Source organism: Bacillus sp. H1a (assembly GCF_000633475.1).
Lineage (GTDB): Bacteria > Bacillota > Bacilli > Bacillales > Bacillaceae_G > Bacillus_A > Bacillus_A paramycoides.
This window is the reverse complement of record NZ_AYMH01000020.1, coordinates 1-115,343: the sequence shown is the minus strand read 5'-3', so window position 1 is coordinate 115,343 and position 115,343 is coordinate 1. Positions and strand designations below refer to the sequence as shown.

Sequence of the window (115,343 nt, the reverse complement as noted above, 5' to 3'; positions counted from 1 at the left end):
TATCGAACATTTAAAAAAACTTAATAAAAAGCATTCGTATTCTAAAGGACACTCTCAAATGTAAGCCCTTTCTTAATTACTGACTATAGTATATAACAGAAACAGCATATAAAAAAAGCCTAATTGTAAAAACAATTAGGCTTTTTTTAAGAACTTTTTTCTTGTACATCTTTAATGAGCACTTCTCTCGGTTTACTACCTTCATAAGGACCTACTACACCATTCATTTCCATGGCATCAATTAAACGAGCCGCTCGCGTATATCCTACTCTAAATCTACGTTGTAACATAGAAACAGATGCTGTTTGCATTTCTACTACAAGCTGAACTGCTTCATCATACAATTCATCTTCTACTTCCTGTCTTGTTTCAGGAACATCTTGTGGAATCATATCCTCTTGATATTGCGCTTTTTGTTGTGCAACAACATATTCTACGACTCTCTCAACTTCATCATCAGATAAAAATGCCCCTTGTACACGAACAGGTTTCGATGCACCAATTGGTATGAACAACATATCTCCACGACCTAGCAATTTCTCAGCACCACCACCATCAAGAATCGTCCGAGAATCTGTTTGGGAAGATACAGCAAATGCAATACGTGATGGAATATTCGCCTTAATAACACCCGTAATAACGTCAACTGACGGACGTTGTGTCGCAATAATTAAATGAATACCAGCAGCACGTGCCATTTGCGCTAAACGCATAATTGCATCTTCTACATCAGAAGAAGCCACCATCATTAAATCAGCTAACTCGTCCACAATTACTACAATATATGGCAATTCAGGTTGTTTCGCTTCTGATTGGCTATTATGTTCTTTAATATAATCGTTATACCCTTCAATATTACGCGTTCCACTATGCGCAAATAACTCATAACGACGTTCCATTTCACTCACAACTTTTTTTAATGCTTGTGACGCTTTTTTCGGATCAGTTACAACTGGTGTTAATAAGTGCGGAACCCCGTTATATACATTTAACTCTACCATTTTCGGGTCAATCATCATTAATTTTACTTCATGCGGTTTCGCACGCATTAAAATACTAACGATAATTCCATTAATACATACACTCTTTCCGCTACCAGTTGCACCAGCCACTAGTAAATGAGGCATTTTATTCAAACGTGCCAACACAGCTTCACCGGTAATATCACGTCCAAGACCGATTAATAACTTCTCTTCTGGATGGTTATTCGCCTTTGAATCTAGAACTTCTCTAAGCGTTACCATAGAAACTTCTGAATTCGGAACCTCAATCCCTACAGCTGATTTCCCGGGAATAGGCGCTTCAATACGAATATCTTTCGCAGCTAAAGCAAGTGCTAAATCATCACTTAAACTAACAATTTTACTTACCTTTACTCCCATATCAGGGTACACTTCATACTTCGTAACTGCAGGACCTCTATGTACTTTTGTTACTTTCGCTTTCACACCAAAACTTTGGAATGTACGTTCCAATTTACGAGCATTCTCATAAATTTCCGCATTTTCATTTGTAAGTTGTTTATTCTTTGGAAATTTTAATATATCAAGAGCAGGAAGCTTATAATCTTTATTTTCCACATTAGAAAATTGCATAGGTGGCGCTTTCGTTTCACTTTCTAGCGATTCAACGATTTTTTCTCCTCGTTTCTTTTGCGGTTGCTCTACTGGCGTAGGCGGAACTGCTTCTTCAATAAACGGAGATGTAATTGAATCATTTTCGTTCTCTTCTTCAATACGCTTTTCCGTCTCTTCACTTATTGGATAATTCTCAGTAAAATTCGAAATAATTGGTGGACCAATTTCTATTTCTTCTACCGGCTCAATATCTTCTTCTTGTTCGGCAACACGTTCACGGCGCGTGCTTCTTGTTGTTTTTTTCTTTTCAGTTTGCTCGGCGACCCTTTTAGATCTCCAATCTTTATAATCCCCTTGCATCACTTGAAATTGACTTCTAAGTATTCTTCCTACTGGAGCAAGCACTTCTCCAATATGCTTATTTGTTATACAAAGTATTCCGAGGATAACTAAAATAATTCCAATGATATATGCTCCTACTTCATCAAATAAGAAGTAGCATGTTGCAAACATAAGCGCACCAAACATACCACCGCCTAAATGAACGCTATCTGGACCCTTTTTCATTTCAAGAAAGAAGTTATCTTTTGTACTAACAATAACAGATGTATTTTGCACTGCTCCATCTTTTGTAAGAAGATTAAATAATGTAATATGACTAAACATTAATATCGATAATACAATTAAATAAACACCAATTAGCCGTTTATTTAAAAGGTTCGGCCACCCACGCTTTATGACGAACGCAACTGATAAAGCTATTACACCTAACACACCAATTATGTACCACTCACCAAAGAAGAAGCGAAAAAACAACACAAACGATTTCCCTACAACACCTAGCTGTAAAATCGTAATAATTGAAAGTGCAAAAAGAGTCAAACCGACGATTTCATAATACAAAGTTGGCTTTATCGTACGTCTTGCCTTTGCCTTCGTCCCTCTTTGCTTTTGTTTTGCCATTTCTTCACCTCATGTTCTAAAATTAAGTACAACTTCCTTATAAAAAAGCTCTACTTATATGTCTTTCTCTCTATTTTTCAGGTCTTTATATCTTCTATTTTTACACTTCTTGTAAAATGTTAAATAAACAGAAGAAAGCAGCCTACTCATGGCTGCTCAACCGTCTTGTTTTTTATATTATACCATAGCTTCTAAACAAAATCCTTCTTTTTACTAAAAGGTTATTTTCTGCCCAGGCTCAAATTCTAAGTAGTGAGATGGATTCGTACTTAACACCCGTACAATAGAATAACATTGATGACCCTCTTCAGAGACCATTAATTCTACACCGTTTATATTTACAACTTTTTGGCTTTCGCACTGTGAATAATCGGCCGGATATACAAGTTGTTCTGGCATAATTGTATATAAGATCATTGTAGCATTGTCCCTTCTGTATGATCGTCCATGCGCGCATCAATTAATTCGTTTAATTTTCGAAGTGCACTCCCAATACCACCGACATCATCTATAAGACCATACTTCACTGCATCTCCACCAATTACATTTGTCCCAATATCTCGTGTCAAATTCCCTTTCGCAAACATAAGTTCTTTAAAGCGATCTTCTGTTACTTTCGAATGCTTTGTCACAAATCGAATGACTCTTTCTTGCATTTTATCCAAATACTCAAATGTTTGCGGCACACCTATAACAAGACCTGTTAAACGAATTGGATGAATTGTCATCGTAGCTGTTTCGGCAATAAATGAATAGTCAGTCGAGACAGCTATCGGTACACCAATTGAATGCCCTCCTCCTAAAACAAGAGATACAGTTGGTTTCGAAAGCGAAGCCACCATTTCAGAAATTGCTAGCCCAGCTTCAACGTCACCTCCAACTGTATTTAATATTAAGAGCAAGCCTTCAATTTTCGGATTTTGTTCAATCGCGACAATTTGCGGAATGATGTGCTCATATTTTGTTGTTTTATTTTGCGGCGGCAACTGAACATGACCTTCCACCTGTCCAACGATTGTTAAACAATGAATACGTGCTTCATTCATTTGTGGTACATTCGTTTGTCCAAGCTGTTGAATTTTCTCCACTATAGAAGCTTCTTTCGGCTCAGCTTCCTTTTCTTCATTTGTATAACGATCACGTTCTGTCATATCGCATCCCCTTTCACTCGTATATAACTATTATTTCTTAAGTTATAAATTTCATTCGATAGGGTTAAAAAAGAAAAAGATCACCTGTAAAGGTGATCTTCTTTATACTTCCATAATAATCGGTAAAATCATTGGCTTTCTCTTCGTTTCTTCGTACAAGAACTGCCCTAATAATTCACGAATATTTTGTTTCAACATAGACCATTCAATTGTATACTCTTTAATTGATTGTTCAACAATCATACGTACAATATCTGTAGATCGTTCGATTAATGCTTCTGATTCACGAACGTATACGAAACCACGTGAAATAATTTCTGGACCAGAGATGATTTTCTTTTCATCTTTACCAAGTGTCACAACGACAACTAAAATTCCATCTTGAGATAACATCTTTCTATCTCGAAGAACAATGTTACCAACGTCGCCCACACCTAATCCATCAATTAAAACATTTCCAGCTTGCACTTTACCGACTAAGTTTGCTTCATCGTCGCCAAAAGCAATTACATCACCTTTTTCTACGATAAAGATATTCTCTCTCGCAATACCTACATCTTCCGCTAAATATGCATGTGCTTTTTGCATACGGAACTCACCATGTACGGGTACAAAATACTTCGGCTTCATTAAGTTTAACATCAGTTTTAATTCTTCTTGGCTACCGTGACCTGAAACGTGAACTTTTCTTTCACCGTAGTAAACAACTTCAGCTCCAGCTCTAAATAACAAATCAATGATTTTCGATACAGATATTTCATTTCCTGGAATTGGAGAAGCTGCAATAATAACCGTATCACCTTTACGAATTGAAATTTGTTTATGAGCTTGCTTCGCCATTCTAGAAAGGGCTGCCATCGGCTCACCTTGACTACCTGTCGTTAAAATTGCTACCTTTTTCTCCGGGAAATTGTCTACTTCTTGTAATGAAATAATCATACCTTCTGGAACATCTAAATAACCAAGACGTCTTGCAATGTCTACCACTTTTACCATGCTACGTCCTACTACCGCTACTTTTCGTCCTGTTTCGGCAGCTGCATCAAATACTTGTTGAATGCGATGTACATTCGATGCAAATGAAGCAACAATAAGGCGACCTTCTGCACTATAGAACACTTTTGAAATCTCTATACCAACTTCTTTTTCCGAACCAGTATAGCCAGGACGTTCAGCATTTGTACTATCAGATAATAAGCACAGTACGCCTTCATTTCCGATTTGAGCCATTTTCCCAAGATCCGCTCCACTATTTCCGATTGGAGTTTGATCAAATTTAAAATCTCCTGTATACACTACAGCACCTTTTGATGTATGGAAACAAACACCAACAGAATCCGGAATACTATGTGTCGTTCCAAAGAATGACACAGTTGTTGAATTAAACTCAACAGTTGAATTCGAGTCAATTGTTTTTAAGTCTACACGGCCTAACATTCCTGCTTCGCCAAGCTTTTCTTGTATAAGTCCTACCGTTAATTTCGTCGCATATACTGGAATAGATAATTTACGAAGTACATAAACAATTCCACCGATATGATCTTCATGACCGTGAGTTATAAATAGTCCTTTTACTCGCTCTTGATTTTCTACTAAATATGTAATGTCAGGAATAACAATATCAATCCCAAACATTTCATCTCCCGGGAACATCAATCCTGCATCTACAATAAAGATTTCAGAATCAATTTCAACACAGTACATGTTTTTTCCGATTTCACCTACTCCGCCAAGAGCAAATACTTTAACAGACTCATTCTCTTTTCTCTTCATGTTGTTGCCTGGTTTAAAAATCTTGCAAACACTGATTTCACTAAAATTGCAGAGACACCAGGGGAAACTCTACAACCACCATATATTCACCGTCCAAGACGAATGTCCTTACCGTTATGCGATATCATGTCCTTGTTTATTTTTTAAACCAGGTTTCACCTCTCTTTCATTATATAAATCAAATATCTTATTCGATATGATATGAAAATTTCATTAAATCATAATTTTTTCCAATTTTGCTAAGCATACCCGTACTAAGCTACTTAGCCATATTATACCTGATACAAGAAATAGAACACAAGTTAAATTATGCGAAAGACTAGAGAAGAAGCTAAAGTGAGGTTGTAATTTACGAGGAAATCTTTCATATCGTACCCACTATTTTTCCTACTTAGATAGGAGTTTAATGGAAAAATATACATGTAAGTTCTTTACATAAACATGAAGCGATATTTACTAAAAACATCTTATCTCTGTAATCAGTTTCTAACCAATATTATGCCATCCCCTGCTGATTTTTACCATTCGCATATATTTAATTAAAATAAAAATGACCTAGTTTTTCACTAGGCCATTTTTATTAACGAGGAATAGATTGCATTACAGATTGTAACGTTGCTCTTTCTTCTTCTGTTAATGGAAGAAGCGGCAAACGTACCGAACCTACATCTAATCCAACCATTTGTAATGCTGTTTTTACTGGTGTTGGGCTTGGCGCCATAAATAGTGCATCCGTTACTTTTACTAGTAATTGATGTAATTTCTGCGCTTTTTTGAACTCTCCAGCTTGGAATGCAGCAATCATTTCTTGCATTTCATTCCCGATAACATGAGATGCTACAGAAACAATACCTTTTGCTCCAATTGCCATAGCTGGTAACGTTAAACCATCATCACCGCTGTATACCGCAAAGTCGTCCGCTGTTTTTTCAATGATTTCTGTCATTGTTAACACATCGCCGCCTGCATCTTTAATCGCAACAATGTTTTCTATTTCTGATAAACGAACAACTGTATCAACGGAGATTTGTACAATAGATCGTCCCGGAACATTATATAGCATAACCGGAATCGGAGTGCTTTCAGCGATTGTTTTAAAATGCTGATACATCCCTTCTTGACTCGGTTTGTTATAATACGGCGCCACTAGCATAACTGCATCAACACCAACTTCAGTTGCCTTTTTTGTTAAATCAACAGAAGCATGCGTATTATTGCTACCTGTTCCAGCGATTACGGGCACCCTTTTATCGACAACAGATACGACATGGCGATATAACGCTACTTTTTCTTCTGATGTTAATGTAGGAGATTCTCCTGTCGTTCCTCCTACCACGATTGCTGTTGTACCGTTATCCATTAAATAATTTACCAATTTCGTTGTCTTTGCAAAATCGATATTACCGTTTTTATCAAACGGTGTTACCATCGCGGTTGCAATTGTCCCAAAATCTATCATGGTCTCACTCCTTATTGTTCCAGTTGCTTTTCTTTTGAAAGCTCAAATGCACTATGTAATGCATTCACAGCCTCCACTAAATCGGCTTCTTTTACAAGAACCCAAATTGTCGTATGACTATCTGCTGATTGCAGAATTTGAATACCTTTTTCCGCTAAAGCTGTGACGATTTTCGCAGTAACCCCTGGAATACCTGCCATTCCAGCTCCAACAATAGATACTTTCGCGCAATGTTCTGTCACAATTGGCTCATATCCAAGTTGTTTTAAGACTTCCTCAGCGCGAGCTGATACACTATCACTTACTGTATAAGCTACGCCAGTAGGAGAAATATTAATTAAGTCAACACTAATGCCTTCGTTTGCCATCTCTTTAAACACATGTTGTTGCAAATCATATGCAGTTTCTTTTGCAAGTACTTTAATTTGCGTTACGCTTGATACGTGAGCAATACCTGTAACAGGACGTTCTTCTACATCCTGCCCTTTTGTAGCACCATCGTATGCCGCAATAAGAGTACCTTCACTATCAGAATACGTAGAGCGTACACGAAGTGGTACTTTTGCATGCATCGCAATTTCAACCGCACGCGGATGAACAACTTTCGCACCTTGGTAAGCCATGTTACAAATCTCGTTATACGTTACCGTTTGAAGATGACGTGCATCTTTAACGATACGAGGATCCGCAGTCATAACACCTTCTACATCTGTGAAGATATCAATATATTCAGCATGAAGCGCAACACCTAATGCTGAAGCTGAAGTATCACTACCTCCGCGTCCAAGTGTTGTCGTATCTCCATTTTTCGTTTGACCTTGGAATCCAGTAACGACAATAACATCTACATTTTGTAACTCTTCATGTATACGATCGCAATTCATTTCAACTATTTTCGCATTAGTAAAATCCGCATTCGTTACAAAACCAGCTTGTGCACCATTTAGCGCTGCTGCTTTTATACCATTCTCATTTAACATATTAGAGAAAACAATTGCTGAGATTAATTCTCCACATGATAATAATAAATCTTGCTCACGTTTAGAAATATTAGATTCCTCTTGATTTACAAGACTTAATAACGTATCAGTTGCATACGGTTCACCTTTACGGCCCATTGCTGATACGACAGTAACTACTTTATAACCAGCAGCTAACGATTTTTTTATATGGTGAAGCGCATGCTTACGCCCATTGTCATCACGTACTGATGTACCACCAAATTTTTGAACAATAATTTTCATATTTTGCACCTTCTCTTAGCCGTTTACACTAATTGTAATTTTACTAAGCGCTCTGCGATTTGAACAGAATTCCATGCAGCGCCTTTTAATAAGTTATCAGATACGACCCAAAGATGGAACCCTTTATCATTATTTAAATCTTTACGGATTCTTCCAACGAATACTTCGTTTTTACCTACTGCAGTAGCAGGCATTGGATATAACTGCTCTGCTGGATTATCTTGCAGTACAATACCTTCTGCATTTGCAAGTAAGTTTTTCATTTCTTCTACTGTTACGCCTTCTTTATCCACTTCAATGTACACAGACTCAGAATGACCTGATACAACTGGTAAACGTACACATGTCGCAGCTACTTCTAATTCAGGCATATGCATAATTTTTTTCGTTTCATTAATCATTTTCATTTCTTCAAATGTAAATCCATTATCTTGGAATTTATCAATCTGTGGAATAGCGTTAAAAGCGATTTGGAAATGCTTTTCATCACCTGATACAGGTAAAACATTCGCCTTTACTTCTTCTCCATTTAAGATTGCTTGTGATTGTTCATGAAGTTCTTCAATAGCTGCCGCACCAGCACCCGATACAGCTTGGTATGTGGAAACGATTACTCGTGTTAAACCATATTGCTGACGAACTGGCTCAAGAGCTACTACCATTTGAATTGTAGAACAGTTTGGATTTGCAATAATACCATTATGTTCTTTTAAATCATTTTCATTTACTTCAGGTACAACAAGTGGCACGTTTTCTGTCATACGGAATGCGCTTGTATTATCAACAACAATTGCACCGCGCTTTGCTGCTTCAGGTGCTAATTGTTTCGATACAGATCCACCAGCACTAAATAGTGCAATATCTACTCCTTCAAAACTTTCAGGAGTTGCCTCTTGAACTGTAAATTCTTCGCCTTTAAATACAAGTTTCTTACCTGCAGATCGTTTAGATGAAAGTAACGTTAACTTCCCAATTGGAAATTCTCGTTTCTCTAAAGTATTTAACATTTGTTCACCAACTGCGCCGGTTGCTCCAACTACAGCGACATGAAAAGTTTTTTGCTTTTCCATCACTATGCCCCTTTCTAGATACCAATCCTTCTATAACTTAGAATTAGAAGGAGCTACGATGCCCCTTCTAATCTTAATAACGTTAATTTTATCATATTCTACAGTAAGAATGATGGTTTCATCAAAAATTGTCCGTTTTTTTTCGTTTTTTAATTCATATATCTGAATTTTTCTACAACAACAGGTTGCAATTGCTTTCCTTGTAACGCCTCTAATACTGTATCTTCAAGTAACTCCATACGAGCTACCATTGAGTTCGGTTTTTTCTCTGGTGCATCTTGGCCGAACGGGACGAAGTATATGTTTTTTGTGGCCATTAAGCGCATAAGATTTACCCCATTAAGACCTAAAGCATCATTCGTCGATACAGCCAACACAACAGGCTTGCCATTTCTAAGCGTCGCCTTCGCCGCCATTAATACTGGAGAATCTGTCATCGCGTTAGCAAATTTACTCATCGAATTTCCAGTTAAAGGAGCTATTACCATACAATCTAGCGGGATTTTCGGTCCTAATGGTTCTGCTCCGACAATTGAATTTATTGCTTTAAATCCCGTTATTTCTTCAATCTTTTTAATCCATTCTGCCCCTTCGCCAAATCTAGTATTTGTTGATTCGACAGTATAAGAGACAACTGGACGCACTTCCGCACCTTCTGCAATTAACTTTTCTAGATGTGGCATAACTTCCTCATACGTACAATGTGAACCTGTAAATCCGAAACCAATTCGTTTCCCCTTTAAATTCATTTCTCATCCTCCTCCTTTGCACCTGCATCTGCTATTAATAATTGAGAAAGAACATTCGCTAAAATTTGCCCTGCTGTTTTCGGTGCAACAATTCCAGGAAGACCAGGTGCTAATAGTGCCTTCACGCCTCGCTTTTCCGCATAACGAAAGTCTGTTCCACCTGGCTTAGAAGCCAAATCTATAACTAACGTGTGAGCAGGCATCCGTGAAATTACACTTGCCGTTACCACGAGATGCGGAATTGTATTAATAACAATATCGATATTGCCTACTTCTTTCTCAATGTCTTGCATATGAAAAGGAGAAAACATCATTTCTGTAATACGAGCAATATGTTCCGAACGTCTCGCTCCAACTTTGACATGTGCTCCTAATGATTGAAAGGCTCTTGCTACACTCATACCAGTTCTACCAAATCCTAAAACCATTACATTCGACCCATGAATTGTGTAATCAGTATGTTGAATAACCATCATTAATGTACCTTCTACAGTCGGAATAGAGTTATAGATTGCAACATCATCACGATCAAATAATTTTACCAGTTTGCGATTTGTAGTAGACACGAGATTTTCCAAGTAAGGTGTACCAATACCTGAATATATAGTAAAGTTTTCTGGCGTCTTTTCAATTTGTTCTTTCGTTATGGAAACTTTTTCATTTGAAAAAATAGTATCTATTTCTCCTTTGGCATTCGTCCCTGCAACCGGCAAAATAATCGCATCTAAAGAAGTGAAATCTAAATCTTGTATACTTTCTTTTGCTGCCCCTGTGAAGCCATGATCTAACTGTTCAAACCCTATTAATGAAAGTTTCGCGTCCAGTTCGACTAGCTTGCGAATTACTTCTAGCTGCCGTGCATCTCCTCCTATGACAGCAATATGCATCTCAGTCAACATTCCCTAATTCACCTTCTTTTTCTTTCATTTATAAGAAAAATGCCTACTTTTTCTTTTTCCTCCACATCATATGTAATGTACGAGTTTGAGGTGATTGAAAAACAAAAAGCACACGTGATTTATCTTCTTTATCCCGATTGGTGTGGGCTAATAATCAGTGGGGGACGGACAAATCCCCCACTGATTAAAGTTTCACTTTATATAAAAATAAAAAAAGACAACCAAAATGGTCATCTTTCACTCCGATTTTGAATGGTTCGTAAGATCATAAAGTATCATATCATGTCCCACCTTCTTTATTTTGCTCCATTCTACTCTCATTTCTTGCTGTTCTCTTTTAAAACCTCCCCATTTCCCAACAGGTATAATAAGCGCTTGTATTTGTCCATCTCTCTCATCAATTTCTAAATCTGTATGACCTAAAACTCCCATTTTTTCCGCTCTTTCTAAATCCACAATCTCTTTGCCACTTAATTCACTTAAACGCATTAAATCTCCCCCTATCCTACTTTTCATGAAGGTTATCCTATAATAAGTACCTATTCTGCACATCTAAAAAAAATAACCGTATCTCATCTAAAAGAGATACGGTTATTTCCAAAAGCGAATGAATTACAAAACCGATTAAAGTTTCATTCCTTTTGGCAGTTTTCCATCTGGACTAATAAGTGCTGCAGAGAATTCATCGGTAAACATGTTGCGAATTAATTCGTCTACATTTTGTTTTGTTACAGTATTTACACTTTCAATAATCTCATCAAGAGAACGATGTTTACGAAGAAGCAGTTCGTTTTTACCGTTACGACTCATACGACTATTGGTACTTTCTAAACTTAACATTAAGTTTCCTTTTAATTGTTCTTTACTATTAACAAGCTCTTTTTCTGTAATACCTGTATTTTTTAACGTATCTAACGTTTCTTGCATTGTTTCATACAGTGTATCTAATTGTTGACTGCCTGTTCCACCGTAAAGCGTTAACATACCTGTATCTTCATAAGAAGAATGGTAAGAAAATACTGAGTATGCCAATCCACGTTGTTCACGTACTTCTTGGAATAAACGGCTACTCATGCTACCACCTAAAATATTATTCAATACAATTAAGTTATAAATATCTTCGTGTCCCATTTGCAAGCCTTTATATCCTAAACATAAATGAGCTTGTTCTGTTTCCTTTTTACGTGATACTTTATTAAAGTGGAAAATTGGGCTATGTACTTGTTCACGATTTGTTGTTCCTTCGTAATTACCGAAATATTGTTCCACAGTTTGAACAAATGCTTCATCAATATTTCCAGCAATTGATACAACTACGTTTTCAGGTGTATAGTGGTCTTTAATATATTGACGTAACGTATCACCTGTAAATGTTTCAAGCGTTTCCTCTGTTCCTAAAATAGGATATCCAAGCGGATGCGTTTCATATGTTGCTTTCGTTAACATATCATGCACAATATCATCTGGAGCATCTTCGTACATTTTAATTTCTTCACATACGACATTCTTCTCCTTTTTCAGTTCTTCCTCATCAAATGTTGAGTTAAAGAACATATCCGCTAATACATCTAAAGCATATTTAGCATGCTCATCTAGCACTTTCGCATAGTAACATGTATATTCTTTTGAAGTAAAAGCGTTTACTTGTCCGCCAATGCTATCAAATGATTCTGCAATCTCTCTTGCACTTCGCGTTTCTGTCCCTTTAAAGAACATATGCTCTAAAAAGTGCGAAACTCCATTATTTTTTTCATTTTCATTTCTTGAACCTGCATGGATCCATATCCCAATCGCAACCGAGCGTACAGTTGGTATATTCTCCATAACAATTCTTACACCATTTTTACAAGTATATTTTTTAATCAAAAACTTTCCTCCTACTGCCAGTTTCTCTAAATAATTGCTATTGTTTAATGATAACAAGTTTACAGATGAATGTCATGCAAATGTATTTAATCCACACGTTTTTCATCTAGTAATTCTGTAATATTCCCCACTTTATATCCTTGTTCCTTCAAATTTTTAATCATAGTATCTAACGCTTCTGTCGTAGATGAAGTAGGGTGCATTAGCACAATAGCACCTGGATGGATTTTTCGCATTACTCTCTGCAATAGTACATCCGGTTCTGGACGCTTCCAATCAATTGTATCTACAGTCCACATAATCGTCCCCATTTGGAAATCATCCGCTATTTTTACTACCTCATCCCGAAAGCTTCCGCTTGGCGGGGCAAACCATCTCACTTTTTGATTCGTAGCTGCTTCTATCATTCGATTCGTTTTTTGTAATTGGTCTCGTATTTCATCCGCAGATAGCGTTTTCATATTAGGGTGTGTGTAAGAATGATTTCCTACTTCTTGATTTGCATCCACAATCATTTTTGCAAACCGTAAATTTTCTTTCACCCAACGCCCTTCTAAAAAGAAAGTCGCCTTCACATCATGTTTTTTCAATATCTCTAATATACGTGGCAAATACTCATTACCCCAGGCCACATTAATTGTTAATCCCACCATTTTTTTATTTGGATGTCCTCGATAAATGGGAGCTGGTGATAAATCTGCTAAGTGGACACTTGGTGATACTTCCTTAAATTCAAGTTGTTTGTGATCAAACTTCTTGAGCTTCTTCATATTATTATAGGACGCTTCTATATCCACTTTTCTTCCATTATACCCAGGCGTCGCTTTCCAAATCTTATCAATCATCGCATTTTGCGGCATGATCTCGTACTGTTTTGCATGCTTTCGAATCTCTTCATACAAGTTATCCTGTGCAAAAACTGAATAAGAGCCAAAACCCACATATAAAGAAAATATAAATATGTATGCCAATATACGAACTTTCATAAAAAACCCTCCCATTAACTATAAAAAAAGAAACCATTTTCTTCTTATCTTTGTTAATTTGAGCGTTATGATGAAAACTATACCTATACTCACATAAAAATCTATATGAATCACATTTTTTACATAACAAAAAAAGCCAGCTAAACTGGCTTTCACTTATTGTTGTTCTTGTGCGTTTTCTTCTTTAGCATTTTCTTCTTTAGCAGCTTCTTTTTCTTGCTCTTCTTTTAGCAATACTTTTCTAGATAAGTTTACACGACCTTGTTTGTCAATCTCGATAACTTTAACTGAAATCTCATCACCGATTTTCACAACATCTTCTACCTTACCTACGCGCTCAAGTGCAAGTTCAGAGATGTGAACAAGTCCATCTTTACCGCTAAATAATTCAACGAAAGCACCGAATTTTTCAACACGTTTAACTTTTCCTAAGTAGATTTCGCCTACTTGTACTTCGCGAACGATATCTTCGATAATTTTCTTCGCTTTTTCATTCATCTCTTGATTAATTGATGAAATGAATACTGTACCATCTTGCTCGATGTCAATTTTAACGCCAGTTTCTTCAATGATTTTATTAATTTGTTTACCACTTGGTCCAATAACATCACGAATTTTATCTGGGTTAATTGTCATTGTAATAATCTTCGGAGCATACGCAGATAACTCTGTACGAGGTTCAGCGATAACAGATAACATGTGATCTAGAATGTGCATACGACCAACTTTCGCTTGTTGTAATGCTTCTTCTAAAATCTCACGAGATAAACCATCGATTTTAATGTCCATTTGTAGTGCAGTTACACCTTTTGCAGTACCTGCTACTTTAAAGTCCATATCACCTAAATGGTCTTCCATTCCTTGAATATCTGTTAAAATTGTGTAATGCTCACCAGATTTCACTAGACCCATTGCAATACCAGCAACTGGCGCTTTAAGTGGTACACCCGCATCCATCATCGCTAATGTACTACCGCAAATACTCGCTTGTGAAGTAGAACCATTTGATTCTAATACTTCAGATACAAGACGAACTGTATATGGGAAATCCTTTTCAGATGGAATTACAGGCTCAAGAGCACGTTCTCCTAGTGCACCGTGACCAATTTCACGACGACCCGGTCCACGCATTGGTCTTGTTTCACCGACACTAAATGAAGGGAAATTATAATGGTGCATAAAGCGTTTTGACTCTTCTACACCTAGACCATCTAAAATTTGCACATCACCTAATGCACCTAATGTACAAATACTTAATGCTTGCGTTTGTCCACGTGTGAATAGACCAGAACCATGTGTACGAGATAAAATGCCAACCTCTGATGCTAAAGGACGAATTTCGTCACCTTTACGACCATCTGGGCGGATTTTTTCAACTGTAATAAGACGACGTACTTCTTCTTTTACAATTTTATATAAAATCTCATTTACTTGTCCTAATGTGTCAGCATCAGCTTCTTCTGCTTCGTAATGCTCAATTACACGCTTTTTCACTTCATTAATTGCATCTTCACGTGCATGTTTTTCGTGCACTTGAATTGCAGAATGCATATCTGTCTCAGCCATTTCACGTACAGCTTGGTTCAAATCAGCATCCACTTCATAAAGCTTCACTTCTGATTTCTCTTTACCAATAGCTTGTACAATTTCTTCTTGGAACGCAATTAGACGTTTAATTTCATCGTGTCCAAACATAATTGCTTCTAACATTGTTTCTTCAGGTACTTGATCAGCTCCTGCTTCAACCATGTTAATTGCATCTTTCGTACCAGCTACAACAAGGTGCATATCACTTTGTTCTTGCTGTTCTACTGTTGGATTAATAACGAACTCGCCATTAATACGACCAACTGTCGCACCTGCGATTGGACCTTCAAATGGAATATCTGAAATCGATAATGCTAATGAAGAACCAAGCATAGCTGCCATCTCAGAAGAACAGTCTTGATCAACACTCATTACGATGCTGACAACTTGTACTTCATTACGGAAACCATCTGCGAAAAGTGGACGGATTGGACGGTCAATTAAACGACTTGCTAAAATTGCTTTTTCACTCGGACGGCCTTCGCGCTTAATAAAACCGCCTGGGATTTTTCCGACTGCATATAAACGTTCTTCATAGTTTACTGTAAGCGGGAAGAAATCCACATTTTTTGGCTCTTTTGATGCAGTTGCTGTAGATAGAACTGCTGTGTCGCCATATCTTACTAATACTGCTCCGTTTGCTTGTTTTGCAAGCTGACTTGTTTCAATTGTTAGCTGACGACCAGCTAAATCTATCGAGAAGACTTGCTTTTCCTGACTCATTTAAGTACCCCTCTCAATTTAAAATATTCAATTCTTCTATGTAAATGGATAGTATATCACAATATTCTTCCTCTAGTATTGCCGAAAATTAAGTAAGCTATAAAGAGTAGAAGATATATTTTTACCTAACAAAAAAGCGGGAATATTCCCGCTTCTTTGACTATCGACGTAAGCCAAGCTTTGTGATTAATTCACGGTAACGTGTGATATCGCTATTACGAAGGTAAGTAAGTAAGTTACGACGTTTACCAACCATCTTTAATAGACCACGACGTGAATGATGATCTTTCTTGTGAGTACGTAAGTGCTCGTTTAGAGTGTTAATTTGCTCCGTTAGGACAGCAATTTGAACCTCTGGAGAACCAGTATCAGTCTCATGAGTTCTAAATTGTGCAATGATTTCATTTTTACGCTCTTGTGTTAAAGCCATCCTATTTCACCTCCTATTAATTAAACCCCCAATTACCTAGCAAGCGTCGGTGAGTCGCAATGCCAAGCAATGGTTGTCATAAAGTACATAACATAGAATACTACTTTTCATTTGAAAAAGCAAGTGTATTCTTTACGCTCGCAAAATATTCTTGGGCAACTTTTTTATCCCGAGCGATTTGTGCAACTAACTCATCAATACCATTGAACCTTTTTTCTTCTCTTATACGCATGTGCCACTCTACTGTAACACTTTGTTCATATATGTCTTTATTAAATTCAAATAGGTGTACTTCAATCGATAATTGACGCTCATTCTCTTTGAAAGTTGGTTTATATCCGATATTACATACGCCATCATGCCATTCATCATGGACTTTCAGCCTTACTGCGTATACACCTACAGGTGGCAACAAATATTCATCACTTAAACCTACATTTGCAGTCGGAAAACCAATTTGGCGTCCACGCTTATCACCGTGCACAACTGTTCCTTTTACCGTGTATGCTCTTCCTAAAATAGATGGAATTTGTTCCATTTCACCATTTCGAATTAACTTTCGTAATGAAGTAGAACTTACTTTTTCTTCTTGATATTCAACTTTTTCGATCACGGTCTGTGTAAACTCCCCTCTTGCATGAAATGGTAAAGTCTCCATCTTCCCTTTTCCTAAACGTCCATATGAATAATCAAAGCCTGCTACTACATGCTTTACATTTAAACCAATAATATAATCATCGACAAACTGTTGTGGCAATAAGCCAGCAAATGGTTCATCGAATTTCACTACATATAATATATCAATTCCTAAACTTGCGATGATTTCTTCTTTAAGGCGCATCGGTGTAATGTACTCCACATGCGCTTCTTTTTTTCCTAATACAACAGATGGGTGTGGATGAAACGTCATGACAGCACTTTTACATCCTCTTTCATCCGCTATTTTTTTCGCTGTTCGAATTACACGTTGATGTCCTAAATGAATGCCATCAAAATATCCTAATGCCATTACAGTAGGTGGTAATTCTATTTTATTTTGTTCATGTGGATGAGTTAAATGAATAAGTTTCACGCTTGAATTCACCTTTTTCTGTAATAATCCTTCCAATAATTCATTATAGCTTTAGTTCTTGATTATTCACAAGTACTTTCATTGGCTTTAGCATACCAAGGTGTTTTGGATGATGCTCATAAATTGCTAAGCAACGATCATTTTTATCAAATACTGTAATAAATGGTGCTGTTATTTCTAATTCATTCTTTAAGAACATACCATTTTTTATTTTCTCTGCTTGCTTTTCATCTACAACCATTTTCGGAAACTTGCTTAACGCTTCATCAATTGAAATGAAAATAGACTCTACTGTTCCATTTTGCACGTTTTCTTCAATTTCTTCAAATGATATGCAATCTTCTAGTAAAAATTCACCAGATGCTGTTCTTACAAGGTGAGACATATGCGATGGAAAACCAAGTTTTTCACCAATCATTACTGCTAGCGTTCTTACATAGGTTCCTTTACTACACGTTACACGGAAGCGGAATGAAATGTTTTCCCCTTCAAAAACGTCACGCTCATCAAGTAATACAAATTCATGAATTGTAATTGTACGAACTGGACGTTCAACTTCTTGTCCTGCTCTTGCATATTCATATAGCTTTTTCCCGTTCACTTTTACAGCTGAGAACATCGGTGGCATTTGTTCAATAGTCCCTGTTAGTTCTGCTAGTACCTCTTCTACTTCTTTGCGTGTAATGACACGATTTACATCGTGTTGTTCCACAACTTCACCTGAAGCATCTTCAGTTGTCGTAGAAAACCCTAATGTTACTTCACCTTCATATGTTTTCGTTTCACTTGTTAAAAATTGTGCAATCTTCGTCGCTCGTCCAACACAAATAGGTAATACTCCTGTTACATCTGGATCTAATGTTCCTGTATGACCAATTCGTTTCTCACGCAAAATCTTTCTTAATTTAAATACACAATCATGTGATGTCATGCCCTTTGGCTTATGTAATAATACTACACCTTCCATATATTCACCTCATCGTTATTCTGTTAATTATGCAAAACTTATTTTACATTGAAAAAATGGATAGACAAATGTCTATCCATTATTCTTCACGTTTACCGTCTTTATTAATTTCATGTAAAAGTGTATCAATTCGATGACCATATCCGATAGACTCATCAAACTCAAAGGAAATTTCCGGTGTTTTACGAAGACGAATACGTTGGCCAATTTCTGAACGAATAAAGCCTTTTGCCTTCGCTAAACCTTTTAATGTATTTTCTTTCTGTTCTTCGTCACCTAAAACAGAAATATATACTTTAGCAATTTGCAAATCTCCACTCACTTGTACATCTGTTACTGTAACAAATCCAACACGTGGGTCTTTAATTTTACGACTGATAATGTCGCCTAATTCTTTTTTCATTTGCTCGCCCACACGGTTCGCACGTAATTTCATAATTCTTCACCTCATTCAATACCATTCCAATTGTGTTATCGTACGTTCAATTTCAGGAAATGAATCGATATACTCAAGTACACGATTCATTTCTTTTTCACAGATAACACGATTTGAGGATACGGAAACAATTGCAATTTCTGTACGTTGCCATACATCTTGATGCCCAACTTCAGAAACAGCTACATTATAGCGCTGTTTCACACGAGTTAACACACGTTGCAAAATTGCTCGTTTCTCTTTTAAAGAATGCACATCGTAAATCATACACTCGAATGAGAGTGAAGCGATAATCATCGCTTCACTTCTTCCATAATGTACGCTTCAATGATGTCCCCTTCTTTAAGATCATTATATCTCTCAATTGTAATACCACACTCATAGTTTTGTGCAACTTCTTTTACGTCGTCTTTGAAACGTTTTAACGTATCCAGTTGTCCTTCGAAAATTACTACGCCATCACGGATAATACGAACGCCACTATCACGTGTAATTTTACCGTCTATTACGTAACAACCTGCGATTGTTCCAACTTTTGTTACTTTGAACGTTTGACGAACTTCCGCTTGACCGATTACTTTTTCTTCGAATTCTGGATCCAGCATACCTTGCATTGCTGATTCGATTTCTTCGATTACTTTATAGATAATACGGTGTAAACGAACATCAACGTTCTCTAATTCAGCTGTACGCTTCGCATTTACATCAGGGCGTACGTTGAATCCAATTATAATTGCATTAGATGCAGAAGCTAAAATAACATCTGATTCTGTAATCGCACCTACGCCTGTATGGATAATTTTCACTTTTACGCCTTCAACATCAATTTTACGAAGTGATGCTGCCATTGCTTCTACAGAACCTTGTACGTCTGCTTTCACAATTAAGTTAATTTCTTTTACATCGCCCTCTTGGATTTGTTGGAATAAATCTTCAAGGCTTAATTTAGATTTCTCACCACGTTGTGCAACTAATGCTTCTTGTGCACGTGATTCACCGATTTGACGAGCTTTCTTCTCATCAGCGAATGCCATGAAACGATCGCCCGCTTGTGGTACTTCATTTAAACCTGTAATTTCAACAGGAGTTGATGGACCGGCAACTTTTACACGACGACCAATATCACTTACCATTGCACGAACACGACCGAATGATGTCCCAACAACGATTGGATCTCCAACTCGAAGTGTACCGTTTTGAACAAGTAATGTCGCGATAGTTCCTTTACCTTTATCAAGCTGCGCTTCAATTACAGTACCAGTTGCATAGCGATTTGGATTTGCTTTATATTCTTCTACTTCACTTACAAGAAGAATCATTTCTAGCAAGTTGTCAATTCCCTCGCCTTGAATTGCAGAAATTGGTACGAAAATCGTGTCTCCGCCCCAAGCTTCTGGAACTAATTCATATTCTGTTAATTCTTGCATTACACGATCAGGATTTGCCGCTGGTTTATCCATTTTATTCACAGCCACAATAATTGGTACTCCAGCCGCTTTCGCATGGCTAATCGCTTCTACTGTTTGTGGCATAACACCGTCATCAGCTGCAACAACCAGAATTGTAATATCCGTTACTTGCGCACCACGAGCACGCATCGTTGTAAATGCCGCGTGACCAGGCGTATCTAAGAATGTAATTTTCTTATCGTTTACTTCAACTTGGTATGCACCAATATGCTGCGTAATTCCGCCAGCTTCGCCAGCAGTTACTTTTGAATTACGGATAGAGTCAAGTAAAGTTGTTTTACCATGGTCAACGTGTCCCATAATTGTAACAACAGCTGGACGTTCTTTTAAGTTTTCTTCATCATCTTGCTCATCGATGAATGTTTCAAATTCAGTTTCACTTACAACTACTTCTTCTTCTACTTCAATACCGTAATCAGTAGCAATTAACTCAATTGTATCTTTATCTAGATCTTGGTTAATTGTTGCCATAATTCCTAGCATGAAGAGCTTTTTAATAATTTCAGATGGCTCTTTGCTTAACTTTTTAGCAAGGTCACCTACTGTAAGGCTTCCAGAGAAAGTAATTTTATCTGGTGTTTCTACAACTTGTGTTTGTTGTCTTCCAGCAAAGTTATCTTGACGTTTGTCTTCATTTCCTTTGCCTTTTTTCTTCTTCTTATTGCTGTTCTTTTTACTGCGAACAACTTTCTCTTCTACTTCAAACTCATCTGCAACAGAAGGTTTTTCCGCTCCAGTGTTATATTGATTATCTAATTTGTTTACTACTTCATCTTCTAACATTGTCATATGATTCGAAACCTCGATATTCATCTCTTTTAGTTTTGTCATAAGATCTTTACTTGAGATATTATTTTTTTTTGCATATTCATGTACTCGAATTTTACTCATACCTTCACCCCCGGTAATTTGTATCGAGCATGCTACGTAGCTTTTTCGCAAAGCCTTCATCTAACACAGCTACAACGACTCGCTCGTCTCTCCCAATCGCATGCCCTAATTGTTGTCGATTTTCGACTTTTCTCATTGGTATGTTGTAGTACGTGGTTTTATCAATGATACGTTTTGTAGTGTTCGCTGACGCATCTTCAGAAAGCAATACGAGCTTTGCTTTGCCACTTCGTACTTCTTTTAAAACGAGTTCTTCACCCGAAATAATTTTTCGAGCGCGGTTTGCTAGTCCTAAAAACGATTTCCAATCGGACACTTATTTCGACTCCTTCTCAACAAGCTCAAGAAGCTCTTCGTACAGAGAACTGTCGATTTTCGCTTTTAGATGATATTCCAAAATATTTTTCTTTTGGGCTTGAATAATGCATTCTTTATCTTTTGACAAATATGCACCTCGTCCTGATTTTTTTCCTGATAAATCAATAGACACTTCGCCCTCTTTGGAACGAACAATGCGAACGAGCTCTCGTTTTGATTTCATCTCTTGCGTCGCAATACATTTTCGTAACGGAACTTTTCGATTGCTCATACTCATCACCTCTACTCGATTTCGTCTTCAACTGAATCGAATCCGAATGCGATTACGCTATCTTCTTCTGTCACAATACCAAGTTGTTTCGCATCAGACTCACTTTTAATATCAATTTTCCAGCCTGTTAATTTAGCTGCAAGGCGCGCATTTTGTCCACGCTTACCAATTGCTAATGAAAGCTGGTGGTCTGGAACAACAACAGTTGTTGCTTTTTCTTCTTCATCTACAAGTACTTTAACGACTTGTGATGGACTTAAAGCATTCGCAACATATTCAACTGGGTCATTTGACCAGCGAACGATGTCAATCTTTTCACCTTTTAGTTCATCTACAACGCGTTGTACACGTTGTCCTTTTGGTCCTACACAAGAACCTACTGGATCAACATCGATATTCTCTGCATATACAGAAATTTTAGAACGGTCGCCTGCTTCACGCGCTACAGAGCGAATTTCTACAGTTCCATCATAAATTTCTGGAACTTCCATTTCGAATAAACGTTTTAAAAGACCAGGATGTGTACGTGATACGTAAATTTGTGGTCCTTTCGTTGTCTTTTCTACTTTTGTAATGAATACGCGAATACGATCATGTGGTTTATATTGCTCATTTGGCATTTGCTCACTTACAGGTAATAAAGCTTCCACTTTTCCTAAGCTTACATAGATGAAACGAGCATCTTGACGCTGTACAATACCAACCATAATGTCTTCTTCACGATCACTAAATTCTGAATAAATAACACCACGTTCCGCCTCACGAACTCGTTGTGTTACAACTTGTTTTGCAGTTTGCGCTGCAATACGACCAAAATCTTTTGGCGTTACTTCAATTTCTAGTACGTCGCCATCTTGGTAGTTTGGATTAATTTGTCTTGCCTCTTCTACAGAGATTTCAAGACGTGGATCAAACACATTATCAACAACGTCCTTACGTGCTAAAACTTGAATTGTTCCCACTTCTGGGTTAAAGCTCACACGAACGTTTTGTGCTTGGTTAAAATTGCGTTTATAAGCAGATATTAATGCTGCTTCAATTGCATCAATAATAATATCTTTACTAATACCTTTTTCTGACTCTAATACGAGCAAAGCATCTAACAACTCAGTGCTCATGAAGATCCCCCTTCTTACTAAAACGTAACAGCAAGTCGCGCATTTGCAACTTTATCCATTGGAATTTGGATTTCTTTTTTACGTGTTTTAATTGTTAATAGTAGTGTAATTGTAGTACCGTCGTAGGAAAGTAGCTTTCCTTCAAACATCTTTTCACCATCAATCGGCTCATATGTTTTAATTGCCACTTGTTTTCCTACCGCTTGCTGGAAGTCTTTCTCTTTCTTTAATGGGCGTTCCGCTCCAGGAGATGATACATCCAAAAAGTAAAGATGAGGAATTGGATCCTCTTTATCTAAAGCTTCGCTTAAACGTTCACTTACCGCACCGCATTCTTCAATGTCGACTCCCTTTTCAGAATCGATGAATACGCGTAAGAACCAGTCTTGTCCTTCTTTCACATACTCTACATCTACAAGTTCAAGATTTAACTCTTCAACGATTGGCTGTGCAAATGCTTCTACAACTTCTGTGACTTTCTTATCCATAAACAGCCTCCTTCCTGCCGCCATGTACCATTTACAAGAAAAGATTCCGTTCATAAAGACGGTATATCTTATTCTTTCTCGTTAGCTAACAAAAGCCCCTGCCGTTAAGCAGGGAATATCTGTCTTAGTATTACCAAATTTAAGAAGTAAAACTTGTAACAAAATATGTATATACGACAGAAATATCTTTACTATCTACAGAAATAAAATGTAGATAGTAACACGAAAGAGTGGGTTTCCCCACTCTCTTTTTCACAAAATATACATGACATGGTTATCTCGGTTTATAGTATACCATAGCAAATGTTGATTTGCAAAGACTTTTCCTACCTATTAGAACAGTGACAATTGGTTTTGATCCGGTAAATCTCCTAGACAACCTTGACTATCTAAATACTCAATAATCGTTTTAGAAACCTTACTACGTTGCTGTAAGTCTTCTTTTGATAAGAAATCACCATTTTTACGAGCTTCAACGATACTGAAAGCTGCGTTTGTACCAAGACCAGGCACTGCATTAAATGGAGGAATTAAAGTATCCCCATCAATAATAAATTCGGTTGCATGCGAGCGATATAAATCAACCTTTTGGAATGAGTAGCCACGCTCACACATTTCAAGCGTCATTTCTAGTACCGTTAATAAACTTTTCTCTTTCGGTGCTGCATCCAACCCTTTTTGTGCAATTTCATCAATTCTTACACGTATGGATGCTGAACCTTTCGCCATCGCCTCTACATCAAAGTCATCTGCACGAACTGTAAAGTATGCCGCATAGAATAAAAGTGCGAAATGTACTTTAAAGTATGCGATACGTACAGCCATAAGTACGTAGGCAGCGGCATGGGCCTTAGGGAACATATATTTAATCTTCTTACATGAATCAATATACCAACCTGGTACATTGTTATTTCTCATGTCCTCTTCCCACTCTTCTGGTACACCTTTACCTTTACGCACCGACTCCATGATTTTGAAGGCTAATGATGGATCCAAGCCTTGATAAATTAAATATACCATGATGTCATCACGACAACCGATAACTTCACTCAGTGTACACGTGCCGTTATAAATTAATTCGTTCGCATTACCTAGCCATACATCTGTACCATGGGACAGTCCAGAAATTTGGACAAGCTCTGAAAACGTCGTTGGTTTCGTTTCTTCTAACATTTGTCTTACGAATTTCGTACCAAACTCTGGTATACCAAGTGTACCTGTTTTACAGTTAATTTGTTCTTCCGTTACTCCTAAAGATTCTGGACCTGAGAAAATCTTCATTACTTCCGGATCATCCGTTGGAATTGTTTTCGGATCAATACCACTTAAATCTTGAAGCATACGAATAACGGTCGGATCATCGTGTCCTAATATATCAAGCTTCAATAAATTATCATGAATGGAATGGAAGTCAAAGTGCGTTGTTCTCCACTCAGCCCCTATTGAATCAGCAGGAAACTGAATTGGTGAAAAGTCAAAAATATCCATGTAATCTGGCACAACGATAATACCACCTGGATGCTGCCCAGTTGTACGCTTTACTCCTGTACATCCCGCAACTAAGCGATCAATCTCTGCATTTCGAATTGTTAAGTTATGATCATTAGCATAACCTTTTACATACCCATAAGCGGTTTTTTCCGCAACCGTACCAATTGTTCCAGCGCGGTATACATAATCCTCACCGAACAGTACTTTCGTATAGTTATGGGCACGCGGTTGGTATTCTCCGGAGAAGTTCAAATCGATATCGGGCACCTTATCTCCTTTAAATCCAAGGAATGTTTCGAACGGAATATCATGTCCATCTTTCACGTATGAAACATTACATGTTGGACATTCTTTATCTGGCAAGTCAAAACCAGAACCTACAGAACCGTCATTAAAGAACTCTGATTGTTTACACTTTGGACATACATAATGCGGTGGTAATGGGTTTACTTCTGTAATTTCCATCATTGTTGCAACAAATGATGATCCTACTGATCCACGCGAACCTACTAGATAGCCGTCTACTAACGATTTTTTCACAAGCTTATGCGAAATTAAATAAATAACGGCGAATCCATGCCCAATAATACTTTTCAATTCTTTTTCCAGACGGGCCTCTACAATTTCCGGTAATTCTTCACCATAAATACTACGCGCCATTTTATAACTCATATCACGTGTTTCATCATCGGCACCTTCAATTTTCGGTGTGTATAAATCATCTTTTACTGGATGAACATCACCAATTAATGATGCAATCTTTTGTGTATTTGTTACAACAATTTCTTTCGCTGTATCTTCACCTAAGAATGAAAAACAATCTAGCATTTCATCTGTTGTACGGAAATGTACAGGCGGTAATGAATGGCGATTTAACGGATTTGCTCCGCCCTGTGAACTTACTAAAATTTTACGATACATCGCATCTTCTGGATCTAAATAATGCACATTCCCCGTAGCAACAACTGTTTTATCTAACGTCTCACCTAGTTTTACTAGGTTAGAAATAATTGTTTTTAATTGTCCTTCATCTCGAACAAGTTCACGTTCTACTAAATGACGTAACACCTCTGGAGGCATAACCTCAATATAGTCATAGAACTGTGCAATTTCTTCTACCTCTTCAGGTGCTTTTTGCATCATCGCTTCAAACACTTCACCTTTATCACAAGCCGTGCCTACTAATATACCTTCGCGATATTTTTTTAATAATGATCGTGGTACACGTGGTACACGGTAAAAGTAATTCAGATGAGAATAGGAAACAAGTTTATATAAATTTTTCAATCCAACGTCTGATGTGGCAAGTAATGTCATATGACTTGGACGCCCACGTTTATATGCATCCCCTTGCCCCATACTATCGTTTAGTTGATCGTGATATTCAAATCCCTTTTCAATCACATCTTTTAACATTTTCACAAGTAAATATCCCGTTGCTTCTGTATCATAAATCGCACGGTGATGTTGCGTTAATTCGATATCAAGCTTTTTACACATCGTATTTAACCGATGATTTTTCATTTCCGGGAATAAGAACCGTGCAAGTTCTAACGTATCAATAACTGGATTTTTCGTTTTTTCTAGCCCGGCCTTTTTAAAGCCGACATTAATGAATCCCATATCGAAGCTTGCGTTATGAGCAACAAGTGTATGGTCACCCATCCATTCCTCAAACTTCTTAAACACTTCGTCCACTTCTGGTGCATCAGTTAACATATCATCAGTAATACCTGTTAATTCAATAATCGTCGCTGATAATGGTTGATGGGGATTTGCGAAAGATTCAAAGCGATCAATAATTTCGCCACCTTTTACCTTTACAGCAGCTAACTCAATGACTGTGTCATATACAGCAGATAATCCTGTTGTCTCAACGTCAAAGACAACATATGTTTCTTCTGCCAGTAGACGATGTGCTTCGTTATAAGCGATCGGTACACCATCATTAACTAAATTTGCTTCTACACCGTATATAACTTTAACTCCAGCCTTTTTACCAGCAGAATATGCTTCTGGGAATGACTGCGCAACAGCATGGTCTGTAACTGCAATAGCCTCATGCCCCCATTTACCTGCTTGAGCAACAAGCCTAGAAACAGGAGTAACAGCATCCATTTGGCTCATTGGAGTATGAAGGTGAAGCTCTACACGTTTTTCGCCTTCTGGCGCTTTATCTTTACGAGACGGCCCTGTTATTTCATTAATATCATTTGCAATCATTACTAAATCTCGAACGAATGTATCATTTTGAACAGAACCACGTGCTTTCACCCACATTCCTTTTTTCAAGGATTGTAGCATTGGAATATCTTCTTTATCACGAGAGAACATTTTGATCATAATAGAATCCGTATAATCTGTTATTTTTAAGGTTAATAACGTACGGCCACTACGAAGCTCTTTTGTTTCTACATGGAAGACATACCCTTGAACCGTTTTTCTTCTTTCTTCATCTTGAATTTCTCGCATCGGTGTAATCTCTTCATCTGGCTTAATAAGATACCCGAGTACAATCGGTCCTTCATGCACAACACTGCTTTCTTCAGCCTGCTTCTTCGCCATTTCTTCCATAGCTTGTATAACACGCTGACGGTCTTCTTGCTGAGTTTGCTCACGAAACTTTTGCATCTCTTCTGCATTTTGCTTTATATGTGTGTCTAACTGAAAACGTGGGAATCCAAAAGCTTCGTATTGATCACCTACTGGTTTCGCAACGTTTTTCTTTAAGGCTGTAGATTCCAGTTCATTATTCACATTTAATAGTAACTTCACGCCATTGACCTGCGGAAGTTGCTTCTTTAAGTATGCGAACATAGGTGAAAATGTAATTCGTTCCGTACAAAGCGGCCAATACGCTTTAACTTCTTCTTCTGTAAATTGTTTATTCTCTGTTTCTAATGCAAATGTTGTTCTTGCAATATGAGAAAATGATTGCTTAAGCTTTGTTTCTAGCAATTCATATAATTCTGTCGGCAAAATACGTGGCACTTGTAAGTCAAAATGCCAACTTTTATTCGCTTTATCAATAACTAGCTTTTCAATACCGCCGCCATGTAAATATTGATTTATAAGGTCTTCTGGTATTTGCAACTGCTGGAGCAAAATTTGAAATCGCTCTTGTTGTTCATTTGTTAATGACATAAGCACTCTCCTTCCATTTGCTATTATAAATTGAAACGTACTACAAAGAAAGATTTCTACCTTCTTCTTTTACAAAATACGTTTACAAAGAAAGAGAAGGTACCTCATTACGAGGTACCTCTTCTTATTTTAAAATATTTGCAATATATGTTTGAAGTTCTTCTACTTTCACTTCTTCAGACTCGCCTGTAGCACGTACTTTCACTTCTACAATACCTTCATCTGCTTTTTTACCAACTGTAACGCGAACTGGAAGGCCGAATAAATCTGCATCTGCAAATTTAACACCTGCACGTTCTGCACGATCATCTAGTAATACTTCGTATCCTTGCTCTTGTAATGAGTTGTAGATGTTTTCACCCATTTCACGTTGTGCATCAGATTTCATATTTACTGGAATTACATGCACATGGAACGGTGCAACAGCTTTTGGCCAAACTAGACCGTTCTCATCATTAAACTGCTCTGCAATTGCTGCCACTGTACGAGATACGCCAATACCGTAACAACCCATAATAAGTGGTTTTGTTTTTCCGTTTTCATCTAGGAATGTTGCGTTCATCGCTTCACTATAACGAGTTCCTAATTTGAATACATGACCAACTTCAATGCCACGCGCGAAAAGAATTGTTCCGTTTCCATCTGGAGATTGATCTCCTTCTTGGATGAAACGTAAATCTGTATATTGACTTACTTTAAAGTCACGTTCTGGATTTACATTTACATAATGGAACCCTTCTTCGTTCGCTCCTGAACATCCGTTTACAATTGATGCTACAGCATGGTCAGCAATAATTTCTACATCGCCTGTCACACCAATCGGTCCTAATGAACCAACTTCACAATTTAATAATTCTTTTACTTCTTCATGAGAAGCAAGTTCAACAACTGAAGCGCCGTATACATTTTTCACTTTTACATCGTTTACTTCATGATCACCACGAACAAGTACAACTACTAATTTCTCGTCTATTTTAAATACCATAGACTTAATGCACTTTTCCGCTTCAATGTTTAAGAATACAGATACTTCTTCAATTGCTTTTTGATCTGGTGTTGCTACTTTTTCAAGTGCCTTTTCTGCTTCGTCACTCTTCGTATACGTAGCTACAACAGGAGCCATTTCAATGTTCGCTGCATAATTAGATGTATCAGAGTATGCAATTGTATCTTCACCAACATCTGATAATACCATAAATTCATGTGTATCTTTTCCGCCCATTGCTCCAGAATCAGCAATAACCGCACGGAAATTCAAACCACAACGAGCAAAGATATTAGAATACGCTTCGTATAAACGGCTATATACTTCATCTAAACTTTCTTGTGTTGCATGGAAAGAATATGCATCTTTCATTAAAAATTCTCTTCCACGTAATAAACCGAAACGAGGTCTTTGTTCGTCACGGAACTTTGTTTGAATTTGATATAGTGTTAACGGTAATTTTTTATATGATTTTACTTCATCACGTACAAGATCAGTAATTACTTCTTCATGTGTCGCCCCTAATGCAAATTCACGAGCGTTACGATCTTTCATACGCATTAATTCAGATCCGTAAGAATACCAACGGCCTGATTCTTGCCATAATTCTGCAGCTTGCATAGCTGGCATTAATAATTCTACAGCTCCTGCGCGCTCCATTTCTTCACGAACAATACGTTCTACTTTGTGTAATACTTTTAGACCAAATGGTAGAAAACTATAAATACCTGAAGCATTTTGACGCATAAACCCTGCGCGAAGTAATAATTGATGACTCTTAATTTCAGCATCAGCTGGAACTTCACGTAATGTAGGACTGAATACCATACTTTGTTTCATTGATTCGCACCTCTTCATTTTACTCTTACACGCAGTAAAACCCCTCACCTCGAGTTAGGTGAGGGATTTTATTCTACGAGCTCAATTTCATTATAAACTTCATCTTATTTTACAAGAAAAACTTACGGATGTCATTCCATGTTACAACTAACATAAGCAACATTAATAATGCAAAACCAATAAAGTGAACCATTCCTTCTTTTTGACGATCAATCGGTTTGCCTCGTAACGCTTCAATTAAGAAGAAGAACAAACGTCCACCGTCTAAAGCTGGGACTGGTAATAAATTAAATAAACCAAGGTTAATACTTAACACTGCCGCTAAACTTAGTACACGCGTAAATCCATACTCTACAACTTGATCTGTTAGATTATAAATTCCTACTGGACCAGACAACTCATTAATAGAAAATTGACCCGTTACTAATTTCACAAGAGAATCAAAAATTAGTTTCGTCCATTGGTACGTTTGTTCAAATCCTGATTTAATAGAACCCATCACTGTTTTCTCTACAGGAGAGTAAACACCAATTCTACCAACTTCTTCTTTTCCTTCTTTATCAACCGTTGGTGTTACTTTTACATTAAATTGCTCACTATCACGCTTTACTTGTAACGTAATTTCTTTATTTGGGTTTTCACGAACAATTGATACAACATCTTTCCATGTACTAGTGTTCTTCCCATTAATCGCTTGAATTGTATCATTTTCTTTTAATCCAGCTTGTTCTGCAGCACTATTCTCCATTACTTTTCCGACCATCGGTTTGTCAACAGGAACTCCTTGTACAAATCCAAGAATCACAAAAATAACAAATGCTAGAATAAAGTTCATTGCAGGACCTGCAAAAATTGTTAGAGCACGTTGGCCCAACTTTTTAGAGCCAAATTGTCTATTATACGGAGCGATTTGGATTTCTTCTCCCGCAGAAATGATACGAGCTTTTTCATTCACTCGGAATGTTTGCTGCTCTTCCTCGTACTCTTCATATCCCGAAATTGTAAGATTGTGTTCTAAATCAGCTTGTTCGACTTCAATGACACGAACATTTGGATATTTTTCATGTCCGTCAAAAACTAATTTCACAACTTCGTCTTTTTCATTTAATACAAGGCCAACCTTTTTCCCGGGCTTTAACTCAACTGTATCCGCATCCTCGCCAGCCATTCTTACATAGCCACCAAGGGGCAGTAATCGAATCGTATACACCGTTTCATTCTTCTCAAATGAGAATATTTTCGGACCAAAACCAATCGCAAACTCGCGGCACAAAATACCTGCTCTTTTTGCGAAATATAGATGCCCTAGCTCATGGAAAAATACGAGTGCACCGAAAATTAATATAAAGGCAATCGCTGTATTCAATTCCATAACCACCTTTGCTAAATTTGTTCCATCACAAACCGTCTTGTGGCTGCATCAATTTCCTGAATTTCCTCTAAGCTCGGACGCGCAATGACATTGTGATGGTGCATTGCTTTTTCAATGAGGTCTTCAACCGTTAAGAAACCAATTCTCTTTTGTAAAAAAGCTTCAACAGCTACTTCATTTGCCGCATTCATTACAGCTGGCATACTTCCACCTGTTTTTCCAGCTACATACGCGAAACGTAGACAACGGAAACGTTCTTGATTCATTTTCTCAAAATGCAATGTTCCCATTTCCCATAAATTTAACTGTTTCGTGTCTGAAAGAGGTAATCTATCAGGATATGTAAGCGCGTATTGAATTGGTACTCGCATATCAGGTGAGCCAAGCTGCGCCATTACACTACGATCTTCAAATTCAACCATAGAATGAATAATACTTTCTTTATGTAGAACAACATCGATTTGCTCATAAGGGATACCAAAAAGCCAGTGTGCTTCAATTACTTCTAGCCCCTTATTCATCATTGTAGCAGAATCAATTGTAATTTTCGAACCCATTGACCAGTTTGGATGACGAAGCGCATCTTCTACGGTCACATGATGCAATTCATCTCTCGTTTTATCACGAAAACTTCCGCCTGAAGCAGTGATAATTAGTCGAGAGATCCTTTTTTCATTTTCACCATTCAAGCATTGAAAAATAGCTGAATGTTCACTATCTACTGGAAGTAACGACACGTTATGTTTTCGTGCTGCTTCCATTACAAGATGCCCTGCAGTTACTAAAGTTTCTTTGTTTGCAATTCCAATTGTTTTTTTTGCCTCAATTGCGCGAAGTGTCGGTAACAACCCTACGCTACCTACAACAGCATTCACTACAATTTCTGTATCTGGGTGTAACGCTACTTCTAATAAGCCTTCGCTACCATATACGACTTTTGTATTACCAGAAACAGCTTGTAATTTTAAAACATCTTCCTCTCTTTGCACAGAAACAATTTGCGGAGAAAATTCTTGAATTACCTTTACTGCGTAGTCAACATTTTTCCCTACAGAAAAAGCAACGAGACGGAATTGGTCTGGGTGCGAGCGTAACACATCTAATGTTTGTGTACCGATTGATCCGCTTGCACCTAATAAACTAATGTTTTTCATGACTCCAACTCCTCGTTCATTTATTAATTATATTGTAATAAGAAGTATAGAATTGGTAACACAAATAACCAACTATCTGTTCGATCTAATATACCACCATGCCCAGGTAAAATTGTACCTGAATCCTTTACACCATAATGGCGTTTAAATGCAGATTGCACTAAATCACCAATTTGTCCAAAAATAGAAATGATAATCGTCAGAACGATTAAAACTCCTACATTCGCTTCAACTGGGAAGAACATGTTGTAAACAAGTGCAACAACAATTCCACAAACAATACCGCCTAATGAACCTTCAATCGTTTTATTCGGACTAATTTCTGGCCACAATTTTCTTTTTCCAAATGCTTTTCCTATGAAATATGCACCTGAATCAGTTGCCCAAATGACAAATAGTGCACAGAACACATATTTGATTCCCAATATTCTCGTTTCATTTAAATATAAGAATCCCATTCCAACATATGTCGTTGCCATAAGTAAAAATGAAGCATTGTCAAAAGTAAATGTATTCTTAGAAAGGACTGTATATGATAAAAGTAATAAAACAATCACAAATGTGATTTCTAATTTACCTAATCCAATCCGTGTAAACAGCTCTGATGCACTACTTGGAATTAAAATAACCCACAATAATACTGCAGCTAAAACTGTCGGTACCGAAATAAGCGTAAGCTTGTTCATACGAATTAATTCATATAAACCTATAGAAGCAAGTGCATACACTAAAACTGTAAAAGGCACACCACCGTAAATTACGATGGGAATGAATAGCGCGGCAGCAATCACTCCAGTAATAATTCTCTGTTTCACTACCAAACCCTCTCTTTCTACACGCCTCCGAATCTGCGCCCTCTATGCTGAAAGTCTGTAATCGCATTTAGCAAATGTTCCTCGGTAAAATCTGGCCAATACACATCAGTAAACCAAAATTCTGAATAAGCAATTTGCCATAACATGAAATTACTAATACGTAGTTCTCCGCTTGTACGGATTAACAACTCTGGATCAGGTAAAGAACTCGTCATTAAGTAAGAAGAAATTATTTCTTCATTTATTTCTTCAGTACGAATTTTTCCTTCCTCACTATCTTTCATCATATGTTGCACAGCAGAAACGATTTCATCTCGACTTCCATAGTTTAACGCGAAATTAAGAATTAATCCCGTATTCTCTTTCGTATCTTCCATGGCTTTTTCCATCGCTCTGCGCGTATGCGTAGGGAGACGATCTTTTTGCCCTATTACTCGGACTTGTACGTTTTCTTCAATCAATTCTGGTAAAAATGTACCTAGAAATTCTTCTGGAAGTTTCATCAAATAATCAACTTCCTTTTTCGGTCTTTTCCAGTTCTCAGTCGAAAAAGCATAAAGAGTTAATACTTTCACACCAAGTTTACTTGCAAATTTTGTAATTTTCTTCACAACTTGCATGCCTTCATGATGTCCAGCAATGCGAGGCATCGCTCTTCTCTTCGCCCATCTTCCATTACCATCCATAATAATAGCAATATGTTCTGGGATATATCCTTTTTTCACTTCTTCAATGAGATGATCAAACGATGTGACCTTTTTAGCTTTAAAAAAAGGAAACTTTTTAAACATCATTCATACCCTCCAACAAGCAGACGTATGCCTAAAAGTGTAAAAAGACCCCCTTAAGAAGAGGGTCATATTTGCGAAGTTATCGCTATTACACTTCCATGATTTCTTTTTCTTTGTTTTTTGCGATTTCGTCAACTTTTGCAATATATTTATCTGTTTCTTTTTGGATATCTTCAGTATATCCTCTTAAATCGTCTTCTGTAATATCGCCAGCTTTTTCAAGCTTCTTAAGATCGTCATTACCATCACGACGTACGTTACGAACAGCAACTTTTGCTTCTTCAGCATATTTTTTCACAACTTTTACAAGATCACGACGACGCTCTTCTGTTAATGCAGGGAATGCAATACGAATTACAGTTCCATCATTAGAAGGGTTTAAGCCTAAATCTGCTTTTAAAATTGCTTTTTCAATATCACCGATAGAAGTTTTATCATAAGGTTGAATTACAAGTAAACGCGCTTCTGGAACTGTAATGTTCGCTAATTGCACAACTGGTGTTGGTGCACCATAGTAATCAACTTGTACCTTATCTAATACAGACGAGCTTGCACGACCAGCGCGAACTGTTGCTAATTCACGAGAATAAGCAGCAACTGCTTTTTCCATTTTTTCATTTGAAGACTTCAATACTTGTTGTCCCATATTTATTTCCCCCTTACAACTGTTCCAATATTTTCGCCTAAAACGGCACGTTTAATATTACCTTTTTCCATAACCGAGAATACAATTAATGGAATATCATTATCCATACATAAAGAAGAAGCTGTAGAATCCATTACACCTAAACCTTCTTTTAATACATCTAAGTAAGTAAGTGTTTCGTATTTCGTAGCTGTTGGGTCAATAGATGGATCTGCACTATATACGCCATCTACATTGTTTTTCGCCATTAAAATAACGTCCGCTTCGATTTCCGCTGCACGTAATGCTGCTGTTGTATCTGTAGAGAAGTATGGGTTACCAGTACCTGCTGCAAAGATCACAACACGTTTTTTCTCTAAGTGACGGATTGCTTTACGACGAATGTAAGGCTCTGCCACTTGACGCATCTCAATTGAAGTTTGTACGCGAGTTTGAATTCCAATGTTCTCCAAGCTATCTTGAAGAGCTAATGAATTCATAACTGTTGCTAACATGCCCATGTAATCTGCTCCTGCACGATCCATGCCCATTTCACTTCCAATTTTCCCACGCCAAATGTTACCGCCACCAACAACAACAGCAACCTCTACATCAAGTTCTGCAATTTCTTTCACTTGTTCCGCAACTGACTTAATAACAGCCGGGTTAATTCCAAATCCTTGCTCGCCAGCTAAAGCTTCTCCGCTCAGCTTTAAAACGACACGATTATATTTCGGTGTACTCATAATGAACCTCCAATTGCTTACATCTTTATTTTAAAAAAGGGAACACAATGTGTTCCCTAATCTGTATTAGTTGTTACCTTTTACTTGGTTCATTACTTCTTCAGCAAAGTTGTCTTCGCGTTTTTCGATACCTTCACCAACAGCGTAGCGAACGAATCCTTTTAATGTTCCGCCTTTAGACTCAACGAATTGACGAACTTTCATATCAGGGTTTTTAACGAATGCTTGGTCAAGTAAGCAAATCTCTTCAAAGAATTTGCCAAGACGGCCTTCTACCATTTTTGCAACGATTTTTTCAGGCTTGCCTTCGTTTAAAGCTTGTTGTGTTAATACTTGACGCTCATGCTCAACTTCTTCAGCTGTTACAGCATCGCGGTCGATGTATTTAGGGTTAACTGCTGCAATGTGCATTGCTACATCTTTAGCAGCTGCTTCGTCAGTAGAACCTTCAAGAACTGTTAATACACCAATGCGTCCACCCATGTGTAGGTAAGCACCGAATGCATCTGCATCAGTTTTTGATACGATTTCGAAACGACGAAGTGTAAGTTTTTCACCAATTTTAGCGATTGCTTCATTGATGTGCTCTTCTACTGTTTTGCCACCTTCAATTGTTTGAGCCATAGCTTCTTCAACGTTAGCTGGTTTGTTAGCTAATAAGTGAGCAGCTAATTCTTTAATTAAAGCTTGGAAACCTTCGTTTTTCGCAACGAAATCAGTTTCAGAGTTTAATTCTAAGATTAAACCGTCGTTACCGTTTGTTTCGATGAAAGTTAAACCTTCAGCAGCGATGCGGTCTGCTTTTTTAGCAGCTTTCGCAATACCTTTTTCACGTAAGAAGTCAATTGCTTTCTCCATGTCGCCGTTAGTTTCTGTTAAAGCTTTTTTGCAGTCCATCATACCTGCGCCAGTTTTTTCACGAAGTTCTTTTACCATTTGTGCAGTGATTGCCATATTTTTCATCCTCCTAAAATATGTATTTATACCTTTTATAAAGGTGTTTATACCTTAAAAAAGGTGATAAAAGGCCGAACCCCTTATCACCTTTCCAAATTTGTTACGCAGTAACAGTTTCTTCACCTTGTTTTGCTTCAAGGATCGCGTCTGCCATTTTAGATGTAAGAAGTTTTACAGCACGAATTGCATCATCGTTTGCTGGGATAACGTGATCGATTTCGTCTGGATCACAGTTTGTATCAACGATACCGATGATTGGAATGTGTAATTTGCGTGCTTCAGCAACTGCAATACGCTCTTTACGAGGGTCTACTACGAATAATGCACTTGGAAGACCTTTCATATCTTTAATACCGCCTAAGAATTTCTCAAGACGCTCTAACTCTTTTTTAAGTTGAACAACTTCTTTCTTAGGAAGTACTTCGAAAGTACCATCTTCTTGCATTCTTTCGATGTCTTTAAGACGCTTGATACGCTTTTGGATTGTTTGGAAGTTTGTTAAAGTTCCACCTAACCAACGTTGGTTAACGAAGTACATACCAGCACGAGTTGCTTCTTCTTTAATAGCTTCTTGTGCTTGTTTTTTAGTACCTACGAATAAAATGTCTCCACCTTCAGCAGCGATGTCACGCATCGTTCTGTAAGCTTCCTCAACTTTTTTCACAGTTTTTTGTAAGTCGATGATGTAGATACCGTTACGCTCTGTGAAAATGTAACGCTTCATTTTTGGGTTCCAACGACGAGTTTGATGTCCGAAATGAACACCAGCTTCAAGCAATTGCTTCATAGAAATTACTGACATAATTTAGTTCCTCCTAAATGGTTTTTGATATCCTCCGTTTACTTCATCTCTAAGCGAAACTACGAACGTAGCACCAACACTTAAATCAGTAAACGTGTGTACTTTGTACTGACACCACTGCTTACTATATCATACTGAAATATTACAATCAAGTCGAAAATGCGAACAATGTAAAACTTTCTTTTTTTTACGCTCAAATTCTAGTATTACCAACCTTCAATTCCTTTAAGCAAGGAATTGAAGGTTAATTAATAGTTTTCTAATGAACGTTGTCATGACGCCTTACGTAAGCAAAATCATTCTCTTAAAAAACAAAAAACTCTCCTCAACCGAGGAGAGTTTTTTTATAAATTAGTTTGTTTTTAATTTAGCAAGTTCCTGTAGAAACTTGTCGTTTAGCACTTTAATGTATGTTCCTTTCATACCTAAAGAGCGAGACTCAATAACACCAGCACTTTCTAATTTACGTAGTGCATTTACGATTACAGAACGAGTAATTCCTACGCGATCAGCAATTTTACTTGCAACAAGTAAACCTTCTGTTCCATTTAATTCTTCGAAGATATGCTCGATTGCTTCTAACTCACTGTAAGATAATGAGCTAATCGCCATTTGAACAACAGCTTTACTACGTGCTTCCTCTTCGATTTCTTCTGCTTTTTCACGTAAGATTTCCATACCTACAACAGTTGAGCTGTATTCAGCAAGAATCAAATCATCGTCTAAGAACTCTTGACCCAGACGAGCTAAGACTAGTGTACCTAGGCGCTCACCGCCACCAACGATTGGTACGATTGTAGTTAAACCTTGACCGAATAATTCTCTATTTTCTACTGGGAATGCTGTGTAAGCACTGTTCACATCTAAGTTAGAAGATGTTTCTGTAATGTTGAATAAGCTTTGTGTGTACTCTTCTGGGAATTGACGCTCTGCAAGCATTTGCTTCATGCGTTCGTTCTCGATTTGTTGGTGAATCGCATATCCTAATAATTTACCGCGACGACTTACAACGAACACGTTCGCTTCAATTACTTCACACATTGTGTCAGACATCTCTCTAAAGTTTACAGGCTTTCCTGCTGCGCTTTGTAATAACGCATTTAATTTTCTCGTTTTTGCTAATAATTCCATTTCAAAAGTTCCTCCTACATGTTACTTACATATTTTTTCATCACTTGGAAACTAGGGCGAGTCACCTGATGACACTATTACAAAATAAACTGGCTCACATCTTTATTTTTAGCAATTGTCGCTAATTTTTCCTCAACATATTGAGGTGTTATCGTTATTTTCTCTAACGTAATTTCAGATGCTTCAAACGATAAATCTTCAAGGAGCTTCTCCATAATAGTATGAAGTCTTCTCGCTCCAATATTATCTGTATCCTGATTAACTTGATAAGCAATCTCAGCAATCTTACGAATAGCTTCGTCTGAAAATTCAATTTCTATACCTTCAGTCGCTAATAATGCCATATATTGTTTAATTAACGCATTGTCAGGTTCGATTAATATTTTAACAAAATCATCTACTGATAATTTTGTTAACTCTACTCGAATCGGAAATCTCCCTTGCAATTCCGGAATTAAATCCGACGGTTTAGACATATGGAACGCTCCAGCTGCAACAAATAAAATATAATCCGTTTTTACTGATCCGTATTTTGTTGCAACATTCGATCCTTCTACAATCGGTAAAATGTCACGTTGCACACCTTCACGCGATACATCTACGCTATTCGACTGCTTACCAGCAATTTTGTCAATTTCATCGATAAAAATAATCCCGAGCTGTTCAGCACGATAAACAGCCTCTTGTGTAACTTCATCCATATCAATTAAGCGCTGTGCCTCTTCATTTGTCAAGAGTTTTCTTGCTTCTTTTACAGAAAGTTTACGTTTTTTCGTTTTTTTCGGCATGATACTTCCTAGTGCATCTTGGAAATTCATTCCCATTTGCTCCATGCCAGTTCCTTGCAACATATCAAACATAGAAGACTGTTGTTCCGTCACTTCGATCGATACCACTTCATCTTCAAGAAGGCCTGCCGCAAGCTTTCTTTCCACATCTTGACGTTTCTTTTCGATTTCAACATCTTCCTGTGCATCAGATGTTTGGTTTGAATTTTGAGTACCACCAAAAAGCATTTCTAATGGATTTTTAAATCCAGATTGTTTCTCCGGACTCGGCACTAAAATTTCAACAAGACGTTGATTCGCTTGCTCTTCCGCTTTATCTTGAACTTTAACTACCATTTCCTCTTTCACGATACGAACGGATGTTTCAACAAGGTCGCGGACCATCGATTCTACATCTCGACCCACATATCCAACTTCTGTAAATTTAGTCGCTTCAACCTTAATAAAAGGTGCTCCAACGAGTTTTGCCATTCGTCGTGCTACCTCTGTCTTACCAACACCTGTCGGTCCAATCATTAAAATGTTTTTAGGTGCAATTTCATCACGTAAATTTTCAGCTAGTTTACTGCGACGGTATCGATTCCGTAGAGCTACAGCAACCGCTTTCTTTGCATCTTTTTGACCGATGATGTATTGATCTAATTTTTCCACAATTTGACGCGGAGTAAAATGTAAATGCATATAAAATGCCTCCCTTACGATTCTACAATTCTTCAACAACTATGTTGTGGTTCGTATAAACACAAATATCGCCTGCAATTTCTAAACTAGCTTTCGCAATTTGCTTCGCTGTTAAATGTTCACTTGCATGTTGCTTTAAAGCACGACCAGCAGCAAGTGCATAATGTCCACCTGAACCAATCGCTAAAATGCCATCATCCGGTTCAATTACTTCTCCTGTACCTGAAACAAGGAGCATCGTTGTTTTATCCATGACAATGAGCATCGCTTCTAGCTGACGTAACATTTTATCACCACGCCATTGTTTCGCCATCTCAACTGCAGCGCGCTGCAAGTTGCCATTATACTCTTCTAATTTTCCTTCAAACATTTCAAAAAGAGTAAATGCATCAGCAACTGAGCCTGCAAAACCAGCTAAAACTTTCCCTTGGAAAAGTTTGCGAACTTTGCGAGCTGTATGTTTCATTACAACAGCATTCCCCATCGTTACCTGACCATCTCCAGCCATTGCACATTCTCCATTATGATGAACTGCAAATATCGTTGTAGCGTGGAAATTTCCCATAGAAAAAACTCCTTTATATGTTTTTATAGCTTTAAAAGCAATTTATGCCCGCGGGTGATGCTTCATGTACACAGAACGCAATCTTTCTTTAGAGACATGCGTATAAATTTGTGTCGTCGACAAATTCTCATGACCTAATAGCTCCTGTACAGTACGTAAATCCGCTCCTTCATCCAACATATGTGTAGCAAATGTATGCCTTAACATATGGGGATTTATCCGCATTGTAAGTGAAGCCTTCTTAATGAGTTCGTTCAAAACATAACGTACACCCTGATCTGTTAACGGCTTACCTTTCGCATTTAAAAATACCCTATGAGATTGTTCTTCAGTCTTTTGAGCTAACTGTTTTCTCCCGTTCTCTATATAAGTAATTAAAGCATCTTGTGCATAGCTTCCGAACGGAATATATCTTTGTTTTTTCCCTTTTCCCATCACTAAAATTGTTCCCACTGCAAAGTCAATGTCGGTAAGTTGCAAATTAACGCATTCGCTTACACGAATCCCAGTTGCATACATCAACTCTAATAAAGCTTGATTTCTTTGACCTAATGGCGTCTCTGTATCAGAAACTTCAAACAATTCCTCTAACTCTTCAGCATATAAAAACTTTGGGATTGACAATTCTTTCTTGGGGAGTGACGCAAGTGCAAACGGATTATCTTTTTGATAACCTTCACGCATCAAAAAACGATATAAACTTCGTAAGCTCGATACTTTTCTTGCGACAGATTTACGGGCTAACTTTTCATCGTGCAACGTCGTCAAGTATAAACGAACATCCGCGTATGTAACATCTAAAAAAGAGGATATGCCTTCTCGCTCCATAAATTGCACAAAATGTTCTAAATCATTTTGATAACTTGCAATTGTATATTTTGAATAATTTCTTTCAATTTGTAAATATCCAACGAATAATTGTAACAATTTCTTCACATTCATATAACTCACCTCAATAAAGGCTACTAAATCGTATCACAACTCAGTAGCCTTTGCAAGAAATTTAATTAAATATTTACAAAATTTTGAATTGTTTCTAAAGCGCGTGTAGCATACGCTTCATTTCGCTCTTGTTTCTTTTTAATTTTCTTCTCTAATGGTGCAAATAAACCGAAGTTTGCATTCATTGGCTGGAAGTTTTTTGCATTTGTCGCAGTAATATAATTTGCCATACTTCCCATTGCAGTTACAGGTGGTAATACAACCGGCTCTTCACCTTGTACAAGTCGAGCAACGTTAATACCAGCTAATAATCCTGATGCTGCTGATTCAACATAACCCTCTACTCCAGTCATTTGACCAGCGAAGAATAAATCATCACGTTGTTTATATTGATATGTTGGACGAAGCAAATTAGGCGAATTAATAAACGTATTACGATGCATTACACCATAACGTACAATCTCTGCGTTTTCTAGTCCTGGAATTAGCTGTAACACTTCTTTTTGTGGCCCCCACTTTAAATGTGTTTGGAAACCTACAATATTGTATAACGTTCCTGCTGCATCATCTTGACGCAACTGAACAACTGCATATGGTGTTTTCCCTGTTTTCGGATCTTCTAATCCAACAGGCTTCATCGGTCCAAATACTAACGTCTGTCTCCCTCTACTTGCCATAACTTCTACTGGCATACAACCTTCAAAGAAAATTTCTTTTTCGAATTCTTTTAAAGGCACTGTCTCAGCGGCAATTAAAGCCTCATAAAAGCGATCAAACTCTTCTTCTGTCATTGGACAGTTTAAATATGCCGCTTCACCTTTATCATAACGGGATTTTAAATATACTTTATTCATATCAATGCTGTCTTTCTCAACAATTGGTGCTGCAGCATCATAGAAATAAAAATAATCTTCACCTGTCAGTTCTTTTAATTGTGCAGAAAGGTCAGGAGACGTAAGTGGACCTGTTGCAATAACAGTAGGCCCTTCTGGAATTTCAGTAATTTCTTCATTCATCACAGTTACGTTCGGATGATTCTTCACATATTCAGTTACTTTCGCTGCAAATTCATGACGATCTACAGCTAAAGCACCTCCTGCTGGTACAGAGCACTCATCAGCCGCACGAATAATAACAGAATCCATTAAACGCATTTCTTCTTTAATAACACCAACAGCATTTGTTAATGTGTTTGCGCGAAGTGAATTACTACATACTAATTCAGCAAATTTATCTGTGTGATGAGCTGGTGTTTGTCGTACCGGCCTCATTTCATATAATCTTACTTGGACACCACGTTTTGCAATTTGGTAAGCTGCTTCACTTCCTGCAAGACCTGCGCCAATGACGTTTACTACTTGTGTTGTCATATATATCACCTTTCCTTTTCTTCCCGAAAAAAATGTGAGCAGTTACGCTCACATTTGTTGTTCTTCTTCATAATCACACGAAATACATTGTACTTGCACGCCTTTTTTCAACTTCTTCTCTACAAGCATACCTTCACACTTCGGACATTTACGACCAATTGGCTTATCCCAAGATACAAAGTCACATTCTGGATACGTACCGCATCCGTAGAAAAGACGTTTCTTTTTATTACTACGACGTTCAATAATTTGTCCTTCTTCACACTTCGGACAAGTAACACCGATTTCTTTCACAATCGGTTTTGTATTACGACAATCAGGGAAATTCGAACAAGCCATAAACTTCCCGTATTTACCCATTTTAAAGACCATTGGATGACCACATAATTCACAGTCTTCCCCAGCTGGTTCATCTTTAATTTCCACTTCACGCATTTCTTTTTCCGCTTTTTCTAAGCGCGGTTCAAATCCTACGTAAAAATCATCAACAATTTTCACCCAATTCGCATTTCCTTCTTCTACTTCATCAAGGCTCTGCTCCATATTGGCAGTAAATTCAATGTTAATAATTTCCGGGAAAAACTCTAAAATAAGTTCGATTACTATTCCACCAAGTTCAGTCGGTACGAAGCGTTTATTATCTAAAGCAACGTATCCACGTTTTTGGATTGTTTCAAGTGTCGGTACATAAGTAGATGGTCTTCCAATTCCAAGCTCTTCAAGCGTTCTTACTAGACGAGCCTCTGTATAACGCGGCGGAGGCTGTGTGAAATGTTGCTTCGGTTCTATATCTTTTGAAAATACAGTTTCACCTACTTCTAACGGCGGCAACATCTTATCCTTTTCTTCCGCACCATCATCTTTCGATTCTACGTACACTTTCATAAATCCTGGGAACTTTACAACTGATCCACTTGCACGGAACTGAACATTGTTATTAATGAGTCTCGCTGTAACAGTATCCATTATAGCAGATGCCATTTGACTTGCAACAAATCGCTCCCAAATCAGTTTATACAAACGAAGTTGATCACGACTTAAGAAACTTTTTAGTTCCTCTGGCTTTCTCATTACCGAAGTAGGACGAATCGCCTCATGCGCATCTTGCGCTTTCGACTTTTTCGTTTCTTTCTTCTTCTCTGTTCCTATGTATTCCGCACCAAACGCCTCAGTAATGTAATTACGAGCCTCTGTTTGAGCTGTTTCTGAGATACGTGTTGAATCGGTTCTCATATACGTAATAAGACCTACAGTCCCTTGTTTTCCAAGATCTATCCCTTCATACAGTTGCTGTGCAAGCATCATTGTTTTCTTTGCTCGCATATTTAATTTACGCGCTGCTTCCTGTTGTAGAGAAGATGTTGTAAACGGTAATGCAGGATTACGCTTTCGCTCTTTTCGAGTTACATTTTCAACCGAAAACGCATTGTCTTTCATCTTTTCGATTATTTCGTTCACTTGTTCTTCGTTCGTTAATTGAACTTTTTCACCATCTACACCGTAAAAGCTTGCTTCAAATGTGTCTTTCCCTTTCACAAATTCTGTTTTAATTGTCCAGAATTCTTCAGGTTCAAAGTTTTGAATTTCTTTTTCACGTTCGATAATTAAACGAACTGCTACAGATTGTACGCGTCCTGCACTTAATCCTTTTTTTACTTTCTTCCATAATAAAGGACTAATATTGTAGCCAACAAGACGATCAAGTATACGTCTTGCCTGTTGTGCATCTACTAAATCCATATTAATTGCACGAGGATATTTAAATGATTCTTTTATTGCATCTTTTGTAATCTCATTAAATACAACTCGGCAATCTGATTCAACGTCCACATTTAACGTATTCGCTAAATGCCAAGCAATTGCTTCTCCTTCACGATCCGGATCGGCCGCGAGATAGACTTTCTTTGCTTTTTTTGCCGCTGATTTTAAATCTTTTAAAACGGGACCCTTACCACGAATGGTAATATACTTCGGGGTGAAGTTATTCTTTACTTCTATCCCCATTTGGCTTTTAGGTAAATCGCGGACATGTCCCATAGACGCGACGACTTTGTATTTTTTCCCTAAATATTTCTCAATGGTCTTCGCCTTAGAAGGCGACTCCACGATTACGAGGTAATCTGACATGCTAGTGCCTCCTTAAGAGGTGGATTCAAGTCTTCATTAATCTTATTGATTTCTCTTGTTTTTGTCAATCAAGAATGAATATACCATACAGTGCCAATCTACCATTTGTCAATAATTGTTTAATAAAAACATAAAAATATAAAGTTAATTTATAAATTCTTCAAGGATATCCTCTGCATTTCGCACTAGTTTTGCACCTTGTTGAATAAGATGATTTGTTCCCGACGCACTATCTATAAATATAGGTCCAGGAAGCGCAAATACCTCTCTATTTTGCTCTAACGCTAGGCCTGCAGTAATAAGTGATCCACTTCTTGATTTTGCTTCTACAACTAAAACACCTTTACTTATACCACTAATAATTCGATTTCTTTTTGGAAAATACCATTTTTTCGGTGCATAATGTGGGGGATACTCTGTCAATAACAATATATAGTCTTTCCACGTGTCATATAAACTTCTATTCTCTTTCGGATACATATAAGATAATCCATGTCCTAATATGGCGATTGTCGGGCAATGCTGCCTTACTGTAACTTCGTGAGCAATTATATCTATCCCTCTTGCAAACCCACTAACAATAAGCCATTCCTTTTCAAGTAAAGGGTGTAAAATAAACCTCATACTCTCCTTTCCATATAAAGACGGCTCTCTCGTCCCAACAATCGCTAATTTATTTACTTTACTAAGAAAATCCCTCTCCCCTCTTCCATATAAAACAAAAGGGGGATCTTGTATTTCTCGCAATAATTGTGGATAATCCTTATCCCAAATAGTCGTATAAAATATTCGATTTTCTTCCAAATAGGAGATATATTGCAGGGGATTTGAAGTCTGAAGAAAATTTACTAGTTCTGAAGATTTTTCCGAGGATATTCCAGCGTAATATTCAAATTGCTTCGTACTAAAAGTGTATATTCCATTCAATTCCGGATCAATATATAGTAGCCTCTCCATCGCCTTCCAATGATCCGCCAACATGTAATGAAGGTGCAATAATCGTTCTCTTTTCATCTCAATTCTACTTACCCATAATTTTTATTATGTAAACAGGAAAAGTGCAAAAAGACACCTTCAAACAAGAAGGTGCCTTTCAAAAAGATTAGTAGTTTTTACAAGTTTCAAATAATCCCTTTTCTTTTAAAACAGAGATTAATGTTTCACCCATAACAGCTGGTGTTTCAGCTACTTTAATACCACAAGCTTCCATTGTTTTAATCTTTTCAGCAGCAGTTCCTTTACCGCCAGAAATGATTGCCCCAGCATGACCCATACGTTTGCCAGCAGGCGCTGTTTGACCACCAATGAAGCCTACAACTGGTTTTGTCATATTAGCTTTTACCCATTCAGCTGCCTCTTCTTCTGCCGTACCTCCGATTTCACCAATCATAATTACAGCATGTGTTTCTTCATCATCATTAAATGCTTTTAACGCATCAATAAAGTCTGTACCGTTAACAGGGTCCCCACCGATACCTACAGCAGTAGATTGGCCAATACCTTCTTGTGTTAACTGATGTACAGCTTCATACGTTAATGTACCCGAGCGAGATACGATACCAACATGACCTTTTTTATGAATGTATCCTGGCATAATACCAATTTTACATTCATCAGGTGTAATGACACCAGGACAGTTTGGTCCAAGTAAACGTGTATGTTTACCCGCCATATATCTCTTTACGTTTACCATATCTAATACAGGGATCCCTTCAGTAATACATACTACTAAATCGATCTTTGCATCAACTGCTTCCATAATTGCATCAGCCGCAAAAGCGGGTGGAACGTATACAACTGAAGCGTTTGCGCCTGTTGCTTTCACAGCATCTTCTACTGTATCAAATACTGGTACACCTTCAATATCAGTGCCACCTTTACCTGGTGTTACACCACCGACAATTTTCGTACCGTATTCAATCATTTGTTTTGTATGGAATAATCCTTGAGAACCTGTAATACCTTGAACAATAACTTTTGTATCTTTATTAACTAATACGCTCATTTTTCTCCCCCGCTTTCTATTAGCCCACTAGTGAAACAATTTTTTGTGCACCGTCTGCCATAGATTCTGCTGCAACAATATTTAAACCAGACTCATTTAAAATTCTCTTACCTAACTCTACGTTTGTACCTTCAAGACGTACAACTAAAGGCAACTCAAGACCTACTTGCTTCGTTGCTTCAATAACACCTTCTGCGATAACATCACACTTCATAATGCCACCAAAAATGTTAACGAAGATACCTTTTACATTTTTATCAGAAAGGATAATTTTGAATGCTTCTGTAACTTTTTCAGCTGTCGCGCCGCCACCAACATCTAAGAAGTTAGCTGGGTCACCATGGTAATGTTTAATGATATCCATTGTAGCCATTGCTAAACCTGCACCATTAACCATACAACCGATATTCCCATCTAAAGGAATGTAGTTTAAGTCATATTTAGAAGCTTCAATTTCTTTTGAATCTTCTTCATCAAGATCACGAAGTTCTAAAATGTCTTTATGGCGATATAACGCATTAGAATCAAAGTTTAATTTTGCATCTAATGCCATTACTTTACCGTCACCTGTTGTAACAAGTGGATTAATCTCAGCGATAGAGCAATCTTTTTCGATAAACGCACTATATAAGCCCATCATAAACTTCACAGCTTGTCCTACAAGCTCTTTTGGAATATTGATGTTAAACGCGATTCGACGCGCTTGGAAACCTTGTAAACCTACTGCTGGATCAATATATTCTTTAAAGATTTTTTCAGGTGTTTTTTCTGCTACTTCTTCAATTTCTGTTCCACCTTCTTCAGATGCCATTAAAACAACTTGAGAAGTTGCACGATCTAATACAAGACCTACATAATATTCTTTTTTAATATCGCAACCTTCTTCGATAAGTAAGCGTTTTACTTCCTTACCTTCAGGACCTGTTTGATGTGTCACAAGTGTAGTTCCTAAAATGCCTTCCGCATATGTACGAACTTCTTCTAAATTTTTCGCAACTTTTACTCCGCCAGCTTTGCCGCGTCCACCAGCGTGAATTTGTGCTTTAACTACACATACATCCGTTCCTAATTCTTTCGCTGCTTCTACAGCTTCTTCTACTGTAAATGCAACCTTCCCGTTCGGAACGCTAACCCCATAGCTTCTAAGGACTGCCTTACCTTGGTACTCATGGATATTCATGGTCCCATCCTCCCCTGTTTTCCTGTTTTACTCGAAAAGTTTTTTAATGTTTAAAAAACATTACATTGCCATTGTATAAGATGATTGGCACGCTGTCTACAATAAAGTGTCAGAAAACTGAAATCGCTTTATTCTTTTTTGAAAATAATAATGTTCATATACCAAAATAAAAAAATAAGCTGTATATTCACAGCTTATTTTTGAATCATATCTTTAATTGGTGCGAATGATTTCCGATGTTCCTCTAGTACCCCATGCACTTCAATCGCTTCTAAATGCTGTTTCGTCCCATATCCCATATGTTGTTCAAATCCATATGCAGGATACTTTCCACCTAATTCTTTCATCATACGATCTCTCGTCACTTTCGCAATAATAGATGCAGCTGAAATAGAGACACTTTTCGCATCACCTTTAATAATTGATGTTTGCGGAATTGATGTAGGAAGCTTCATCGCATCGATTAATAAATATTCTGGTGTACATGATAAATTAGCAACAGCATCTAACATCGCTTGCTTCGTTGCTTGATAAATATTTATTTCATCAATAATTTGTGGTGATACAATGCCAACTCCAATCGCAATCGCATGGTCTTTAATTTCATCATAAAAACGCTCACGCTTCGCTTCACTTAATTTTTTCGAGTCATTTAATCCTGGAATATAAAAATCTTCTGGGAGGATGACAGCCGCCGTCACAACCGGTCCAGCTAACGGTCCTCGGCCCACTTCATCAATGCCAGCAATGTATGTGAGACCTTTTTCACGTAACGCATTTTCATACTTTGACATTTCTAAAAATTTTTCTCTTTCTTTTTGTGCTAATTCTTTTTGTTTATACCACTTCAAAATTAGTTTTTGAACACCTTTTCGCTCATCTTTCAATAACAGTTGAAAATGTCCATCCTCTTCACTCATAATTTCTTGCAATAAACATTCAGCTTCTTGAATAGTCATTTTTTGCATATATGTACACTCCCTTTTAAACGTAACCAAAAAGAAAAGACGCACAAACGCACGTCTTATACTTCTTCTACTTTTTCCACTTCTTCTACCTGCTCTGCAAATTCTTCTGGTGTCTCAAACGTCATTCTTCCAAGTTTACCACCACGAAGTTCACGAAGTATAAGCTCAGATGTTTTATCATAATCAATCATTCCGCCGCCCATTAAGCAACCTCTGTTTTTTCCGATTGCATCAAATAACTCCACGATATCTTCTGGAATCTCATTTAAATTATATCGCTCTTTCAAACGTTCTGGATAATGTTTCTCCATAAAACGTAATGCGTAAACAGCTACATCTTGTAAATTTAAAATTGAATCTTTAATTGCACCCGTTGTCGCTAAACGAAGACCCACTAATTGATCTTCAAATTTAGGCCATAAAATACCCGGTGTATCTAACAGTTCCATTTCTTTCCCAACTTTAATCCATTGTTGGGCTGTTGTCACACCTGGGCGATCTCCTGTTTTAGCAATATTTTTCTTCGCCAACTTATTAATTAACGTAGATTTACCAACATTCGGTATACCTACAATTAATGCACGAATTGCTCTCGGTCTAATACCTTTAGCAACCATTTTGTCAAATTTTTCTTTAACCAACACTTTACAAGCCGCTGTAATTTCCTTCATACCTTGTCCAGCTTGTGCGTTAATTGAAATTGCCATATGACCTTTTTCTTTAAAGTATGCAATCCACTGCTTCGTTAGACGGTCATCTGCCATATCCGCTTTATTTAAAACAACAAGTCTTGGTTTATGTGTAATAATTTCATCAATCATTGGGTTTCGAGATGATAAAGGTAATCGAGCATCTACAAGCTCAATTACAACATCAATTAACTTTAATTTTTCGGTTACTTGGCGTCTAGCCTTTGCCATATGTCCCGGGAACCATTGAATTACCATGTTGCCACCTTCTTTTTCTTTTATTTCACAATACGTGCATCTTTTAACGGCCAATATAACATATTTGCTTTACCAATCACTTGGTCCATTGAAATTGTACCAATTGAGCGGCTATCTTTACTAAAACGACGATTATCGCCTAAAACAAATAATTGACCCTCTGGAACAGTTTTCTTTCCTGTCATTTCTTCAAGAGTAAAATCATATGTAAGCGGTCCGTCAGCAAGTTGTTTTTTCTGCTTATCTAAATACGGCTCCTCATAAGGTTTCCCGTTAACATATAGTTTATCATTACGGTATTCGATTTCATCGCCTGGTAGGCCAATAATACGCTTAATATAATCTTTTTCTTCCGTCGCTCGGAATACAATAATATCAAAGCGCTTCGGATCACCTATGTGATAGCCAATTTTATTAACAATCATTCGATCACGGTCATGTAAAGTCGGCGACATCGATACACCATCTACGAGAATTGGGGCAAAGAAAAACTGTCTAATTACGCCCGCTAATACAATGGCAATCAAAATTGCTTTAATCCATTCCCAAAGTGAACTCTTCTCTTTCTTCATGCTTTTCCCCTCCACAGTTATGTAAGCTGTTCGTATTATATCAAAATTTCATATAGATTGGAAAAAGGGAGCTTGCGTATTTACAAGCTCCCATACATGTCTTATCGAATTTCTTTAATACGTGCTTTTTTACCGCGAAGGTTACGTAAGTAGTATAACTTAGCACGACGTACTTTACCACGGCGAAGTACTTCGATTTTCGCGATTCTTGGCGTGTGAACTGGGAATGTACGCTCAACACCTACGCCGTAAGAAATCTTACGAACTGTGAATGTTTCACTGATTCCGCCACCACGACGTTTGATTACAACACCTTCGAAAAGCTGAATTCTTTCACGAGTTCCCTCAACTACTTTTACGTGTACACGTAAAGTGTCTCCAGGACGGAATGAAGGAAGGTCAGTTTTTAATTGGCCTTTTGTAATTTCTGCGATTAATTGTTGCATATTAAATTCTCTCCTTTAAACAGATGCTCTTATAAAGTCTTATTAAATTACAGCGGAACATCGTTAATACGGCTACTGATTTCAGTAGCACAAATGTTATAATAGCATATTGTTAGGACTGTTGCAACAGAAAATATATTAAGCCCTTATTGGTCTTCTTTAATCTGTTCCAGCCATTTCTCTTCTTGCTTAGATAATTCTCGTTCTTCCAATAAATCCGGTCTACGTGTATACGTACGACGTAGCGATTCTTTCTGGCGCCATTCATCAATGTTTTTATGATTTCCTGACATTAGTACATCCGGTACCTTCATACCACGAAAATCAGCAGGACGTGTATAATGTGGGTGTTCTAACAAACCTGTGCTAAAAGAGTCTTCCACTTGTGACGTTTGATTCCCAAGTACTCCTGGTAAAAGACGTACAACACTATCAGTAACTACCATAGAGGCTAATTCTCCACCCGTTAATACATAATCACCAATAGAAATCTCATCTGTTACAAGATGTTCACGAATTCTTTCATCGTATCCTTCATAATGGCCACATACAAAAATAACATGCTCTTCTTCAGCAAGCTCTTCTGCCTTCTTCTGCGTGAAACGCTCTCCTTGTGGACACATTAAGACGATTCTCGGTTTACGGTCTGTTTCCTTCGTTAGCTCTTCCACCGCATCAAAGATAGGTTGTGGGGTTAATACCATTCCAGCGCCCCCACCATACGGATAATCATCTACACTATTATGCTTACTAGTTGTATAATCACGGAAATTGACAACACGAAGCTCTACCGCTTCTTTTTCTTGAGCCTTCTTTAAAATTGAAGATCCAAACACACCTGTAAACATATCTGGAAACAATGTTAAAATGTCAATTTTCATTATAGCAATCCTTCCATTACATGAATGGTTACTAGTTTATTTTCAATATTAACTTGAAGCACAACGTCATCAATGTAAGGAATTAAAAGATCTTGGCCCTTTGGACGTTTAATCACCCAAACATCATTTGCACCAGGGGATAGAATCTCTTTGATTGTCCCTAACGCTTCTCCTTCTTCCGTTACAACGTTGCAACCAATAATTTCATGATAGTAGTATTCACCTTCAGCTAGTTCGCCTAACTGCTCTTCTGGTACTTTTATTAAAGAACCTTTAAACTTCTCTACTTCATCTACATTGTTGTATCCTTCAAATGTTAATAAATCAAATGTCTTATGTTGACGATGAGAAGTTACCTTCACTGGAAGGTAGTCTGCACCTTTCTCATTCGATATGTATAACGTGTTTCCTACCTTATATCGCTCTTCCGGAAAATCAGTACGAGAAATAACACGAATTTCTCCTCTTACGCCATGAGTATTTACAATTTTCCCTACGTTAAACCATTTTGTCATAAATAGTATGTCACCCCTGGTTTCTATATAAATTAAGCATCTCCATTTCATATACGGAACATGCAGTTTCTCTTTAAATGTTAAAAAAGGGAGAGGAAATAACTCCTCGCCCTTTTTACGTTTATTGAATTTCCAGTGTTACTTTTTCATCATTATGATGTCCCACTGAATACAAGAGCATTCGAATTGCTTTCGCAACTTTCCCTTGCTTTCCAATGACTTTTCCAACATCCTCAGGATGTACAGTTAATCGATACTTTATCTCTCCGTTGTAAAGTTCCTGTGTAACTTTTACATCTTCAGGATGATCGACAAGAGGCTTGACAATCGTCTCGACTAACTTCTTCATAGTCATTGCCTCAATTACTTACCTTGTTTAGATAAGTGGAATTTCTCCATGATACCTTGGTTAGAGAATAGGTTACGAACTGTATCAGATGGTTTAGCACCGTTTCCTAACCATTTTAATGCTGCTTCTTCGTTGATCTTAACTTCAGCTGGTTGAGCAACCGGATTGTAAGTACCGATTTCCTCAATGAAACGTCCGTCACGAGGAGAACGAGAATCTGCAACAACTACACGATAGAAAGGAGTTTTTTTAGCTCCCATACGTTTTAAACGAATTTTAACTGCCATTTATAAAGCACCTCCGAATTTATTTCACACAGATAATTATATTAGCAAAAAGACTATTGCTTTGTAAAGTATTTTTTCTTAACAGAGCCATCTTTTTTTCCTTACATGAATGGAAACTTCAATCCACCTAGTCCTTTTTTCTTACCTTTTTGCATTCCAGTCATCGTCTTCATCATTTTTTTCATATCATCAAACTGCTTGATTAGACGATTGATTTCTTGTACTGTTGTACCGCTACCTTTGGCAATGCGCTTTTTACGACTAGCATTGATTATTTCCGGCTGTTCTCGTTCTAATTTAGTCATAGAACGAATAATTGCCTCAATATGCCCAATTTGTTTTTCATCAACTTGCGCATTTTTCAGCCCTTTAATTTTATTTGCACCAGGAAGCATTCCTAACAATTCATCAAGTGGTCCAAGTTGACGCACTTGTCCAAGCTGTTCTAGGAAATCGTCAAGCGTAAACGAAAGCGTACGCATTTTTTGCTCAAGTTCTTTTGCTTTCTCTTCATCAACTGTAGCTTGCGCTTTTTCAATTAATGTTAAGACGTCGCCCATCCCTAAAATACGGGATGCCATACGTTCTGGATGGAACGCTTCAAGTGCATCTAGTTTTTCACCCATACCAGCAAATTTAATTGGTGTGTTTGTTACAGCCTTAATAGATAATGCCGCACCACCGCGCGTATCACCATCTAATTTCGTTAATACAACACCTGTTAAACCTAACTGGTCATGGAAACTTTGCGCAACATTTACAGCGTCTTGTCCTGTCATCGCATCGACAACAAGGAAAATTTCATCCGGTTTCGCAACTTCTTTAACTTTCGCTAATTCATCCATTAGTTCTTCATCTATATGCAGGCGACCCGCTGTATCGATTAAAACATAATCGTGATGATCTTCTTTTGCTTTTGCAATCGCTTGTTTCGCAATTTCAACAGGACTTACTTGATCTCCTAAAGAGAAAACAGGCATGTCCAATTGCTTCCCTAATGTTTCAAGCTGTTTAATAGCTGCTGGACGATAAATATCCGCTGCAACAAGCATCGGTTTACGATTATGCTTTTTACGAAGCAAATTCGCAAGCTTACCTGTTGTCGTCGTTTTACCCGCACCTTGCAGACCAACCATCATAATAACAGTCGGTGGCTTATTAGCAACAGCAATTTTGCTTTGCTCTCCACCCATAAGTTCTGTAAGTTCTTCCTGTACGACTTTAATTACTTGTTGTCCAGGTGTCAAACTTTTCATTACATCTTGTCCGACAGCACGCTCAGACACACGCTTTACAAAATCTTTTACTACTTTAAAGTTAACATCTGCTTCTAAAAGAGCTAGACGAACTTCTCTCATCATTTCTTTCACATCGGCTTCAGAAACTTTTCCTTTGCCGCGGATTTTTTGCATTGTCTGTTGAAGTCGGTCGGCTAATCCTTCAAATGCCATATTGCCGCCCTCCTAATCTAATTTTTCGATAGCTTCAACAACTTGTTTCATTTCTTCATTCACATGCTCTTCTTCGCTGATTAGCTGTTTTAGCCTTGCAACAAGTCGCTGTCGCTCTTGAAACTTTTGAAGTAATACTAATTTAACTTCATATTCTTCAAGCATCGCTTCAGTCCGTTTAATGTTATCATACACGGCTTGGCGACTTACATCAAATTCTTCCGCAATTTCACCAAGAGATAAATCATCTAGATAATAAAGCGACATATAACTTCTTTGTTTTTGCGTTAACAACGATTGATAAAAATCAAATAAATAGTTCATTCTCGTTGTTTTTTCGAGCATGTTGGATCATCCTTTGTTAAGTGATTTCCCTTTACATGAATTAGTTTACATGGAGTATAAAAGAGTGTCAAGTTTTTTTCTTAACATCACATATTTTTTATACAAAAAGAAGCGGGAATACCGCTTCTTTCACTTACACTTCTTCTGTTTCTACTAAGTTCGCAAATAAACCATAAACATATTGTTCTGGATAAAACTGCTGCAGATCATCCATTTGCTCTCCTAATCCAACAAATTTCACCGGTACATCCATTTCGTTACGAATTGCTAATACGATACCACCTTTAGCAGTTCCATCTAACTTCGTTAAAACAATACCAGTAACATTCGTTGCTTCACGGAATGTTTTCGCTTGGCTTAAACCATTTTGCCCTGTTGTTGCATCAATAACAAGTAATACTTCATGAGGAGCTCCTGGTACTTCACGCTCAATTACACGCTTCACTTTCTCTAACTCTTTCATTAAGTTTACTTTGTTTTGTAAGCGTCCTGCTGTATCACATAGCAATACATCCACTTTACGAGCCTTTGCCGCTTGTACAGCATCGTACATTACCGCCGCTGGGTCAGATCCTGATCCTTGTTTAATTACTTCTACACCAACGCGATCGCCCCATACTTCTAATTGTTCAATCGCCCCAGCACGGAATGTATCTCCTGCCGCTAATAGGACAGACTTACCTTCCGATTTAAATTTATGTGCAAGCTTACCAATTGTCGTCGTTTTCCCAACACCATTAACACCAACAAATAAAACAACTGTTAATTGATTCTCTTGTATATTAACTTCATTACTAAAATCGCTGTCACCTTTGTAAATTCCCACTAACTTCTCAGAAATAACAGCCTGTACTTCTTTCGGATCTTGAATGTTACGACGTTGCACTTCTTCTTTCAGCTGATCAATTAATTCCATCACCGTCGAAACTCCGACATCTGCACTAATTAAAATTTCTTCTAATTCCTCAAAGAAATCTTCGTCTATTTTACGGTAACGATACACTAAGTCATTTACTTTATCAGCAAATGAATTTCTCGTTTTTTCTAATCCTTGTTTAAACTTCTCTGTTACCGTATCTGTTTGTTTTGAGATTTTTTCTTTTAATTTTTTAAAAAAGCTCATACTTCCCATCCTTCCTATTTACTTGCCACAAGTTCTTCGCCATCGTCTAAACGAACAGAAACAAGCTTAGACACCCCTGATTCTTGCATTGTTACACCGTACAATACATCAGACTCTTCCATTGTACCTTTCCGGTGTGTAATTACAATAAACTGCGTTTCATCACTAAATTTCTTTAAATACTGTGCAAAACGAGAAACGTTTGCCTCATCAAGAGCTGCTTCTACCTCATCTAGCACACAGAATGGAACTGGGCGTACTTTTAAAATACCAAATAAGAGCGCAATTGCCGTTAAAGCACGCTCTCCACCTGAAAGTAAACCTAAGTTTTGTAGTTTCTTCCCTGGCGGTTGCGCTACAATATCAATACCAGTATTTAATAAATCTTCCGGATTTGTCATTACTAAATCCGCTCTTCCGCCTCCGAATAATTCAGAGAATACAGATTGAAACTCCGTTCGAATGCCTTCAAACGTAGTAGAAAATCGTTTTTTCATCTCTTCATCCATTTCCGTAATAAGTTGATGCAATGTCGACTTCGCTTCTTCTAGGTCATCTCTTTGCTCTAGCAAGAATGTGTGACGCTCTGCTACACGCTCATATTCATCAATTGCCCCTAAGTTTACTGTGCCTAACTCTTCAATGGATAGTTTAATTAGTTTCACCTTTTTACGTGCATCTTCTGCAGGCATCGTCATTGTATACTTCAGTTTTGCTGCTTCAAATGAAATAGTATATGTTTCACGCAAATGTTGCAATCTATTTTCCAACTCTACATCAAGTCGGTTAATCTTCACTTCTTGATCTTTCAACATCTCAAGAATATATTTATGTTTACCTATTGTTTCTTTCACATTGCGTTCTAAATGCTCTACTCTCTCTTGTAATGTTACGCGTTGTTCACGGCGAGAACGAATTAACTCCGAAGTTTGATTACGATCATACGCTTTCTTCTCAATCATATTCGTAATTTGTTCTTCACCACTTGAATTAGATGTCATCTCTTGTTTTAAGAATGCTAAATCTTCTTTCGTTTTTACAAGCGTCGCATCTGTCTCTTCTTTTTCCTTCGTCAATCGTTCAACTTTTTCTTTTTGATTAGACAAACGCTGTTGTTGTTCAGCCGCTTGTACTTTTAGCTCAGTCATTTCCTTCTGAACTTTTTCTTTCGAAGAATGTTGCTCACTCTTTTGTTTCGTTAAAGCGACGATTTTGCTATCTAATTCCGTAATCTCTGCTTGAAGAGTCGCTAAAATCTTTTCTAACTCTTCTTTACGCCCTTGCATTTTTACTTGATCTTGTAAAAATCCTTCAATCTCTAAATCGTAAATAGATAAACGATCATTAATACGATGTTCTTCTAATTCTAAACGACTAATTTCTTCTCTTAATTTCTGTTCATCTACACGCTCTGTTTCTACACCTTGTCGTAGTTCGCGTATTTGTACTTCTTTTTCTTGAATCTCTTGCTTTACTGCTTTAACAAAGTTTTCTAGCTTCGTTGTTTTTTCTTCCATATCAGCTAGCTTATTAGTCCACTCTTCCAGTTCACGTTGACGTCCCAATATAGAGGATTTCGCTTGTTTTACAGCTCCACCAGTCATAGAACCGCCTGGATTCACTACGTCACCTTCGAGCGTTACAATACGATAGCGGTATTGCAGTTGTTTCGCTAATTCATTTGCTCCGCGTAAATCTTTCGCAACAACAACAGTACCTAATAAATTTGAAACTACATTCTCATATTTATTATTGTACTGCACAAGTTCTGCCGCCACACCAACAAACGATGGGTGCTGATTCACAATGCGTAATTGATCAAATGATAACGATCTACTTTTAATAACAGCTTGAGGTAAAAACGTTGCACGGCCATGTTTATTTTGCTTTAAAAATGCAATTGCATTACGAGCATGTTCTTCTGTTTGTACTACGATATGTTGCATCGCTGCCCCAAGGGCGATTTCCATTGCGATTTCATATTCTTTCGGCACAGTCAGAAGTTCTGCAACCGCTCCTTCAATGCCTTGTAACCTATTTTCTCTAGCCTTTAATACTTCACGTACTCCTTGATAGAAACCAGAATAGTCCTCTTGCATCTCTTCTAGCATTTCTTTTCGTGAGCGCGCCTGTTGCACAAATTGATACGCTTGATACAGTTTCGTTTCATTTTCACTATACTGCGACTTACATTTCCCAAGCGCAGCTTCTGTCTTCTGTATGCCGGAAATAATGCCAGCTACTTTCTCTTTCACTTGCTCATAACTTTCTACAAGTTTTGCCTTTTTCGCTGTAATTTCCATACGCATCTGTACATATTTTTCATTTTCTTCATCAAGTCGTTCATTTTTAGAGTTTTGCTGTTTAGATTGTTCTTCAATCATAGATAATTCATTCCGATGACTTGCTTGTTGATTTAAAAGTTCAATATAATCACCTTTTAAATTCTCAATCTGTTCCTCTAAATTCTCGGCAAAAGTTGCAAGTAGTTGCTCGTTATCATGCAATTTTGTCTCCAACTCTTTTACTTGATTCACAAATTGCATTAACGCTTCTGTACTTGTTTCAATTTCACCATCATAACTTTTAGCTTTCTCTGCCAACTCAACAATTAGTTGTTCAAGTTGCTCACAATGCGTCGTTGCATTTTGCTTTCTTTCCTTTAACAACTCACGCTGTCCTTCTAACTTTTCTAGCTCTTTACTAGAAAGAAGGAGAACTTCTTGTAAGGAGTCTACAGATTCATCAACCGCTTGTAATTGCCCACGTAATTCCTCAAGTTCTTCTTCACTTTTTTGTAAGTTCGTCGACATTTTGGCTTCTTCATCTTTATTATGCCCAAATTGATTTCGAAGCGCTTCCCACTTCTCATGTAATTCTTCAATTTCATGCACAATAAGCGCAGCTTCTACTTTCTCTAATTCTTCTTTTTTCTCAAGATAATCTTTCGCAATAGAAGCTTGTCTTTCTAACGGTTCTACTTGACTACTTAATTCGTGAATAATATCTTGTACACGATTTAAGTTTTCTTGTGTTTCCGCCAATTTCCCTTCAGCTTTCTTTTTACGAAGTTTGTATTTCAGCACACCCGCAGCTTCTTCAAATACACCACGACGTTCTTCTGATTTACTACTTAAAATCTCTTCGACTTTCCCCTGGCTAATAATTGAAAAAGCTTCCCTTCCCATACCAGAGTCCATAAATAAATCAATAATATCTTTCAATCTACAAGATTGTTTATTAATATAAAAATCACTATCACCTGAACGAGATACACGACGCGTTACACACACCTCGTTATACTCAATCGGTAATCGTTGGTCTTCATTATTTAAAGTTAATGTTACTTCAGCAACATTAACCGCTCTTCTCGTATCACTGCCGGCAAAAATAATATCCTCCATCTTTGCACCACGTAATGACTTTGCAGATTGTTCACCCAGTACCCAGCGAATTGCATCAGTAATATTACTTTTCCCGCTCCCATTAGGTCCTACTACGGACGTTACACCTGGAACAAAATCGACAGATACACGCTCAGCAAAAGATTTAAATCCTGCTATTTCTAATCTTTTTAAAAACACGAAAGGCCTTCCTCCTATTCTCCGTTGTTATAAATGTTGTCTGTACGAATACAAGCTACTATACGGATTTCCCTCTCCTTTTACTTACAAATAAAAGGAAAGTTTCATTCTATGCATAAGGAATCCCCCTCATTCAAAGGGGGATTCCTTATGATTGTTCTTTTAACTTTTTCAATGCTTCTGCAGCAGCTTGTTGCTCTGCTTCTTTTTTTGACTTACCACTACCAAGACCTAACGCCACGTTATTTAACGTAACACGTGACACAAATTCTCGGTTATGGGCCGGTCCTTTTTCTTGCAAAATTTGATACTCAATATTGCCACTGCCATCACGCTGAATCAATTCTTGCAATTGACTCTTATAATCCATCACATGAGAAAAAGCACCTTCATTAATTTTTGGATATACAACTTCTTTTAAGAATCCCCAAACTATTTCTAGCCCCTGATCAAGATAAAGGGCACCAATAAACGCTTCAAAGACATCCGCTAATAAAGCTGGTCGTTCACGTCCACCCGTCATTTCCTCACCTTTTCCTAATAACACCAGGCTACCAAATGACAATTCGTTTGCAAAACGAACAAGAGATGGCTCACATACAATAGCTGCACGTAGTTTTGTTAACTCGCCTTCGCTCATTGTCGGATATTTTTGAAACAGATACTGTGATACAGTGAGTTCCAATACAGCATCTCCAAGAAATTCAAGACGCTCATTGTCCTCATGCGGTTTTTTTCGATGCTCATTCACATAGGATGAATGCGTAAATGCTTGAATCAATAATTTTTCATCTGTAAACGTAATACCTATCTTTTCTTGAAACACTTTAAAAGCTTCGCGATATTTTGTTTCGTATTTTTTTTCTCTATATTTTCGGTACGGCATAGGTCCCTCCAGATATAAGCCGAGAAAGCCCCGCTAAAAAACGGGACTTCACTCAAACATTATAGATGACTCTCTATGTAAGTCACAGCATCGCCAACAGTAGCAATCTTTTCAGCATCTTCATCAGAAATTTCCATTTCGAATTCATCTTCTAATTGCATTACAAGTTCTACTACATCTAGGGAGTCTGCGCCTAAATCTTCTTTGAAGCTTGCAGCTGGTACTACTTCAGTCTCTTCTACACCTAAACGATCAACGATGATTTTTGTTACACGCTCTAATACATCTGCCATTCCATTCACCTCCCCTCAAATATTATATTAAATATTGTCCAAAAAAACTAGGTGAAATCCATTCTTTTATTACATTACCATACCGCCATCAACATTTAACGTTTGGCCTGTAACATATTTGCTTTGATCAGAAGCAAAAAACGTTACAGCATTTGCGATATCTTGCGCTTCACCAAACTGAGCAGCAGGAATTACTTTTAACATTTCTTCTTTTATTTTTTCATCCAAAACATCCGTCATATCAGTCGCAATAAACCCTGGAGCAATTGCATTTACAGTAATACTTCGGCTCGCTAACTCTTTTGCCGATGTTTTTGTTAATCCAATCACACCAGCTTTAGCAGCAACATAGTTTGCTTGCCCTGGGTTTCCGATAACCCCAACAACCGAAGCAATATTTATAATTCGACCGTGACGTTGACGCATCATATAACGAGATACTGCTTTCGTACATAAGAAAACACCTTTTAAGTTTGTATTAATAACTGTATCCCATTCCTCTTCTTTCATACGCATTAATAAATTATCTTTCGTTACACCTGCGTTATTTACAAGAATATCGACTTGGCCAAACGTATCTACAGTTTGTTTTACCATATTTGTAACATCATCAGCAATTGCAACATCTGCTCTTACTGCAATTGCATCCGAACCTAATTTCTTTATTTCATCAACGACTTCATTCGCCTTTTGCTCATTACCAGCATAATTTACTACAACATTTGCCCCTTGTTTCGCCAAATCAATCGCAATTGCACGACCAATTCCACGTGATGCACCAGTTACTAATGCTACTTTCCCTTTTAACATCAGCTTTCTCCTCTCAAATTTGAAATGGTATCTTTTAATGTCTCTTCATCATATATCGCATATGCTTTCACTGAAGAATCAATCGACTTCATAAGACCAGCAAGTACTTTTCCAGGTCCGATTTCAATAAATGTATCTACCCCTTGATTCACCATGTTCTCAATAGATGGGTACCATAATACAGGCGAATAGAGCTGTTCAATTAGCTTTTCTTGAATATCTGTACCACGTGTAATAACGTCTGCCGTAACATTTGCAATAACAGGAATATCCGTGTCTTGAATTGTAATTTCATTTAAAACACTTTGGAACCTATCAGCAGCTGGCTTCATAAGCGAGGAATGAAACGGTCCACTTACTTTTAGCGGAATTGCTCTTTTAGCACCATTTTCTTTCGCTCTCTGAGAAGCAAGTTCTACTCCTTGCTTTGTTCCAGAAATAACAATTTGCTTCGTGCTATTCATATTAGCAATTTGTACTGCATATCCTTCACTTGTTACTTCTTCTGTAACTCGTTTCAGCATATCCGGATCTGCACCTAAAATAGCTGCCATTGCACCTTCCCCACCTGGAACTGCTTCTTCCATATATTCGCCACGTTTCCTTACAGCATATACAGCGTCTTCGAAAGTTAATGCACCCGCCGCTACAAGAGCGCTATATTCACCTAAACTATGTCCTGCGACAAAGTCAGGTATAATATCATACTCCTTCAAAGCTGTTAAAATTGCAAAACTCGTTGTTAATAATGCAGGTTGCGCATTTGTCGTTAATGTTAACTTTTCTTGCGGTCCTTCAAAAATCACTTCTGAAAGAGAATCATGCAAAACTTCATCCGCTTTTGCAAATACTTTTGCAACCTCTTTATTATTCTCCGCTAACTGTCTACCCATTCCAACTGCCTGTGAACCTTGGCCCGGAAAAAGAAATGCTATTTTTCCCATTTCAAATCCTCCTCTTATTGAAGCGGCTCCTTCTCCATTACACTTGAAATTGTAGGAATTACTTCTTTCGCTACCATTTCTCTCGTTTGACGAATCGCACTAAATATCGATTGGTCATTAGAAGAACCGTGAGCCTTAATGACAGGAGCTTTCAATCCAAATAACGCCGCTCCTCCATACTCCGAATAATCCATTTTATCTTTTAATACCATAAGTTTTGGTTTTAATACTGCTGCTGCTAATTTGCTCGTAAATGAACTCATTAGTTGCTCTTTTAACATAGAGAATAACGCAAGTGCTGTTCCTTCTAATGATTTCAACGCTACATTACCCGTAAAACCATCACATACAACAACGTCTGCTACACCTTGCAATAAGTCTCTTGATTCAACGTTTCCAACGAAATTAATTGGCGCATCCTTGAGCATAGCAAATACTTGTTTTGAAAGCTCGTTACCTTTACCATCCTCTGTTCCAACGTTCAAAAGTCCAACGCGAGGGTTTTTAATCCCTCTTACCTTCTCTGCGTAAACAGATCCCATTACTGCATATTGATATAAATGAATTGGTTTTGCATCAACGTTCGCTCCAACATCTAACATAACAAAACCTTCTCCATCAACAGTTGGCATTGTAGGTGATAAAGCTGGCCTTTCAATCCCTTCCATACGACCGATAACAAACAATCCAGCCGCCATTAAAGCTCCTGTACTCCCTGCTGATATACAAGCATCCGCAACACCATCTTTTACTTGCTGCGCTGCAAGTACCATTGAAGCTTGTTTCTTTCGACGAACCGCTCTTACTGGTTCATCTGTCGCTTCGATTTTTTCATCTGTATGAAGTATAGTAATTCGCTCTTCACTCGTTAAGTATTGACGAATTTCCTCTTCTTTCCCTACTAACGTAATATGTATATCTGAATATTCCTTAATAGCTTTCATTGCTCCTAATACTACAGCCTTTGGAGCATGATCGCCTCCCATTGCATCTATTGCGATTTTCATAAGTTGTTACCTTCCTCACTATAATTACTAGATCGATACATTTCAAAAGTGCCTGTAAAAACAAGTTCTTCTCCAACAAAGCTTCGCACTTTGACAACCGTCCGTCCTTTATCATTCTCTACATCCTCAACACGCGCTTTTGCAACAACACGCTCTCCTAATTTTACAGGACGAATGTATCGAATGGTAGACTTTGCAGTTAAAGCTAATTCTTCATCAATAACCGCAACAGCTAGTGAGTTTGCTTGTGCAAACAAATGATGCCCACGAGCAATTTGATTTCTTTTAAATACATGTTCTACCTTTACTTCAAAGATAGAAATAGCATGTCTATCTAATTCTATATCGATAATTTCTCCGACAACCTCTTCTAACGGTAAAGATTTCACATCTTCTTCATGTTGCTTTGTAGCTACATGCTTAATTCGCTCTCTTAATTCAGGAATAGATAATTCCATACGATCAAGACGAACAGTTTGTATGCTCACCTGAAATTTTTCAGCTAAATCTTCATCCGTAATAAAAGGATTCGTTTCTATTGTTTGTTGTAATAATTCTTGTCTTTCTTTTTTACTTCTTCTTTTTTTCATACCGCACCATCCATTTTTATGACTAGGTACTAACAGTAGTATATAATCATTAAAAGTAGAATGCAACAAAAACTTTTGTTGACTCCCTTTAATCGAGCTTCTCCCCTTGGAACACACCTGTTCCATCAAGATAAGTACGCAGCGAAGCATACTGATCATTGTGCCAAAATGCTTCTGATTCTACCAATATTGCCGCATCTTGTCTAGCAGTTTCTAACGCCCGATAATCATGTACCATATCAGCAACCTTAAATTCTGGCAGACCACTTTGCTTACTTCCAAAGAAATCCCCAGGACCTCGTAACTCTAAATCTTTTTCTGACAATACAAATCCATCATTCGTTTCAGTCATAATACGCATTCGCTCTTTTCCCGTTTCCGATTTCGGATCCGCGATTAATAAACAATATGATTGTTCACTACCACGTCCAACACGCCCCCTCAGCTGATGGAGCTGTGATAAACCGAAACGCTCTGCGTCATAAATAACCATAACAGTCGCATTTGGTACGTTCACACCTACTTCAACAACTGTTGTCGATACAAGAATTTGCACTTTATTTTCACTAAACTGCCCCATTATCTCTTCTTTTTCCTGAGATGATAGCCTTCCATGCATTAATCCAACTTGGCATTTCCCTTCGTAATGATGAGTCAGCATACTATGTAAATCGATAGCATTTTGCACATCAAGCTTCTCAGACTCTTCAATAAGAGGACAAATAACATATGCTTGTCTTCCTTTTTTTATCTCTTTCTCCACAAAACCGAGAACACGATCTAACATATCATGTTTTGCCCAATACGTTTCAATTACCTTTCTACCAGCTGGCATTTCGTCGATAATAGAAACGTCCATCTCTCCAAATGCAGTGATTGCTAACGTACGCGGAATTGGGGTCGCCGTCATAAATAACACATCTGGACTTTCACCTTTCTCCCGTAAAACCCGGCGCTGCGCTACACCAAATCGATGTTGTTCATCGGTAATAACGAGACCTAACCTATGAAATATAACTTCATCCTGAATTAAAGCATGCGTCCCAACGAGGATATCTATTTCTCCTTGTTCTAATTTCGCCAAAATTTCTCGACGTCTCGCACCCTTAACAGAACTTGTTAGTAATTCAACCTTCATACCGAAATGCGAAAATGTCTCAGCAAGCGACTGATAATGTTGTTCAGCTAAAATTTCTGTAGGAACCATCAAAGCGCCTTGGTAATGAGCCAATTTCGCCGCATAAAGAGCAATCGCAGCGACAACTGTTTTCCCAGACCCTACATCACCTTGTAATAATCGATTCATTCGATAAGGAGATGTCATATCTTTCATAATTTCATCTACAACTCGGCGTTGTGCGCCAGTTAACGGAAATGGAAGCGCATCGGTAAACTCTTGTAACTCTACTGACAAAATTTCTTTCTTCGTCCCTTTCGAATTTTCCCTTTCCATCTTCCGAAGTGTTTGCATTTTCAACTGAAACAAGAAAAACTCCTCATATACAAAACGGCGACGCGCTTGCTTTAAGTCTTCCTGTCCCACTGGAAAATGTAACGCTCGAAGCGCTTCATAGCGTGGTAATAATTTATACCGACTTAACAAACCGTCTGGTAATACTTCGACTATGGAATCTCCATACTCCTTAAATGCTTGCGCAACAAAACGGCGCATCTGTTTTACTGTCAGTTTTCCTTTCACTGAATATACAGGCTCTACTTCTTGTTGACGTAAAACTGGTCCAAAATGAAGTTCTGATACAGCAATTGTTTGGCGATGCTGATCCCATTTACCAGTAATCGTTACCGTTTCATCTAACTTTAACTTCTGTTTATAGTATGGTCTATTAAAACATACAGCTGTAATTAAATAACGACCGACGAGGACACGAACTGTTAGACGCGACTTCTTCTTCCCATAATACTGCAGTAAAGGGGCACTATGAACTTTCCCCTCAACCGTCACACGCTCATCATGCTTTACTTCAGCAAGATCTTTCATCGCATAATCTTCATAACGGTACGGAAAATGTTCTAATAGATGAGAAACTGTATAAATTCCCATCTCGTGTAATAACTCAGATGTTTCTCCTCCGATTCCCTTTACATCCGTAACAGGAACTTGTACAACTTCATTCAAGATTCTCACGCTCCGTCACATTATTTTCTTTGTTTCACTCTATTGATTATCCATTAATATCATTGACATCTGTAATCGCTCTCTTTCACCCTATATATTCTATCATAGGCATTCTAAGAGAAACTACTCTAATCCCTCTATATAAAACAAAGTTATACAACACGTAAGAAAAGAGCCTCACTTTTAGCAGCAAGGCTCTTTTCTATCATCAATATGCTAGCCTTTTGAATAAAAACTAGTAATAAATTTCATATCACTACTTCTTATCCATTAGCAAGTAAGTAATCCATTTATTTTCAAAACGAATGTTTTCTTATTCTACAGAGAAGATGAAAGAATACACTGGTTGGTTTCCAGCATGAACTTCTACTTCTGCATCTTCAAATTTCTCTTCTACAAATTCAACTAATTCAGCTACTTCTTCGTCAGTTGCATCTTCACCTTGTAGAATCGTTATGATTTCAGAATCCTCATCAATTAGTGCTTCTAGTAATTGCTTCGCAGCTCCTACTTTTTCAGCATTTGTAGATACAATTTTTCCATCTGCAATACACATGAAATCATCTTTTTGAATTGCTACACCGTCAATTTCCGTATCACGAACAGCATACGTAATTTGACCTGTTTTCACATGCGATAAAGCTTCTTTCATGTGTTCTTCATTCTCTTCTAACGTTCCAACTGGATTAAATGCTAACATAGCAGCCATACCTTGAGGAACTGTTTTTGAACGAACAACAATAACTTCTTGATCTACAACTGATGCCGCTTGTTCTGCTGCCATCACGATATTTCCGTTATTTGGTAAAATGATGATTTTTTCAGCATTCGCCTCTTCAATCGCCTTCACGATATCCTCCGTACTTGGATTCATCGTTTGGCCACCTTCGATAACTTTTGTTGCGCCAATGCTCTCAAATAAAGTTTTAATACCAGATCCCATAGCTACAGTTACAATACCATACGGTTGTTTCTTTTTTGGCTGATTCGTTTGTTCAGGCATCATGGTAGGTTCATCTAATAAAGCAGTATGCTGTTCACGCATATTTTCTACTTTAATCTTAATTAAGCTACCGTAACGTTGCCCGTAGTTCATAGGATCTCCAGGATGTTCTGCATGAATATGAACCTTTACAACCTCATCATCCGATACAACAAGTAGTGAATCTCCGTACACACTAATATCTTCACGGAATTTTTGTTCAGAGAAATTATGTTCCTTCATTTTTTCAGGCTCTAATTTCACCATGAATTCCGTACAATATCCATACTTAATATCTTCTGTACTCAATTGGCTTTGTACACTACGGTGATGTTCTGCGCGTACCATTTCATTCATAGATGGTTGCGTCTGCGCATCAGAAGAAATCGTTTCTCCTTTTAAGTCAGCTAAAAATCCTTCGTATACAACAACAAGACCTTTACCACCGCTATCTACAACGCCAACTTGTTTTAATACAGGTAATAAATCTGGCGTACGATTTAACGATGCATTTGCTTCTTTCACAACGTCTTCCATAAACAAAACAAAGTCGCGCTGTTTTTTCGCAACTGTCACTGCATATTTACCCGTTTCTCTTGCAACCGTTAAAATCGTTCCCTCGATCGGTTTCATAACCGCTTTGTAAGCCGCCTCTACTCCAGCTTCTAAAGCTGCAGCAAAATCAACTGTTGTTAATTCTTCTTTTTGTTCAATGGATTTAGAGAAACCACGGAACAATTGAGATAAAATAACACCAGAGTTACCACGTGCTCCCATTAATAATCCTTTGGCTAAACTTACGCCGACTTTACCAGCATGCTGTGAAGGATTTGCTTTCACTTCACGTGCGCCTGAAGTCATTGATAAGTTCATGTTTGTACCGGTATCGCCATCTGGAACTGGAAATACGTTTAATGCATCAACAAGCTGAACATTATTTGTTAAATTATTCGCTCCTTGAATGATCATTTGTGATAAACGTTTCCCATCAATTTTTTGAATTGACACAGATTTTCCTCCTTAATGCACATTACAAGTTTATTACTTTAACTCCTTGTACGTAGATGTTTACAGAATCTACTGCTAGTCCTACAGTTTGATCTAATGTATATTTCACTTTCGTCTGCACGTTATGTGCTACTTCTGAAATTTTCGTACCATAGCTCACAATAATATACATATCAATATGTACTTCATCTTCATTTTTACGAACAATTACGCCTCTAGTGAAGTTTTCTTTTCGTAAAATGTCTGTTAATCCATCTTTTAATTGATTTTTTGATGCCATACCTACGATACCGTAGCAATCTACTGCGGCACCTCCAGCAATTGTTGCAATTACATCTGTACTAATATCAATTTGACCGTACTTCGTTTTAATTTCAATTGACATCTCGTTTCCCCCTTCATAAATGGTGAAAGTGAGCTAGACTACTTTAGTTACTATCATATAATCTTTTTAAAGAAAATTCCATCGTTCTTTCTTTTTCACTCTCATATTTTATGTTTTAAATTACATTTTTTTATGATGAGCAAAATAGTCCATTGTTATTATACAACATGTACCACTATAATATGTCAAGCAATTTTTCTTGATTTCAACTTTTCTTCATTGATATATAGTGTCAAGTAATTTTTCTTGATTTCTTTTTCCTACGGTGTTGCATTCTCTTTTTAGTTGTGTTAAATTATAGTAGTGTTTTTAGCATCGCATAAAAGACTAACATTGAAAAATTACGCATGGTAAGGTATCAAGGGAGGGAAATATAAATGGCTCGTGTTTGTGCTATCACTGGAAGAAAAGCTCGTTCTGGTAACTCTCGTTCTCACGCAATGAACGCTACAAAACGTAAATGGGGCGCTAACCTTCAAAAAGTTCGCGTACGCATCGACGGTAAAGTTCAACGTGTTTACGTTTCTGCTAGAGCATTAAAATCTGGCAAAATCGAACGTGTTTAATAATAAAAAAAAGAGCCGCTAGGCTCTTTTTTTACTATACCAATGGAAAAAGCACCGGTAATAGGTGCTTTTTTTAGTCTTTTTTAAAGGTATTTAACATCGCACGAACAATTCCACCAAGAAATTTAGGTAACTTAATTGTATAAAATCTCATGGTTTCCCTCCTAATCCCCATTACTCCACTTGTTCACTATATGATGCAAGGAGCAAAATTGTTTCTTCAATCAGTGCTTCTTATCATCATTAATATGCCAGAAGTAAATGAAAAAGTACCTTTTTCCTTAATGAGTTCATTACTAATACAAAGTGTCGATCCCCACTCTATTGTTTTATTAGTAAGAGGGTACTTAAAACCGTGAAGTGTAATGCCTTCCACCCTTTCAGTAACTGGTACAAATGATACGTATGGAAAATGTTCATTTCCTTCAATTATATACGTACCAAGCTTTTTCACCATTATTTCATTTTTATTGTCCACAATACACATTTCTATATTTACTTCTAATCCCTTTAAAAGCATCTGAATATTTGCTAAACCGTGATCAAGCCTTCCACCAGTAGCACCAAAAATACGAATTAATTTTGGTTTCTGTTCTAAAGCCCAGCTAATTGCAATTTCTAAATCTGTTTGATCTTTTTCTCGTGGGACAATATGTAATTCATTTGTCTGCTGTCCCATCCATGCTAATTCATCATCAGTAACTGAATCATAATCTCCAAACGCAACAGCCGGAGTGATTCCTCTTTTCAACAAACGGTACACTCCTCTATCAACGGCCGCCCACACTACTTCTTCATTTTCATATCGAGAAAAATCTGCGCAGTATTCTGCAGGTCCTCCCGCTAAAATATGAACAATCATTTTTCCTTCCCCTTCTATTGTAAAAAGGCAATCTGCCATTCGGTAGATTGCCTTTCTTCTTATTTTCTGCTCTAACATGTATAAATAGTGAAGTCTTAATGAACTAGAGGCTTCACTAGGATAAAAGTTCGTTCATTCTTTATCCACGAATTACACGAATTGCTTCACCGCGGTCTTTTTGATTGTATACTGCTGATCCCGCTACAAGAACATTCGCTCCTGCTTCAATACAAAGTCTTGCCGTTTCAGCGTTGACACCACCATCAACTTCGATTTCCACTTGTAGATTTCGCTTTTTAACCATTTCTGCAACTTGTTTAATTTTCGGTAATACAGAATGAATAAACTTCTGTCCGCCAAATCCAGGATTTACTGTCATAAGTAATACCATGTCTATATCTTCTAATACATGCTCAATCGTTGAAACTGGAGTATGTGGATTTAATACAACCCCTGCTTTAATGTCATGAGATTTAATTAACTGAATTGTACGATGTAGATGAGGACAAGCTTCTACATGGACAGTAATAATATCCGCTCCCGCTTTTGCGAAAGTGGGGATATAGTTATCAGGATTTTCAATCATTAAATGTACATCTAACGGTAATGATGTAATCGGACGGATTGCTTCTACAATTAATGGTCCGATCGTAATATTTGGTACGAAATGTCCATCCATTACATCGACGTGAATGTAATCAGCTCCGCCTTTTTCTACATCTTTAATCTCTTCCCCTAATTTTGAAAAATCTGCTGATAAAATCGATGGTGCAATTTTAATCATGACTAATACCTCGGCTTTCTCTCTCTAATTTCTTCTACGAATTGTTTGTAATTCTTATAACGATATTCGGTAATCTTTCCTTCTTCAACCGCAACTTTCACCGCACATTTCGGTTCAGAAAGATGTGTACACCCTCTAAATTTACAGTATTGGCTCGCTTCTTTCAACTCTGGAAAACAATATGTAAGATCTTCTACTTCTATATCTATGAAATCCAGTGAACTAAAACCAGGTGTATCCGCAACTAGTCCGCTTCCAACTGTAATTAATTCCACGTGTCTTGTCGTATGCTTCCCGCGTCCTAAATGTGAAGAAATATCATTTGTTTTCAATTCTAAATCTGGACGTAATACGTTTAGCATTGAAGATTTCCCAACACCAGATTGGCCTGCAACGACAGAAATACAGCCTTCTAAGAATGGTTTCAAAATATCGATACTTTCCGATGTATTTATAGAAGTAAACAAGACATCATAACCCATTTCACGATAATCATTTGCATAAGATTCAACAGTTTCTCTCATTTTTTCATCTACTAAATCCATCTTACTAATACAAATAATCGGCTTAATGTTATGATATTCAATCAATACTAAAAATCGATCTAACAGTCCTGGATTAAAATCTGGTTCTACTGCAGAGAAAACAAGAATTGCTTGATCAACATTAGCAATAGGAGGTCTAACAAGCTCATTTTTTCGATCAAACACTTCTAACACATAACCTTCATTCGGATTATCTGCTTGAAATACAACTTGGTCTCCTACAAGTGGCGTAATTTTATTCTTTCTAAATACACCACGCCCGCGACATTGTGTAATCCCTTCTTCATGCTGCACATAATAAAACCCACTTAAAGCTTTTACAATTTTTCCTTCTGGCATATAATTCTCCTTTATTTTGTATAAAGTGAAACTGTAATTAGAAATGAATGGACTAAAGCTCTTTAAACAATTATTTCAAAACCCACCAAATATATACCCAGGTTAATATATTTAATCTACCATCAAATTCAAAATACTATTTTCAACAATATCACTTTTATAGCTTTTTGAATCATATATTTTTGCCTGTTATACCGTCCACTATGTAGACAGCATAACAGGCAAGAGTAATAAAGTGAAACTGTAATCAGTGAGGGTTTTGGCTATCCCCTATAACAAGACAATGGAATTCACTATTATTGAGCTGGATACGGTACTTCTTTGTCGATAATCGTTACTCCATCCCGAACAATTTTATAGTGTCCCTTTGCACCTGCTTGAATTACAAATTCTAAAGAAATAGTGGCTGACTCAGTAATTGTTCTCGTTTCAACTGGTCTATCCATTTTTTGTTGCATATCTTCTTTATAAATTTCTATTGTTTGTGGCTTTTTCTCACCTGTTGCAGGAGGCTCATATGGGATAGAGATGTTATCCACTTTTACCGTTTTCGTCACTTTAGGCTTCGGACCATCAGAGATAATAACCGTTACTTTATCTCCTTCTTTTAAGGCAGTTCCAGGCTTCGGAAATTGTGAAATAACAAGGCCTTTATCAACCGTATCTGAATACTCCCTTTTTATATCAGAAACAAGTTTTCTTTCATTTAAATAACCTTTCACGCTATTTTCAGTCCAGCTTGAAAAATCCCCTGGTCTAATCTGATAAGGTCCTTTACTTATCCAAATCTTTACTTCTTGTTCTCCTTCTACAACCATTTGATCAGGTGTTGGTATTTGTTCTACAATTTCACCTTTAGGTTTATCATTTTCAATATAATTTGGTGTAACTTGTTTATATTTCTCTTCTAGCTCAGCTCTTATACTCTCAAAATCTTTTCCTGTCAAATCGCGCATCTTACTTTTCTTTTTCCCACCTGATTGATAGATAGTAATTTTAGAGTTTTCTTTCACTACTCTTCCTGCTATAGGATCTGTTTTTATCACTTTTCCTGCTTCAACATCATCTGTATATACAATATTAGGTTCAGTAACTTCAAACCCCTTTTCAACTAATGCATTTACAGCTGTCGTATACTTCATACCAGCCACGTCAGGAACCTTCACATCTTTCGGAATAAAGAAGCCTGGAATAACAGTAAGCGCTAATGTTATCCCTATCGCTAAAAGTAAAAATGTTGTAATTAAAACCTTCAACCATTTGTTACTTCGTTTTTTCTTCTTACCTGATTCGTTCTCTTCTTTTCTTACTTGTTCATCCACTTTACTTCCTTTTAATACAATCGTTTCATCACTAACATTTTGAAATAATTGTTCTTGTTGAATAATTGGAATCGCTTTCGTTGCTTCCATATCTTCTGGTATGTAAAATGGTTGTTCATTTATTCGTTCTGGATATAGCGCTGTCTCAATATCTCGTTTCATCGCGTTAGCAGATTGATATCGATGGAACGGATCTTTCGCAGTTGCCTTTAATATAATATTTTCAACACTTTGTGGAATATTCTCATTCCATCTTTTCGGAGATGGTATTTCATTTTGTAAATGTTTTAAAGCAATTGCAACAGCAGATTCGCCAGAAAATGGTTGTCTTCCTGTTAACAATTCAAACATAACAATCCCAAGTGAATAAATATCTGATTGTTTATTCGCTATACCGCCGCGTGCTTGTTCTGGTGATAAATAATGCACCGAACCGAGCACCGAATTTGTATGTGTAATCGTTGTTGCACTTGTAGCTGTCGCAATTCCAAAGTCTGTGACTTTTATCACTCCATCATCTCGAATCAAAATATTGTGCGGTTTAATATCACGATGTACAATTTCAAAATGATGGGCATGTGCCATGGCGGACGTTAACTGCTCCATAATATCAAGAGCTTCTCCTATCGGTAACATTCCTCGATCAATTATGTATTGCTTCAATGTTCGTCCAGGTACATATTCCATTACAAGATAATATATACCATCCTCTTCCCCAACATCATACATATTCACAATATTTGGATGCGACAACGTTGTAACAGATTGCGCTTCTCGATGGAAACGTTTAATAAACTCTTCGTTATTTGAATAGTCGAGTCTTAATATTTTTACCGCTACATCTCGGCCAAGTATATCATCATGAGCTAAATATACATTGGCCATTCCTCCACCGCCAATCATTTTTAGCAGTTTATAACGGTCATTTAAGCGTTTTCCAATCAGCACGTTGCACTTCACCTACTTTCGTTTGTCGAATCCACATAATCAATAAGAACGAGGGTGATATTATCTTCTCCACCACGATCATTTGCTAATTGAATAAGATGCTCTCCCTTCGCCTCGAGCTCTTCATTTAATTGTAAAATTTGTTGCATATCAGTCATAGGGACTTTGTTAGACAATCCATCAGAGCAAAGAAGTAATTGATCGTCTTCTTCTAGCACCAATGTTTTAACATCTAATTCAACCTTTTCTTCTGTTCCTAAAGCTCTTAACAGAACATTCTTTTTCGGGTGATATTCTGCATCTTCTTTTGAAATTTCACCGTGCCTAACAAGTTCATTTACAAGTGAGTGATCTTCCGTTACAAGCGATATATTTCCCTCTGATACCATATAACAACGACTATCTCCAATATGACCGATTGTTACAAAACTAGGTGTACAAATTGCTACGATAACCGTTGTTCCCATACCATTACATTCTACATGTTGCTTAGAGTACGCATATATGCGCTCATTAATAATTCCAACGTTAGCATGTAACCACTTTTCTATCTTTTTAGGCTCATTCATATTATACGTTTGCTTCCAATAATCATGGAATAATTGAATGGCCATCGAGCTAGCTACATCACCAGCTCGATGACCTCCCATTCCATCTGCTACTACCGCTAAAATATTTCCATCTAAATTGTGAAAAACTCCTGCACTATCTTCATTATGTTGACGAACTTTCCCTTTATCCGATAGAAACACGGCTTTCATCTCGTCACCTCGTCTCTTCTTTGCGCTCCTTCGCACGCAACTGACCGCAGGCTGCATCAATATCATGACCTTGTTCACGGCGAATTGTTACATTCACTCCACGATCTTTTAGCGTCTTTTCAAATAAGAAAATTTGCTCACGTGGCGTACGTACGTAATCACGTTCTGGCACGTAGTTTACCGGAATTAAGTTCACATGACATTTTACACCTTTTAAGAGCGCAGCAAGTTCTTCAGCGTGCTCAACTTGGTCGTTTTCTCCTCCAAATAAGCCATATTCAAATGTAATACGACGCCCTGTTCTATTTACATAGTATTTAATAGCTTCCATTAAATCAGGTAGCTTATAAGCACGGTTAATCGGCATTAATTTTGAACGTAACTCTGTATTTGCAGCATGCAATGAAATCGCAAAATTGATTTGCATATCTTCTTCAGCGAACTTATAAATTTTCGGAACAATTCCACTTGTTGAAACTGTCATATGCCTTGCACCAATATGAATTCCTTTTTCATGATTTACAATGCGTAAGAATGACATTAAGTTATCATAATTATCAAACGGTTCTCCAATTCCCATAACAACAAGAGAACTTACACGTTCTTCTGTTTCATCAAGCGCACGCTGAACTTCTACTACTTGCGCTACAATTTCTCCAGCTTCTAGATTTCGTTTTAACCCACCAAGTGTAGATGCACAGAACGTACATCCAATACGGCAACCAACCTGTGTTGTTACACAAATGGAATTTCCATATTCATGTCGCATTAATACCGTTTCAATAGAGTACCCATCGTATAACTGGAATAAGAATTTAATTGTTCCATCCGAAGACGTTTGTTTTACTAACGTATTTAAAGTAGTAATATCAAAGGAATTCGACAATTTATCGCGCAATCCTTTAGAAAGGTTTGACATATCCTCATAATTTTTTACACGTTTTTTATATAACCAATCAAAAATTTGTCCTGCACGGAATTTAGGTTCCCCTTGTTCCTTTAACCAATCTTGCATTTCATGAAGTTGTAAAGAGTAAATTGATGGTTTCTTTGTTTCTACATTTTTCTTTTGTTTTTTTACAGTCGTTTCCATGATGCTACACCTTCTTTCTTAAACAAGCAATATAAAAGCCATCTGTTGCAAAATAATGCGGTAAAATTTGTATTTGACCTTCATTAATATACGGACTTAATTTTTCTGGCATACGCTCTTTAATCGTAGTATCCCACTCAAATTCAGGATGCTCTTGTAAAAATTGCTCTATTACTTGTTCATTTTCTATTTTTTCAATTGTGCACGTACTATAAACAAGGCGACCACCTTGTTTTAACAATGGTGCTATTTTTTCTAATATCGCAAGTTGAATCGTTGATAATCGTTCACTATCGCCCTTATCTTTGCCTAACTTAATATCAGGTTTACGTCTTATAACACCAAACCCAGAACATGGTGCATCTACTAATATTTTATCAAAAGTTTCATTTTCGAAATGCTCTTGAACTTTTCTAGCATCTAATGCCTTTGTTTCTACATTTTCTAGACCAAGTCGATCTGCTTGTTGTCTAATTAAACGCACTTTATGCGCGTGTAAATCAAGTGACATTACTTTACCTGTTCCCTTTAAACGCTCGGCTATATGCGTTGTTTTACCACCAGGAGCGGCACAGCTATCAAGAACTGTATCTCCTTCATTCGGTTCTAAAGCACGTGCAACAAGCATAGAGCTTTCATCTTGAATAGAGAGAAATCCTTTTTTGAACGCTTCTGTATGCGCTACATTCCCTCTTTCAATTTGAATTGCATCATCTGACAAATCGCCACGTTTCGCTTCTATACCCTCATTTGCTAATAGCTCAATCGCTTCTTCTACCGTAACTTTATCAACATTCACACGTGCTGTCGGTACAGGTGGTATCATATTTACTTCACACATTTTCTCTGCTGTCTCTAAACCATATTCAGATGCCCAGTCTTGTACAAGCCACATTGGATGACTTGTTGCAATCGCAAGACGTTCTACCGGATTATTGATTTCTTCTAAAGAAGGTACACCTTCTCGCTGAATCGAACGCAATACTCCGTTCACCATGCCTGAAATCCCCTTATGCCCACGACGCTTCGCAATCTCAACAGCTTCATGAATAGCAGCTCTTTCCGGAACTCGGTCTAAATATAGCATTTGATATAAAGATAAGCGAAGCAACACTCTTACCCACGCCTCAACCTTTTTTCTTAAAAATGGTTGTAAATAATAATCTAGTGTGTCACGACGTTGAATCGTTCCATATACAATTTCAGTTAATAAACCAATATCTTTTCTGTCAATTGTACTTTTTTCAATCAAATTATTTAAAAGTAAGTTACTATATGCACCACTTTTTTCTACTTGAATTAAACCATCAAGAGCTAACTCACGAACATTTTGTCTCATGCATTTTCTCCTAACTTCGTACCAATTTCAGGTTTTGTTCCACGTAAAAATTGTGAACAACTCATACGTTTTTTACCAGACGGTTGCAATTCAGTAATTTTAACACCGGTCTCATTCCCTGTTGCAACAACAAATCCATCTTCTTCATGAGCTACTACTGTACCTGGTTCAGCTTGCTCTGCCATAGAGACCTTCTCTCCCCACCATACTTTAACAACTTGTCCTGCTAAAGTCGTATAAGCAACTGGCCATGGATTCAATCCGCGAATGTGATTGTATACTTCTTCACCTGTTTTTGTCCAATCAATTTTCTCTTGCTCACGTTTTATATTATATGCGAACGTCACTTCATCTTCATTTTGTTTAATTGGTTCTAGTTTACCCTGAATTAGTAAAGGAACCGTTTTAGATAAAAGGTGCGCTCCCGCTTCGCTTAACTTATCAAATAATGAACCTGTTGTTTCACGCTCTTCAATTTCTACTTCTACTTGCGTTAAAATATCACCAGCATCTAATTTTTCTACCATATACATAATTGTAATACCTGTTTTCTCTTTACCTTCCATGATTGCATAGTGAATCGGTGCACCACCGCGAAGTTCTGGAAGTAATGAAGCATGGACATTAATACATCCGTACTTTGGCGCTTCTAAAATTTCATTCGGTACAATCTGACCGAACGCAGCTGTTACGATTAAATCCGGCTCTAACGCTAATACTTTTTCATATTCGTCTTTTTCACGAATTTTCAGTGGCTGTAACACCGGAATACCATGCTTCTCCGCTTCTACTTTAACAGGCGTAGGTGTTAAAACCTTTTTTCTACCTACTGGACGATCTGGTTGCGTTACAACACCCACTACGTCATATCCATCCTCGATAAGACGACGAAGCACCGGCACAGAAAAGTCCGGTGTTCCCATAAATACTACTTTTATCATTCAAAAACCGCTCCTTTTAACACCTATTCTAATTCGTTTTCTTCATAATATCTCGTCACTTTAGATGTGAATAAAACACCATGTAAATGATCGATTTCATGCTGAATTGCACGCGCCAAGAAGTCTTTCGCTTCTAATAAGAATATTTTCCCGCGGCGATTTTGCGCACGCACTTTAATATAATCTGCACGCTCCACTTCACCATAAAGTCCCGGAAAGCTTAAGCAGCCTTCGGGACCTACTTGTTCACCACGTTTTTCTAAAATAACCGGATTAATTAATTCGATTTTCCCCGTATCATCACCGATATCAACAACAGCTACTTGTAAGCTTACACCTACTTGTGGCGCAGCTAAACCAACGCCGTCTGCAATTAACATTGTTTCATGCATATCTTTTAACAATTTCACTAACTTTTTATCAAAGTTAATTACTCTTTCGCATGGTGTTTCTAACACTTCATTTGGATGCTTTACAATTTCTAAAACTGCCATATTTCCCTCCGCTACATTAACATTGTTGGATTAAAATCAATTGAGATTTGTAGCTCTTTTTGCATTTCTGCTTGATAATGTTCATTTACCATTTTGAGCACGTTCTTTAAGTTTGGTTCCCGTTTGTATTTTATCATGCATTGGTAACGATATCTATCTTTTATCCTTGGAATTGCTGAAGCAACTGGCCCTAATACCATCGTTTGCTGTGAACAATGCATTCGTAAATGACCGACAATTTTTTCCGTCACTTGGACTGCCTTTAATAATTCTGGATGAGATACAGTGACAAGTACAACATAGTAATATGGCGGATATTGCCTCATTCGCCTCATTTGCATTTCTTGTTCAAAAAATACATCATAGTGTTGATTCTTTGCTAATTCTACACTGTAATGTTCCGGCGTATACGTTTGAATTACAACTTCCCCTGGCAATTCATGTCTTCCTGCACGTCCACTCACTTGCGTCAATAGCTGATAGGTCTTTTCACTCGCCCGAAAATCAGGTAGGTGAAGCATCGTATCCGCCGTTAAAACACCAACAAGCGTCACCTTCGGAAAATCAAGTCCTTTTGCAATCATTTGTGTTCCAAGTAATATATCTGCTTTCTCTTCACCAAACGCCTTTAATAATTTTTCATGCATTCCTTTGCGGCTTGTTGTATCCACATCCATTCGAATGACTCGCGCTTCTGGAAATAGTTTTGTGATCTCTTCTTCAACCTTTTGCGTCCCTGTACCAAAGAAACGAATATAAGTACTATTACAAGCAGGACACTCTGTTGGCATTTTTTCCTCATAACTACAATAATGACATTTTAAACGATGGTTCATTTTGTGATATGTCAGTGAAATATCACAATGCGGACATTGTACGACATACCCACAATCACGGCACATCACAAACGTAGAATGACCCCTTCTATTTAAAAAGAGAACCATTTGTTCTTTCTTTTCTAATCGATCTGCTATTTTTTCATGAAGTGCCTTTGAAAACATTGAGCGATTTCCATCACGAAGCTCTTCCCGCATATCAACAATTTCTACCGTCGGCAAAGCTTGTTCATTCATACGTTTTTCCATCGTCAGTAGCTCATAGACACCTTTTTTTGCTCTAGCAAACGATTCAAGTGTCGGCGTTGCACTCCCTAGAACGATTGGACACTTATGAAATTGCCCTCTCCACACTGCTACATCTCTTGCATGATACTTCGGATTATCTTCTTGCTTATAACTCGATTCGTGCTCTTCATCAATAATAATGATTCCTAAATTTTCAAACGGAGCAAAAATAGCTGAGCGTGCACCAACTACAACTTTCACTTCTTTTCTTAAAATCTTGCGCCATTCATCATATTTTTCTCCGACAGAAAGCGCACTATGAAGAACCGCAACTTGCGAACCGAATCTACCTTTGAAGCGATCTACCATCTGAGGCGTTAACGCGATTTCTGGAACAAGCACAATAGCTTCTTTTCCCTTTTTCAACACCGCTGCTATAGATTGTAAATACACTTCTGTCTTACCACTTCCTGTAACACCATATAGTAAAAATGGATTGTAAGTTTCATTTATAATCGATGACAAAATCGGTGTAATTACTTGTTTTTGTTCCTCAGTAAGCGGGAATGGTTTCGTTTGTTCAAAATCATCATCGTCATACGGATTCCGGTATACTTCTACATACTTTTCTGAGATTAGCCCCTTCTTAACAAGTGCTTTTATTGGTGCATCTGTTATTTGTAATTCTTCTGTTAAAATTTTCAACGGTACACTTTTATAATTTTCTACAAAATAATAAAGTACATCTTGTTGTTTTTTACTTTTCAGTTCAAACGCCGCTAATTCTAGTTTATCTTCCGGCAATTCTGGTTGAACTACTCTTTGTTTCTTCTTTTGTACTTTATCCTTCACTTGATAAACTACTTCAATCGCACCATTTTTAATTTCTTGTTGAATAGTGCGATATAGGTGTGGCTGCGCCTCGATAGCTTCCCAATCTATCGTTTCCTTCCCCTGAAATAAACAAAGAATTTCTGGCGTAACTTCTTCTTGTTTACGAAGCTGTAGACGCTTTTTATACGTTGCTTTTATCGCTGTCGGCAGCATCACTTGAAAAGCTGAAATCATATAACATAACGTTTCACTTGTAAGCCAATACCCAAGCTTTAATAACTCCTCATTTAAAACTGGAGTGACATCTAGTATTTCATATAGTACCTTTAATTTTTTACTTTCTACGTCAACCGAATCCTTTATGCCAATAATAAAGCCTTGCAATTTCCTCGGGCCGAATGGGACTACTACACGCATTCCTGTTTGCACAATATCTTCCCATTTTTTAGGGATAATATAATCAAACGGTCGATCTGTTTGACGTGCAGGTACATCAACAATTACACTCGCAAACTTCATAAACGATCATCTTCTAACATCATTTCAATTTGCTTTAATATTTCACGAGCTACTTCTTTCTTCGTTAAAAGTGGCAACTCAATAATCTCTCCATCTTTTCTATACATTGTCACAATATTTGTATCGGTACCAAATCCGGCTCCTTGGGCTTTCACATCATTCGCAACAATCATATTTGCATTTTTCTCACGTAATTTTCTCGTTGCGTACTCCTCTATGTTTGTCGTTTCGGCTGCAAATCCGATAAGTAGCTGTTGGTCCTTCTTCTCACCTAACGTTTTTAAAATATCCACTGTTCTTTCTAATTCAATAACAGCATCGCCATTCTTCTTTTTCATTTTATTATCATGAACATATTTCGGGCGGTAATCTGCAACTGCAGCTGTTTTAATAACAACATCCGTATTGGAATAATACTTAAGTACAGCTTCTAACATATCTTGTGCAGATTCTACTTGTACAGTTGTTACATGTAGTGGTGGAGTTAGCGATGTCGGTCCTGAAATAAGTATAACCTCAGCTCCTAAGTTTGCTGCCACTTCCGCAATTGCATATCCCATCTTTCCAGAAGAAAAATTCGTCATAAAACGAACCGGATCAATCTTTTCACGTGTCGGTCCAGCTGTTATTAATATTCGCTTTCCTTGCAATGGCTTTTTCTCTGAGAAAGATGCCTCTAAACGCGCAATAATCGTTTCAGGCTCTTCTAATCTTCCTTTTGCTATATAACCACATGCTAAAAAACCTTCCCCAGGCTCAATGAATGTATATCCTAAAGTTTTTAACGTCATCATATTTTTTTGAACAATTTTATTTTCATACATATGCACGTTCATAGCAGGTGCAATCCACACTGGCGCTGTAGTAGCTAACAAAGTAGTTGTAATCATATCGTCAGCAATACCACCAGCTAACTTTCCAATACAATTGGCTGTAGCAGGTGCAACAAGTACAACATCCGCCCAATCTGCTAAATCAATATGAGCGATAACCGCCGAGTCTTTCTCATCGAATGTATCTGTAAATACATCATGACGAGAAAGCGCTTGAAATGTAAGAGGAGTAACAAACTTCATTGCTGACTCACTCATCATCACTTTTACAAGTGCCCCCGCTTGTGTCATTTTACTTGTTAACGCAGCTGCTTTAAAAACCGCAATGCCTCCTGTTACACATAGAAGTATCTTTTTCCCTTTTAGCATATGACTCGTCCTCTTTCTTTTTCAAACTTATTCTGCTGAAATGGAATTTTTTCAGCTCGTCAGTGCTAGTATTTCGTTTCTTCTTTATACAAGTTCTTTTCAGCTCTGTCGTAAAAAAATAACAACCTACTTGTAAATAGGTTGCTACCGTTACATAGAAAATTATAATGTCTATGTTTTAATTTGTCGAAAAGATGGTCTTAATCAATTATTTTGTCTTCGCTTGGTACATATTTTAATACTTCTGCATCGATTTCTTCTAATGATTTACCTACACATTTATGAGAAACAGGTTGTTCAATAACACAGTTGCCAGCAAGTTGCATTTCACGAGCACGCTTCGCAGCTACTGTTACAAGTGTATATTTAGAATCGATTTTTGTTAATAATGAATCAATTGATGGATTTAACATAATTATAGACCCTCCGTCATTTCTTTATAATATTTTGCTACTCTTTCGCGGCGGCAATGTTCGCCAACCACAATTGCTTTAATTCTGTCGCAAGCTAATTCAACTTGATCGTTTTCTACTACATAGTCATAAGCGTCCATCATTTCGATTTCTTCTTTCGCTACCGTTAAACGATTTTCAATAACATCTTCAGTTTCTGTACCACGACCGACAATTCGGTTCTTTAGTTCAGATAAACTTGGAGGTGCTAAGAAAATAAATACACCTTCAGGAAAGGCTTTTTTAACTTGAATTGCTCCTTGCACTTCAATTTCTAGGAACACATCTTTTCCTTCTTGTAATGTTTTTTCAACATAATCAATTGGTGTTCCGTAATAATTACCAACGAATTCAGCCCATTCAAGTAACCTCTCATTACGAATCATTTCTTCAAATTCTTCTCTCTCTTTAAAGAAATAATCCACACCATCTACTTCACCTTCACGCGGTTTACGTGTCGTTACTGAAATAGAGTACTGAAAACGCGTATCTTCATGGCTAAACAGCTCTTTTCGAACCGTTCCTTTCCCGACCCCAGAAGGTCCTGAAAGAACGATGAGCAATCCTCTTCTACTTCTCATAAATATGTAAAACCTACCCTTCCTCACTTAAATCTTCTTTATTATTCAAACGATGTGCAATCGTCTCTGGCTGAATTGGACTTAATACAATATGCCCATCATCCATAACAATAACCGCCCTTGTTTTTCTCCCATACGTAGCATCAAGCAAAGCATTATGTTCACGTGCTTCCTGTACTGTTCGTTTAATAGGAGCTGACTCCGGACTTACAATAGCAATAATTCGATGAGCAGATACAATGTTTCCATATCCAATATTTAAAAACCTCATGGCCATAGTTTGCGCCTCCTAGTAAGTCTATCCGATTTCTCCACCACGTATAACTTTATATATTTTTTGAAAGCTACTCAATATTTTGTACTTGTTCACGAATTTTTTCAAGGTTATTTTTCATTTCTACGACATATTTTGAAATTGTTAAGTCATTTGCCTTAGAACCAATCGTATTAACTTCTCTATGCATCTCTTGCACGATGAAGTCCATTTTCCTTCCAACAGGCTCTTCAATTTGCAGTGCTTCACGAAATTGATCTAAATGACTTTGTAAGCGTACTAGTTCTTCGTGAATATCTGAACGCTCTGCAAATATTGCCACCTCTGTTAGCAATCGTTGTTCATCTAAATCTTGATTATGTAATTCTTTTAAGCGATTTTCTAATCGTTCACGATATTTTTGTGTAACAATTGGCGCATGTGGGATAATTGCATTTACACAATTGTGAATCTCTTGCAAACGATACGCTATATCTTTATGTAATCGTTCTCCTTCGCCCTCTCTCATCGTTTTCAACATATGAGCAGCTTGGCGAACAGCCTCATATAAATTGTTTTCAAATTGTACATTTACATTTTCTATTTCTTCAATTGCCGTTACTTCTGGCATTCCCATTAATTGTTGAAGTGTAATAGAATCTTGTAATTGAAATTTTCCTTTTATATCTTCCATAATGGATTGGTACTGTTCAAGAAGCTCCCAATTCACACTTAATTTTCTTTCAACAAGCCCTTCACCTGTTATACTAATAGACACTTCAATACGTCCACGGCGAACTTGTTCTGCAATTATTTTACGAATTTTATCTTCAAACACCATCATTTGCTTCGGAAGTCGAATACTCATTTCTAAAAAGCGATGGTTCACCGACTTCATTTCTACTGTAATTTGAAAAGTATCGTTTTCTACTTTCGACCTTCCAAATCCTGTCATACTACAAATCATCTTTATCACATCCAAGCCATGAAATAACTCAATGAAAAAGGTAATAGAGATGCAACTCTACTACCTTCTGTAAATTATATCACATTTTCATATTATTGACTATTTCAAGTTTAATCCCTTCTTATATAACAGTGGTTTTTTCTTTTCCTCCTTTTTTCTTGTTAATAAGGATCCTACTAATAAGAATGTCGGAATAGATGCTAATCCTCCAATTAACAACCAATCTCGTGCTTGTATCGGCAATGTGCTAAAAATCGGTTGTAATGGCGGATAATAAATAACTACAAGCATTAACAATAAGGAAATAATAACCGCTCCTACTAAATATATATTTCCAAATGGGTTGCGATGAAATATAGAATGTTCACTGCGACAATCAAATACATGAATAAGCTGAGCAAGTACTAATGTTGCGAATGCTACTGTTTGTGCATACTTCAATTCGTTCGGATGCTGGTTAAATGCAATAATAAACGCTACTAATGTCACTGCTCCGATTAGAAAACCACGACTTATAATTTTCCACGCAAGCCCTCTAGCAAATACCCCTTCTTTCGGATGGCGTGGCGTTCGCTTCATCACATCTCCTTCAGCTTTATCCAACCCTAATGCCATCGCTGGTAAACCATCAGTAACTAAGTTCACCCACAAAATTTGAATCGGAACCATCGGCAATGGCAAAGCAAGTAACATCGCAAATAACATAACTAAAATTTCACCAACATTAGATGCTAACAAATACCGAATAAACTTCCGGATATTTTCATATATGTTTCTACCTTCTTTAATCGCCGATTTAATCGTGGCGAAGTTGTCATCTAACAACACAAGTGAAGAAGCTTCTTTTGCAACATCTGTCCCTGTAATCCCCATCGCAATCCCTATATCGGCTGTTTTAATAGCTGGAGCATCGTTCACTCCATCACCTGTCATAGCTACTATATGCTCCCTATTTTGCAATGCCTTAACAATTTTCAATTTATGCTCAGGAGACACACGAGCGAATACATACGTATCTTCCACAATATTTTCTAATGCCTCCACATCCATATTCGCAAGTTCTACTCCTTCTACAACGCGTCCACCCGGTGGTAAAACCCCTAACTGTTCCGCAATTGCCATTGCTGTCACTTTATGATCTCCCGTAATCATTACCGTTCTAATACCAGCTTCCTTACACTCTTTCACCGCTTGTGCAACTTCTGGTCTTGGCGGATCTATCATTCCTTGTATTCCAACAAGCATAAAATCCTGCTCGACTTCTCTTTCATGTTCAATTGAATCTGTAATTTTTAACGGTTTAAATGCCACCGCAATCGTTCGTAAAGCTTGACTTCCCAAACTATGAATCGCTGCCTGCACTTCTTTTCGGTACAGTTCACTTAAAGGCTGCTGTTTATTTCCCCATAAAATTGTTTGGCTCATTTGCAATAGAACATCTGGTGCTCCTTTTGTAATAACAAATTTTTTGCCTTCACGATCACGAACGATAACGCTCATCATTTTTCTAGTTGAATCAAAAGGAAATTCACGAATGACTTCAAACTTTCCTTTAAGAGCTTCACGTGATATCCCCGCCTTCATTGCTGCTGCAACGAGAGCTCCCTCTGTTGGATCTCCATCTAACACATACGTCTTTTTCTTTTGAATAACATTCGCATTATTACATAAACAGCCAAATGTAAGTAGTTGATAAAGTGATTTCGTCTTAGCAGGGTCAATTACTTTTTCACCCTTCATAAACGAACCTGTTGGCTCATAACCTTGACCTGTTACCTTCCACAATTCTCCACCTGACCACATATGCGTTACCATCATTTTATTTTGTGTCATTGTTCCTGTTTTATCTGAGCAAATAACAGAGGCGCAGCCTAATGTTTCTACAGCCGGCAGCTTTCGCACAATCGCCTTCTTTTTAATCATGCGCTGTACGCCAAGTGATAACGCAACCGTAACGATTGCTGGCAATCCTTCCGGAATAGCCGCAACAGCGAGCGAAACCCCAGCCAAAAACATGTGATACACTTCATTCCCTTGATATACACCGGCTAGTACAACAAGAGCTGTCAAAATAAGAGCGACAATAATCAAAATTTTCCCAAGCTGTTCTAATCTTCTTTGTAATGGCGTTTCCATTTGCTCAGCATTTTGCAACATATTTGCAATTTGCCCCATAGCTGTATTCATTCCAGTTGCTACGACTACTCCTGTTCCAGCACCTCTCGTTATCATCGTCCCCATAAATGCCATGTTTTTTTGATCCCCAATTGAAACATCTTGACCTTGTAACGCCTCTACCTTCTTTTGCACAGGCACTGACTCTCCTGTAAGAGCCGACTCTTCAATATATAAACTTGAGGATTCCACAAGTCGAACATCCGCGCCAATACGGTCACCACTTGAAAACTTAATAATATCACCTAGTACAAGCGCTTTAGACGGTGCCTTTATCCACTTTCCATTTCTTAGTACAGTAACTTGAGGAGCGGCCAATTCTTTTAAAGCTTCCAACGATTTTTCAGCTTTCCTCTCTTGAAAGAAACCTAGGATACCATTAATAATAACGATTGCAACAATTGCAATAGAGTCGATATACTCTCCTAAAAAAGCCGAAATAATTGTAGCACCAAATAAAACAAGCACCATAAAATCTTTAAATTGCGCTAAAAACACCATAAGCGCAGAAGGGCGCTTTGCTTCTTCCAATTCATTTGTACCAAATTTCTTTAATCGCCCCTCTGCTTCTTGCTCTGTAAGACCTACCTCCACATTCGTATTCGTTCTTTCCTCCACTTCATGTGCACGCATTTCATACCAGTTCATCCTGCCATCGACCTCCTGATTCCAGACATACTCTAATGAAAGCTTATTCAGCCTCGTCCAAAAAAATGCTATAATTAACTTTTAGTTAGAAAGGAGTGTTCATTCATGGCATTCGATGGATTATTCACAAGAGCGATTACACATGAAATTGCAAATTCTCTTCAAACAGGAAGAATTTCAAAAATATATCAACCCTCAAAATATGAAATTTTATTACATATTCGAGCAAACGGAAAAAACCAAAAGCTGATTCTTTCATCTCATCCTACTTATGCGCGTATGCACTTAACGAATCAAAACTATGATTCACCAGCGATACCGCCGATGTTTTGTATGCTTCTTCGCAAACATTTAGAGGGTGGGTTTATTGAAAAAATTGAACAAATTGACTTGGAACGTATTATTCAAATTACAGTTCGCAGTCGTAATGAAATTGGAGACGAATCATTAAAAACATTAGTAATCGAAATAATGGGACGACACAGTAACATTATCTTAGTAGATACGAAAACAAATGTTATTTTAGATAGCTTAAAACACGTTTCTTTAGCCGTGAACCGTCATCGAACTGTATATGCGGGAGCTGAATATGTTGCACCACCAGCCCAACATAAAATCAACCCACTGCACATTGAAAATGCGGATGATTTTATTAGACCACTAGACTTTTTATCTGGAAATATGGATAAACAGCTTGTCGGAGCTTTTATGGGGATTTCTCCACTCTTTGCAAAAGAAGTTGTGAAAAAAGCAGGTATGGTAAATGAAAAAGCATTATCTGAAGCTTTCTTCATCTTGCAAAAACCACTACTAACGCATCAGTACGTGCCAACAATGATAACTGCAAATGGAAAAGAGTTCTTTTACCTATTCCCTCTTTCTCACTTGCAAGGAAATGAAAAAACATTTTCGTCTGTTAGTGAATTGTTGGATCGTTTCTTCTTTGGTAAAGCAGAGCGCGATCGTGTAAAACAACAAGCTCACGATTTAGAGCGATTTATGCAAAATGAAAAGTCAAAAAATGAAAAGAAGCTAATTAAACTAGAAAAAACATTACAAGACGCTGGAAAAGCAGATAAATATCAATTATTTGGAGAGCTACTTACAGCCAATATGTATGCTTTGAAAAAAGGGGATAAAGATATTGAAGTTGTTAACTATTACGACGAAAATAGTGGAACTGTAAAAATCACATTAGATCCTTTAAAAACACCATCTGAAAATGCACAGCGCTATTTCCAAAAGTACCAAAAAGCGAAAAATTCGGTTGCTATTGTAGAAGAACAAATCGAAAAAACAAATGAAGAAATTCTTTATTTTGATAGCTTACTGCAACAAATGGAAGCTGCTTCTTCAAAAGACATTGAAGAAATTCGTGAGGAACTAGCTGAAGAAGGTTATGTGCGTAGTCGTAAGACGAAGAATGCAAAGAAAAAACCAACTAAACCAATATTGGATAAATATTTGGCTAGTGATGGCACAGAAATTTTCGTCGGTAAAAATAATAAACAAAATGATTATTTAACAACGAAATTCGCTCGTCGTGATGAGATTTGGTTACATACAAAAGACATACCTGGGTCTCACGTTGTCATTCGTTCTTTGGAGCCTGCTGAAGAAACTTTACTAGAAGCTGCTAAAATAGCCGCTTATTACAGTAAAGCAAAAGATTCTAGCTCTGTTCCTGTAGATTTCACAAAAATACGCCATGTCAAAAAACCGAGCGGTGCAAAACTGGGATTTGTTACATATGATAATCAACAAACAATATATGTAACGCCGGATGCCGACACAGTAATGAAATTAAAAGCGTAAATACTTAAAAATGCGTTGCTTGTAAGCAACGCATTTTTTTATGTTTTTAGTTTAGTTCATATATCCATTAACTAATTCGTAACATCTTTCTTTTGTCATCTTATATTTCTCCTCTGAAGCTTCTATACGTCTCATCGTTCCATTGTTTGGATCAGTACCAATTGCTTTAACTTTACTTTCTTTTTCTTTAACCCACACAATTTGTTTCGTTTTTAACGACTGAAATGCATCAGGGGACATAGTATTTTTTAATGTGTTGTAAATTTCATTTAATTTACTATCCCACAATTGATAATTTCCTTCTATTTCATTTACTATATCGTTTGTTGTCATAACGTTCGTATGTTTTTCTTGATTTTCTAGAGCTGCTAACTCATTTAGAACCTTAGTTTTACCTAATGCTGAAGAAGATTCTTTTTTGAGCTGCTTCTCTTCTTTTGAGTTAGTATACGTACTGGAATCATTTCTCTTAGCTGTTTCTTGTTCTTGAATAACATCTTCTTTCGTTATCTTTTCTTGTTTTTTATCCCCTACATTGTATGTAATAACAGATGTTTGGGCGTCCACAGCAACTACCCCGTTACTTTCTTTAAAAATATATTTCTTATCGCCACTATTCTCTTCTCTAACAAAAGAGACATTCTTGAAACCTTGAACTCTAAGAAGTTCGTTAGCTTCTTCTTTAGTTAACTTTAAATCTGCTGGAGTATTTGATGACCATCTATCCATTAACCATTTTCCATCTTTATAAACTAAAATAAATTCCCACGTCTCCGCTTCATTCCCCATATCATTTGCAAGGGTGAGTGTCTCAATCTTTAAAACATCATTTTTCTGCGAATAAGTTAGCCTCACTTCTGGCTCAATATGAATAGGAAATGGCAACATATCCGTTTCTCTTGACCTATTAAATGTATCAATTAATCCAGGAAGCTGATTCTCTACAAACTTATTTGAAACTAATCCCTTAACCCCTTTTTTAGCTGTATCCAAATCTCCAGGATTATTTCGACTCCATCCATTTTCTTTTTCCATTTCACTAAAAGAGTTTGCAATTTCATCTACACTCTTTCTTACGATCTTTTTAGCTTCTTTCTCTGTCACCTCTGGCGCTTCATCCAGCTGATCAACTTTTTCATTGAGTTGAACGTTGTTATTACTTTTTTCACAGCCTGTTACAACAAGCATACTAGTCACCAAACAAAATGACATTAATTTACTTAATTTACTTAATTTCTTCATGTACTCACATTCCTTATTCATTTATATTCGTTACGCATTCCTATCTTCGAGAGAAATCCAAAAATTACCTATTATATCAATAATCATCATTTGTTTATATATTAAATTTTATATTCAAATAAAACAAGAAATATACTACTTTTCCAAATATATAATCTAAAAATCGCTTATACTTTTCTTTCCTAACTTCAATATTGTCAAAAAATTTGACACGCTATTTCGTATTTGTATAATTTTTTTTACAGTGTGTAAAGAAAGTGAATTTTGAATCGATGTATTTTTCATTCCCCCACTGATAATTGAAGCAATCTGTATTTCACGAGTAGCCCACCTTCCACAAATAGTGGGCTAAATTTCTTACCTTCTCTAAAATATATGCAATTCCCACTATCTTTTCTCTAAATATAGATTTTGGCACGCTACTTGCTTTATTCAATACTGTGAAAAGGGGGCATTAACATGACTTTAAGAATTAATAAAATACAAAAACAACTACATAACTACGGAATTGATGGATTACTTATTACAAAAAAAGAAAATCGTCAATATGCAACAGGCTTTACAGGTAGCGCTGGCGTCGTCTTAATCTCTGCGGATAAAGCTATTTTTATAACCGACTTTCGCTATGTAGATCAAGCGAAATCACAAATAAAAGAAGCAGAAATTATTATGCATAAAGGAAATTTAGAAGAAGAAATTGCAAATCAAGTATCGAAATTAAACATTCAAAAACTTGGAATTGAAGAAAATAACATGACTCTACAACAATATAAGAACTTACAAAAATATATACATGCGGAAATAGTTCAGGTGTGTGAAATCATCGAAGATATTCGTATTATTAAAGACACTCCCGAAATAGAAATAATGAAAATTGCAGCTCATATTGCTGACGAAGCTTTCCACCACATTCTCAACTTTCTAAAACCAGGAATAAGTGAGACCGATGTCCGAGATGAATTAGAATTTTTCATGCGAAAAAGAGGAGCTACATCTTCATCATTCCAAATCATTGTAGCTTCGGGTGTTCGTTCTTCTCTTCCTCATGGAGTTGCATCGGATAAAATAATTGAGCGTGACGATATCGTTACATTAGATTTCGGTGCACTTTACAATGGCTATTGTTCCGATATAACACGGACTGTAGCGATTGGCGAGCCATCCGAAGAATTCAAAAAAATATACAATGTTGTACGAGAAGCATTAAAACGTGGAACCGAAGCAATTAAGCCAGGCGAAGCTGCGAAAAGTATCGATGATATAACAAGAGATTACATTACAGAACATGGATACGGTCAATATTTTGGCCACTCTACCGGGCACGGTCTTGGCTTAGAAATACATGAACCTCTTCGTCTATCTCAAGAAAGTAAAGCTACTTTACAAGAAGGCATGGTTGTTACAGTGGAACCGGGAATTTACATACCAAACTGGGGCGGTTGTAGAATTGAAGATGATATCGTCATTACAAAAGACGGATATGAAGTTATTACAAAAGCAAATAGGGAACTAATTGTTATTCCTTGTTAAAGCTTCACGTATTTGAAGATGAAATCAATCACCGTGGACAAATTCGATTAATTAAAAAGATGCAAAAATCTCATTCAGTAAAGTAAAAAAGTGCCACCGAATAAGGTAGCACTTTTTTATTTATTTCTATTCGTTAGCAAATATTTTTTTTTACTCACTATCATTACTTTTTTTATTCTTAGAAAAGATACGACTTTCAAAAGGTGTTTTTTGTCACTTAGCGAAATTATTTTAGGAGAGCAATTATTCAAAACGTTTATGAGAACCAAATAACTTCTACTAAAAAAGGGGACATAACTATGAATGAATTGATTTTCTTCTTATTAATTTGTCCATTACTTATCTTTATTGTTTCAATAATTGGGACACGTAGAACGAGAATGTATTACGTAATGCCAATTGTAACGTTTGCTAGTTTTTTAATAATAGGTGTTATCGCCTTTACTCCAAAATTTTTCTTTTGGGTTGGCATGTACAGCATCTTCTCATTTATCGTTTCTTATATGACTCTATTATTTGTGAGAGGATATGAAGTTGCAGAAAGCAATAAGTAATTATTAGTAAGGAGATTTTAATATGATTTTCTTTGATATCGATGGAACTCTACTTGATTATGACGCCGCTGAGAGAAATGGCATTTCACATTTCTTCCAGAAGTATATTGATATTTTTCTAGGAAACGAATTAGAGGCTACGAAACTGTGGCATGAATTATCCGAACAATATTTCAATAAATTTTCATCCAATTAATTATCCTTCCATGAGCAACAAGCATTGCGAATGTATCATTTATTTAAAGCATATGAAGTACATTTATCACTTAAGGAATCTAAGCAAAGATTCAATCAATATATCGAACTGTATAAAATAAACTGGATTGCATTTGAAGATGTACTATATACATTACAATCCTTAAAGCAAAAAGGATATTCATTAGGCATCATTAGTAACGGCGATTATGAACAACAAATTGAAAAGTTGACCGCTTTAAATATTCTACAATATTTCAGCTATATTTTTACTTCTAGTAAAATCGGGATTTCAAAACCCGATCCAGCAATTTTTCAAATGGCCGGATTACAATCTAATTTTGAACTAAAAGATTGCTATTATATTGGCGATCGATTAGAAACAGATGCAATTAGTAGTACAATAGCTGGAATGCAAGGGATATGGTTAAATCGGGATAACTCGCAGCTCAAGTGCGATGTTCCTACTATATGTTCTTTACATGAAATTTTAACAATGATATAAAAAAAACGACCGCGTTTCCCCCCGCGGTCGTCTTTTTTCGTGTTACGCTGTAACCCAAGCCTCGTCAGCTGGATTTTTACGCCACTCTTGTAATTTTTTCGTTTCAGCTTGTCCGATCATACCTTTTTCTGCTGCAACTTCAGTTAATGCACTGTAATCACTTAAAGAATATGATGCTACCTTTGCTGCTTCTAGTTTCTCTTTTCCTGACTCAAGCTCGTATGTGAAGATTGATACGATTCCTAATACTTCACAACCAGCTTCGCGAAGTGCTTCTACACATGTAATTGCACTACCACCAGTTGAAATTAAATCTTCTACTACAACTACTTTTTGACCTTTTTCAGCTTTTCCTTCGATTTGGTTCCCTTTACCGTGTCCTTTTGCTTTACTACGTACGTAGCACATTGGTAAATCCATACGATCACTTACCCATGCAGCGTGCGCAATACCAGCAGTTGCTGTTCCTGCAATAACTTCTACAGTTGGGAAGTGCTCTTTAATTAACTCTTCTAATCCAGCTGCAATCGCTTGGCGTACTTTTGGATAAGATAAAGTTAAACGATTATCACAATAAATTGGTGATTTCATACCAGAAGACCAAGTGAATGGATCATTCGGTTGTAAAAATACTGCTCCAATTTCTAATAAATGCGATGCGATTTCTTTTTTCATACTGTTACACCTTCCCACTGTTGTTTTACTGTTTTATACGCTTCAAGCGGATTTTCTGCTTTTGTAATACTACGTCCAACTACGATGTAGCTTGAACCAAGTTCCCTCGCACGTTTCGGTGTTGCAACGCGCACTTGGTCATTCACATCATCACTTGCAAGACGAATCCCCGGTGTTACTGTTACAAATGTTTCCCCGCATACTTCACGTAATTTTGGTACTTCAAGTGTTGAACAAACAACTCCATCAAGTCCACTTTCTTTCGTTAATTTGGCATAATGAGCAACCGCTTCTTCTAACGTTTTCTCAATACCAATCTCTTTTTTCATCATAGCTTCCGAAGTGCTTGTTAGTTGTGTAACTGCAATACAAATCGGTCTCTCTTTTCCTTCTTGCTTACCTTCCTCTAATCCCTCGATCGCAGCTTTCATCATACTGCTTCCCCCAGCAGCATGAACATTTACCATATCAACATCTAGACTAGCTAGGCTGCGCATAGCGCTTTTTACTGTATTCGGAATATCATGAAGCTTTAAATCTAGAAAGATTTTATGTCCTTTTTCCTTTAAGTACGTAATAATTGCAGGTCCCTCTTTATAAAACAACTCCATACCAACTTTGACAAATAACTCTTCCCCTTCAAAGTGATGTAAAAATTGTTCTACCTCTTTCTTACCTGGAAAATCCAGTGCAACGATTAACGACTGTGACATGTTTGCTTCCAGCTCCTTCCTTGACATTCCGAAATGTGGTCAAATCCTAACTCATCTAGTAATGCAGGTAACTCTTCAATGATCGTTGGACAAACGAACGGATCAATAAAGTTCGCTGTCCCTACTGCAACTGCGCTTGCGCCAGCGTAGAAGAATTCAATTACATCTTCCGCAGTTTCAATACCACCCATTCCGATAATCGGAATGTTAACAGCTTGACTTACTTCATGTACCATACGAATTGCTACTGGCTTAATCGCAGGCCCTGATAGTCCGCCCGTACGGTTTGCTAAAATTGGTTTTGCAGTTTTTAAATCTAGACGCATACCAAGCAATGTATTAATCATCGTTAAACCGTCCGCACCTGCATTTTCAATTGCTTTTGCAATCTCCACAATGTTTGCCACGTTCGGTGACAATTTCACATATACCGGCACTTCAGAAACCTCTTTTACTCGCTTCGTTAAATCAGCAGCAATTTCAGGATTTGTACCAAAAGCGATACCACCCGTTTTTACGTTTGGACAAGAAATATTTAATTCTAGCGCATGAACATTTGGTGCTTTTGAAATTTCCTTCGCAACCGCTACGTAATCCTCAGCTTGTGAACCAGCAACATTTGCAATAATCGGAAGATCAAATTGCTCTAGAAAAGGTAATTCAGAATTCATTACCTTTTCTAACCCAGGATTTTGAAGCCCAATTGCATTTAGCATTCCACCTGGTGTTTCAGCAACACGAGGCGTTGGATTTCCATAACGAGGTTGTTCTGTCGTCGCTTTAATCATAATTGATCCAAGTACACTTAAATCATAGAATTGTGCATACTCACGACCAAATCCGAAGCAACCAGATGCTGGGATGATTGGATTTTTTAATGATAACCCTGGTAATTCAACTTGCAATCTGTTCATAGTACAACCTCCCCGATTGGAAATACTGGTCCGTCGCTACACACCTTCTTGTAAGAATGTCCACTCGGATCTGCTTGCAAATGACATACACATGCGAAACATGCTCCGATGCCACAGCCCATACGTTCTTCTAATGAAATGTAGGCTTTTCTCTCTTTATAGCGTCCTTCTAATGCACGAAGCATCGCTAAAGGTCCACATGAGTATAGAATGTCAAAGTCAATTCCATAGCTATCAATTACATCTGTTACAAACCCTTTCGTACCGTGCGTACCATCAACTGTTGCAACATACGTATCACCAAGCTCTGCGAATTTCTCTTCATAGAAGACAACATCTTTCGTTTGGAAACCTAAGATATGAATAACGCGTACTCCCTTTGCTACAAGACGCTGCGACAATTCATATAGTGGTGGTACACCAATTCCCCCGCCTACTAATAAAGCCGTTTGTCCAGCTTCCGCTTCTTCTACAGGAAATCCATGACCAAGTGGTCCTAACACATCTACAAGTTCACCTTGTTTTCTTTTTGCTAATGTTTTTGTTCCTTGTCCTTCCGCACGATATAGCATTGTAAATTCGTTCTTGTCTTGATCGACATTACAAATACTAATTGGGCGGCGCAGAAGGGGCGTAATGCCCTCTGCTACCTTTATGTGTACAAACTGCCCTGGATCGTTCATTTGTTGCACCAGATCCCCTTGAAGCACTAATTCGTAAATGTTTTTTGCGATTTCTTTTTGGTTAACGACGATCATATTTTGCTTTTGCATCATGCATGTACCACCTCGTGAAGCTTCGTTTGCGTAATTTCTTTCATTGAATGAGCTGAGAATGTCATAGATTCTAGTACTCTCAAGATTGCTCTCGTTGTATCAAGTGATGTTAAGCAAGCCACACCATTTTCTACTGATTCACGGCGAATGCGGAAACCATCACGCGCTGGTTGTTTTCCTTTTGTTAATGTATTGATTACAAACTGTGCTTTTCCTTGACGGATAATATCAAGTAAGTTGTATTCTTCAGAATCAATTTTGTTTACAACTTGCACTGGAATATTTTGCTCTGCTAACGATTGTGCTGTTCCAGCTGTTGCTAATAAGTTATAGCCGATTTCGTGGAAACGTTTTGCAATTTCCATCGCTTCTTCTTTGTCTTTATCAGCTACAGTAATGATTACTGATCCGTGCGTTGGAATGTTAATTCCAGAAGCAACTAGCCCTTTGTATAATGCTTTTTCAAGCGTTAAGTCTTTACCCATTACTTCACCTGTTGATTTCATTTCAGGCCCTAATGTTGTATCAACTGAGCGTAGTTTCGCAAATGAGAATACTGGAGCTTTTACATACACTTCCTTCTCTTCTGGGTGATAGCCAGTTCCATATCCTTGTTCTACAAGGTTTTGACCTAAAATAACTTTCGTTGCAACATTCGCCATCGGTACGCCTGTAATTTTACTTAAGAATGGTACTGTACGGCTCGCACGTGGATTTACTTCAATTACATACACTTCATCTTTGAATACTACAAACTGGATATTTAGTAATCCAACAATGTTTAAACCTTTTCCAAGTGCAATTGTATGTTCAATAATTTGTTCTTTTAGTTTTTCAGATAAGCTTTGTGGTGGATATACTCCAATTGAATCCCCAGAGTGCACTCCAGCGCGTTCAATATGTTCCATAATACCTGGAATGAATACATTTTCACCGTCTGAAATTGCATCTACTTCAATTTCTTTACCAACCATGTAGCGGTCAATTAATACTGGGTGATCCGCATGAACTTTAACCGCGTTCTTCATATAGTGCAGTAGTTCTTCTTGACGATATACAATTTCCATCGCACGTCCACCTAGTACGTAAGATGGTCTTACTAATACTGGGTAACCAATTTCTTCAGCGATTGCTACCGCTTGTTCTACAGTTGTTGCTGTTTTACCAACTGGTTGTGGGATACCAAGTTTTGTTAAAGCAGCTTCGAATTTATCACGATCTTCTGCGCGGTCTAAGTCTTCAAGTGATGTTCCTAAAATCTTCACACCGTGTTCTTCTAATTTCGCCGCTAAGTTAATTGCCGTTTGTCCACCGAACTGAACGATAACGCCTTCTGGTTTTTCTAAATCGATGATGTGCATTACATCTTCGATTGTTAATGGTTCAAAGTATAATTTGTCAGAGATACTGAAGTCTGTTGAAACAGTTTCTGGGTTATTGTTAATGATAATTGCTTCATATCCAGCTTCTTTAATTGCCCATACTGAGTGAACTGTTGCATAGTCAAACTCAACACCTTGACCGATACGGATTGGACCAGATCCTAGAACTACTACACTCTTACGATCTGTTACAATTGATTCGTTCTCATCAGCGTATGTGCTGTAGTAATACGGTGTTGCAGATTCAAACTCTGCCGCACAAGTATCTACCATTTTGAATACTGGCGTCATATTATTCTCTTTACGCATATCGTAAATTTCGCGCTCCGTTTTGTTCCAAGCAGCTGCAATGTAGTGATCGCTGAATCCCATTTCTTTCGCAGTTTGTAGTACTTCCATATTTCCTACATTCGCTTTTACTTCGCGTTCCATATTTACGATGTTTTCAACTTTTTGTAAGAAGAAGAAGTCCATTTCACACCATTCGTTAATTTCTTCTTTCGTTACACCTTGACGAATCGCTTCTGCTACGATAAACAGTCGCTCATCATCTGCTTTAATAATGCGTTTTTTCATTGTTTCTTTATCAAGTTCTTTTAAGTGGTCTAATTCTAGGTGATAAATGCCAAGCTCTAAAGAACGAACCGCTTTTAATAATGATTCTTCTAAGTTACGTCCGATTGACATAACTTCACCAGTTGCTTTCATTTGCGTTCCAAGTGTTCTGTTCGCTGATTCAAACTTATCAAATGGCCAGCGTGGAATTTTTGAAACAACATAGTCTAATGCTGGCTCGAAGCAAGCGTAAGTTTTTTGTGTTACTGGGTTTACGATTTCATCTAATGTTAAGCCGACTGCAATTTTCGCTGCTAATTTCGCAATTGGATATCCAGTTGCTTTAGATGCTAGTGCAGATGAACGACTTACACGTGGGTTTACTTCGATTACATAGTATTGGAAGCTATATGGATCTAGTGCAAGCTGAACGTTACATCCACCTTCAATTCCTAGTGCACGAATAATTCGTAATGAAGTGTTACGTAACATTTGGTATTCACGGTCGCTTAGCGTTTGGCTCGGTGCTACAACGATAGAATCACCTGTATGAACACCAACTGGATCGATGTTTTCCATGTTACATACTACAATCGCGTTATCATTTGAATCACGCATTACTTCATATTCAATTTCCTTACAGCCAGCAATACTTTTCTCTAATAAACATTGTGTTACTGGACTATGTTTTAAACCACTTGTTACGATTTCAATTAACTCTTCTTCGTTATGGCAAATACCGCCGCCCGTTCCGCCTAATGTGAATGCTGGACGAACGATTACTGGATAACCAATTTCGTTTACAAAGCCATATGCTTCATCAAGGTTATGAATAATTTCGCTTGGTGGTGTTGGTTCATTTAATTCCTGCATTAATGTACGGAATAAATCACGATCCTCCGCTTGCTCGATTGCTGATAATTTTGTTCCTAAAATTTCAACTCCGCACTCTTCAAGTATGCCTGATTTCGCAAGTTCAACAGCCATATTCAACCCTGTTTGACCACCTAATGTTGGTAGGATTGCATCTGGACGTTCTTTACGAATGATTCGGCTTACGAATTCTAATGTTAAAGGCTCAATGTATACTTTATCTGCTGTTGCAGTGTCTGTCATAATTGTCGCTGGGTTAGAGTTAACAAGGATTACTTTGTAACCTTCCTCTTTAAGAGATTGACAAGCTTGTGTACCAGAGTAGTCAAACTCCGCTGCTTGCCCAATTACAATTGGTCCTGATCCGATTACTAAAATTGTGTTAATGTCTAGGCGTTTTGGCATAACTCTTCCCCTTCTTTCTTGAAGTTTTCAATCATTGTTAAGAAATCTTCGAATAAATCATTTGCATCTTCTGGTCCTGCTGAAGCTTCTGGATGGTATTGAACTGTAAATGCTGGGAACTTCTTATGACGAAGACCTTCTACTGTTCCATCATTTAAGGCAACATGTGTAATTTCAAGCTCTGTACTTTCAACTGATTCCTCTTCTACTGCATAACCATGGTTTTGAGATGTAATTGCTACTTTTCCAGTTGCAAGATTTTTTACCGGATGGTTTAAACCACGGTGGCCGAATTTTAACTTACTTGTATTCGCACCAGATGCTAGAGCGAATAGTTGATGTCCTAAGCAAATTCCGAATAAAGGAACTTTACCGATAATGTCTTTTAACATTTCAATTGCTTCTGGTACATCTTTTGGATCCCCAGGTCCGTTACTTAACATAATTCCATCTGGGCTAAGGCGTAAAATCTCTTCTGCTGTTGTATTGTAAGGTACTACAATTACATCACAGTCACGTTTATTTAATTCTCGTAAAATACCATGTTTCATTCCAAAGTCTACTAGTACAACGCGATGTCCGCGGCCTGGGCTTGGGTATGGATCTTTCGTTGATACGCGTTTTACATGATCTGTAAATACTGTCGCTTTTAATTGGCTCACGATGTACTCTACATCTGCATCCATGTTACAAAGGCGTCCGCGTAATGTACCGTATTGACGAATTTTTCTCGTTAATTTTCTCGTATCAATCCCTGCTAATCCTGGGATGTTTCTTTCTTTTAAGTAATCATTTAACGAAATTTCATTACGGAAGTTTGATGGGTGATCACAAATTTCGTTTACGATTAAACCATTTACAGATGGGTGAATCGATTCAAAATCGTCACGGTTGATGCCGTAGTTTCCGATTAATGGGTACGTGAATGTTACAATTTGACCGCAATATGATGGATCAGATAATGTTTCTTGATATCCAGTCATTCCTGTTGTAAATACAACCTCACCTGACTTTTCGATTTCTCCTCCGAAACCTTTTCCAATTAATACTGTTCCATCTTCTAAGATAAGTTGTCTTTTCATACTAATGCACTCTCCTTTTGCCATGCGATCTTACCACCAACGATTGTCATTACCGGCCATCCTTGGCATTTCCAACCTGCGAATGGTGTATTTTTTCCTTTTGATAAGAATGTTGTTGGATCAATCTCTTCTTCTTGTTCTAAATCAATGATTGTAATATCAGCTGTTCTACCTTCTTTCAGGCGACCTGCTTCTAAGCCGAATGTATCAGCTGGCTTTTCTGTTAAGAATTGAATTAATTGCTCTAATGTAATAATTCCTTTTTTCACAAGGTTTGTGTATAGAAGTGGGAATGCTGTTTCAAAACCAGTAATCCCGAATGGTGCTCTTTCAATTCCTTGTGCTTTCTCTTCCGCTGTATGCGGTGCATGATCAGTTGCGATCATATCAATCGTTCCATCTAATAAACCTTCAATTAATGCTGCATGGTCTTCTTTTCCACGAAGCGGTGGGTTCATTTTAAAGTTAGGATCAGCTGATGGGATATCATCTTCACATAACACTAAGTGATGAGGTGTTACCTCTGCTGTTACTTTAATTCCAGCGCGTTTCGCATCACGAATTACGCGTACTGAGCCTTTCGTACTTACGTGACATACGTGATAGTGACAATCTGCTGCTTCAGCAAGCAGTATATCCCTTGCAATATGTACAGATTCACATACTGATGGGATACCGTTTAATCCGTGTTTCTCAGAAAACTTCCCTTCATGTACACAACCTTTATTAATAAGAGTATTCTCTTCACAGTGCGCAACTACTGCCATATTTAATTTCGCTGCACGCTTCATAGCAGCTAACATCATGCTAGCATCTTGTACGCCTACACCGTCATCAGTGAAAGCAAATGCTCCAAGTTCTTTTAATGTTTCGAAATCTGTCATTTCAGAACCCGCTTGGCGTACTGTAATTGCTCCGTATGGCAGTACGTTAACATGTGCTTTTTCTTTAATACGATTTTGCAAGTCTTCCATATGCTCTCTGCAATCTGGTACCGGGCGTGTATTTGGCATTGCACAAATTGTAGTGAATCCACCTTTTGCCGCTGCTAGTGTACCTGTTTCAATTGTTTCTTTATGTTCACCACCTGGTTCGCGAAGATGTACGTGTACATCTACTAATCCAGGTGCGATTAACTTTCCGTTCACATCGATTACTTCAGCATTATCTGCCGTAATATTTTCTGCTACCTTAGCGATTTTACCGTCTTGTACGAGAAGATCTGTTGCTACGATTTTTCCTTCTTCATTCATATAACGACCATTTTTAAACAAGTAATTCATGTTTCATTCCTCCTAATACATTTGGTAAGGCGCGTTTTAGTACAGCCATTCTTACGTAAACTCCATTTTCCATTTGTTTAAATATGCGTGAACGCTCACACTCAACAAGTTCACTTGCAATTTCAACATCACGGTTTACAGGAGCTGGATGCATAATAATGCTTCCTTCTTTCATACGCTTTTCTCTTTCCACTGTTAATCCGTGTTTCTCATGATACTCTTTCATAATGTCTGTTTCATAATGATCATGACGCTCATGTTGTACACGAAGTAACATCATTACATCCACTTCTGGAACTAGTTCATCTAATGGTTTGTATGTTCCAAATGTATTGTCTTCATCTTTCCACTCTTCTGGACTCGCAAAGTAAATTGTTGCACCCAGCTTCGTTAATGCTTCTGCATTAGAACGTGCTACTCGGCTATGACGAACATCTCCTACTATTGCAATCTTCAAACCTTCGAATCTTCCAAACTCTTGTTTAATTGTAAGAAGGTCGAGTAGGCACTGTGTTGGGTGGTTTCCACATCCATCTCCAGCGTTTAAGATCGGGATATTCACCTGATCTTTTAGTTCATCAAAGTAGCGATCTTGCTCGTGGCGGATGACCACCGCTTTTGTTCCGATTGATTCTAGTGTTCTTATCGTATCGTATAAAGTTTCTCCTTTTTGTACGCTAGATGCATCAGCTGAAAAGTTTAAAACATCAAGTCCTAATCTCTTCTCAGCAACTTCAAAGCTAAATCTCGTTCTCGTACTATTCTCAAAGAACAAGTTCGCAACAAAAGTTTGCTCTGTCGTTTTGCTCTCTTTTCCATTCGCAAAATCTTCTGCGTCTTTTAGGATTTCTGAAATTTCTACTTCCGATAATTCACTCATCGTTAACAAATGGCTCATCGTCATCCCTCATCTTTCTGATTTTTATGTTACCACTTTTGTATTTTTATAACAACCCTTGCATAAAAATACCCTAGTCGTGTGAGACTAGGGTGCAAGAAAGAAGCCACCCTTTCCGGTCTCACAGGACTGAATTAAAAGGTTATTATTATGAAGCAATCTGCTTAGATTGTTTTATTTGTTTCGTTTCCGGTAGTAGTAGATTTAACAGTACACCTACAATTGCTGCTAGTGCCATTCCTTCTACTTGGAATGATTCTCCTACGTGAAGTACCGCTCCACCAATACCTATTACTAGTATTACTGATGCAATCATTAAGTTTCGTTTGTCACTTAAATCTGTTTTATCATCTACCATCATGCGTAATCCGCTTGATGCGATTACACCGAATAGTAAGATTGATACACCACCCATAACTGGTGTTGGGATCGAATGAATCAGTGCAGAAATCTTACCGATAAATCCGAACATGATTGCGAACACCGCTGAACCGATGAATAAGTATACACTGTATGCTCTCGTAATTGCTAGCACACCGATGTTTTCACCATACGTTGTATTCGGTGGCCCACCGATTAGTGATGCGATCAATGTTGCTATTCCATCACCGAAGATTGAACGGTGTAAACCTGGTTTTTCAATTAAATCTCTTTTAATAACATTTCCAAGTACAATTTGATGTCCGATATGTTCTGATATTGTTACTAGTGCAACTGGTACCATCAAGAGTACAATCTTCCATGAAAACTCTGGTGTATATGTTACAAATGGCACTGTGAAATCTGGTACAACAAACCATTTTGCCTCAGCTACCGGCTTTAAGTCTACTAACCCTTGGAAGTAAGCGAAGATATATCCGCCGATAATGCCAAGTAACACTGGTATGATACTGAAAAATCCTCTTCCGAATATAGAGCAGATAATTGTAATTGCTAATGTTACTAATGCTACTGAAAAGTGTGTAAAGCTATATTTGCCATCCGCACCGTTCATCGCCATGTTAACTGCTGTATGTGCTAAAGCTAGACCGATTACCATTACTACTGGACCAACTACGATTGGTGGTAGTAATTTCATAATCCACTCTGATCCTGATTTCTTAATTCCGAGTGAGATTAAGATGTACACAAGTCCTGCTAGCAAGCCACCAAGCATTGCCGCTCCGGGTCCACCTGCTGTTTTTGCTGTAATAATTGGTGCAATAAAGGCGAATGATGATCCTAAATATGCTGGTACTTGACCTTTCGTTATAAGAAGAAACGCTAGCGTTCCTAATCCACTTGATATTAACGCTACTGACGGATTCAATCCTGTTAAAAACGGAACAAGCACTGTTGATCCAAACATCGCGAACAAATGTTGTATACTTAAAAATAACCATTTTCCCGGTTTCGGTACTTCATTAACGTCTAACACTGGCTTTTGTTCCATTGTTACATCCTCCTTCAGTTTAATTCTTTGCAATAAAAAAACTCTTTGTGCCTGTGCACAAAGAGTCCTATACTTTCGTATGCCAAATTTGACATATGAAAGCCAAGACCCTTTGGCAGCCTCACAGGACTACATTTAAAAGGGCTTTACTTATCGTATATGCTTACTCGATCTTGTTGATCTGTCTCTTGCAAATCAACTTCGATACGCTCTTCACTTGATGTTGGAATGTTCTTTCCTACATAATCAGCGCGAATTGGTAATTCACGATGTCCTCTATCAACAAGAACAGCCAGTTGGATTTGCGATGGTCTACCTAAATCCATAAGAGCATCCATTGCTGCTCGAACTGTTCTTCCTGTATATAATACATCATCCACAAGGATAACTTTTTTATTCGTAATATCTACAGGGATATCAGAACCTTTTACAAGTGGTTCTTTATTTTTGGATTGTAGTGTTAAATCATCACGATATAACGTAATATCTAACTCTCCTACTTCCATCTCTTTTCCTTCAATTTGACCAATTCGTTCTGCCAAACGTTGTGCAATAAAAATTCCACGTGTTTTAATTCCGACAAGAACACAATTATCGACACCTTTATTTCGTTCCACGATTTCATGACTAATTCGTGTTAAAGCGCGGCGAATCATTTGGTCATCTAAAACGACAGCTTTCTCTTGCATGCTCTACACCTCCAAGCTCTTTTTCTTGCGTGAGAGTAATGGTATAAAAAAAGTCCTCTCAGCGTGTGCGAGAGGACTTTTGAAAAAAGGGTACAGCATACCCTAAGTATTTCAAACCGTTACCTTCTCAACCTCACGGGGCTGTGTTAAAGGATCATTATTTAACTGTTGTCAGTATCTCAGTTTTCTTATGATTTGTCAATACTATTTTCGTAAAATATTTAATGCATCTTCAAACACTTCTGGAATCGGTGCCTCAAACTGAATATATTCACCAGTACGAGGATGGTCAAACCCTAAAATACCTGCGTGAAGTGCTTGCCCATTCATATCTAATGTTTTCTTCGGACCGTACTTTGGATCTCCTGCAAGTGGATAGCCAATATACTTCATATGCACACGAATTTGGTGCGTACGTCCCGTTTCTAAGCGACATTCTACAAGTGTAAAGTCTTTAAAGCGTTCTAACACTTGGAAGTGCGTAACAGCATTCTTACCATTTTCATCAACTGTCATACTTTGGCGCTCTTTCTTATCGCGACCAATTGGAGCATCAATAGTTCCCTTATCATGCGGAATTACACCGTGTACAATCGCTTTATAACGTCTCGTTACCGTTTTTGCTACAAGTTGATTTACAAGTGATTCGTGCGCCATATCATTTTTAGCAACCATTAACAGTCCAGATGTATCTTTATCAATACGATGTACTATGCCTGGACGCATTACACCGTTAATACCTGATAAATCTGTACAATGATGCATAAGTCCGTTTACAAGCGTACCGCTTGTATGCCCTGGTGCTGGATGCACAACCATGCCACGCGGTTTATTTACAACAAGTACATCTGCATCTTCATAATAAATTTCTAAATTCATATCTTCTGGTTGAATATCTAACTCTTCTGGCTCAGGAATCGTCACTATAATTTCATCATTTTCTTTTACTTTATAATTCCCTTTAACCGCTTTCCCATTAACTGTCACAACACCATCTTTAATCCATTGCTGTGCTTGTGTACGTGACCATTCATTGTTTATTCCTGCAACGAATTTATCAATTCGCTCGCTTTTTTGTTCTTCTGCAACTGTTACTTGTACTACTTCACTCATTCAATTACTCCTTCGTTTTCTTTCCTTCTAATACTGTTTGAATAATAATTAATACAACTCCAATACATAGCGCTGAGTCAGCTATATTGAATACTGGATAGTTGTACGAGAAAATATACACGTGAATGAAATCCACTACTTCTTGTCTAAATACACGATCAATAAAATTGCCAATTGCTCCGCCTAAAATTAGACCTAATGAAATACCTAGAAGTTTGTCCGTTTTTGCATATTTTTTCATATAAAATACGATAAATGCTACGAAAACGACTGTAATAATGTAGAAGAACCACATTTTATTTTCTAAAATACCCCAGGCAGCTCCTCTATTTCGATGTGATGTTATGTATAATACATTATCGATAATCGGAATGCTCGTACCCAATTCCATGTTCTTTACAATTAGCCACTTCGATATTTGATCGATGGCAATGACAAATAACGCTATTACATAATATATCATTTTCATTTCCCCCACAAAGACAGTGTACCTCAAAATTTTAGCATAGCTGCAACCTTTTCACAATGAACCTTTATAGAAGAATAAAATAAATTAAAAAAAGGTAATATAATATCGTTGTGCGTATTCATACATTTACCTTTTCATAGAAAAATTCATAAATCGTACGAGCAGTGGGCATTGTTTTCATTTGTTTTGCAGGAATCACTCTCCCAGTTTCTTCACAAATAGCGTACATATCTATTTCCATTTTAAACAATGCACGTTCTACATCTTTTAAATCCTCTTTTATATCATGTAATAGCAATTTTTTCTTTGTCTCTTCCTTTATTTCATATCCAAGCTCTTGCCCAAATTCCATATAATATGTGTGCATTACTTCTTTAGCCAATCTCTCTTGCAACTCTTTTCTCATCAATTGTAATTCTTCTTTTATTTCCATATAAATTTCATTCACGTGTACATTCCTCCCAGCTGCAATGTACAATTAGTGTGTCCGAAATTTCCACGCTTACCTCACACACATTTTTCCTTCGTAGGAAAGAGAGTTAAAATTATTTCAATATATCATCAATAAAAAAACTGACTGCTATTACGAGCAGTCAGTTTTTTATTATTTCACATAGTTCTCTTTAACAACTGTTGCACAACGCTCACATAATGTTTCATGTTCTGCATCTTTACCAATTGTTTCTGAAACAACCCAACAACGTTCACACGTATCACCTGTTGCCTGAGCTACAACAACCGCTGTATGCTCATACTTAGGTGCATCTGCTGGCGCTTCTTCCATCATACCACCAAGTTTATACTCAGAAACGATAAATAGTTGCTTTAAGTCTTCACTAATAGACTCTAACATAGCTTTCATTTCTGCAGTCGGATATAGTGTAATACTTGCATTTAATGACTTACCAATTACTTTTTCATTACGAGCGACTTCTAAAGCTTTTAATACGTCATCACGTAACGTCATAAACGCATCCCATTTTGTTTTTAACGCTTCAGCACCATTTACTTCTACAACTTCTGGCATATTAGTTAACTGTACGCTTTCTTCTTCTGCACCAGGAACATATGGCCATACTTCATCAGCTGTATGAGGTAAGATTGGCGTTACCAGTTTTGTTAATGCAACAAGAACATCATATAGCACTGTTTGAATCGCACGACGATCGTGGTGATTTGCACCTTCAATGTATAAAATGTCTTTCGCAAAATCTAAATAGAATGAGCTTAAATCAATTGTACAGAAGTTATGAATTGCATGATATACTGCCGCAAAGTCATATGTTTCATACGCTTCTTTTACTTTTGTAATTAAGTCATTTAATTTTACTAGCATGTAACGGTCCACTTCACGAAGCTCAGCTGCCGCCACTGTATTTTCACTCGGATTAAAGTCATCTAAGTTACCTAATAAGAAACGGAATGTATTACGGATTTTACGATACACTTCTGCTACTTGTTTTAAAATATCATCTGAAATACGTACATCAGATTGGTAGTCAACAGAAGATACCCATAAGCGTAAAATATCTCCGCCTAATTGATCCATAATTTTCTTCGGTACGACGATGTTTCCAATCGACTTACTCATTTTACGCCCTTCACCATCTAGTACGAAACCGTGGCTTAGAACACCTTTATACGGTGCTTTACCTGTTACAGCAACAGCTGTTGATAATGAAGAGTTAAACCAACCGCGATATTGGTCAGATCCTTCTAAATATAAATCTGCTGGGCGTTGTAGGTCATCACGCTCTTCTAATACCGCTTGGTGAGAAGATCCTGAATCAAACCAAACATCCATAATGTCTGTTTCTTTACGGAATTCACCATTTGGGCTACCTGGATGTGTAAATCCTTCTGGTAATAGATCTTTCGCTTCACGCTCGAACCATACGTTAGAACCGTGTTCACGGAATAAATCTGCTACATAGCTAATTGTTTCATCTGTAATAATCGGGTCTCCATTTTCCGCATAAAATACTGGAATTGGCACACCCCATGCACGTTGACGAGAAATACACCAGTCACCGCGGTCACGAACCATATTATGAAGACGAGTCTCACCCCATGCTGGCACCCATTTCGTTTCTTCAACAGCTTGTAATAATTCTTTACGGAATGCTTCAATAGATGCAAACCACTGTGCTGTTGCACGGAAAATAATTGGTTTTTTCGTTCTCCAATCATGTGGGTATGAATGCGTAATAAATGTTAATTTTAGTAACGCGCCTACTTCTTCTAATTTTTCCGTAATTGGTTTGTTAGCTTTATCATAGAATAAGCCTTCAAATCCAGGTGCTTCACTTGTTAATACACCTTTATCATCAACTGGGCAAAGAACTTCTAATCCATATTTCTTACCAACAAGGAAATCGTCTTCCCCATGTCCAGGTGCTGTATGAACACAACCTGTACCAGCATCTGTTGTAACGTGCTCACCTAGCATAACTAAAGAGTCACGATCATAGAATGGATGCTTCGCAACTGTATACTCAAGCTCGCTACCTTTTACTGTTTTCACAACTTCAGTATTTTCCCACTCTAACGTTTTTGCAACTGTATCAAATAGTTCAGAAGCAATAATATATTTTTCATCATTTACTTTCACAATGCTATATTCAAGTTCTGGATGAACAGAAATACCTAAGTTTGCAGGTAACGTCCAAGGTGTTGTTGTCCAAATAATAAATTTCTCATCACCTTCTAATACGTTCTTTCCGTCTTTTACAGGAAATGCTACGTAAATAGATGCTGATTTTTTATCTTGGTATTCAATTTCAGCTTCTGCTAAAGCAGACTCACTCGTTGGAGACCAATAAACTGGTTTCTGTCCTTTATAGATATAACCTTTTTTCGCCATGTCACCAAACACTTTAATTTGTTGTGCTTCATAAGCTGGCTCTAAAGTAATATATGGATTGTCCCAATCTGCACGTACACCTAGACGCTTAAATTGTTCACGTTGACGTTCTACTTGTTCATATGCATACTCTGCACATAACTTACGGAACTCAGCAACTGTCATTTCTTTACGCTTTACACCTTTATTTGTTAAAGCTTGTTCAATTGGTAAACCGTGTGTATCCCAACCTGGTACATACGGTGCACAGTATCCTGTCATTGATTTAAAGCGAACGATAAAGTCTTTTAACACTTTATTCAACGCGTGTCCCATATGAATGTCACCATTCGCATATGGAGGTCCATCATGCAGTACAAATAAAGGACGACCCTTTGTATGCTCTTGCACTTTTTCATAAATGTTCATTTCAGCCCATTTTTCTTGCATTGCAGGCTCACGTTTTGGTAAATTCCCACGCATAGGGAATTCTGTTTTTGGCATTAGTAATGTATTTTTGTACTCCATGCTCAATTCCTCCTTGAATGTATAAAAGAAAGACCTTAAAAAACGGAATAAAAAAGAGACTTTCTCATCCCAAAAAGGGACGAGAAAGTCTCCCGCGGTACCACCCTAGTAGACCATATACAAATGTATAAGATCCTCTTTATATTCTTAACGCGAATATACGCCTACGCTTACTACAAATGTTCAGCGTGGAACTCCAGGGTGATATTCCCATTATCTCCTTATCCTGAGCTTACACCATCCTCAGTTCGCTATATAAGGTATGAAAAAGGTACTTATCCCTATCTTCGTTTTTCTTAATAAATATGTTGTTTAAAATTATATGTAATAATGAGAAAAACGTCAAGCTTACACTGTTTCTTCTTTTTTCAACAGCTCGTCTACTTCGTCTTCTAACTCAATTAGTTTATCCCAATCGTCGTTGTTTAACATTTCAAGTTGTGTTTCTAATAACATACGGAAACGAGTTCGGAATACTTTCGCTTGTTTCTTCAACTCTTCAATATCAAAAGCAACTTTTCTTGATTTCACTAACGCTTCGTTAATAATACGATCTGCATTTTTTTCTGCTTCACGTACAATTAATTTTGCTTCTTTTTGTGCATTACGCTTCACTTCTTCAGCAGCCTCTTGTGCGACAACGATAGATTTGTTCAGCGTATCTTCAATATTAGAAAAATGATCTAACTTTCCTTCTAATTGTGCAACCTTTTCTTCTAAAGCTTTTTTTTCACGAATGACTAATTCATAATCTTTGATGATTTGATCAAGAAACTCATTTACTTGATCTTCATCATAGCCACGGAATCCGCGACCAAATTCTTTGTTATGAATATCTAATGGTGTTAACGGCACAACGCCACCTCCAAGTAGTTATCTAAATTTCCTCTTTCAATTATATCTTTTCTTCGACAAAATAAGAGAATTTCCTTCTAAAAAACCAATCATTTTAGTATACCATACAAAACTCTCCATTTGTCGCGCTTCGTTCTACCTTCTACAGAAAATAATTTACTTCGTCCATACCCTCTAATCGAGAAAACATCTCCTGGAAAACATTCATACGAAGTTTGCTCTACTGTTTTCCAATTGACTTTTACTAGACCATTTTTTATGAGGGGTTGTGCTTTTTGCCTAGATATATGTAACATTTCAGCTAATAAAACATCTAGACGAAGTGACGAAACAGTACCAGATTTTTCTCCCCATTTTTCACTCACCTGCAAAATTTGCTCTACTTGTATAGGAAAAAGTGTGACTTTCATTTTCCCTATTGATTGTAAGTTCATTTCAATATACGATACAACTTCTTTCGCAACTGCAATTTGGGCACGATCTTCTTGCAGCAAAATATCACCACATTTTTCCCTTGTTAAACCAAGCGACATGAATGCACCTAATATTTGCCTATGTTCTAGCGTATAAAACTTGGAAGGATAGTCAATTTCTAATACTTCTACCTGAAATTCCTCTTCATTTAATTCTAGATAGTCTGGATAAATTAGTGCTCTTTTCCGTTCGGCTTCAGGCATCGCACCATCAAACCGTACAGCTACATCTCCTTGTCCTATTACCATAGAAACAATTTGTTGCTGTCTTGGATCAAGAAAGTCCGTTAACTTGACTTGATGGTACTCAGCTGCCTGTTTCCACTCTAATACTTTATCCACAAAGACCTCTTCATCAGGTCTAAAATGCTCGTAGATGCTCATGCATGTAACCTCTCGCTAAACAAAATAAAGAAATAAACTCGCCAATCCTCTACCAGCAAGATTCAATGTGAAAATCGCGACAATTGGAGAAATATCAATCATACCAAGCGGTGGAATAAATCTCCTAAAAGGCTCTAAATAAGGTTCGCAAATGCGTGCAAGAAAATCACCAAATGCTGATTCTCTTGCACCTGGGAACCAAGACAAAAGAATGTAAATGATAAGCGCATAGGAATAAATTTGAATAGCATAATGCAATACTGTTAGAACTGTTATCATGGCGTATTACCACCTCTTTATATTCGTCTCTTCTTCACCGAACAACTCTGAAATTGCACCAACAATATCTATATTTTCAGGTGTACACATAAATGTTTTCGGGCCTATTTTTTGAATATCCCCGTCTATAGCGTATACAGTACCACTTAAAAAGTCAACGATACGTACAGCTTGATCTGTAGACATTCTCTGCAAATTAATTACAACAGCTCGTCTACCTTTTAAGTGATCCGAAATGCCTTGTGCTTCCGAATATGTGCGTGGTTCTAGTAAAACAACTTTTGAAGATTGCTTTGCTGTTTCAATGCTCACAATATTTTGTTTCGGTTGCCCTTTCGCAAACGGAACATCTTGTTGTTCTGGGGGATCTTGTTGTTTTTTCATGTCTGTTTGCTCCTTTTCATAACCATATTGAGCTGCTTCTTTTTCTTCCGGTGTGTCAAAAAAGAAGTATTTTACTTTTGACCAACTCATAATACCTTTCTCCTTCCTTTTACGCTTTTCCTACTAAAACCGTTCCCAAACGAATATATGTAGCACCTTCCTCAATTGCAATCGTGTAATCATTGGACATTCCCATTGATAATTCTTTACATGGCGCATGTAATAATTCTAGCTCCTGAACTTGCTTTTGTAGCATGCGCAATTCCTTAAAGCAGCGACGAACCTCTTCCTCTTCTTCTGTAAACGGAGCCATTGTCATCAGTCCTACCACTTCAATTTTATCCAATTCTTGCAAACTTTGAATAAAAGAAATTGTTTCTTCTATCGCCAATCCTTGCTTTGATTCTTCAGATGATGTTTTCACTTGAATAAAGCATTGAATTTTCTTTTCAGCACGTTTTTGAATTTCTTTTGCAAGCGAAAAACGATCTAATGAATGTAAATAATCAATCTCATTAATGATTTCTTTTACTTTTCTCGTTTGCAATGAGCCAATAAAATGCCAATTCACTTTTGAGCCGAAATGCTCATATTTTTGTAAAAAGCCTTCATTTCTATTTTCACCTAAATCGATAATTCCAGCTTCAATTACTTCATTTGTTTTTTCAATTCCTACAGTTTTTGTAACTGCAACGAGCTTAATATCTTTCACCGAACGTCCAGCTCGTGCACAAGATTTTGTAATCGCCTCGTTTACAACGGCTAAATTCCCTTGTACTGTCACTTGCTTCACTCCTCCTTAAAACCTATGAAACTCAACATTCTCCCTGTCTTACCTTGATCACGACGATGAGAGAAAAAGAATTGGTCTTCACAGCTTGTACAAAGAGATGACATTACAATATGTTCTTCTTTTATACCTGCTTGTACACATAATATACGATTAACTTCTTTTAAATTAATTGCATACTGTCCATCAGAAATTACTTTATAAGGAACAGGACCGTTTACTACTTGCTGAGCTGCTGTTAATACTCGATCATCAACAACATAACAACATGATCCGATTGCTGGCCCAATTGCAACATGAATTTCATCACTTGAAACACCTTCTGCATTCCACTTTTGAATCATTTCTTTCGCAATCTCTTTTACAGTTCCTTTCCATCCAGCATGTGCAAGTCCTATCATACCATGTGATGGTGCATAAAAATAGAGTGGAACACAATCCGCGTAACAAGATGTTAAGAGTACATCTGTATTAGTTGTATAAATGCCATCCGTTTTTGGAATACCGTCTTCATATGAATAGACGCCTTTTCCTTTTTCTTGTTGCCCTATTTTTTCAACATGATGATCATGAACTTGTTCAGAACAAATCCATTTTTCTAATGGTTTTTGTAACTTATTCGCTAAAATGCGTCTGTTTTCATGAACATTCTCCACGATATCATTCACATGTAATCCTAAATTCATCGCATGAAAGGAGCCTGTACTTACCCCACCATCTTTTGTCGTAAATCCAGCAGTAATGTTTCCAAGTTCTTTCCACGCTTGTAAATACAGTATACCGTCCACATATTTAAATGGTTCTCTCATAAAGCGGCTCCTTTTAATTAAAATAACAGAAAAAAAGCATGGTACTTCCTGTCTATTTTACCATACTTTTATTTTTTCATAATGACAACAGAAAAAAAAGAGGAATTTGTAATATTCTTTAAGAAATTGTCGGTATTTGTATTGATTCTGTTACAGAGTTAACATGATCTACTTTTACAAGTATGACATCTTCCCCAATTTTCATAATTTGTTCCCAAGGAATTACAAATTCTTCTTCCTTCCCAAAAAGTCCAAGTATTCGTGCCTGCTTAGAAATAATAACCGCCCTAATCTTTCCTGTGTCTATATCAATATCAATATCTCCAATATTCCCAAGCCTCTTTCCATCTGAAACATTTACAACATCCTTCATTTGAAACTCCGAAATCCGTATCATATTCATCCTCTCCCTTATATCGCAAATTGTAAGTACGCAGACCATTATTTCTCACATAAAGTGAAACTTTAATCAGTGGGGGTTTTGTTCACCCCCACTGATTATTAATTGAACCAATCGGGCTTTTACAGGCAGCCTGACTCCCACCTAACTCCTTTGCTTTGCAGTCAAATCTTGTGGTGGGAGTCTTACTGCCCGCAAATAGCGGGATTAACAGGAAGTAGCCGCTACTAAGAGAAACTCCATATCGTTTTCATTATATGAATCCGCCCCCCCTACTATGAGCGTAAACTCCATTACATATAAAAAGGCCTCACCATAACTGGTGAGGGCCTTATCCTTGAATCGTCTTATTCATTTGCTTAATAGCAGACTTCTCCAAACGTGATACTTGCGCTTGTGAAATCCCAATTTCTTCAGCAACTTCCATCTGTGTCTTCCCTTGGAAGAAACGTTTTCGAATAATCATTTTCTCACGATCATTCAAACGCTTCATCCCTTCTTTCAACGCTAGTTCTTCAACCCACTGCTCGTCCTTTTGTTTTTCATCACTTAACTGATCCATAACAAAGATAGGATCTCCTCCATCGTTATAAATTGGTTCAAATAATGAAACTGGGTCTTGAATCGCATCTAGCGCAAAAACAATCTCTTCATGTGTCACTTCGAGAACTTTTGCAATATCCATTGCTGTTGGTTCTTTTGAATTTTCAGCAATCAACTTTTCTCTTACTTGCAATGCTTTATACGCAATATCGCGCAATGAGCGAGATACGCGAATTGGATTATTATCACGCAAATATCTGCGTATTTCCCCAATAATCATCGGCACAGCATACGTTGAAAATTTAACATTTTGGCCTAAATCAAAGTTATCAATGGATTTCATAAGTCCAATGCAGCCAACTTGAAATAAATCATCAACATATTCTCCTCTGTTATTAAATCTTTGGATGACGCTCAGTACAAGACGTAAGTTTCCATTCACTAATTTCTCTCTTGCGCTTATCTCTCCACTTTGCATTTCACGAAATAATTTACGCATCTCTTCATTTTTTAGTACTGGAAGTTTAGCTGTATCAACACCGCAAATTTCTACTTTGTTTCTCGTCAAAGTGTTCCCTCCTATCGGGAGTTGCTGTACAGTGTAAAGTATTTCCTTTGAAGGGGATTTTATGCATATGGTTTTCTCATCATTTTTCATAAACGTTTCATTTCCTAATGCAACAAAAAAGAATAAGACCAGCTTGGATCCTAAGTGGTCTTATCCCCTTTAGGTAGACAG

107 protein-coding genes, 2 pseudogenes and 1 other annotated feature are annotated in these 115,343 nt (G+C 37.4%); of the genes and pseudogenes, 6 read left to right on the top strand and 103 right to left on the bottom strand.

The features are described 5' to 3' along the window. Positions 1–146: 146 nt before the first annotated feature. From U860_RS0109745 to U860_RS0109435, 63 genes are all read right to left on the bottom strand, one after another. Positions 147–2,540 carry a DNA translocase FtsK gene (locus tag U860_RS0109745; protein WP_025148360.1) on the bottom strand — a complete coding sequence of 798 codons (2,394 nt, stop codon included), beginning with the start codon at positions 2,538–2,540 and terminating at the stop codon, positions 147–149. Positions 2,541–2,753: 213 nt separating this feature from the next. Next, positions 2,754–2,957 (bottom strand): YlzJ-like family protein, encoded by a 204-nt coding sequence (locus U860_RS0109740; protein WP_025148359.1) that lies wholly within the window; start codon positions 2,955–2,957, stop codon positions 2,754–2,756. Further along, a complete protein-coding gene (tepA, locus tag U860_RS0109735) occupies positions 2,954–3,691 on the bottom strand; it encodes a translocation-enhancing protein TepA (RefSeq protein WP_025148358.1) in 738 nt (245 codons plus the stop codon). The genes U860_RS0109740 and tepA overlap by 4 nt, the downstream gene beginning before the upstream one ends. A 102-nt stretch (positions 3,692–3,793) precedes the next feature. Further along, positions 3,794–5,464, bottom strand: a complete 1,671-nt coding sequence (locus U860_RS0109730) for a ribonuclease J (RefSeq protein ID WP_025148357.1) — start codon at positions 5,462–5,464, stop codon at positions 3,794–3,796. Positions 5,465–6,044: 580 nt separating this feature from the next. Then, positions 6,045–6,923, bottom strand: a complete 879-nt coding sequence (gene dapA, locus U860_RS0109725) for a 4-hydroxy-tetrahydrodipicolinate synthase (protein WP_025148356.1) — start codon at positions 6,921–6,923, stop codon at positions 6,045–6,047. 11 nt (positions 6,924–6,934) lie between these two features. After that, positions 6,935–8,167: an aspartate kinase gene (dapG, locus tag U860_RS0109720; RefSeq protein WP_025148355.1), complete on the bottom strand. Its 1,233-nt coding sequence runs from the start codon at positions 8,165–8,167 to the stop codon at positions 6,935–6,937. Positions 8,168–8,190: 23 nt separating this feature from the next. Continuing rightward, positions 8,191–9,237 carry an aspartate-semialdehyde dehydrogenase gene (gene asd, locus U860_RS0109715; protein ID WP_002173075.1) on the bottom strand — a complete coding sequence of 349 codons (1,047 nt, stop codon included), beginning with the start codon at positions 9,235–9,237 and terminating at the stop codon, positions 8,191–8,193. A 149-nt stretch (positions 9,238–9,386) separates the two neighbouring features. Then, positions 9,387–9,986 carry a dipicolinate synthase subunit B gene (dpaB, locus tag U860_RS0109710; protein WP_025148354.1) on the bottom strand — a complete coding sequence of 200 codons (600 nt, stop codon included), beginning with the start codon at positions 9,984–9,986 and terminating at the stop codon, positions 9,387–9,389. Continuing rightward, on the bottom strand, positions 9,983–10,885 hold the full coding sequence (dpaA, locus tag U860_RS0109705; RefSeq protein WP_025148353.1) for a dipicolinic acid synthetase subunit A: 903 nt from the start codon (positions 10,883–10,885) through the stop codon (positions 9,983–9,985). The genes dpaB and dpaA overlap by 4 nt, the downstream gene beginning before the upstream one ends. 237 nt (positions 10,886–11,122) lie before the next feature. Beyond that, positions 11,123–11,374, bottom strand: coding sequence for a YlmC/YmxH family sporulation protein (locus U860_RS0109700; RefSeq protein WP_025148352.1), 252 nt, complete (start codon positions 11,372–11,374; stop codon positions 11,123–11,125). A 135-nt stretch (positions 11,375–11,509) separates the two neighbouring features. After that, complete coding sequence (locus tag U860_RS0109695; protein ID WP_002173079.1) at positions 11,510–12,751, bottom strand: pitrilysin family protein; 1,242 nt, start codon at positions 12,749–12,751, stop codon at positions 11,510–11,512. A gap of 86 nt (positions 12,752–12,837) precedes the next feature. Continuing rightward, positions 12,838–13,737, bottom strand: a complete 900-nt coding sequence (locus tag U860_RS0109690) for a polysaccharide deacetylase family protein (RefSeq protein WP_025148351.1) — start codon at positions 13,735–13,737, stop codon at positions 12,838–12,840. 156 nt (positions 13,738–13,893) lie between these two features. Then, entirely contained in the window at positions 13,894–16,047 is a 2,154-nt protein-coding gene (gene pnp, locus U860_RS0109685; RefSeq protein WP_025148350.1) for a polyribonucleotide nucleotidyltransferase, read from the bottom strand. A 160-nt stretch (positions 16,048–16,207) separates the two neighbouring features. Beyond that, positions 16,208–16,477: a 30S ribosomal protein S15 gene (gene rpsO, locus U860_RS0109680; protein WP_001229392.1), complete on the bottom strand. Its 270-nt coding sequence runs from the start codon at positions 16,475–16,477 to the stop codon at positions 16,208–16,210. Between the two features lie 100 nt (positions 16,478–16,577). Beyond that, positions 16,578–17,549, bottom strand: a complete 972-nt coding sequence (gene ribF, locus U860_RS0109675) for a bifunctional riboflavin kinase/FAD synthetase (protein ID WP_025148349.1) — start codon at positions 17,547–17,549, stop codon at positions 16,578–16,580. A gap of 43 nt (positions 17,550–17,592) precedes the next feature. Continuing rightward, complete coding sequence (gene truB, locus U860_RS0109670; RefSeq protein WP_025148348.1) at positions 17,593–18,516, bottom strand: tRNA pseudouridine(55) synthase TruB; 924 nt, start codon at positions 18,514–18,516, stop codon at positions 17,593–17,595. A 79-nt stretch (positions 18,517–18,595) separates the two neighbouring features. Further along, positions 18,596–18,952: a 30S ribosome-binding factor RbfA gene (gene rbfA, locus U860_RS0109665; RefSeq protein ID WP_017151269.1), complete on the bottom strand. Its 357-nt coding sequence runs from the start codon at positions 18,950–18,952 to the stop codon at positions 18,596–18,598. 15 nt (positions 18,953–18,967) lie between these two features. Next, a complete protein-coding gene (locus U860_RS0109660) occupies positions 18,968–19,249 on the bottom strand; it encodes a DUF503 family protein (RefSeq protein WP_000582364.1) in 282 nt (93 codons plus the stop codon). Then, positions 19,246–21,312, bottom strand: coding sequence for a translation initiation factor IF-2 (gene infB, locus U860_RS0109655; protein ID WP_025148347.1), 2,067 nt, complete (start codon positions 21,310–21,312; stop codon positions 19,246–19,248). Before infB ends, U860_RS0109660 begins: the two co-directional genes overlap by 4 nt. Before the next feature lie 4 nt (positions 21,313–21,316). Further along, a complete protein-coding gene (locus U860_RS0109650) occupies positions 21,317–21,628 on the bottom strand; it encodes a YlxQ family RNA-binding protein (RefSeq protein ID WP_001286519.1) in 312 nt (103 codons plus the stop codon). Continuing rightward, a complete protein-coding gene (locus U860_RS0109645; protein ID WP_025148346.1) occupies positions 21,629–21,901 on the bottom strand; it encodes a YlxR family protein in 273 nt (90 codons plus the stop codon). 11 nt (positions 21,902–21,912) lie between these two features. Beyond that, complete coding sequence (nusA, locus tag U860_RS0109640) at positions 21,913–23,019, bottom strand: transcription termination factor NusA (RefSeq protein ID WP_002173086.1); 1,107 nt, start codon at positions 23,017–23,019, stop codon at positions 21,913–21,915. A 17-nt stretch (positions 23,020–23,036) separates the two neighbouring features. Then, entirely contained in the window at positions 23,037–23,507 is a 471-nt protein-coding gene (gene rimP, locus U860_RS0109635) for a ribosome maturation factor RimP (RefSeq protein ID WP_000359095.1), read from the bottom strand. A 333-nt stretch (positions 23,508–23,840) separates the two neighbouring features. Continuing rightward, positions 23,841–28,142 carry a PolC-type DNA polymerase III gene (locus U860_RS0109630; protein WP_025148345.1) on the bottom strand — a complete coding sequence of 1,434 codons (4,302 nt, stop codon included), beginning with the start codon at positions 28,140–28,142 and terminating at the stop codon, positions 23,841–23,843. A gap of 124 nt (positions 28,143–28,266) precedes the next feature. Continuing rightward, on the bottom strand, positions 28,267–29,967 hold the full coding sequence (locus tag U860_RS0109625; RefSeq protein ID WP_025148344.1) for a proline--tRNA ligase: 1,701 nt from the start codon (positions 29,965–29,967) through the stop codon (positions 28,267–28,269). 109 nt (positions 29,968–30,076) lie between these two features. Then, positions 30,077–31,333 carry an RIP metalloprotease RseP gene (gene rseP, locus U860_RS0109620; RefSeq protein WP_002173089.1) on the bottom strand — a complete coding sequence of 419 codons (1,257 nt, stop codon included), beginning with the start codon at positions 31,331–31,333 and terminating at the stop codon, positions 30,077–30,079. A 17-nt stretch (positions 31,334–31,350) separates the two neighbouring features. Continuing rightward, positions 31,351–32,493 (bottom strand): 1-deoxy-D-xylulose-5-phosphate reductoisomerase, encoded by a 1,143-nt coding sequence (gene dxr, locus U860_RS0109615; protein WP_025148343.1) that lies wholly within the window; start codon positions 32,491–32,493, stop codon positions 31,351–31,353. Positions 32,494–32,516: 23 nt separating this feature from the next. Continuing rightward, positions 32,517–33,308, bottom strand: a complete 792-nt coding sequence (gene cdsA / locus U860_RS0109610) for a phosphatidate cytidylyltransferase (protein ID WP_025148342.1) — start codon at positions 33,306–33,308, stop codon at positions 32,517–32,519. Positions 33,309–33,325: 17 nt separating this feature from the next. Then, positions 33,326–34,102: an isoprenyl transferase gene (uppS, locus tag U860_RS0109605; RefSeq protein ID WP_002173092.1), complete on the bottom strand. Its 777-nt coding sequence runs from the start codon at positions 34,100–34,102 to the stop codon at positions 33,326–33,328. An 85-nt stretch (positions 34,103–34,187) separates the two neighbouring features. Then, positions 34,188–34,745 carry a ribosome recycling factor gene (gene frr / locus U860_RS0109600; RefSeq protein WP_000531504.1) on the bottom strand — a complete coding sequence of 186 codons (558 nt, stop codon included), beginning with the start codon at positions 34,743–34,745 and terminating at the stop codon, positions 34,188–34,190. A 2-nt stretch (positions 34,746–34,747) separates the two neighbouring features. Continuing rightward, positions 34,748–35,470, bottom strand: coding sequence for a UMP kinase (gene pyrH, locus U860_RS0109595; RefSeq protein ID WP_002173093.1), 723 nt, complete (start codon positions 35,468–35,470; stop codon positions 34,748–34,750). Positions 35,471–35,536: 66 nt separating this feature from the next. Then, entirely contained in the window at positions 35,537–36,424 is an 888-nt protein-coding gene (tsf, locus tag U860_RS0109590; RefSeq protein ID WP_001018579.1) for a translation elongation factor Ts, read from the bottom strand. 103 nt (positions 36,425–36,527) lie between these two features. Then, the gene (gene rpsB / locus U860_RS0109585; protein ID WP_000111485.1) at positions 36,528–37,229 is read right to left on the bottom strand and encodes a 30S ribosomal protein S2; all 702 of its coding nucleotides are present in this window, start codon (positions 37,227–37,229) and stop codon (positions 36,528–36,530) included. A gap of 351 nt (positions 37,230–37,580) precedes the next feature. Next, positions 37,581–38,360 carry a GTP-sensing pleiotropic transcriptional regulator CodY gene (codY, locus tag U860_RS0109580; RefSeq protein WP_000421290.1) on the bottom strand — a complete coding sequence of 260 codons (780 nt, stop codon included), beginning with the start codon at positions 38,358–38,360 and terminating at the stop codon, positions 37,581–37,583. A 77-nt stretch (positions 38,361–38,437) separates the two neighbouring features. After that, positions 38,438–39,829 carry an ATP-dependent protease ATPase subunit HslU gene (gene hslU / locus U860_RS0109575; protein WP_002173094.1) on the bottom strand — a complete coding sequence of 464 codons (1,392 nt, stop codon included), beginning with the start codon at positions 39,827–39,829 and terminating at the stop codon, positions 38,438–38,440. Between the two features lie 22 nt (positions 39,830–39,851). Further along, positions 39,852–40,394 (bottom strand): ATP-dependent protease proteolytic subunit HslV, encoded by a 543-nt coding sequence (hslV, locus tag U860_RS0109570; protein ID WP_025148341.1) that lies wholly within the window; start codon positions 40,392–40,394, stop codon positions 39,852–39,854. Positions 40,395–40,436: 42 nt separating this feature from the next. Further along, positions 40,437–41,336, bottom strand: a complete 900-nt coding sequence (gene xerC, locus U860_RS0109565; RefSeq protein WP_025148340.1) for a tyrosine recombinase XerC — start codon at positions 41,334–41,336, stop codon at positions 40,437–40,439. Positions 41,337–41,401: 65 nt separating this feature from the next. After that, a complete protein-coding gene (gene trmFO, locus U860_RS0109560) occupies positions 41,402–42,706 on the bottom strand; it encodes an FADH(2)-oxidizing methylenetetrahydrofolate--tRNA-(uracil(54)-C(5))-methyltransferase TrmFO (RefSeq protein ID WP_025148339.1) in 1,305 nt (434 codons plus the stop codon). Positions 42,707–42,754: 48 nt separating this feature from the next. Next, complete coding sequence (gene topA / locus U860_RS0109555) at positions 42,755–44,833, bottom strand: type I DNA topoisomerase (protein ID WP_025148338.1); 2,079 nt, start codon at positions 44,831–44,833, stop codon at positions 42,755–42,757. 144 nt (positions 44,834–44,977) lie between these two features. Beyond that, positions 44,978–45,847, bottom strand: a complete 870-nt coding sequence (gene dprA / locus U860_RS0109550; protein ID WP_025148337.1) for a DNA-processing protein DprA — start codon at positions 45,845–45,847, stop codon at positions 44,978–44,980. Between the two features lie 88 nt (positions 45,848–45,935). Then, positions 45,936–46,838 (bottom strand): succinate--CoA ligase subunit alpha, encoded by a 903-nt coding sequence (gene sucD, locus U860_RS0109545; RefSeq protein WP_025148336.1) that lies wholly within the window; start codon positions 46,836–46,838, stop codon positions 45,936–45,938. A gap of 19 nt (positions 46,839–46,857) precedes the next feature. Continuing rightward, the gene (gene sucC, locus U860_RS0109540) at positions 46,858–48,018 is read right to left on the bottom strand and encodes an ADP-forming succinate--CoA ligase subunit beta (protein WP_025148335.1); all 1,161 of its coding nucleotides are present in this window, start codon (positions 48,016–48,018) and stop codon (positions 46,858–46,860) included. Positions 48,019–48,212: 194 nt separating this feature from the next. Beyond that, positions 48,213–48,986: a ribonuclease HII gene (locus U860_RS0109535; protein WP_025148334.1), complete on the bottom strand. Its 774-nt coding sequence runs from the start codon at positions 48,984–48,986 to the stop codon at positions 48,213–48,215. Between the two features lie 56 nt (positions 48,987–49,042). Then, a complete protein-coding gene (gene ylqF, locus U860_RS0109530; RefSeq protein WP_002173102.1) occupies positions 49,043–49,933 on the bottom strand; it encodes a ribosome biogenesis GTPase YlqF in 891 nt (296 codons plus the stop codon). Positions 49,934–49,953: 20 nt separating this feature from the next. Then, complete coding sequence (gene lepB / locus U860_RS0109525; protein WP_025148333.1) at positions 49,954–50,505, bottom strand: signal peptidase I; 552 nt, start codon at positions 50,503–50,505, stop codon at positions 49,954–49,956. 101 nt (positions 50,506–50,606) lie between these two features. Continuing rightward, positions 50,607–50,951, bottom strand: a complete 345-nt coding sequence (gene rplS / locus U860_RS0109520) for a 50S ribosomal protein L19 (protein WP_001186516.1) — start codon at positions 50,949–50,951, stop codon at positions 50,607–50,609. A gap of 146 nt (positions 50,952–51,097) precedes the next feature. Then, a complete protein-coding gene (trmD, locus tag U860_RS0109515; protein ID WP_025148332.1) occupies positions 51,098–51,832 on the bottom strand; it encodes a tRNA (guanosine(37)-N1)-methyltransferase TrmD in 735 nt (244 codons plus the stop codon). After that, the gene (gene rimM / locus U860_RS0109510; protein ID WP_025148331.1) at positions 51,832–52,347 is read right to left on the bottom strand and encodes a ribosome maturation factor RimM; all 516 of its coding nucleotides are present in this window, start codon (positions 52,345–52,347) and stop codon (positions 51,832–51,834) included. The genes trmD and rimM overlap by 1 nt, the downstream gene beginning before the upstream one ends. A gap of 121 nt (positions 52,348–52,468) precedes the next feature. Continuing rightward, positions 52,469–52,696, bottom strand: coding sequence for a KH domain-containing protein (locus U860_RS0109505; RefSeq protein ID WP_000737397.1), 228 nt, complete (start codon positions 52,694–52,696; stop codon positions 52,469–52,471). A gap of 14 nt (positions 52,697–52,710) precedes the next feature. After that, positions 52,711–52,983 (bottom strand): 30S ribosomal protein S16, encoded by a 273-nt coding sequence (gene rpsP, locus U860_RS0109500; protein ID WP_000268750.1) that lies wholly within the window; start codon positions 52,981–52,983, stop codon positions 52,711–52,713. 101 nt (positions 52,984–53,084) lie between these two features. Next, a complete protein-coding gene (gene ffh, locus U860_RS0109495; RefSeq protein WP_025148330.1) occupies positions 53,085–54,434 on the bottom strand; it encodes a signal recognition particle protein in 1,350 nt (449 codons plus the stop codon). Positions 54,435–54,446: 12 nt separating this feature from the next. Beyond that, positions 54,447–54,779: a putative DNA-binding protein gene (locus tag U860_RS0109490; RefSeq protein ID WP_025148329.1), complete on the bottom strand. Its 333-nt coding sequence runs from the start codon at positions 54,777–54,779 to the stop codon at positions 54,447–54,449. 133 nt (positions 54,780–54,912) lie between these two features. Further along, positions 54,913–55,902, bottom strand: coding sequence for a signal recognition particle-docking protein FtsY (gene ftsY, locus U860_RS0109485; protein WP_025148328.1), 990 nt, complete (start codon positions 55,900–55,902; stop codon positions 54,913–54,915). A 14-nt stretch (positions 55,903–55,916) separates the two neighbouring features. Continuing rightward, positions 55,917–59,486, bottom strand: a complete 3,570-nt coding sequence (smc, locus tag U860_RS0109480; protein ID WP_025148327.1) for a chromosome segregation protein SMC — start codon at positions 59,484–59,486, stop codon at positions 55,917–55,919. Positions 59,487–59,634: 148 nt separating this feature from the next. Further along, positions 59,635–60,372 (bottom strand): ribonuclease III, encoded by a 738-nt coding sequence (rncS, locus tag U860_RS0109475; protein ID WP_025148326.1) that lies wholly within the window; start codon positions 60,370–60,372, stop codon positions 59,635–59,637. A gap of 59 nt (positions 60,373–60,431) precedes the next feature. Next, the gene (gene acpP / locus U860_RS0109470; RefSeq protein WP_000786062.1) at positions 60,432–60,665 is read right to left on the bottom strand and encodes an acyl carrier protein; all 234 of its coding nucleotides are present in this window, start codon (positions 60,663–60,665) and stop codon (positions 60,432–60,434) included. Positions 60,666–60,734: 69 nt separating this feature from the next. Continuing rightward, positions 60,735–61,475: a 3-oxoacyl-[acyl-carrier-protein] reductase gene (fabG, locus tag U860_RS0109465; protein WP_025148325.1), complete on the bottom strand. Its 741-nt coding sequence runs from the start codon at positions 61,473–61,475 to the stop codon at positions 60,735–60,737. After that, a complete protein-coding gene (gene fabD, locus U860_RS0109460; RefSeq protein ID WP_025148324.1) occupies positions 61,475–62,419 on the bottom strand; it encodes an ACP S-malonyltransferase in 945 nt (314 codons plus the stop codon). The genes fabG and fabD overlap by 1 nt, the downstream gene beginning before the upstream one ends. Before the next feature lie 14 nt (positions 62,420–62,433). Beyond that, positions 62,434–63,426 carry a phosphate acyltransferase PlsX gene (plsX, locus tag U860_RS0109455; protein WP_025148323.1) on the bottom strand — a complete coding sequence of 331 codons (993 nt, stop codon included), beginning with the start codon at positions 63,424–63,426 and terminating at the stop codon, positions 62,434–62,436. After that, positions 63,423–64,016: a transcription factor FapR gene (fapR, locus tag U860_RS0109450; RefSeq protein ID WP_000747352.1), complete on the bottom strand. Its 594-nt coding sequence runs from the start codon at positions 64,014–64,016 to the stop codon at positions 63,423–63,425. The genes plsX and fapR overlap by 4 nt, the downstream gene beginning before the upstream one ends. A gap of 88 nt (positions 64,017–64,104) precedes the next feature. Then, entirely contained in the window at positions 64,105–66,153 is a 2,049-nt protein-coding gene (gene recG / locus U860_RS0109445) for an ATP-dependent DNA helicase RecG (protein WP_025148322.1), read from the bottom strand. Between the two features lie 313 nt (positions 66,154–66,466). Further along, complete coding sequence (locus U860_RS0109440) at positions 66,467–68,143, bottom strand: DAK2 domain-containing protein (protein ID WP_025148321.1); 1,677 nt, start codon at positions 68,141–68,143, stop codon at positions 66,467–66,469. Between the two features lie 22 nt (positions 68,144–68,165). After that, a complete protein-coding gene (locus tag U860_RS0109435; RefSeq protein WP_002173116.1) occupies positions 68,166–68,528 on the bottom strand; it encodes an Asp23/Gls24 family envelope stress response protein in 363 nt (120 codons plus the stop codon). Between the two features lie 377 nt (positions 68,529–68,905). On the opposite strand from U860_RS0109435, the gene rpmB reads away from it, so the two are divergent. After that, positions 68,906–69,094 carry a 50S ribosomal protein L28 gene (gene rpmB / locus U860_RS0109430; RefSeq protein ID WP_000124776.1) on the top strand — a complete coding sequence of 63 codons (189 nt, stop codon included), beginning with the start codon at positions 68,906–68,908 and terminating at the stop codon, positions 69,092–69,094. A 73-nt stretch (positions 69,095–69,167) separates the two neighbouring features. On the opposite strand, the gene spoVM is transcribed toward rpmB, so the two are convergent. The 17 genes from spoVM to U860_RS0109345 all read right to left on the bottom strand — a co-directional run bounded on the left by spoVM (position 69,168) and on the right by U860_RS0109345 (position 87,217). After that, positions 69,168–69,248 (bottom strand): stage V sporulation protein SpoVM, encoded by an 81-nt coding sequence (gene spoVM, locus U860_RS31350; RefSeq protein ID WP_001213599.1) that lies wholly within the window; start codon positions 69,246–69,248, stop codon positions 69,168–69,170. A 66-nt stretch (positions 69,249–69,314) separates the two neighbouring features. Further along, a complete protein-coding gene (locus U860_RS0109420) occupies positions 69,315–69,995 on the bottom strand; it encodes a thiamine diphosphokinase (protein ID WP_025148320.1) in 681 nt (226 codons plus the stop codon). Positions 69,996–70,095: 100 nt separating this feature from the next. Beyond that, positions 70,096–70,740 (bottom strand): ribulose-phosphate 3-epimerase, encoded by a 645-nt coding sequence (gene rpe, locus U860_RS0109415; protein WP_025148319.1) that lies wholly within the window; start codon positions 70,738–70,740, stop codon positions 70,096–70,098. Between the two features lie 2 nt (positions 70,741–70,742). Next, positions 70,743–71,624 carry a ribosome small subunit-dependent GTPase A gene (gene rsgA / locus U860_RS0109410; RefSeq protein ID WP_025148318.1) on the bottom strand — a complete coding sequence of 294 codons (882 nt, stop codon included), beginning with the start codon at positions 71,622–71,624 and terminating at the stop codon, positions 70,743–70,745. Positions 71,625–71,920: 296 nt separating this feature from the next. After that, positions 71,921–73,894: a Stk1 family PASTA domain-containing Ser/Thr kinase gene (pknB, locus tag U860_RS0109405; protein WP_025148317.1), complete on the bottom strand. Its 1,974-nt coding sequence runs from the start codon at positions 73,892–73,894 to the stop codon at positions 71,921–71,923. 8 nt (positions 73,895–73,902) lie between these two features. Further along, positions 73,903–74,655, bottom strand: a complete 753-nt coding sequence (locus U860_RS0109400; RefSeq protein WP_025148316.1) for a Stp1/IreP family PP2C-type Ser/Thr phosphatase — start codon at positions 74,653–74,655, stop codon at positions 73,903–73,905. Positions 74,656–74,659: 4 nt separating this feature from the next. Then, positions 74,660–75,748 (bottom strand): 23S rRNA (adenine(2503)-C(2))-methyltransferase RlmN, encoded by a 1,089-nt coding sequence (gene rlmN, locus U860_RS0109395; RefSeq protein WP_025148315.1) that lies wholly within the window; start codon positions 75,746–75,748, stop codon positions 74,660–74,662. 4 nt (positions 75,749–75,752) lie between these two features. Next, positions 75,753–77,087, bottom strand: a complete 1,335-nt coding sequence (rsmB, locus tag U860_RS0109390; protein WP_025148314.1) for a 16S rRNA (cytosine(967)-C(5))-methyltransferase RsmB — start codon at positions 77,085–77,087, stop codon at positions 75,753–75,755. Further along, positions 77,084–78,028, bottom strand: coding sequence for a methionyl-tRNA formyltransferase (fmt, locus tag U860_RS0109385; protein WP_025148313.1), 945 nt, complete (start codon positions 78,026–78,028; stop codon positions 77,084–77,086). Before fmt ends, rsmB begins: the two co-directional genes overlap by 4 nt. A 23-nt stretch (positions 78,029–78,051) precedes the next feature. Then, positions 78,052–78,522, bottom strand: coding sequence for a peptide deformylase (def, locus tag U860_RS0109380; RefSeq protein WP_002173124.1), 471 nt, complete (start codon positions 78,520–78,522; stop codon positions 78,052–78,054). A gap of 11 nt (positions 78,523–78,533) precedes the next feature. Further along, positions 78,534–80,939, bottom strand: a complete 2,406-nt coding sequence (gene priA, locus U860_RS0109375) for a primosomal protein N' (RefSeq protein WP_025148312.1) — start codon at positions 80,937–80,939, stop codon at positions 78,534–78,536. After that, a complete protein-coding gene (coaBC, locus tag U860_RS0109370) occupies positions 80,936–82,141 on the bottom strand; it encodes a bifunctional phosphopantothenoylcysteine decarboxylase/phosphopantothenate--cysteine ligase CoaBC (RefSeq protein WP_025148311.1) in 1,206 nt (401 codons plus the stop codon). Before coaBC ends, priA begins: the two co-directional genes overlap by 4 nt. A 200-nt stretch (positions 82,142–82,341) precedes the next feature. Further along, entirely contained in the window at positions 82,342–82,554 is a 213-nt protein-coding gene (gene rpoZ / locus U860_RS0109365) for a DNA-directed RNA polymerase subunit omega (RefSeq protein ID WP_025148310.1), read from the bottom strand. A 2-nt stretch (positions 82,555–82,556) separates the two neighbouring features. After that, positions 82,557–83,174 (bottom strand): guanylate kinase, encoded by a 618-nt coding sequence (gene gmk / locus U860_RS0109360; RefSeq protein ID WP_002173127.1) that lies wholly within the window; start codon positions 83,172–83,174, stop codon positions 82,557–82,559. A gap of 13 nt (positions 83,175–83,187) precedes the next feature. After that, positions 83,188–83,451: a DUF370 domain-containing protein gene (locus U860_RS0109355; RefSeq protein ID WP_002173128.1), complete on the bottom strand. Its 264-nt coding sequence runs from the start codon at positions 83,449–83,451 to the stop codon at positions 83,188–83,190. Between the two features lie 67 nt (positions 83,452–83,518). Continuing rightward, the gene (locus U860_RS0109350) at positions 83,519–84,394 is read right to left on the bottom strand and encodes a YicC/YloC family endoribonuclease (protein ID WP_025148309.1); all 876 of its coding nucleotides are present in this window, start codon (positions 84,392–84,394) and stop codon (positions 83,519–83,521) included. Positions 84,395–84,493: 99 nt separating this feature from the next. Then, on the bottom strand, positions 84,494–87,217 hold the full coding sequence (locus U860_RS0109345; RefSeq protein WP_025148308.1) for a calcium-translocating P-type ATPase, SERCA-type: 2,724 nt from the start codon (positions 87,215–87,217) through the stop codon (positions 84,494–84,496). Positions 87,218–87,322: 105 nt separating this feature from the next. Between U860_RS0109345 and U860_RS0109340 the strand changes: the two genes are divergently transcribed. Next, positions 87,323–89,032 (top strand): NFACT RNA binding domain-containing protein, encoded by a 1,710-nt coding sequence (locus U860_RS0109340; RefSeq protein ID WP_025148307.1) that lies wholly within the window; start codon positions 87,323–87,325, stop codon positions 89,030–89,032. A 51-nt stretch (positions 89,033–89,083) separates the two neighbouring features. Here U860_RS0109340 and U860_RS0109335 read toward each other — a convergent pair whose 3' ends face one another. Beyond that, positions 89,084–90,274, bottom strand: coding sequence for a lysozyme inhibitor LprI family protein (locus U860_RS0109335; protein WP_029952923.1), 1,191 nt, complete (start codon positions 90,272–90,274; stop codon positions 89,084–89,086). A 459-nt stretch (positions 90,275–90,733) separates the two neighbouring features. Here U860_RS0109335 and U860_RS0109330 point away from each other — a divergent pair, with 459 nt between their 5' ends. The 4 genes and pseudogenes from U860_RS0109330 (at position 90,734) to U860_RS31345 (ending at position 93,058) form a co-directional block, all read left to right on the top strand. Next, positions 90,734–91,804 (top strand): Xaa-Pro peptidase family protein, encoded by a 1,071-nt coding sequence (locus U860_RS0109330; protein WP_025148305.1) that lies wholly within the window; start codon positions 90,734–90,736, stop codon positions 91,802–91,804. A 5-nt stretch (positions 91,805–91,809) separates the two neighbouring features. Continuing rightward, positions 91,810–91,890 (top strand): annotated as a pseudogene (locus U860_RS34995) (integrase); the annotation flags it as partial. Between the two features lie 213 nt (positions 91,891–92,103). Continuing rightward, positions 92,104–92,358: a YbeF family protein gene (locus U860_RS0109325; RefSeq protein WP_025148304.1), complete on the top strand. Its 255-nt coding sequence runs from the start codon at positions 92,104–92,106 to the stop codon at positions 92,356–92,358. 22 nt (positions 92,359–92,380) lie between these two features. After that, positions 92,381–93,058: pseudogene (locus tag U860_RS31345) on the top strand (HAD family hydrolase). Positions 93,059–93,100: 42 nt separating this feature from the next. On the opposite strand, the gene pyrE reads toward U860_RS31345, so the two are convergent. The 22 genes from pyrE to sigG all read right to left on the bottom strand — a co-directional run bounded on the left by pyrE (position 93,101) and on the right by sigG (position 115,172). Then, the gene (gene pyrE / locus U860_RS0109315) at positions 93,101–93,733 is read right to left on the bottom strand and encodes an orotate phosphoribosyltransferase (protein WP_025148303.1); all 633 of its coding nucleotides are present in this window, start codon (positions 93,731–93,733) and stop codon (positions 93,101–93,103) included. Continuing rightward, positions 93,730–94,446 (bottom strand): orotidine-5'-phosphate decarboxylase, encoded by a 717-nt coding sequence (pyrF, locus tag U860_RS0109310; RefSeq protein ID WP_002173136.1) that lies wholly within the window; start codon positions 94,444–94,446, stop codon positions 93,730–93,732. Before pyrF ends, pyrE begins: the two co-directional genes overlap by 4 nt. Beyond that, complete coding sequence (gene pyrD, locus U860_RS0109305; RefSeq protein WP_001081053.1) at positions 94,431–95,360, bottom strand: dihydroorotate oxidase B catalytic subunit; 930 nt, start codon at positions 95,358–95,360, stop codon at positions 94,431–94,433. The genes pyrF and pyrD overlap by 16 nt, the downstream gene beginning before the upstream one ends. Continuing rightward, entirely contained in the window at positions 95,357–96,136 is a 780-nt protein-coding gene (gene pyrK, locus U860_RS0109300) for a dihydroorotate oxidase B electron transfer subunit (protein ID WP_002173137.1), read from the bottom strand. Before pyrK ends, pyrD begins: the two co-directional genes overlap by 4 nt. Then, entirely contained in the window at positions 96,133–99,351 is a 3,219-nt protein-coding gene (gene carB / locus U860_RS0109295; RefSeq protein WP_025148302.1) for a carbamoyl-phosphate synthase large subunit, read from the bottom strand. Before carB ends, pyrK begins: the two co-directional genes overlap by 4 nt. Then, positions 99,336–100,433 (bottom strand): carbamoyl phosphate synthase small subunit, encoded by a 1,098-nt coding sequence (locus U860_RS0109290; protein ID WP_025148301.1) that lies wholly within the window; start codon positions 100,431–100,433, stop codon positions 99,336–99,338. Before U860_RS0109290 ends, carB begins: the two co-directional genes overlap by 16 nt. Beyond that, positions 100,430–101,716 carry a dihydroorotase gene (gene pyrC, locus U860_RS0109285; protein ID WP_001108374.1) on the bottom strand — a complete coding sequence of 429 codons (1,287 nt, stop codon included), beginning with the start codon at positions 101,714–101,716 and terminating at the stop codon, positions 100,430–100,432. Before pyrC ends, U860_RS0109290 begins: the two co-directional genes overlap by 4 nt. After that, a complete protein-coding gene (gene pyrB / locus U860_RS0109280; RefSeq protein ID WP_000018850.1) occupies positions 101,700–102,614 on the bottom strand; it encodes an aspartate carbamoyltransferase in 915 nt (304 codons plus the stop codon). The genes pyrC and pyrB overlap by 17 nt, the downstream gene beginning before the upstream one ends. A gap of 148 nt (positions 102,615–102,762) precedes the next feature. After that, a complete protein-coding gene (gene uraA / locus U860_RS0109275; protein WP_025148300.1) occupies positions 102,763–104,046 on the bottom strand; it encodes a uracil permease in 1,284 nt (427 codons plus the stop codon). A gap of 146 nt (positions 104,047–104,192) precedes the next feature. Continuing rightward, positions 104,193–104,735 (bottom strand): bifunctional pyrimidine operon transcriptional regulator/uracil phosphoribosyltransferase, encoded by a 543-nt coding sequence (pyrR, locus tag U860_RS0109270; protein WP_025148299.1) that lies wholly within the window; start codon positions 104,733–104,735, stop codon positions 104,193–104,195. A gap of 204 nt (positions 104,736–104,939) precedes the next feature. Continuing rightward, a complete protein-coding gene (locus U860_RS0109265) occupies positions 104,940–105,848 on the bottom strand; it encodes an RluA family pseudouridine synthase (protein WP_025148298.1) in 909 nt (302 codons plus the stop codon). A 4-nt stretch (positions 105,849–105,852) separates the two neighbouring features. Continuing rightward, complete coding sequence (gene lspA / locus U860_RS0109260) at positions 105,853–106,311, bottom strand: lipoprotein signal peptidase LspA (protein ID WP_000642178.1); 459 nt, start codon at positions 106,309–106,311, stop codon at positions 105,853–105,855. A gap of 124 nt (positions 106,312–106,435) precedes the next feature. Further along, on the bottom strand, positions 106,436–106,765 hold the full coding sequence (locus U860_RS0109255; RefSeq protein ID WP_025148297.1) for a molecular chaperone DnaK: 330 nt from the start codon (positions 106,763–106,765) through the stop codon (positions 106,436–106,438). Positions 106,766–106,921: 156 nt separating this feature from the next. Next, entirely contained in the window at positions 106,922–109,687 is a 2,766-nt protein-coding gene (gene ileS2, locus U860_RS0109250; protein ID WP_025148296.1) for an isoleucine--tRNA ligase, read from the bottom strand. A gap of 72 nt (positions 109,688–109,759) precedes the next feature. After that, positions 109,760–109,984 (bottom strand) — a binding site (T-box leader). Positions 109,985–110,035: 51 nt separating this feature from the next. Continuing rightward, positions 110,036–110,542, bottom strand: a complete 507-nt coding sequence (gene divIVA / locus U860_RS0109245; protein ID WP_001131611.1) for a septum site-determining protein DivIVA — start codon at positions 110,540–110,542, stop codon at positions 110,036–110,038. A gap of 89 nt (positions 110,543–110,631) precedes the next feature. Then, the gene (locus U860_RS0109240; RefSeq protein WP_025148295.1) at positions 110,632–111,399 is read right to left on the bottom strand and encodes an RNA-binding protein; all 768 of its coding nucleotides are present in this window, start codon (positions 111,397–111,399) and stop codon (positions 110,632–110,634) included. Positions 111,400–111,414: 15 nt separating this feature from the next. Continuing rightward, positions 111,415–111,678 (bottom strand): YggT family protein, encoded by a 264-nt coding sequence (locus U860_RS0109235; protein WP_002173147.1) that lies wholly within the window; start codon positions 111,676–111,678, stop codon positions 111,415–111,417. 6 nt (positions 111,679–111,684) lie between these two features. Next, on the bottom strand, positions 111,685–112,152 hold the full coding sequence (locus U860_RS0109230; protein ID WP_025148294.1) for a cell division protein SepF: 468 nt from the start codon (positions 112,150–112,152) through the stop codon (positions 111,685–111,687). A 19-nt stretch (positions 112,153–112,171) separates the two neighbouring features. Further along, positions 112,172–112,846: a YggS family pyridoxal phosphate-dependent enzyme gene (locus U860_RS0109225; RefSeq protein ID WP_025148293.1), complete on the bottom strand. Its 675-nt coding sequence runs from the start codon at positions 112,844–112,846 to the stop codon at positions 112,172–112,174. A gap of 5 nt (positions 112,847–112,851) precedes the next feature. Then, entirely contained in the window at positions 112,852–113,661 is an 810-nt protein-coding gene (gene pgeF / locus U860_RS0109220; protein ID WP_025148292.1) for a peptidoglycan editing factor PgeF, read from the bottom strand. A 118-nt stretch (positions 113,662–113,779) separates the two neighbouring features. Beyond that, complete coding sequence (locus tag U860_RS0109215) at positions 113,780–114,058, bottom strand: YlmC/YmxH family sporulation protein (RefSeq protein ID WP_025148291.1); 279 nt, start codon at positions 114,056–114,058, stop codon at positions 113,780–113,782. A 334-nt stretch (positions 114,059–114,392) separates the two neighbouring features. Further along, positions 114,393–115,172 (bottom strand): RNA polymerase sporulation sigma factor SigG, encoded by a 780-nt coding sequence (gene sigG / locus U860_RS0109210; RefSeq protein ID WP_000197755.1) that lies wholly within the window; start codon positions 115,170–115,172, stop codon positions 114,393–114,395. Positions 115,173–115,343: the final 171 nt, after the last annotated feature.

Bases quoted from the DNA above. Each gene is read 5' to 3' on its own strand.
- rpsB (WP_000111485.1), bottom strand. From the start codon at position 37,229: ATGTCAGTAATTTCTATGAAGCAATTGCTTGAAGCTGGTGTTCATTTC.
- U860_RS0109240 (WP_025148295.1), bottom strand. From the start codon at position 111,399: ATGAGCATCTACGAGCATTTTAGACCTGATGAAGAGGTCTTTGTGGAT.
- ffh (WP_025148330.1), bottom strand. From the start codon at position 54,434: ATGGCATTTGAAGGATTAGCCGACCGACTTCAACAGACAATGCAAAAA.
- carB (WP_025148302.1), bottom strand. From the start codon at position 99,351: ATGCCAAAACGCCTAGACATTAACACAATTTTAGTAATCGGATCAGGA.
- uppS (WP_002173092.1), bottom strand. From the start codon at position 34,102: ATGATGTTTAAAAAGTTTCCTTTTTTTAAAGCTAAAAAGGTCACATCG.
- acpP (WP_000786062.1), bottom strand. From the start codon at position 60,665: ATGGCAGATGTATTAGAGCGTGTAACAAAAATCATCGTTGATCGTTTA.
- rplS (WP_001186516.1), bottom strand. From the start codon at position 50,951: ATGCAACAATTAATCGCAGAAATTACAAAAGGCCAATTAAAAACTGAC.
- U860_RS0109740 (WP_025148359.1), bottom strand. From the start codon at position 2,957: ATGATCTTATATACAATTATGCCAGAACAACTTGTATATCCGGCCGAT.
- infB (WP_025148347.1), bottom strand. From the start codon at position 21,312: ATGAGTAAAATTCGAGTACATGAATATGCAAAAAAAAATAATATCTCA.
- dpaB (WP_025148354.1), bottom strand. From the start codon at position 9,986: ATGAATTTAAAGGGGAAACGAATTGGTTTCGGATTTACAGGTTCACAT.
- U860_RS0109690 (WP_025148351.1), bottom strand. From the start codon at position 13,737: ATGAAAGTTCGTATATTGGCATACATATTTATATTTTCTTTATATGTG.
- U860_RS0109355 (WP_002173128.1), bottom strand. From the start codon at position 83,451: ATGGCCATGAGGTTTTTAAATATTGGATATGGAAACATTGTATCTGCT.
- U860_RS0109230 (WP_025148294.1), bottom strand. From the start codon at position 112,152: ATGAGTTGGTCAAAAGTAAAATACTTCTTTTTTGACACACCGGAAGAA.
- U860_RS0109330 (WP_025148305.1), top strand. From the start codon at position 90,734: ATGACTTTAAGAATTAATAAAATACAAAAACAACTACATAACTACGGA.
- plsX (WP_025148323.1), bottom strand. From the start codon at position 63,426: ATGAAAATCGCAATAGATGCAATGGGAGGCGATCATGCTCCAAAGGCT.
- trmFO (WP_025148339.1), bottom strand. From the start codon at position 42,706: ATGACAACACAAGTAGTAAACGTCATTGGCGCAGGTCTTGCAGGAAGT.
- U860_RS0109630 (WP_025148345.1), bottom strand. From the start codon at position 28,142: ATGTCATTAACAAATGAACAACAAGAGCGATTTCAAATTTTGCTCCAG.
- hslU (WP_002173094.1), bottom strand. From the start codon at position 39,829: ATGCATTTACATTTTACTCCGCGTCAAATTGTGGAAAAATTAGATCAA.
- U860_RS0109325 (WP_025148304.1), top strand. From the start codon at position 92,104: ATGAATGAATTGATTTTCTTCTTATTAATTTGTCCATTACTTATCTTT.
- pyrD (WP_001081053.1), bottom strand. From the start codon at position 95,360: ATGAACAGATTGCAAGTTGAATTACCAGGGTTATCATTAAAAAATCCA.
- U860_RS0109745 (WP_025148360.1), bottom strand. From the start codon at position 2,540: ATGGCAAAACAAAAGCAAAGAGGGACGAAGGCAAAGGCAAGACGTACG.
- frr (WP_000531504.1), bottom strand. From the start codon at position 34,745: ATGGGACAACAAGTATTGAAGTCTTCAAATGAAAAAATGGAAAAAGCA.
- lepB (WP_025148333.1), bottom strand. From the start codon at position 50,505: ATGAAGAAAGAGAAGAGTTCACTTTGGGAATGGATTAAAGCAATTTTG.
- sucD (WP_025148336.1), bottom strand. From the start codon at position 46,838: ATGAGCGTATTAGTTAATAAAGATACAAAAGTTATTGTTCAAGGTATT.
- dxr (WP_025148343.1), bottom strand. From the start codon at position 32,493: ATGAAAAACATTAGTTTATTAGGTGCAAGCGGATCAATCGGTACACAA.
- pyrH (WP_002173093.1), bottom strand. From the start codon at position 35,470: ATGAGTACACCGAAATATAATCGTGTCGTTTTAAAGCTGAGCGGAGAA.
- U860_RS0109645 (WP_025148346.1), bottom strand. From the start codon at position 21,901: ATGAGCAATCGAAAAGTTCCGTTACGAAAATGTATTGCGACGCAAGAG.
- fmt (WP_025148313.1), bottom strand. From the start codon at position 78,028: ATGATAAAAGTAGTATTTATGGGAACACCGGACTTTTCTGTGCCGGTG.
- U860_RS0109400 (WP_025148316.1), bottom strand. From the start codon at position 74,655: ATGAAAGCCGTGTTTCTATCGGATAAAGGGAAAGTTCGTCAACATAAT.
- rbfA (WP_017151269.1), bottom strand. From the start codon at position 18,952: ATGAAATTACGTGCGAACCGTGTGGGCGAGCAAATGAAAAAAGAATTA.
- U860_RS0109490 (WP_025148329.1), bottom strand. From the start codon at position 54,779: ATGCTCGAAAAAACAACGAGAATGAACTATTTATTTGATTTTTATCAA.
- rpsO (WP_001229392.1), bottom strand. From the start codon at position 16,477: ATGGCTTTAACACAAGAGCGTAAAAATGAAATCATTGCACAATTTAGA.
- xerC (WP_025148340.1), bottom strand. From the start codon at position 41,336: ATGAATGTGAAGAAATTGTTACAATTATTCGTTGGATATTTACAAATT.
- U860_RS0109290 (WP_025148301.1), bottom strand. From the start codon at position 100,433: ATGAAAAGACAACTTATCTTAGAAGATGGAACAGTATTAATTGGAAAA.
- U860_RS0109435 (WP_002173116.1), bottom strand. From the start codon at position 68,528: ATGTCAATTGAAATTAAAACGAAGTACGGTCAAATTGATATTAGTACA.
- sucC (WP_025148335.1), bottom strand. From the start codon at position 48,018: ATGAATATCCATGAGTACCAAGGTAAGGCAGTCCTTAGAAGCTATGGG.
- U860_RS0109350 (WP_025148309.1), bottom strand. From the start codon at position 84,394: ATGATTTGTAGTATGACAGGATTTGGAAGGTCGAAAGTAGAAAACGAT.
- U860_RS0109235 (WP_002173147.1), bottom strand. From the start codon at position 111,678: ATGATAACAGTTCTAACAGTATTGCATTATGCTATTCAAATTTATTCC.
- rpsP (WP_000268750.1), bottom strand. From the start codon at position 52,983: ATGGCAGTTAAAATTCGTTTAAAACGTATGGGAGCTAAAAAAACTCCT.
- tepA (WP_025148358.1), bottom strand. From the start codon at position 3,691: ATGACAGAACGTGATCGTTATACAAATGAAGAAAAGGAAGCTGAGCCG.
- rpe (WP_025148319.1), bottom strand. From the start codon at position 70,740: ATGATTAAAATTGCACCATCGATTTTATCAGCAGATTTTTCAAAATTA.
- U860_RS0109660 (WP_000582364.1), bottom strand. From the start codon at position 19,249: ATGATTATCGCTTCACTCTCATTCGAGTGTATGATTTACGATGTGCAT.
- rncS (WP_025148326.1), bottom strand. From the start codon at position 60,372: ATGCCGTACCGAAAATATAGAGAAAAAAAATACGAAACAAAATATCGC.
- spoVM (WP_001213599.1), bottom strand. From the start codon at position 69,248: ATGAGATTTTATACAATTAAGTTACCTAAATTTCTTGGTGGAATTGTT.
- codY (WP_000421290.1), bottom strand. From the start codon at position 38,360: ATGGAATTATTAGCAAAAACGAGAAAATTAAATGCGTTATTACAAAGC.
- U860_RS0109535 (WP_025148334.1), bottom strand. From the start codon at position 48,986: ATGCAAAAAATGACTATTCAAGAAGCTGAATGTTTATTGCAAGAAATT.
- pyrK (WP_002173137.1), bottom strand. From the start codon at position 96,136: ATGATGCAAAAGCAAAATATGATCGTCGTTAACCAAAAAGAAATCGCA.
- fapR (WP_000747352.1), bottom strand. From the start codon at position 64,016: ATGAAAAAAAGAAGAAGTAAAAAAGAAAGACAAGAATTATTACAACAA.
- U860_RS0109345 (WP_025148308.1), bottom strand. From the start codon at position 87,217: ATGAACTGGTATGAAATGCGTGCACATGAAGTGGAGGAAAGAACGAAT.
- ftsY (WP_025148328.1), bottom strand. From the start codon at position 55,902: ATGAGCTTTTTTAAAAAATTAAAAGAAAAAATCTCAAAACAAACAGAT.
- trmD (WP_025148332.1), bottom strand. From the start codon at position 51,832: ATGAAAATTGACATTTTAACATTGTTTCCAGATATGTTTACAGGTGTG.
- U860_RS0109700 (WP_025148352.1), bottom strand. From the start codon at position 11,374: ATGCGTTTAAGTGAATTAAGTGGCAAAGAGATTGTGGATTTAGAAAGA.
- dprA (WP_025148337.1), bottom strand. From the start codon at position 45,847: ATGAAAAGAGAACGATTATTGCACCTTCATTACATGTTGGCGGATCAT.
- nusA (WP_002173086.1), bottom strand. From the start codon at position 23,019: ATGAGCACTGAGTTGTTAGATGCTTTGCTCGTATTAGAGTCAGAAAAA.
- U860_RS0109335 (WP_029952923.1), bottom strand. From the start codon at position 90,274: ATGAAGAAATTAAGTAAATTAAGTAAATTAATGTCATTTTGTTTGGTG.
- rpoZ (WP_025148310.1), bottom strand. From the start codon at position 82,554: ATGTTAAATCCATCAATTGATTCATTATTAACAAAAATCGATTCTAAA.
- pyrB (WP_000018850.1), bottom strand. From the start codon at position 102,614: ATGAGCCATTTGTTAACGATGAGTGAATTATCGGAAGTAGAAATTTCA.
- pyrR (WP_025148299.1), bottom strand. From the start codon at position 104,735: ATGCAAGAGAAAGCTGTCGTTTTAGATGACCAAATGATTCGCCGCGCT.
- U860_RS0109265 (WP_025148298.1), bottom strand. From the start codon at position 105,848: ATGAGTGAAGTAGTACAAGTAACAGTTGCAGAAGAACAAAAAAGCGAG.
- rpmB (WP_000124776.1), top strand. From the start codon at position 68,906: ATGGCTCGTGTTTGTGCTATCACTGGAAGAAAAGCTCGTTCTGGTAAC.
- rimP (WP_000359095.1), bottom strand. From the start codon at position 23,507: ATGGATAAGAAAGTCACAGAAGTTGTAGAAGCATTTGCACAGCCAATC.
- lspA (WP_000642178.1), bottom strand. From the start codon at position 106,311: ATGATATATTATGTAATAGCGTTATTTGTCATTGCCATCGATCAAATA.
- rlmN (WP_025148315.1), bottom strand. From the start codon at position 75,748: ATGGAAACGACTGTAAAAAAACAAAAGAAAAATGTAGAAACAAAGAAA.
- U860_RS0109215 (WP_025148291.1), bottom strand. From the start codon at position 114,058: ATGATACGGATTTCGGAGTTTCAAATGAAGGATGTTGTAAATGTTTCA.
- U860_RS0109730 (WP_025148357.1), bottom strand. From the start codon at position 5,464: ATGAAGAGAAAAGAGAATGAGTCTGTTAAAGTATTTGCTCTTGGCGGA.
- priA (WP_025148312.1), bottom strand. From the start codon at position 80,939: ATGAAGTTTGCGAGTGTAATTGTTGATGTACCTGCACGTCAAACAGAT.
- pyrC (WP_001108374.1), bottom strand. From the start codon at position 101,716: ATGAATTACTTGTTTAAAAATGGTCGTTATATGAATGAAGAAGGAAAA.
- ileS2 (WP_025148296.1), bottom strand. From the start codon at position 109,687: ATGGAGTACAAAAATACATTACTAATGCCAAAAACAGAATTCCCTATG.
- pyrE (WP_025148303.1), bottom strand. From the start codon at position 93,733: ATGAAAAAAGAAATCGCATCGCATTTATTAGAAATTGGAGCAGTATTT.
- U860_RS0109505 (WP_000737397.1), bottom strand. From the start codon at position 52,696: ATGAAGAAGTTAGTCGAGACGATTGTCAAGCCTCTTGTCGATCATCCT.
- fabG (WP_025148325.1), bottom strand. From the start codon at position 61,475: ATGTTAAAAGGGAAAGTAGCATTAGTAACTGGTGCATCACGTGGAATT.
- ylqF (WP_002173102.1), bottom strand. From the start codon at position 49,933: ATGGTAATTCAATGGTTCCCGGGACATATGGCAAAGGCTAGACGCCAA.
- pnp (WP_025148350.1), bottom strand. From the start codon at position 16,047: ATGAGTCAGGAAAAGCAAGTCTTCTCGATAGATTTAGCTGGTCGTCAG.
- fabD (WP_025148324.1), bottom strand. From the start codon at position 62,419: ATGGGAAAAATAGCATTTCTTTTTCCGGGCCAAGGTTCACAGGCAGTT.
- U860_RS0109420 (WP_025148320.1), bottom strand. From the start codon at position 69,995: ATGGCAGATTGCCTTTTTACAATAGAAGGGGAAGGAAAAATGATTGTT.
- U860_RS0109340 (WP_025148307.1), top strand. From the start codon at position 87,323: ATGGCATTCGATGGATTATTCACAAGAGCGATTACACATGAAATTGCA.
- asd (WP_002173075.1), bottom strand. From the start codon at position 9,237: ATGGAAAAGCAAAAAACTTTTCATGTCGCTGTAGTTGGAGCAACCGGC.
- def (WP_002173124.1), bottom strand. From the start codon at position 78,522: ATGGCAGTTTTAGAAATTGTAAAGCATCCAAATGAAGTGTTAGAAACA.
- rsgA (WP_025148318.1), bottom strand. From the start codon at position 71,624: ATGCCAGAAGGAAAAATTGTAAAAGCTTTAAGTGGGTTTTATTATGTG.
- gmk (WP_002173127.1), bottom strand. From the start codon at position 83,174: ATGAGAAGTAGAAGAGGATTGCTCATCGTTCTTTCAGGACCTTCTGGG.
- pyrF (WP_002173136.1), bottom strand. From the start codon at position 94,446: ATGTCACAGTCGTTAATCGTTGCACTGGATTTTCCAGGTAAGAAAGAG.
- topA (WP_025148338.1), bottom strand. From the start codon at position 44,833: ATGTCAGATTACCTCGTAATCGTGGAGTCGCCTTCTAAGGCGAAGACC.
- hslV (WP_025148341.1), bottom strand. From the start codon at position 40,394: ATGGGAAATTTCCACGCTACAACGATATTTGCAGTTCATCATAATGGA.
- rsmB (WP_025148314.1), bottom strand. From the start codon at position 77,087: ATGAGACAAAATGTTCGTGAGTTAGCTCTTGATGGTTTAATTCAAGTA.
- coaBC (WP_025148311.1), bottom strand. From the start codon at position 82,141: ATGCTAAAAGGGAAAAAGATACTTCTATGTGTAACAGGAGGCATTGCG.
- uraA (WP_025148300.1), bottom strand. From the start codon at position 104,046: ATGGAACAAAAGCCAGTGTTAGACGTTAATGAAGTACCGAAACCGGGA.
- tsf (WP_001018579.1), bottom strand. From the start codon at position 36,424: ATGGCAATCACTGCACAAATGGTAAAAGAACTTCGTGAAAAAACTGGC.
- pgeF (WP_025148292.1), bottom strand. From the start codon at position 113,661: ATGAGAGAACCATTTAAATATGTGGACGGTATACTGTATTTACAAGCG.
- dpaA (WP_025148353.1), bottom strand. From the start codon at position 10,885: ATGTTGACTGAGATGCATATTGCTGTCATAGGAGGAGATGCACGGCAG.
- dapA (WP_025148356.1), bottom strand. From the start codon at position 6,923: ATGATAGATTTTGGGACAATTGCAACCGCGATGGTAACACCGTTTGAT.
- rimM (WP_025148331.1), bottom strand. From the start codon at position 52,347: ATGACAAAATGGTTTAACGTAGGGAAAATTGTAAATACTCATGGCGTA.
- dapG (WP_025148355.1), bottom strand. From the start codon at position 8,167: ATGAAAATTATTGTTCAAAAATTTGGTGGTACATCAGTACGTGATGAC.
- truB (WP_025148348.1), bottom strand. From the start codon at position 18,516: ATGGAAGGTGTAGTATTATTACATAAGCCAAAGGGCATGACATCACAT.
- U860_RS0109625 (WP_025148344.1), bottom strand. From the start codon at position 29,967: ATGAAACAAAGTATGGTATTCAGTCCTACATTACGTGAAGTTCCAGCT.